The organism is Staphylococcus piscifermentans, assembly GCF_900186985.1.
In the GTDB taxonomy this organism is placed as follows: domain Bacteria; phylum Bacillota; class Bacilli; order Staphylococcales; family Staphylococcaceae; genus Staphylococcus; species Staphylococcus piscifermentans.
In genome coordinates this window covers 288,357-403,699 of the sequence record NZ_LT906447.1, presented here as the reverse complement: position 1 = coordinate 403,699, position 115,343 = coordinate 288,357, and the positions used below count along the sequence as shown (strand labels likewise).

The following is a 115,343-nucleotide window of genomic DNA, read 5'->3' as shown; positions in this document are numbered from 1 at the left end:
GGTGTATCAATATGACACTCTTTGTTCGGTGGTGTATCCGGTTGACTTGGTTTAATTGGATCCGGTGTAATCGGTTCCGGTTTAATCGGATCTGGTGTAATCGGTCCTGGTTTAATTGGTTCCGGTACACTTGGTGTTGCTGGCACCAATGGAATCATTGGAATCGTAACTTTCGGTGTTTCAGGTTTATGACAAGGTACGATAATTTTAGTTTTATCTGCACATTGTAATACTACATTACCTTTCACATCGTGGTTATATCCAATAATTACTATCGCATTACCATATTCATCGCATGGAATTTCGATACGATGACCATTACTAAATACAATAACGTTTGTATTATATTGGTCAATGTAATTATTTACGATATAAACAGGTGCTGTTGGTTGAGCATCTCTGCCATCACGGCCGTCACGTCCATCTCTACCATTTCTGCCGTCTCTGCCATCGCGACCATTAACACCGTCGCGACCATCTTTACCGTCTTTACCTTTCAAGATAGTGATTGTATTTCCATCGCTGAATTCGACGACAGTATTACCGTCTTTATCTTGGTGTGAATCTTTAACAGTAACAGATACGCCATCTTTTCCTTTTGGAATTGTAATTTCTCTGCCATCACTGAAGACCACAATCGTATTACCATTAGGATCTACTTTTTGACCTGTTACAGTGATTGATTGACCATCTTTACCGTCTTTGCCATCTTTGCCTTTCAAGACTGTAATCGTATTACCGTCGCTGAATTCGACAACTGTGTTGCCATCTTTATCTTGATGCGAATCTTTCACAGTAACTGAAACGCCATCTTTACCTTTTGGAATTGTAATTTCGTGTCCATCACTAAATGTCACTTTCGTATTACCGTTAGGATCCAAAGCTTGGCCAGTAATTGTGATTGACTTACCATCTTTACCGTCTTTACCGTCTTTGCCTTTCGGTACAGTGATTGATTTGCCATCATTGAATGTGACTTTCGTATTACCATCTGGATCAATAGTTTGGCCAGTTACTGTAATTGATTTACCGTCTTGACCGTCACGACCATCTTTACCATTTAATCCTTGTTCACCTTTGTCGCCTTTAGCAATTGTAACTGAAGTACCATCGCTGAATTCGACAACTGTGTTACCGGCTGGATCTTTAGCTGTTGAAACGATTGAAATTGATTTACCATCTTGACCTTTAGGTACAACAATTTCATGTCCATCGCTGAAGACCACTTTCGTATTACCGTCAGGTTGTACCGCAGAAGAAGTAATTGTGATAGATTGACCATCTGCTCCTTTATCACCTTTAGGCACTACGACTTCATGGCCATCACTGAATGTCACTTTCACATCGCCATTTGGCAAGTTTTCAGTGTTAGTGATAGTAATTGATTTGCCGTCTACACCATCTTTTCCTTTTGGTACAGTCACTTTAGAACCGTCACTGAAGTCGATAACTGTATTACCATCTGCATCTGGTTCAGCTTTAGTAATAGTAACTGATTTACCGTCTAAACCTTTAGGAATATTGATTTCACGACCGTCTGAGAATGTCACTTTTGTTGAACCATCTGGTTGTACTTCAGTTCCTGTAATAGTTACAGAAGTACCGTCGTTACCTTTATCTCCCTTGTCGCCTTTTTCTCCTTTAGGAATTGTAACGCTGCTTCCATCACTGAATGAAACTACTGTGTTGCCATCTGGATCTTTAGTTGTTTTAACGATAGTTACAGAATCTCCAGCATCGCCTTTCGCGCCTTTAGGTACGATGATTTCATGTCCATCGCTGAATGTGACTTTAACATCTCCGCTTGGCAATGTTTCGGTACCAGTAACAGTGATTGATTTGCCGTCCACACCATCTTTGGCTTTTGGAATTGTAACTTTAGAACCATCTGAGAAGGTTACTTCAGTGTTGCCGTCTGCGTCCGGTGCTACATTTTGAACAGTGATTGATTGACCATCTGCTCCTTTATCTCCTTTAGAGATAACAGCTGTGCCGCCATCGCTGAAGTGGATGACTGTATTGCCGTCTGCATCTTTTTCAGTACTTGTTACTGTAAGTGGCGCAGCATCTTTACCGTCTACACCGTCTTTACCTGCGTCACCTTTTTCTCCTTTAGGAATTACAAGTTCTTTACCGTCTGAGAATGTGACTTTAGTATCACCGTTTGGTTGCGGTTCTACTTTGGCAACAGTGACTGAATCACCTTTATCACCTTTATCACCTTTGTCGCCTTTCGCGATTGTGATTTCATGACCATCTGAGAATGTTACTTTCGTGTTGCCTTCAGGTGTTGTTTCGGTACTTTGAACTGTGATTGATACACCGTCTTTACCGTTCACACCATCTTTGGCTTTTGGAAGAACGACTTTAGATCCATCTGAGAAGGTTACCACCGTATTGCCGTCTGCATCTGGAGTTGTACTTTGAACAGTAATTGATTTTCCATCTTTACCATTTTGGCCTGCTTCACCTTGGGCTCCTGTATCGCCTTTTTCCCCTTTAGGGATGACAGCTTCTTTGCCGTCTGAGAAGGTAACTTTAGTTGAACCATCTGGTTGCGGTTCTACTTTAGCTACAGTGACTGAAGTACCTGGCGTACCAGTTTCACCGTTATCACCTTTATCTCCTTTCGCACCTTTAGGAATTGTAATTGTGCTGCCGTCAGAGAAAGTTACGACTGTATTTCCATTTGCATCTGGTTCGGTTTTATCAATTGTAATTGATTTTCCATCTTGTGCTTTTGGAATAGTGACTTTTGTACCGTCGCTAAATGTTACTTCTGTATCGCCATTTGGTGTTTGCTTAGATTCTGTGACTGTTAATGGTTTCGCATCTATACCATTTTGACCTGCTTCACCTTGGGCTCCAGTTTCACCTTTGTCTCCTTTTTCTCCTTTAGGAATTGTAACTTCTTTGCCGTCTGAGAATGTGACTTTAGTATCACCGTTCGGTTGCGGTTCTACTTTCGCAACAGTAACAGATTGACCATCTGCGCCGTTTTGACCGGCTGCTCCTTGAGCGCCAGTTTCACCTTTATCACCTTTAGCGACTGTGACAGATGTACCATCTGAGAACGTTACTTTTGTATTGCCTTCTGGTGTTGTTTCAGTACTTTGAACTGTGATTGAGCGGCCTGCTTCACCTTTGTCGCCTTTATCGCCTTTCGCACCTTTAGGGATAACGACTTTTGTACCATCTGAGAACGATACTTCTGTGTTGCCTTCAGGAGTTTGAGTTGTTCCTGTGATAGTAATTGATTGACCGTCTTTACCGGCAGCGCCTGCTTCACCTTGGGCTCCGTTATCACCTTTGTCGCCTTTTTCTCCTTTAGGAATTGTGACTTCTTTGCCGTCTGAGAATGTCACTTTTGTATCGCCGTTTGGTTGCGGTTCTACTTTTGCGACAGTGACTGATTGACCATCTGCACCGGCGTCACCTTTCGCGCCTTTCGGAAGCACGACTTCATGACCATCACTAAATGTTACTTTCGTTGTACCATCAGGTTGTACTGCTGTATTAGTAATCGTAATAGATTTACCATCAATACCATTTACGGCATCTTTGGCTTTCGGGATAACTACTTTAGAGCCGTCACTGAATGTAACTTCAGTATTGCCATCTTTATCAGGTTGAACACTTTGAACAGTGATTGATTTGCCGTCTGTACCATTTTGACCGGCTGCTCCTTGAGCTCCAGTCTCACCTTTATCGCCTTTCGCACCTTTGGCTACAGTAATTGAAGTACCATCTGTGAACGTTACTTTCGTATCGCCGTCTGGTGTTGTCTCAGTGCGTTGTACAGTAATTGACTTACCATCTACTCCGTCTTTGGCTTTCGGAATGACTACTTTAGAGCCATCTGAGAAAGTCACTTCTGTGTTACCATCTGGTGTTTGTGTTGAACCTTTAACTGTAAGTGGTTCTGCATTTTTACCAGCTTCACCTTGAGCGCCTGTATCACCTTTCGCACCTTTTGGTATCGTCACTGATGAACCGTCTGAGAAGGTTACAACTATGTTGCCATCAGCATTTGGTTCAGTTTTATCAACTGTGATTGATTTACCGTCTTGCGCTTTTGGAATTGTAATTTCGTGACCATCTGAAAAGACTACTTTGGTACTGCCGTCTGGTTGTGTTTCAGAAGATTGGACTGTAACAGATGCGCCATCTGCACCAGCTGCTCCTGTATCACCTTTGTCGCCTTTTTCTCCTTTAGGAATTGTGACTTCTTTGCCGTCTGAGAATGTGACTTTAGTATCGCCGTTCGGTTGCGGTTCTACTTTTGCAACAGTGACAGACTGACCATCTTGTCCGTTTTGACCAGCTGCTCCTTGAGCGCCAGTTTCACCTTTATCTCCTTTAGCGATTGTAACTGAAGTACCATCTGAGAACGTTACTTTCGTATCGCCTTCTGGTGTTTTTTCAGTGCTTTGGACAGTAATAGATTGGCCGGCTGTACCAGCTGCTCCTGCGTCGCCTTTATCGCCTTTCGCACCTTTAGGGATAACGACTTTTGTACCATCTGAGAATGATACTTCGGTGTTGCCATCAGGAGTTTGCGTTGTTCCTGTGATTGTTAATGGTTTCGCATCTGTGCCATTTTGTCCGGCTTCACCTTGTGCTCCTTTAGGAATTGTGACTTCTTTGCCGTCTGAGAAGGTTACTTTTGTATCACCGTTTGTTTGCGGTTCTACTTTTGCGACAGTAATAGATTGACCATCTTGACCGTTTTGGCCAGCTGCTCCTGTATCACCTTTAGCGCCTTTTGGAATCACGATTTCATGACCGTCACTAAATGTTACTTTTGTTGAACCATCAGGTTGTACTACTGTATCAGTGATTGTAATAGATGTGCCGTCTTGTCCTGCTGCGCCATCTTGAGCTTTCGGAATGACAACTTTAGAACCGTCTGAGAACGTTACTTCTGTATTGCCGTCTTTATCAGGTTGGACACTTTGAACAGTAATGGATTTGCCATCTGTACCGTTTTGACCCGCTGCTCCTTGAGCGCCAGTTGCACCTTTGTCGCCTTTTTCTCCTTTAGCGATTGTAATCGATGTGCCATCTGAGAAGTTAACTTTTGTATTACCTTCAGGTGTTGTTTCAGTATTTTGGATAGTAATAGATTTTCCATCTTTTCCAGCCACACCATCTTGTGCTTTCGGAATCACAACTTTAGAACCGTCTGAGAAATTGACAACTGTATTGCCATCAGCATCTGGAGCAGAACTATCTACAGTAATCGATTTACCGTTTTGACCTGCATCGCCTTTTTCCCCTTTTGGAATCACAATTTCACGTCCATCACTGAAAGTTACTTTCGTCGAACCATCAGGCTGAGCTTCGCTGCCGGTCACAGTGATGGATTTACCATCAAGACCGTTCACACCGTCTTTAGCTTTCGGAATCACGACTTTAGTGCCGTCTGAGAAGGTTACTTCAGTATTGCCGTCTGGTGTTTGTGCTGATCCTGTTATCGTTAATGGTGTTGCGTCTTTTCCTGCTGCACCTTGGGCTCCAGTATCGCCTTTATCACCTTTCGCACCTTTTGGAATTGTGACAGTTTTACCATCTGAGAATGTCACCACTGTATTACCATCTGCATCAGGAGCAGAACCTTGTACTGTGACTGATGTGCCGTCCTGTCCTTTAGGAATAGTAATCGATTTACCGTCTGAGAAGTTAACTTTAGTAGCGCCATCAGGTGTTGTTTCAGTATTTGTAATGGTTACTGATGTACCATCTTTACCGGCCTCACCTTGAGCTCCTGTGTCGCCTTTCTCTCCTTTTGGAATAATAACTTCATGACCGTCGCTGAATGTAAGTTTTGTTGAACCATCCGGTTGAACAGCTGTATCAGTAATCGTAATTGACTTACCATCTTTTCCAGCAACGCCGTCTTTGCCTTTAGCTACTGTTGCATGAGAACCATCGCTGAAATTAAGCACCGTATTGCCGTCCGGATCTTGAGATGTACCAGTAACTGTCAATGGTGTTGCATCTTTACCTGCTTCACCTTTGTCGCCTTTATCTCCTTTGGCAATAGTAATTGAAGTACCATCTGAGAATGTGACTTTTGAATTACCTTCTGGTGTTGTCTCTGTACTTGCGATAGTGATGGATTTGCCATCTGTACCATTCACGCCGTCTTTAGCTTTCGGAATGACAACTTTAGAACCATCTGAGAATGATACTTCTGTGTTGCCATCTTTATCTGGAGCTACATTTTGAACTGTAATAGATTGACCATCTTTACCGTTTGCTCCAGCTGCCCCAGTATCACCTTTATCTCCTTTAGAGATAACAGCTTGCGAATTATCGCTGAAGTGGACAATTGTGTTGCCGTCTGCGTCTTTTTCAGAACCAGTGACTGTAAGCGGTGCGGCTTCTTTGCCAGCTGCGCCTGTATCACCTTTCGCACCTTTTGGTATTGTGACTTCTTTACCATCTGAAAAGACTACTTTTGTATCGCCATTATCTTGAGGTGTAATACTTGTAATAGTGATTGAGTCACCTTTGTCACCTTTAGCGCCCGCTTCACCTGGAACACCTTGCAGACCTTGTTCTCCTTTATCTCCTTTTGCAACAGTCGCTGTAGTACCATCGCTGAAGTGGATGACAGTGTTTCCATCTGCATCTTTTTCAGAGCCTGTAACTGTGAGTGGAGCAGCATTTTGACCTGCATCACCTTTGTCGCCTTTAGGGATAGTCACTTTCTTACCATCACTGAAGACTACTTCAGAATCACCATTCGGCAATTTATTAATTTGATCTACTGTTACGGATGTACCGTCTGCGCCTTTTGCACCAGCGTCACCTTTATCACCTTTAGAAATTGTCGCAGTTCCGCCGTCACTAAAGTGGATTACCGTGTTGCCGTCTTGGTCTTTATCAGTGCTTTGAACAGTTAACGGTGTTGCATCTGCACCTTTTTCACCTTGATCTCCTTTAGCGCCTTTAGGAATAGTGACTTTCTTACCATCTGAGAATGTAACTTCAATGTCTCCATTGGCTAAAGGTTGTGTGTCTTGAACGGTGATTGAATTTCCTGCATCACCTTTATCACCTTTCGCGCCTTTTGGAATTGTAATCTTAGTTCCATCTGAGAATGTGACTTCATTATCGCCATTATCAAGTACTTTACTTGAAGTAATAGTAACTGAAGTTCCATCTTTACCATTCGTACCGGCTGCACCAGCATCACCTTTATTAATAGTAATTGAATGTCCATCTGAGAAGTTGACTTTCGTGTTACCTTCTGGTGTAGTTTCTGTGCTTGTAATCGTGATTGAAGCACCATCTTTTCCAGCTGGACCTGCTGCACCAGTGTCGCCTTTAGCGCCTTTAGGAATAGTGACATGTGAATCATCGCTGAATGTGACAACAATATCGCCGTCTGCATTAGGTTCTGATGATTTAACCGTAATCGATTTTCCATCTGCGCCTTTTGGAACTGTGATTGATTTACCATCACTGAATGTTACTTTTGTACCGGCTGGTGTTTCTTCTGTTTTATCAATTGTGATTGAAGTTCCATTTTGACCGGCTGCTCCTTGAGCTCCTGCAGCACCAGTTTCACCGCGATCGCCTTTGTCTCCTTTTGGAATTTCAAGTGTTTTTCCATCTGAGAATGTAACTTGTTTATTACCATTTGGAAGTGTTTCTGTGTTCGTGATAGTAACAGATTTTCCATCTTTGCCTTTTGGTACATTAATAGATTGACCGTCTGAGAATGTGACCTTAGTGTCGCCATTGTCTTGTGGTTCAATGCTTGCAATAGTGATAGACTTACCATCTTTACCTGTCGCGCCTGCAGCTCCAGTATCTCCTTTGTCGCCTTTAGAAACAGTGGCTGTTTGACCATCACTGAAGTGTACGACTGTGTTGCCATCGTTGTCTTTTGTTGTGTTAGTTACAGTTAATGGTGCGGCGTCTTTACCTGCAATTCCAGCGTCACCTTTTTCGCCTTTGTCTCCTTTAGAGATAACAGCTTGCGAACCGTCACTGAAATGCACAACCGTATTACCGTTTACATCTTTATCAGTGTTTACAACTGTTAATGGTGTTGCATCTTTTCCAGCTGCACCTGTTTCACCACGTTCACCTTTTGCACCTTTAGGGATAGTTGCATTGCTTCCATCGCTAAAGTGAATAACCATGTTGCCGTCTTTATCAGGAGCAGAACTGTCTACTGTTACAGATTTGCCGTCTTTACCTTTTGGTATTGTAATGACATGTCCATCGCTAAATGTCACTTTCGTATCGCCATTCGGTTCAGTTGTTGTTGATGTTATCGTAACTGACTGACCATCTTGACCGTTTGCACCTGCTGCTCCAGTATCGCCTTTATCTCCTTTGTCTCCTTTAGAAACAGTAGCTGTTTGTCCGTCGCTGAAGTGGATTACAGTATTGCCGTCTGCGTCTTTATTAGTGCTTGTGACTGTCAATGGTTGAGCATCTTGGCCTTTTTCGCCTTTTGCACCTTTAGGAATCGTTAATTCTTTACCATCTGAAAAGACTACTTTAGTATCGCCATTGACTTGCGGTGTCACACTTGCAATAGTAATAGAATCACCTTTGTCGCCTTTATCGCCTTTAGCTCCTGCAGCACCTGTTTGACCAGCCTCTCCTTTATCTCCTTTAGAGATAGTAGCTGTTGAGTTATCGCTGAAGTGTACGACTGTATTGCCATCTTTATCTTTTGTTGTGTTAGTTACAGTTAATGGTGCGGCGTCTTGACCTGCTGCGCCTGTTGCTCCAGTATCGCCTTTATCTCCTTTGTCTCCTTTAGAAACAGTAGCTGTTTGGCCATCACTGAAGTGGATTACAGTATTGCCGTCTTGGTCTTTGTCAGTGCTTTGAACAGTTAACGGAGCAGCATCAGCACCTTTAGCTCCAGCGTCTCCTTTGTCGCCTTTCTCACCTTTAGGAATAGTAAGTTCTTTACCATCTGAGAAGACTACTTTTGTATCGCCATTGGCTTGCGGTGTAATACTTTTTATAGTAATTGAGTCGCCCGTTTCACCTTTAGCACCTGTGTCGCCTTTATCGCCTTTAGAGATGGTAGCAGTTGAACCATCACTAAAATTAACTACAGTGTTGCCATTGCCATCTTTTGTTTCTCCAAGTACTGTTAAAGGTTTGGCATCTGCGCCTTTAGCTCCAGTGTCACCTTTGTCTCCTTTTGGAATTTCAAGAGTTTTGCCATCAGAGAAAGTCACTTGTTTATTGCCATTAGGAAGCGTTTTAGTTTCAGTAATTGTAACAGATGTACCATCGTTTCCTTTTGGAATTTCAAATGATTTGCCGTCAGAGAAAGTCACTTTAGTTGCACCTGTCGGCAATGTTTCAATTTTATCTATGGCAATAGAAGTACCGTTTTCGCCTCGGTCACCTTTTTCACCTTTAGCGCCAGCTTCACCACGATCACCTTTATTGACAGTGATTGAAGTACCGTCGCTGAATCTTACAACTGTATTGCCGTTATTATCTTTAGTTTCACCAGTGACAGTTAAAGGTTTTGCATCTTTACCGGCTGCCCCAGTATCACCTTTTGAAACTGTCGCAGTCTTGCCGTCACTGAAGTGTACGACAGTGTTACCGTCTTTATCTTTAGTAGTACTTGTAACTGTTAACGGTGCGGCGTCTTGGCCTTTATCACCTTTGGCTCCTTTAGGAATGTTGACTTCCTTACCATCTGAAAAGACTACTTTAACGTCTCCGTTTGCTTGAGGTTCTACACTCTTAACAGTGATAGAATCGCCTTTAGCTCCCGCAGCACCAGTCTCGCCTTTATCGCCTTTAGAGATGGTAGCAGTTGAACCATCACTGAAGCTGACGACCGTATTACCTGCCGCGTCTTTTCTTTCACCAGTGACAGTTAATGGAGCGGCATTTTGTCCTGCATCGCCCTTATCTCCTTTAGGACCTTGAGCACCGGTTGCACCTGTTGCGCCAGTATCACCTTTTGAAACAGTAGCTGTTTTGCCATCACTGAAATGCACGACTGTATTGCCTGCTGTATCTTTAGTTGTTTCAGTTACAGTTAACGGTGCGGCATCTTGGCCTTTATCACCTTTGGCCCCTTTAGGAATATTAAGTTCTTTACCATCTGAAAAGACTACTTTCGTATCTCCATTAGATTGCGGCGTGATACTTGTAATAGAGATAGAATCACCTTTATCACCTTTTTGACCTGTTGCTCCAGTTTCACCTTTAGCACCTTGAGCGCCAGCAGCACCAGTTTCACCACGGTCGCCTTTGTCTCCTTTTGAAATTGTGACATGTGAACCATCGCTGAAGTTAACGACTGTGTTGCCTGCTGCGTCTTTGCTTTCACCAGTAACCGTTAATGGTTTGGCATCTTTACCAGCTGCTCCAGTGTCTCCTTTATCACCCTTAGGGCCTTGTTCTCCACGTGGACCTTGGGCTCCAGTGTCTCCGAGATCTCCTTTTGGTCCCTGCGCTCCCGTATCACCTTTAGGACCTTGAGCGCCTGTCGCTCCCGTATCACCTTTGTCGCCTTTTGGTCCCATTGGAACTGTGACTTCTGCACCATCAGTAAAAGTTACCACAGAACCTGTTGGAGTAATTCTGTAACCCTGGACTTTTACTGATTTACCGTCTTCTCCTTTATTTCCTTTTGGAATAGTAGTGCTTTTTCCATCACTAAATGTTAATTTTTTATCTCCATTAGGTAAGTCTTCTATTTTTGTAATTTTTAATGCGTCACCTTTTGAACCTTTTTCGCCTTGATCACCTTTATCTCCTTTAGGAACAACGATATCGGTCCCATCACTAAAATTAACTTGAATATTGCCATTCGGCATAGCATTAGTACCAGCAATGTATACTGAAGTTCCTGCTGGTCCTTGTTCACCTGGGTCTCCTTTTTCACCATCATCTCCGTCTCGTCCTTTTTCTCCTCGGGGACCTTTGTCACCACGTTCTCCTTTATCTCCTTTGTCACCCTTCACACCTTGTGCTCCAGCTTCCCCATCTGGCACGAAGAAACGACTAATTTCTTTGCCATTCGATTTATCAGTAAGTGTTACCCAAGTGCCTGGTTTGCCCAGATTATTACCGCGTGTAGTTGTTGTTTCCAACTCAACTGGTCGTCCATCTCTAGGTACGATTTCTTTACCTGGTTTACTAGTTTTTCCATCTTTTCTAGCAATAGCAGAAATTCTGTCTGCTTCTTTCAAAGGAGTATCTAAATTTTGAGAAAAGTCTCCATTATTATCTGCTGTTGTATGATAAGTTTGATTACCTACTTTAATATCTACGGCAGCAAACGGCTCAGTTGAACCCGTAATAGTTTGTGCTCCGGAAAGTTGAGGGTCTATAACAGGCGGTTCTAACGGTATACTAACCTCAATATTTCCAATACCTAACTCCACAATTTTGTTAACAGGTTGTTCTGTTATTTTTTCATCGTCTTGTGCTCTGCTAATTAAAACGTCTTTATAAGTTATATCGCTTCGTGTAAATTCTTTAGTACCAGGATGTCCTTCTGTTTTAACTCGTTGCTGCCCTGCATCTAAATCTTTAGTATTAATGTACTCAACGTCAAAAGGAATAGGTTCTGTCACTTTTTTAACAGTTTGTTTGATATTTACATCTGGATTTACATCTAAAATAACTTGCCCTTTATCATTAAAATAGTTTTCAGTAGAAAATGGATTAACGGGATGAGCATATGGCGTAGTTTGTGAATACATCATCGGGAACGCCTCGATACTAAGATCTCCATCCCAATCTTTCACAGGAAGACTAAACTCTAAAAGTCCATATCCACCATTTTGAATCATTGTATCCGTAAGAGCTGGTCTATTATCCATAGCAAAACCTTCTGGGTAACCCGGTTTCACTAATCCCGGTTTCATCGAGCTAGTAATAACTACTGGTTTACCACCTCTAGTGCCTGTTCCTAATTGTATAAAGTTATATTGTATTGAATCAATTTTGATATAACCGCTTCCAAGTTTTAAGCCACCCATATCTGCATAGTGATCGCCTGTACCAGCTGTTGCGTAATATTTAACAGTAACTTTTACAACGTTATGTTGCTTGTCTGGCGTTACATTAAATGTGTAATGGGCTGGTTTTTGACCAGCATAAGTTTTACCGTTCCCTGTTACAGTAATCCCAGAAGCAGGTACACTAATATCTGTTTTTAATGCCCCAATTATTTCTGCAGAAGTTCCGTTTTTAGGAAGTTTTACGTTAGAAGTTGTATTTGGATTTCCGATAGGATAAACGGTAGGTTCTATATCATCTATAGATCTAGTTGAGAATGTGGCGTCATCCGGCATAGAACGTACTGCATAAACAGTGTATTTAGATGTTTGCTCATTTGCATATTCAATACCTGCTCGTAAAATATCTTGGAATAAATCTTCTGCTGATATAGTATTATAATCTACATGCAGTTTACTCAAGATGCCTTCTATATCCTCTGAATTATAATTTTCAGCAAGTTGTTGACGAACGAATTCTTCTTTGTTCGCTGACTGTCCATATTGATGAACAAATTCTACAGGAGCTTTTGCGCCATTATTTATTTCTGCAAAATCTACAGGGTTTTCTGATACGTTATTTAAATTTAAACGCGTCGGTTCTGAAGATTGTTCAGCTGTTTGTGGTGTCGCTTCCTGTTTTGCTGGGTCAGTATTTGTGTTATGTTGCTCGTTCTCTTTGTTTTCAGAGACTGTATTTCTGATGTTTTCAACAGAAACAGCTTCCTCTTCTTTCTCTTTTCCTACATGCGGCTCTGTGGAATTTGTACTTGTTTGAGCTTCAGATACTTGTGCATTTGCAGGTTCAGAAGCTGTTGTTGTTTGTGTGCTAGGTTGCTCTTTGACAAGTTGTTCTGATACGTCTTCCTCAGTCGCAGATGTTTGATTATTCGAAATGGCATCATTAGAGACGTTCGAAGTTTGTGTCGCTTCAGCATTGTTCTCATTTTCTGCAGCATCTGCATCTTGATTCAAACCGAATATCAAAGTTGTACCTAACAAAATTGACGCCGTACCTACAGTGAATTTACGTATAGAATACTTATTGTGAATATTCGGCAAGAAGTCTAGACGTTTGTTATTACGTGATTTCATTGGTGTCCTCCATGTTTTCTAAGTTGTACCACGCTACTTTATTTTATGATAAAGTAAATATTTTTCTATATATAGTCGCACGAAACCATTGTAACAAAGTTTTGAGGTTAAATGTATAGTAACACTTAATTTTCTCTAAAATTTATAATATTTTTAGCTTTAACATTGTCTTTACGCTTTATCTACTCCCAAATTTTGTAAAACTCTTTTTATAAAACTAGATTTATTTTCCAACTTTTAGACAACAAAAAACTGAACCTCAAACAAAGGCTCAGTCTATAACTATTATTGTGATTTATCACTTTGCTTTTTACTTTTATCGGGCGTATAATCTACACCTTTAGTGTAATCTCCAGAAGCATCCCACAACAAGAATTCATGAACTCCATGATCGCGCAAAGCTTGAATTTGTTCGGAAACTTCTTTGGAATCATATTCTTTATAATTCCCCTCACCTAGATAGCTTGCAGTGAAATCTTGCAGCCAAGGACGCGTTTTAGGATGATGCTTTCCAGTTTTTTTCAATACCGCTTCTTCTTTATCCAAATAATTATCTACTGTTTTATACGGTTCTAAGTCAGGGTGTTCAATACCGAAGTCGCCTGGATTCCAGTGAGAAGGATAAATCATCGAAGATATTACATCTACATTCTCAGCAATCTTAGGGAAACTTTGCCCTATACCAGGCGCTTCTTCAACTGTCGCAGAATAACCGAAGACATCCGCAGAAATTTGCGCATCAAGTGGATGGATTTCTTTACGTGCAGTCTTCAAGAAGTTAGAAATCGTATCGACACGTTGCTGCGTATGATTCATATCGTCGCCTTTATAATTGCCATTGGTATATTTCAAATGCTTATCCATATTTTCGAAGCCTTCCGGGAAGCGCACGTAATCAAATTGTACTTCTCTGAAACCTGCTTTAGCCGCTGCCTTCGCTACATCAATATCATAATTCCATACCTGCTTGCTGAACGGATTTAAGAATTTATCCCCACCGTCACTTTCCCAAACTTGACCATTTTGCTCTTTAAAAGACCACTCAGGATGTTCCTCAGCTAAACGTGAATCCTTGAATGTTACTACACGTGCAATCGGATAAATGTTATTCTTCTTCAAAGTTTTCATCAGGTTTTTCAGATTTACCATTTCAGTTGTATTTTTCTGAATCAGCTTATTATCTGAATTTAAATCCATCGTAATATTACCGCTGTCATCTTTAACATCAATAACCATAGCATTCAATTCTGTTTCATTGATAAATTTAATCAATTCATCAAATTTTTCTCCTTGCAATGAACCAGGTGTAACATAAATACCTTTCACACCATCTTTTGGATATTTAATTTTATCTTTTTGCTGTTCGGATTGTTTGTGGTTGGCAGATTGTTTATTGTGTTTATCTTCTGATGTCGAATCATTACTGCCACAAGCAGTCAGAATCAATGTACTCGCTGCTACAACTGTCAACATGCGCTTCATCTTTCCCATCCCCTTATTTTCAGATATAGAGCTATAATATATTTATACATTTTAAGACTGAAAATTATAAACATCTCTATTCTTACTAAGCTTAACGAAATTGTTGAGGGCTAGCAATTAATTTATGAAAAAAATAAAAAAGCACACTGGCCTTCTATATCCAGTGTACTTTATTCAACGGAGAAGAAGGGATTTGAACCCCCGCGAGCCGTTAAGCTCCTGTCGGTTTTCGAGACCGATCCCTTCAGCCGTGCTTGGGTACTTCTCCATGCTCTTGTGACAGTGTTTCATTTTGCAAATTGATGATAATTCAACACCGACAGTCTCTACCTTAAAATTTTTCCATAGAGATTTCAAGGGGGTTGCTTAAATCGGGTAAGAAATAATAAGGAGTGAAATCGATGCAATTTAAACAGTTATTTATCCGTACCTTTAAAGAAAACTTAAACACAAATACTTGGACCACTGCACCCGTCGATACCAGTTGGTACCAGCAATCCTTGCACTTCAACTTATACTACCAACCACCCTACATCTGGTCTGCTATAATAGATTACTTAGGCAAGCGGGCTATTCCAGGCGTAGAAACCGTCCAAGATCACCATTACGCACGTACCGTCTTGCTGCGTCCTCCCTTTTCACATAGAACTGTAAAGGGCTGGCTTCGGGTAAAAGAAAACTTGGAGAGCAACGCACTCACGGTAGAGATGAGTGCAAGTTTAATACCTGAATGGCGTGAAGTTGTCCAGAGATTACGGCATTTATTTGATTTAGACGTTAATCCAGAAATTATCACTACAACTTTAAATGAGCAGTGGGTTACTCAAGGGTTACGTGTACCCGGCGCCTTTAATGGATTTGAATTAGGAGTACGTGCAATCTTAGGTCAACAGATTACCGTTAAAGCAGCCACTACCCTTTCTGGCCGTTTAGTACGTGCATTAGGTACACCCTTTGACACGGGAATCGAAGACTTAGATACATTGTTTCCTATTCCTGAATCATTCGTGCAATTAATGCATAGCGAGATTCCTATTTCAGATATATTAGGTCCCTTAGGCATTACCGGACGGCGTTCCAATACTATAGCTGCTTTAGCTGAGGCTCTTATTGAAGGGCAAATTCACTTGAATCCTTTAGTAAAAGGCGTTGGAGCTGACCTTTCTTCAGCTTCTCACATCGCTCAGATGCAAGCTGCTGAAGCTGAGATGCGACAACTCTTAGCAATCAAAGGCATAGGTGACTGGACGGCACAATATATCGGCATGCGTGCACTGGGTTACACCGACAGTTTTCTAGAAACTGATATCGGTATTAAAAATGCAATGCCGAACTACGACACACCTAAAGCACGATTAACCGCCTCTGAAGCTTGGCGTCCTTTACGCAGTTATGCAGTCGTTAATTTATGGAATATGTAAAATGTAATTGAAATGCCTTATATAGGTTATAGCTAATTAGCGGGGAGAGGGGAAACTGTATAAGCAGCGAGTGCGGGCCTAGACACTTTGACCCCTATCTGTATAGGCGATGAGTGGCAGCTTAGACACTTCGGCCTTGATCTGTATAAGCAGCGAGTGACAGCCTAGACACTTTGACCCCTATCTGTATAAGCAGTGAGTGCGAGCCTATACATTTTTGCCCCAATCTGTATAGGCGATGAGTGGCAGCTTAGACACTTCGGCCCTGATCTGTATAGGCGATGAGTGGCAGCTTAGACACTTCGCCCTTGATTTGTATAGGCGATGAGTGGCAGCTTAGACACTTCGCCCTTGATTTGTATAGGCGATGAGTGGCAGCCTAGACAGTTACGCACACTCTCACACCATGGCTACACCTAAAAAATCCCCTCACTACTGCAATAGTGAGGGGATTTGGTGCATATAATGCACGAAGCTCTTGTTAACTAAAATATAACACTAAAGTATACAGAAATGCAAAATTCGATTTTTGGCAGCGTCTGTGAACATACTGTGTTTAATATTATAATCTATCTTTACTGATGGTATAATATAAAGGTCGTCTATCTCTCAGGCGTCAATACGAACGCAGAGAGGAGGTGCTGTTTTATGCTAGAATTCCTTGTTCACATCACGGCCACAGTCATCAGTGGTTGTATTATTGCGTTATTTACGCATTGGCTACGTAATCGCAATAATAAATAGACGACCCTAGCCACACTTACAAAAATCCCCTCACTACTCGCAATAGTGAGGGGATTGGTGCATCTATACTAGATTCCTTGTTAATCAAATTATAACACTAGAGTATAGAAAAATGCAAAATTATATCTTGATTATATAGTGTTTAATATCTTAATCCACCATCACTGAAATAACTGTTTGAACGTTTGAACATCTACAACATTCGCTTGTTGTTTTTGACGTTTCAATAACGTCCGCCATTTTCCATGATTATCTATAGTCTGGTGCAGTTGATGCATCAATTCGCGATAATCTGCAGTCTTATGCACGGTCCCCTCTGCACTATCATTAACATATTTTAAATTATGCGCTGTTTCCTGATAAGCGAAGATTAACATATCCGCTAAGAAGGCACGACGAACTGCATCTAAGATTTCATTACCTGAGTTAATATCTAAATAAATATCACAATCATTATACAACTTCTTCACCGTTTCGCGTTCCAACGATGGATAGAGTTTTACATTGTCATAGCGTTCCATTGCCAACAATTCCGAAGACATTTCAGTCAAAGCCCCAATATGAAATTTCAAATGCGGACTGAGTTTCACAATCTCTTCTAAATTCTCGATTTGATCCGAATTGGTCATCGTCAAAATGTTAGAAGTAAATTGGTTGTGGCGTGCGAAGGGATAGATATAGCCTCCTAACTCCATCTTCTCCCTTTCAGCATCTCCTACTTTTCCAACAATCCGGTCATATTCTTGACGTTCTGGTACGATCAAGGTGAAATCACGGGACGAACGATTGGCATCACCTTCATTTAAAACTAACCGCATATTCCCCGGCAATGCAGCATTCACATCAATACGCTCTTGCCATACTACATAATCGTGGCCTTCAGCGCCTAAATTATAAACTACTGATAAAGGTGTACCTAGATGATTAATCACAAAGCTGTCTAAATCTATTCCCATGATTTCTAAATAAAAGACAATGAAGTCTACTTCCGTTTCAAAGAAGTAATCCTTTCCATGCCAAGTCAGTACATAATTGGAGGTAGTGTAATTGACATAAATCAGCGGTTCTCCTTCACGTGTGAAATATTCTTTCAAAATCGCGACACCCCGTAAATCATAAGTGGTTTGGGCAAAACGTATTCCAAACTGATCATAATGGTCACGGTAGCGGACAAAGCCTTGCGGATCTAACCACTCCACGTTACTGACAATACGCTGTTTGTAATTAGGTTGATAGTGAATCTTACCGCGTACTTCTCCCATATCTTTAATGACCGCTTGATTATTATCGCCTTCAATATTCCAGAACCGTGGAATTTCTATTTCATTAAAGTATAATGGGTGATCACTGTCTTTGATTTCATTTTCCGCAAAAAAACGATAAGGCGAAGTCACTGCTTCTGGTAAAAAACCATCATCATTTAATACGACTGTTAAATGGTCCAACCCAGCTTCTAACATTGAATGATACAGTGTTTCAGTCGGTTGATTAAAACGTTCGAACAGATTAATCATTGAGCACCTCTCCTATCAAGTTGCGCCATTTTTCTTGAATGTGCGCTGTTTTAAATGCCTCTGCAATCTCATACGACTTCTCATGAAACGCTTCAGTATTTCCTTGGAAATAATCCACGATACGTGACGCAATCCGGTCTGTAATTTCATCTAAGCGATCTTGTTTCAAATCAATAGGGATCAAATAACCATTTTCTCCATGTTCAATAAATGTCGGATTACCATATTTGACATCGAATCCAATCATTCCTAAGCCTGCACCAATAGCTTCCATCAAGGTTAAGCCGAAACCTTCACTCGTTGACCCAGAAACAAATAAATCATAGCGAGGATAGATTTGAGCCAAGTTGACATGCCCGTGTAAGTGGATATAATCTTCTGCTCCTAATTCTTGAATCAAGTCTTGCAAGGCAGTGCGTTCACCGCCTTCACCATAAATATCAAAGGTAATTTCGGGCAGCACTGCTTTAGTTTTAACGACACCACGAATCAACCAATCAACATGCTTTTCCGAAGCGAGGCGTGAGGCACTGATAATCGAGTAAGGATGGCGTGTCTCTCCTTTTTCAGGATAGCTTAATTCATGCAAACTGCCGACTGGTATCGTATGGATGTTAGGTGTGTGATCTTGATAATATTGCATTTGCTGGGTTAAAATTTCATTTTGTAGATCGGTAGCTGTAATAAAGAAATCAAATTCAGGTGCATTTCTAAATTGGTATTCATAATAATTGTTCCACAAAATCGTTTCGTCATTGGTGCTGCCTTCACTAAAGTGTTCTGCATGCACCACTACGCCTAGTTTACTGTCCCCTTTATGTTGTAAGATTGCCTGACCGATGTGCAACTCATGAGAAGCGCGATCAAGAATCACCACATCATCTGCAGTAAGGTCTAATTGTTCCATAAAGTAAGCGACAAAGGCCTCTTTACTATAAAACTTAGCATCTTTAAAGCTATACATATGGCGGTCGCCATCAATAAATTCTTGATAGGCAATCGAACCATCTTGATTGTAGAATTGGCGCAGATAAACTTTAGCGCGTTGTTCAAAAGGAGCATAAAATTCGGAATAGATGCGTGTATACGAATAGAAGTCTTTACGAATCAAATTGCCATTCACCACAAACTCAGCCCGATTGACAATATCACCTTCTGCATCCTTCAAATAACAAGTAATAAAGTTTTGATTACCCGGCATAAATAATCGACGTACGGCGCCAGCTTGTTCTGTACGCGCAACTTGATTCTGAACAGTATCTAATAAATCGTCGACAGTATAAGTTGTCGGCGCTATAGGAATATCTGAAAAGTACTGATACAACCAAATGACTTCATCATCTTGAAAGCCCATATTTTCGGTATACGTTTGAATATTTTCATTTTGAATCAAATCAATAAATACAAATTTTAATGGATGTTTAAAATTTCTTAAGAGCTTAGCACGATACGCTTGCGCATATTCTACGCCGCTGCTCGCCCAGCCAATACCGAAATTAATATTGTAAATTGTCACTTTACTTCCCCCTAGTTATGGAAAATGGATAATCATTGCATCTTTCTTGCCAAAGGTCACCATACTTAAACTGATATTGCGAATCATATTATGTTTAATTTCTTCGCCCATTGCTTCATAGGATTCTAAAGCAGCGCGATGATATTCGAAAATTGCATTACGTTGGCCATTTTGACGATTATTCACACTGCCCTTTAGTTGTTGCAGATGATCGACTTGTCGAATCCAACCCTGATCAATGGCCTTTAAGACACACTTCTGCAGAAACTCATGATACATTTCCGCATCATTTAATGTCTCAGCTTGTCTGCGTTTTTGCGTTTGAAATAACTGAACTAAAAAGTTAATTACAGCACTCTGGCTCTCTAATATTTCCGCTTCAAAATCACCTTTAAAATCAAAGCTGACATTTTTGTAAATATAGGAACGCAAGTTGTCGGCATCCAGTCGACCCCAATTATCTTGCACATATTGACGGTAAACATCTTCTGCCATGCGCTCTAAATCAAATTGGCCGAAATTATTCAATGCCAGTATGTTATCACGCTCTTTGTAAATCAAATCCCTTTGTATACTGATACTTTTTTCAAATTCATTCGCCATTTCACGGGCCGCAATCCCTTGTTCTTCTGAAATTTGTTGCGCTTTATGTACAATCTTGCTGACTTTATGTCGAAAGAGCGGACTTTGTTCTAATTCTGCAGCGTCTTGTTGTTTTAGTTTGTCATTTTCTAACAAGTTGGTATTACCCCATCGCTTCACTACATAATCCTCCAGCGAAATATAAATTTGCGAGGACCCCGGATCTCCTTGTCGTCCAGAACGCCCGCGTAATTGCCGGTCCACACGACTGTTATCCATATGTTCATGCACCAAGACGGCTAATCCGCCAAGTTCCGCCACTCCTTCTTCTAATTTTATATCCGTTCCGCGTCCAGCCATACTCGTAGCTACTGTCACTGCTCCAAGCTGTCCCGCTTCTGCAATCATCTGCGCTTCTTTGGCTGCATTTTGAGCAATCAGCAAATTATTCGGGATATTATTTTGAAAAAGAAACATCGAAAATTGTTCTGCTGCTTCGGCTGTGCGTGTAATCAAGAGTACAGGGCGTTTGGACTGGTATAGCTCCAATAAACGTTGCATCAGTGCTTTATTCTTATCTTCAATCGTCATGAATACTCTATCTTTATAATCTTCCCTCTGAACCGGTTTATCAGTCGGAATCTGCACCACAATTTTGCTATACAAGTCATTTAATTCCTTTTCACCTTGTTTAGCTGTACCCGTCATTCCTGAAAATTGATTGAATTGCTTAAATAAATTTTGAAACGTAATGGTTGCCATGATGCTCATATCATTGGTGATTTCAATATCCTCTTTGGCTTCAATTGCTTGATGTAAGCCAGATTGTAATTTAGTTCCGGGCAGTAAGCGGCCAGTAATGCGATCGATTAAGACGATTTCGCCTTTCAAGACATAATAATCAATATCCGCCTCGAATAAATAACGCGCACGTAATGCTAAATTGATATTACGGATTAAATCTAAATGACGTGCTTCATATAAATCAGGCACATTGAAATAATCACGGGTCGCTTGAATGCCTGCTGAAGTCAGCCATACTTCCTTCTTACGTTCATCAATTTTAAAATCACGGTCTTTTTCCAAAGTCTGAACAAATTGTTTCGTTATTTCAAACAAATTCGACTGTACACGCGGTGCACCTGAAATCACTAAAGGGGTCTGAGCCGCATCTAAAATAATGGAATCAATTTCATCAATCAATGCGTAATTCAAATCCGGCATAAATTTGCCTTCTAATGAATCCGCCAGATTATCGATCAAATAATCAAAGCCTAGACGGCCATTGGTCGTATAAATGATATCCGCATTATAAATTGCTTGTTTCTCTCCAGGCTGATATTCATAATCGGGGCCGCCGATAAAGCCTAACGACGTGGTCAAACCTAACCATTCATATAAAGGACGCATCTCTTCATAATCACGTTCAGCTAAATAATCATTCGTAGTCACCAAGAAAGCACCTTTCCCGCTTAACGCATTTAAATAGAGCGGTAAAGTAGCGGTCAGCGTCTTGCCTTCACCGGTCTGCATTTCTGCAATATTTCCTTCATGCAAGACGATAGCTCCGAGTACTTGTACATCTTTCGGATACATACCGAGTACACGTTTGCTGGCTTCACGTGCTGTAGCATAAGCTTCCGGCAAAATATCGGTTAGAGTTTTGCCATTTTGCAGTGCTGCTTTAAAGATAGCCGTTTGTTTCTGCAATTCAGCGTCGGTTTTGGCAGCCATCGTGTCGCTCAATTGATTGATTTTACGCAAAGTTTTCTCTAAAGACCATAAACGCAGGCGATTAATCGTCTGTTGCATAGCATTAGCCATCTCTGCCACCTCCCTCTTGGCGCAACGCCTCTAACGTATCGGCAGGATGAGATGTCGCTGCGACTTGTTCTTCTGGAATAATTTCAATCCGTTCGAAATGCAGGGATTCCATTGCCGCATTAATCATTTGCACTTGGTATTCGTAAGCCTCTTCCGGCATCTCGATATCAATTTCTTTATCTTTCGCAATAAACGTCGCCGCTTCTGTCCCATTTCTTTTTAAAAAAATAATCTTAAAATAAACGGTGTTAGCTGGTACAGCAGTCACATGGAATTTAAAACGATATGTGATACCTTTTTTCAGAAAAGGTAAAGCAGGAAAGGCACGGTCAGTATAAAAATTCGTGTGCATATACCATTCATGAATGACGGTTCCTGAAGGCATCAAACGGTTATCATACTGAGCGCCGCCAGATTGAAATTGAAGTCGCGCCCCGTACATGAAAGTGGACTGATTAATTTGTCGCCAATAAACATTGAAATGCTGTGTCTCTGCCATACTATCTATCTCCCAAACTCATTTCTGAGCATAATATTGTAGAAGTTGGTAAACCAATTGGCGATGGTCGGCGTGTCGTCATTATGTCGACCTGGAATACCGCGACTGATAATTTTCACCTTTTGTTTACCAAAATAATTTACTAAGTCATTATGCGCTTGCGAATCATAATCATCTTGTTCCATAAACGCAATCGCAAAGGTCGTATCGGATAAATCGTTATACTTCATGTATTTCCAGAACTTATCATTAAGATGTTGAATTGCGATGTCCTCATTCGAATGCTCATTCTTGAGTAAAATATCGAGCATCGTACCGAAATCATTCGGGCGGACTAAACGCATATTGGCAGCAATCGTTCCCATGTTAACGAGTGGTTTGCCGACAATAATCGCCTTAGGTCTTAATTTCCCGCTATAATACAATGCCCCGAAAGACCCCATGGATAATCCTGACATGATTAAATCACTGTCTGAAAAATTAAGTTCAGCTAATGTATCTTTAATCGTTTGTGTAATGGCCTTTTCATATTCTTCAGAACCTGCATAGAAAGCGCCGCCTTCAAGTCGCGGATCACCGAATAATAAGAACGGCGCGCCCATTTTTTTCATCATAAAGAAGGCTTCAAATCCTTCTGCAGGACGATAACCACTGAAATAGACGTTCAGCGGCGGCTTTAAATCTCCAGGATTGAAATAATAAATAAATTCATCGCGATCGGTATCTGTATAACGATGACCGCCTAATATAAAGTCGCCGAAATCTAAACGGGACCAACGTTTATGTACCGGACCGATTTTAACTTTGCCTGACCCTTTCGCCTTAATTGATACTGCAATGTAACAGTTGATGGGCTGTTTGTGGATGGTAATGGGTTCGCTTAATTCATCTTGAGTGAATGTATACGTCTCTAAAATACGGTCGACCGCACTGTTGTCACCGACTCTGAAAGTATATTGAAGCTGTACATCCCCTTCGATTTCAAATTCAGGCCAAATATCGTTAGCTTTATTCTTATTCGCGGTCAAAATGGTTTTCCAATGGATGAGCGGGTTGAAGTCAGTTCCGTAATCTCCTTCTAACTCAACATTCACATTGCCGTTATATTGCATTGTGCCTGTAAACGCCGGATTGACTAAAGCATCTATCGTACTGACTTTATCTCCGTATTGACCGGAGAAACCGATTGTTTTAATTTTATCGATTAAATCCGCTGTGTTTTCTCCCATCACTTCCCTGAAGAAGTACTTTCTTGCAGCACTGAACTGTCCAAATCTTTCTTCCCAAAAAGGACTTTCAACGTACGTATTGAACGGTTCGCTGATGATGTCTAGCAACGCGGCCAAATTCTCGGTGTAGGGTGTTTGAATGAGAATAAACTCAAAGGCTTTCTCTGCTTGCATCTCGCTGCAGATGGTTTCGAAATCTTGTTCTATATTATCGTCGTTGACATAGTGCCAATCTATCTCGCTTTGTGTCTCAAATGCCTCCTTGTAATTGTCGGGACCGATTTGAAGTGCTCTGAATTTACGCACCATGTATTTCACCTTCTATCAATCGATTGAGTTGCTGTACTAGTTTTTCTGAAGAATAGGCTTCTACTAGTTGCACTGAATAGGCAAATGCAAAGTTCCAATTCTTCAAGCCGATTAAAAACGTATCGAGTGCTTGCGGGAGTTCGCTATTGCGGCTAATCAACAATCCGTTTGCCTTATCTTTCATATATTCTGTGGGTTGGCAATTAATTTGCGGAATGCCCGCACTGATACTGCTGATTTGTAAAAATAAATCGGGTTCGTGATTCAAATCAATCATGATTCGCAATGTTGAAATGAGTTTCACAATATCTGCTTCAAAAGGAATAAATTCGAAACGCACCAGTTTTAATTCGGCAATTTGTGTTTCATCCATCAGCATATAACCCGGCTGTGCTTTCGCAAAGGCCTCGTTCACTTCATCGATACGGTCTTTTAATGCTTCTGCGCGTTGGGAACGTGAATGGCGTGTCAGCAATACTAACCGCAAGTCTTCCCCTTCTTGCACATAAGGAATTAAGACATCGAGTTGTTGATTCACTTCTTCCAGCGCTAACCCATCAATCATCAAACCGATTTCTGTTTCGTGCAATTGGCTGCTTAAATTCGGCAAGATAGTCGCTGGAAAAGGTGTATGTTGCATGATGTCTGTGGCAAGTTCTGTATCTTCTCTGTATTGCTTAAGTTGGGCTGCTTGGGTCTGGGAATCTACCAACCAATGTTGCGCTGTACTGATAGTTTGTAAATCTGAAGTGCTCAGTTCAGGCTGTCTTCGACTGAAAAGTGAAAACGTCAGGTGCTGACCGTTGATAACTTCAGTCAGCAATGCATTATGTCTTGAATCAGAAGCTGCAATATAGGTATTGTGCGGGTTCTGATGCGTTTCTATATAGGCCGCTAAGTATTCCTGGATGACTTCTTTCATTGATGGATACTCTGCTTGTTTGAATTGATCGTGAAAGGCTTCAGCAACCACTACTTTCCCCGTATCTAAGTGTTCCTCTATCACTATATGACCTTCACGATTGAGATACGCAATCTTTTCAGGTTGTGCTTGCTGATTAAAATAAGTCACACTCGACAGAAAACCGCGGTCGTCAAAGATATATCTTTTATCAATTTGATCATCTTGATAATCTTCAATCCAAGTCATATAACCTTCTTGGCTCATATAAATATTCGAAGAAGTATGTGCGCCTGTATAGGCCTTCACAATATACGGTGTATAAATAAATTCTGTTCCTTGCGGCCAATGCAAGTCGCGATAATCTATCGGTTGCGGGGTCGCTGGTTCGAACCCTTGTATAGCATCAAACACTGACCAATAGGAGGATTCAAAGAGACCGTTACGATATAAAAAGTTACGCAACTCGGAATGATAATTTAAACAAATAAGTTCGAAGGATTTATTATGTTTCGCCAACATATTTCCGAGACTGATCATATCATCAAATTCTGTGGTGAAATGTGTCTCGTAAAACGGCATGGCCTTATCGCGCCACCATTCATCTTCATGATACCAAGCTGGAATTAAATATTTCATGTTAGCCCTCCTTTCTTACCAATAACGATTTAAGAAACTTTTGTATTGATCGAAATACAGATATGTTTTTACAGTTTCTACAATATTTAAACTGATATAAACTAAGACGATAATTTGTACAGATAGATAAATTTCCTTTGAAAATTGCGGAATCAGTAACGTCGCATATAACGGGATCCCAATAATAACGGTAACAATAAAAGCGCCAAGCCAACTAATACGACGGGCTTTATGTACCAAATATTGATAGGTCGGTTTACCCGGATCTACACCAGGAAAGAAATTGCCGTTCTTCTTAAAGTCTTTCGCTTTTCTTTTAGGATCCAATATCAAGCGCGAAATACCATAACTAAGCACGAGTTGCAGTAACAAGAAGATTGTAATTCCTATAGGCGTAGAAAAATCTAAGAAATTAAGCACCTCATTATTTTTCGAATTGAAAAATTGGACAATCAGATTAATTGCACTATTCAATACAAAGAAAGCGGCGAAACTAATCATAATGGCAATACTGCCGCCTGGATTTAATTTCCAAGCGAGATAAGTATGTTCTCTGCGGGAGGAAATATCCATAATGTCTAGATAAGGTAAACGATATTCCGTAATTTCAATAAAAATTAATACTAATAAAATAATCAACAATACAAGCAGTGATGAAATCAGTAAGACGGGTCCCAACTCTGAGAATCCTATCTTCTGTCGCATAATTGAACGGATAATACTTATCATGACGATGGGCATCGGTCCTGCAATACCGTATCTTGTATTTAAGTCGGATAACCACACGAGCATCATTGCCCCGCTGATTAACACTAAGATAATCAACCATTTTTCACTCAGCTCTATTTGCGCGTGTGAAAGTAAGGTGAAGACGACAAAGTATGCTTGAATTACGGCTAATATCAAGGTGAATATCTTTTCTTTCGTACTCTTTTCGCGACGTGTTTGTTTCAACATGCGATCTGAATCTCTGTAGTAAATCAAGGTCATAAATATCATGGCAGTCAACCATGGACCTAAGCCGAGAGAGAATATATTGAGCGCACGATAATCTCCGCCGACATTCGCGGCAGTCATTTTATAAAACTCACTGATAGAAGTGTTAGTACTCTCCGTTGTAATGGCTGGGATGTGTGTACCGAATATGTATATAATCAGAATCCAACATGTAAAAATAATGCGTTTGTATAAAATTTTATATTCATAATCTTTGAGATATTTTTTCATGTTAATCCTCTTTTATTTAAAAAATTAAGGCAAGGCCCCAGCACAGTATGCTTGTACTGGCGGACCTTTACCTTTATTGATTATTACTCTTTATCTTTATTTTCTTTGTTGTCTTTTTTCTTTCTTTTTAGTAATCCTAAGCCTGCTAACATTGCGGCTACAGCTGGAATGAGACCTCTTCTATTATTCTCATTATTACCCGTATCCGGCAATTTATTAACTTTGTCATGTGTCGATGTCGCGTTCTCTGAAGACTGAGTTTCAGGTGGTGCTGTGCTTGTTGAAGTTTGATCTGAGTTCATAGACTGACTGTGATGAACTTCAGATGTTGAGACGGTTTCACTGCTTGAGTTGCTCATTTCAATCGACAAGCTTTGTGATATTGAGTTGCTTACTGCCTCTGATGTACTGCTAGATTCAGAGATACTCATAGATGTTGATGTACTTTCAGATGATGGTATCTCCATAGATGCACTTTCACTCACTGATGTTGATGTGCTAGTCGATGGTGCTGTGCTGATTGAGCCGCTAATCGAATTTGATGCGCTGGCTGATTCGGAATCACTGATGGATGTCGATGCACTTTCAGATGGCGGCAAGCTCATTGATTCGCTCGTACTGATTGATACGCTTTCTGACGGTGTTGTGCTGTTGGATTCACTGATCGAACCTGATACGCTGGCTGATTCGGAATCACTGATGGATGTCGATGTGCTTTCAGATGGCGGCAAGCTCATTGACTCGCTCGTACTGATTGATACGCTTTCTGACGGTGTTGTGCTGTTGGATTCACTGATCGAACCTGATACGCTGGCTGATTCGGAATCACTGATGGATGTCGATGTACTTTCTGACGGCGGTAAGCTCATTGACTCGCTCGTACTAGTTGATGTGCTTTCTGACGGTGTTGTACTGTTGGATTCGCTAATCGAACCTGATACGCTGGCTGATTCGGAATCGCTGATGGATGTCGATGCACTTTCAGATGGCGGTAAGCTTTCCGAATCTGACTCACTGGATGATGTTGACGGGCTCAACGATGTACTCGTACTTAGTGAATTAGAACCGCTGATACTTGTTGAGTCCGATAATGACATGCTTACACTTGTTGATGCTGATTGAGAAGTCGACGCTGAAGTACTTAAAGAAGTGCTTAAACGCTCACTTGTGCTCACTGAAGTCGAATCAGATAGCGAAGTACTTGTATTGATTGAAACTGATTTGCTGTTGGACGCTGAATCACTGACAGATAAACTGCTGCTTACTGATGTTGATTTGCTGAGTGATTGTGCATCACTTAATGATGAGCTTGTACGAATAGACTCTGATTGACTTGTTGAATTGGTTTCACTCACTGAAGCGCTATTACTCAATGAATTCGCTATACTTATCGCATTCGAATCACTCAGTGAAGTACTGGCACTTAGAGATGCCGATCTACTTTCTGAGATTGCTGTGCTTTCAGAAGTACTTGCACTTACTGACATTGATTGGCTTGTTTGGTTTTCTTCGCTGATCGAAGTACTGTTGCTGATAGAATTCGACTGACTCATTGAGAATGAAGTGCTCTTCGATTCACTTGCCACTAAGGAATCTGACTTACTCATTGAATTATCTTCGCTGATTGAAGTACTTTCCTTCAATGAAGCGGAAGTGCTTAATGAAGCAGATTGTTGTTCTGACTCATTCAGTTCAGAAGAATTTTCATTGCTTAATGATGTGCTGACGGATAAGCTCATACTCACTTGTTCTGAATTATATTCTGATAATGATTCACTTGTTGATAAGCTCTCTTGTTCAGATGCATGCTCTCTTTCACGTTCCGCTTCGCTCTCAGATAGACTCTCACTCGTTAATTCAGAAGTGCTGACACTTGTAGAACCGGACAACGACAAGCTGGTGCTGAGCGAAGTTGATTTTACTGTCGATAGTGATGTGCTGACTTGTTCACTTGTACTAAGTGAGGTCATGTCAGATAATGAAGCACTTTCGCTCATGGATTCTGAAGCATCTGTTGAATGAGAAACACTGAGTGAAGTGCTTGCAACTATAGAATCCGAAGCACTCATAGAATGTGCATCACTTAGAGATGTGCTTGAACTTAGAGAATCTGATCTGCTCTCTGAGTTTGCATCGCTTAATGATGTACTTGTACTCATGGAATCAGATTTGCTTGCTGAATATGCGTTGCTTAATGAAGTGCTTGCACTGAGTGAATCTGATTTACTTAACGAATTCGCATCACTTAGAGATGTGCTTGAACGTAATGAGTCTGACTTGCTCATTGAGTTAGAAGTACTTTCTGACGCACTCGCACTCATAGAATCAGATATATTTGTTGAATTAATAGTACTTAATGAAGCACTCGTACTTAGCGACTCAGATTTACTCATCGAATTAGCCTCGCTAAGTGAAGCACTTGTACTTAAAGAGTCTGACGTACTCTCTGAGTTCGCTTCGCTTATAGAAGTACTCTCGCTCGTAGAAGACGAAACACTATTTTGGTATTCAGTGCTTTCTGAAGTACTTTGGCTTAGAGAATCTGACTTGCTGATTGAATTGGCTTCACTTTCAGATGTACTTTTACTTACAGAAGTTGATGCGCTTTCTGAAACGGACGTACTTTCTGATTCATTAAGTTCTGTAGAAACTTCATTACTTAAAGAATTACTTGCCGACAAACTTGTACTTAATTGTTCAGAAGCACTTTCTGATAATGCCTCACTTGAAGATAGACTTTCACTGAGTGATTCAGATATGCGAATCGATAGTGAACCACTATCTGAAAGACTCGTACTCATCGACGTTGAAGTACTTTCAGAAGCAGCATCACTCGCTATCAAGCTATTTCTGACTGAAGTTTCTTCACTTTCTTCAACTGAAAGACTCGTTGATAAGCTAGTGCTCGTTATTTCAGAGAGACTCGCTGATGCAGAATAACTGTCAGCTGAACTTTCACTTGCTGATACAGATGTACTTGCTGAATCTGAATATACCGTCGATAGACTAGTGCTGTTTGATAATGAGGTACTATCTGACGCTGCATGACTTGCCGATAAACTTTCACTGATAGCTTCAGAAACACTTGTTGATGTCGCATGGCTTTCTGCCAAGCTTGCACTCAATGACTCAGATGCACTGTCGGATGCTGCATGGCTTTCTGCCAAGCTTGCACTCAATGACTCAGATGCACTGTCGGATGCTGCATGGCTAGCTGATAAACTTCCACTGAGCGATTCAGATGTACTAGCTGATGCTGAGTGACTTGCTGCAAGACTTTCACTGATTTGTTCTGAAAGACTCATTGATGCTGCATAACTCGATGACAGACTGTCACTTGTTGAAGCAGAATTGCTGCTGCTGAGTGATGTACTTTCGCTCAGTGATGTTGAGCTTGACGTTGATAATGATGTGCTGCTTGCAATACTTGTACTTTCTGATTCTGAGTCCACCACAGATGTGGATTTGCTAGCTGAAATACTTTCACTTTCAGATGTTGATTCATTTAACGATGTTGAAATACTAGTACTTGTTTGTTCAGAGTTGATTACAGATGTTGATTTGCTCTCTGATAAACTTTCGCTGATAACATCTGATTCACTGAGCGATGTAGATTCGCTTGATGATGCTTGATCACTGACAGATATTGAAGTATTTATAGAATCCGAAGTGCTCATCGATTGTGATTTCACTCTGGCTTCAAAGGTACTTGTCGAAGTGGATAAGCTTGTTGAAATAATTTCACTTAGTGATTCTGAATTATCGACTGATGTTGACGTACTTTCAGATAAACTGCTGCTCACTGATGTTGAGTTTTTAAGCGAGTCGGAAGTGCTAGCCGAAATACTGCCGCTTAACTTTTCAGAATCGCTTGTCGAAGCAGACTTACTTTCGGATAATGATTCGCTCACTACACCGCTTGTGCTTTCACTTGCAGCTGTCGAACTACTGATACTTTCACTTAGTGACGTTGAAAGACTTGACGAGTCTGATGTACTAGCTATTATACTGTCGCTCGTTGAGTTAGATAAGCTTGTTGAAGCTGCTTCACTGATGGACGTACTTGCTGCAGTTGAATCTGACAGACTGGCTGATCTTGATTCACTTGCAGATATGCTCGTACTAGTTGAAGCAGAATCACTTGCCATCGAATCTGATAGGCTGGCTGACAATGAAGTACTTAGCGATACGCTCGCACTATTGCTAGCTACAGTTGAATTGCTGATGGAAGTACTTGTCTTATCACTTAATGAAGTACTCGTTAAAATACTGTCGCTTACGCTTGTAGAATGACCTATACTTTCAGACGTACTTGCACTTTGCGATAATGAAACGTTTGTTGAAGTGACTTCACTGTCAGATGTGCTGGCACTTTCTGAAGTTGATTGACTTTCTGAATATGCAGTACTAGCTGATTCACTTGCTTTAATAGAATCTGATGTACTTGCGGAATTTGCAGTGCTCTCAGCTGTACTTAATGATTGAGAACCTGACAAGCTGGCTGAAGTTGCTTCACTTAATGATGTGCTTTGTTCCAACGAATCTGACAGACTGGCTGAGCGTGACTCGCTGATTGAAGTGCTGTCACTCATTGAAGTGGACACACTTGTTGAATTTACATTACTCAATGAAGTACTAGCTGCTATTGATTCAGATAAGCTTGTCGAAGCAATTTGACTTACTGAAGTACTTGCATTTAACGAATCGACTAAACTTAATGATTCTTCTTCACTATCAGACGTACTGTTGCTCATTGATTCAGAAATACTCATTGATACTTTATTACTGTCTGAAGTGCTCGCACTGATTGAGTTCGCTAAGCTTTCGGAACGAGATTCACTTGCTGCAGTACTTGTACTTACAGATTCGGAAATGGCTGTTGAAGTCGACGCACTTTCTAAAGTACTTACTTTTACAGAATCTGACAGACTGGCTGAGCGCGACTCACTTGTTAAGACACTCGTACTGATTGAATCTGACAAGCTTTCGGAATCGGCTTTACTGTTAGAAGTACTGTTGCTCATCGATTCTGACTGGCTATTTGAATATGCTTCGCTCAATGATGTGCTCGCCGCATCAGATTCACTGGAAGAAGCAGAAATGCTGTTGGATTCTGCTATGCTGTCTGAAGTGCTTGCACTGATCGAGTTGGCTAAACTTGCTGAACGCGATTCGCTTGCTGCAGTGCTCGTACTTAACGAGTCTGACAAGCTTGCTGAGTTGACCATGCTTGCTGAAGTACTGGCGTTAATGGAATCGGCTAAGCTTGTTGAGTTAGATGTACTGATAGAAGTACTTGCAACTGTCGAATCTGACGCACTAGTTGAGTTGGCTTCACTTAATAATGTGCTGGCGCTGAGTGATTGTGAAAGACTTGTTGATTGTGTCATGCTTTCCGCTTCACTACCACTTAATGATTGTGAAAGGCTTATCGAGCGTGAATTGCTAGTTTCAGTACTGTCGCTTGTTGAAGTAGACAAGCTTGTCGATACTGACGTACTTGCTACTACACTTGAACTTGTTGATTCAGAAGTGCTGCTGACAATGGAGTCACTTTCTGAAGTACTCGCACTAATCGATCCGGCTAAGCTCTCTGAACGTGACTCGCTGATTACTGTACTATCACTCATGGAAGTCGATAAACTTACCGAATTCGACTCACTGGCTACAAGGCTTGCACTAGTTGATGCTGAGATGCTGCTGGCAAGTGAAGTGCTGTCGGATTCACTTGTGCTGTCGGATAATGAATGGCTTTCGGATATCGCTGCGCTATCTGACGCACTCTTGCTTGTCGATGTTGACAGACTTTCTGATTGCGATTCGCTGGCTGCGGTACTGTTGCTTGTCGATGTTTCTACGCTTTCAGAATTCGATTCGCTCACTTTCAGGCTTTCGCTTGTCGATGCTGAGATACTGTTCGCAAGTGAAGTACTGCTGGATGCGCTTTTGCTGTCTGATAACGAATGACTTTCGGAAATTGACGCACTATCTGACGTACTCTTGCTCGTCGATGTCGATAGGCTGGCTGATTGCGACTCGCTTGCTGCAGTACTGTTGCTTGTTGACGTCGCTATACTTTCCGAATTCGATTCACTCGCTTCTAAACTTTCGCTTGTCGATGCTGAGATACTGTTCGCAAGTGACGTACTGTTGGATGCACTCTTGCTGTCTGATAGTGAATGACTTTCGGAAATTGACGTACTATCTGACGCACTCTTGCTTGTCGATGTCGATAGGCTGGCTGATTGTGACTCGCTTGCTGCAGTACTGTTGCTTGTCGATGTCGCTATGCTTTCCGAATTCGATTCACTCGCTTCTAGGCTTTCGCTTGTTGATGCTGAGATGCTGCTGGCAAGTGAAGTACTGCTGGATGCACTCTTGCTGTCTGATAACGAATGACTTTCGGAAATTGACGTACTATCTGACGCACTCTTGCTTGTCGATGTCGATAAGCTGGCTGATTGTGACTCGCTTGCCGCAGTACTCTTGCTTGTCGAAGTTTCCATACTTTCAGAATTCGATTCGCTCGCTTCTAGGCTTTCGCTTGTCGATGCTGAGATACTGTTCGCAAGTGAAGTACTGCTGGATGCGCTTTTGCTGTCTGATATTGAATGACTTTCGGAAATTGACGCACTATCTGACGTACTCTTGCTCGTCGATGTCGATAGGCTGGCTGATTGTGACTCGCTTGCTGCAATACTGTTGCTTGTCGAAGCCACTATACTTTCAGAATTTGATGCGCTCACTGAAATACTCGCGCTATTTGAGTCAGAGAGTCTTGTAGAAATAGAAAGACTTTCTTGTTCACTATCACTTGTTGAGATAGATTGGCTTGTCGCAATAGATGTACTTTCTTCCATGCTCAAACTTTCTGAATTAGCCGTACTTTCAGAGATAGCCGCACTTTCCGAAGTACTCTTTTCTAGAGAATCGGAGGTGCTATTAGCAATTGAAGTACTTGTAGATGTGCTTTGTTCTAGGGATGTGGACGTACTTTCTGAATTGGCTATGCTTTCTGATGTACTGGCTTGTGTCGATGTTGACGCACTGATGGATGCGGACTCGCTTTCTGATTCGTTGAGACTTTCGGATCCTGAGTTCGCTTGGCTGGTTGATAAACTGCCGCTCAATGATTCGGATAGACTGGTAGATGCTACTGTGCTGTCTGACAGGCTGGCGCTGATGGATGCAGATTTATTGAGTGAATCGGAGGTGCTGTCTGACAGGCTGGTACTGATAGATGCTGATGTAAGCTCTGATATAGATGTACTTTCTGAAATGCTTTCACTCGTTGCTGCAGATAAGCTAGTGCTTTCTGATGTGCTTGCACTGATTGAATCGGCTGTACTCAGGGATGTTGAATTACTATTTGAAAGTTGCGTACTCAGTGAATCGGAATCGCTGATCGATGTTGATGTACTTTCTGATTGACGTGTTGAAATAGATGTTGATGTACTTTCTGAATCGGCTGTACTAAGTGACGTGCTTGCGATAACTGAGTCTGATGCACTCTCTGATGCTGCGATGCTATCTGATTTGCTTGTGCTTGTAGCGATCGAGTCTCTGATAGATGCTGACGTACTGCTTGCAATGCTGTCGCTTAATGATGTCGATGTGCTTGTTGATTCAGCTTCACTTGTTGAAATACTAGTTGACACTGCTTCAGAAGTACTTTCTGATACTGCTAGGCTTTGTGAACTGCTGGCGCTGTATGAATCAGATAAGCTTTCGGATGCTGATAGGCTGTCTGACTTGCTTGTACTTGTAACGATTGAGTCACTGATTGATTTTGAAGTACTGATTGCAATACTGTCACTCAGCGATGTTGATTGACTCGTTGATTTAGCTTCACTTGCGGATGTGCTTTCTGAAATCACTTCAGATTCCGATTCCGATGCAGAAATACTTTGTGAACTGCTGGCACTGTATGAATGAGATAAGCTTTCGGATACTGCTAGGCTGTCTGATTTGCTTGTACTTGTAACAATTGAGTCGCTGATCGATGCTGAAGTACTGTTTGCAATGCTGTTGCTTAACGATGTCGATGTGCTTGTCGATTCAGCTTCACTTGTGGATGTGCTTTCTGAGATGGATTCAGATGCTGCTTCTGATAAAGAAACACTTTGTGAGCTGCTGGCACTGTATGAGTCGGATACGCTTTCTGATACTGCTAGGCTGTCTGATTTGCTTGTACTTGTAACAATCGAGTCGCTGATTGATTTTGAAGTACTGTTTGCAATACTATCACTCAAGGATGTTGATTGACTCGTTGATTTAGCTTCACTTGAGGATGTACTTTCTGAGATCGATTCGGATTCCGCTTCTGATAAAGAAACACTTTGTGAGTTGCTGGCACTGTATGAGCCGGATAAACTTTCGGATGCTGCGATGCTGTCTGACTTAATTGTACTTGTAACAATCGAGTCACTGATGGATGCTAAAGTACTGTTTGCAATACTATCACTCAAGGATGTCGATTGACTCGCTGATTTAGCTTCACTCATTGACGTACTCGTAACAACCGATTCGGATTCGCTTGTTGAGTCCGACTCGCTTTGAGAAACTTTAGTGCTCAATGAATTTGAAGCACTGATGGATGCCGCAGTACTTTCAGATGCCACACCGCTTAAGGATTCTGACGTACTGATCGATGATGCGGTACTTTCGGATGTGCTCGCACTCACTGAAGCCGCTTCACTCTCAGAAGCTGAGATACTTGATGAAATGCTGTTACTAATAGACTCAGACTTGCTCGTTGAAACTGCGGTGCTCTCTGATGTGCTCGCGCTGATAGACATTGATTTGCTATCTGAAACGGATGCACTTTCAGATGCTTGCTCGCTTAACACCTCAGAAGTGCTTGTAGATACTGAGATACTTTCAGAGGTGCTCGTACGAATAGAATTCGATTCGCTCAGCGATTTAGCTTCACTAGTTGATGTTGAGGTACTCAAGGAATTCGATTCACTTTCCGATTCTAAAAGACTTGCTGATGTGCTGGCGCTAATTGAATTAGAAGTAGCAATCGAATTACTGCTGCTCTCTGATGTGCTCGTATTGATAGACGTTGATGTACTTTGCGAAAGCGAGTTGCTGGCTGAAGTACTGCCTGAAACACTAGCGCTTGTCACTTCAGAATCACGTGTTGAAACTGAAGTACTTGCGACCATACTATCGCTGATAGAGCTAGATTCGCTTTCTGACTCTGCTGTACTCAATGAAGTACTTTTGCTGACTGAAGCGGATGTACTTTCAGAGTTTGAAATACTTGATGATTTGCTGTCACTCAATGATGAAGATTCACTCATAGATTCTGAATCGCTGGTTGATGTGCTTGTGCTGATGGCTGTCGATGTTTTAATCGAATCTGAAAGACTTGCTGATGTGCTCGCACTGATTGAGCTTGAGGCACTTTCTGAGCCTGACGTACTCAACGAAGTGCTTTCTTTTACAGAATCGGAAGTACTGGCAGAGTTAGCCATACTCGTTGAAATACTGCTGCTTGTCGAACCGGATTCACTAGCTGAAGTTGAAGTACTTTCGGATGTGCTGGCCTTAATGGAATCTGATTCGCTTTCGGATTCTAAAAGACTTGCTGAAGTACTCGCGCTGAGTGAGTCGGATGCGCTCGTTGAGGCTACAGTGCTCAATGAAGTGCTGGCACTTGTTGAATCGGCAATGCTTTGAGAATTTGAAGTACTGTTGGCAATGCTTGTACTTGTCGCTTCTGATGTACTGATTGACTCGGAACCGCTCGATGATAAACTGTTGCTCAAGGATTCGGATGCTGTTTTGCTGAGTGATTCTGATTCGCTCAAGGAAGCGCTGTTGCTTGCACTCTTAGATGCTGAAGTGCTTGTCGATGTACTTAAACTACCGCTTAAAGACTCTGAAGCGCTCGTTGAAGCTGCAGTGGATTGGGAAGTACTGGCAGCTACAGAATTGCTCAATGAACTAGAGTTGCTTAAAGAAGCAGCTGTACTTTCTGAAGTGCTGCGCGCTGAATCTGAAAGGCTCTCTGATAATGAATTGCTTTCGGATATTGAATTGGCTTCGCTTAATGAACTGCTGGCTGATTGCGAAGCAGCATTAGAACTGCTGACTGATGTTGAAGCGGACGTACTTGTTGCAAGTGATTCACTTAGCGCTTGCGATTGAGATGCACTCGTCGCAATACTGTCTGATGTCGATGCTGAAAGTGATATTTGTTGAGATGTGCTGGCTGATTGTGACGCTGCTGTACTTTCTGAAGTGCTGATGGATTGTGACAGACTACCAGAATTACTGTTTGATAGGCTCGTTGAAAGCGAAGTGCTTAATGCTTCTGATTCTGCTGTGCTGGTTGACGTACTGCCTGATAAGGAAGCGGATGTTGCTTCGCTTAGAGAAGTACTTTGTACGGCGCTTAATGATTGTGATGTTGAAACTGAGTTGGATTCCGCTATCGAGTCGCTTTTAGATGTTGATGTTGAAGCGGAAATGACTTCGCTGTCTGAGGTGCTTGTTGAAGTACTTGTTGATAACGACCCGCTCAATGACGATGACTTAGAAGTACTGATAGCTGTACTTTCTGATGTTGATGCTGCAATCGAATTTGCTTCAGATGTGCTTGAAGAGCTGCTGGCTGATTGTGATGCTGAAATTGAATTTGCTTTTGAAATAGAGTCACTTTCTGATACTGATGTACTTGCTACTATTGAATTGCTCTTTGAAGTGCTCGCAGCTTCACTGATGGATTGTGATGTTGATAAAGATCCGCTTGTCTGATTTGAAAGACTGGTTGATGCTGACTGTGAATCAGCTAGGGATCCACTTTTAGATACACTGTCCGAAATGCTTTTTGCAGTGGAAGCACTTAATGAACTAGATGTAGAGCTGCTGATTGACGAGCTGTTAGATGTTGAAGCGGCCTGTGATGCTGCTGTCGATGCGCTAGTTGAGCCGCTGATTGATTGCGATGTTGCAATAGAATCAGACAATGAAGTTGCTGTACTTGCTGATTGCTGTATAGAAGTACTTAATGAACCACTTGCTGATTGAGAGTCAGATATACTGGCATTAGTTGAGGCCTCAGCACTGGCACTCTCGGAAGCTGAGGTGCTTTTCGACAGAGAATCGGCAACGATACTTGCACTTGTTGAAGTTGATGCTGATGCTGCACTTGTACTGGTTGATTGCACGATAGATGTACTTGTCGATTGTGATTGTACTGGATCGACGCCTTTAATGGTTGTCGTAAAGTAATTCTCTTTACCTAAACTGTTATCATTTTGCGAAGCATAAGGTATAAATGTAAACGATAAATCTGCTTTAGGATTGGAAATCGGTACCGTAAAGGTAGACGTAATGCCATATCCTTTCCCCTCGTTGGTAGGAGTGATGGTTGTATATGGCCAACTATAACCATTACCAATTTTTGTCATCGGGTTATCAGTAGGCTTTGGTGTCGTCAAAAATTTTAAAGGTGCATCCCAAGTAGATAGCCCTGATTGTACAGTCGTTGGCGTACCATAACCAGCACCTAAAGTAATCATTGGTACTGTCGCAGTTCCCCATGTATTCATAGTTACTGTATTAGAGTTTAAAGATGGTTTTTCTACAGTAGTCGTGTCAGGATTGTCATAGGTTACTGTATATACAAATGTTAATGAAGTATTGTTGGTATTCGTAATAGTTAAATGATAATAAATCGATACGCCATTATATTTATCTTTGCCTACGCCTGTATAAGTTGTAGACGTAGTAGTTGCTGCGGCTGCTGCCATAGGAGTCACTTGCGTTGCCGCAGCTAACATTCTCACGCGTAAAGGTGAATTAGACATACTGGTACTCGTGCTTGTCGATTGATTGACACTACTTGAAGGATTATTTGATGATGTTGTACTTTGCGTGTCGCTCGCGTCAGTTTTTGTTGAATTCTGAGAGTTGGTTGAAGCTGTTTTATTTTCTGTGCTGTTTGATGTTGTATTATTGGAAACTGACTTTTTATCTGCTGAAGAAGTAGTCGTACTATTTTTAGCGGAAGTACTATCAGCGGCAGTTTTAGTTGTGCTTCGAGAAGCTTCTGAACTACCTTTCGTTAAATTTTCAGAATCTTTTTATTCTTGATGCGTTTGGCTTTCACTTGTTTGCTTATGAGTTTGACTCTCAGTATCAGCTGTGTTTGAAGATGCTTCTGAGTTCTGAATAGTTTCAGATTTTGATGTGCTGGTTTCTGAAGTTTTATTATTTTTGGACGCCTCGCTAGATTGTGTTGATTGCGATGACTCAGCGGATTCTGTTTGAGAATCGCTTGTTGATCCAACATGTTTGTCGTCTTTTACGCTCTCCGACATACTGCCTGAATTAATAGCTTCACTTTGTTCTGAAGTGCTTGTTTGTGAAGGTGCAGTACTTTCTATTTGAGAGGATTCAGTGTTTGTTTCGCTTGCTGAGCTTTCTGCATTTGAACTCGTGTTAGACTGGCTTGCTGAAGATTTAGTCAGAGAAGTAGAATTTTGATTTGCGACTGTCTCACTGAAAGATGATAACTCAGAAGTAACAGGGGTTTCTGAAGCTGCGAATGCTTGGTGTCCATCTATTAAGTTCATTGTGGCAAAAGCACCGCCTACAACAGCGGATTTTTTAATGAAATCTTTTTTCAAATCATCGGTTGTATCTACATCAAGTTCAATTTTTTGTTCCTTTTCAACCGATTTATTTTTAAAAGGCATTCCCATAATTCGTAATAATTCAATTTCTTTTAATCCAGCTTTAATCCAATGTTTGCCAGCTTTATATAGCTTGAACCTTACCTTTTCTTCTCCCATACTTTGTTCGAGTTTTTTCTTTTTCTTCGACATTCATACAATCCCCAATCTTTTCTTTATAAATATTTTCTGCTCTATCAAAAAGTCGATTATATTTTTTACTTATCTTTCAAACATATATTATTCATTCGCTTTTTACAACTACTTTTGCAAAATATTCTTACAAAGAAATTTTAATTCATATGATATTCTCTTTAAAGCCATACTCTTGTACTATTTAGTATTGCACCGAAATTGAAACTTAAACATTTTCAAAAAGCAAAAAAAACAGACAGAAACACTCCAGCAGAAGTCTTTCCATCTGTTTAAAATTATATTCCAAGTAATGCTTTTATAGTAAAGCCTATAATGACTGAGACCGTAATAGCAAAAAATCCAGGCACGATAAAGCTGGTTGCCCGCGTTTGTTTCGTCTCATCAAGATCCACTGCAAATAACAGTGTGGGTTGCGCGGGAATGACGAAATTGACATTTAAAGTTTGGACCATGGCTAAGAAAAAGGTTGGTGGCACGCCGATACTCATCAAGATTGGAAGCATAATCGAAGCCGTTGCTGATTGCGAGATCACAATGATTGTAACGAGCGAAACTAGAACGATGACCAGCCAAGGCACTTGTTCAATAATACCGCCTATTTTCTGGGTCATAATCTTTTTATTCTGAGGTGCACTGAAGATGGTCGCACCTAGCCAACCAGGCCCAAGCACTGCAAACAAGGCACCAATGGCAGATTGTGTAATATGGGAAGACAAAATATCGGTCGTCTTCAGTTTAACCAGCACCAGATTGACTGCTGCACTGGCATACATAAAGAGTTGTACAATATCCGTGGTCTGTAGTTTAATCATTTTGCCGTCTACTTTAAATGTAGGAACCAGATCCGAAAATATACCGAATACTAAAATACAACCTACCCCTATTAGAAAGGCTGCTACGCCTAATTTAACTCTGCGTGGAAAATACGGTTTAATATTTACTTCTTCTAAATCACTCAAGATATTTTCAGCAAATACGCTTGGTTGGACATTGCGTTTACGTCCAACAAACGTGCAGTAAATACTGAGTGCTAACATGCTGAGTAAAGCTGTCGGCAAAACGATAGATAGATATTTACCCATTGTCACCCCGGTTACCGCTAACGTTGCAATAATATAAGCTGTTGCTGAGGCTGCCGGACTACAAAGCAAAGCTAAGTTTGCCGTTAATACTGAGGCAATGAGCGGTCGTTTCGGTTGAATCCCTGCTTTCGTCGCAGTCTTTGCAATAATGGGTTCAAGTGATAATGCAATATTTGCTGTTCCGATGCCAAATACAAATAAGAAGACAATCATTGGTGCTATAAAAATAATAGATTTTGGAAAGCGTTCAATAATCTTTGATGCAAGGTAAACAAGATAATCTATACCTCCTGTTGCTTGCAAAGTTCCTCCCGCAATACCAATAGATAAAATAATAAGTACGGCTGTCACCGGTGCGGAACCCGGAGGCAAGCCGAATATAAATATCATAATCAACTGTGCTACAATGGCGAAAATACCACAGCCTAATGCACCCGCTGTTCTCAGTCCCATAATAATAGCGAGTACCATAATCACAATTTCCGTTATAAATAGGAACATGTTGACTCCTCACTTTACCCTTCTAAACTTTGTGAAAAAATTACCATGATTTAGTGTATCACGATGTGTGAAATTTCGGCATGCCTTTTCCACTCTAAAATTCGACTATTTCGTAACAATTTTTAAACCTATCTTTATTTTGTCTCTGCATTATTTTGAAATCAAAAATTACTTAATTATGTTGAGGATTAATTGCGTATTTATTTTAACTTAAGTTGCGAAGCGTTTTTACATTCTTAGGGTAGTTTAAAATGCGAGGAAGTGCCAAGAAAAAGATGAAATCTGGACACTAGTTTCTGAGTTGTGTCTAGAAAACACCTTATTCTGGACACTACTTTCTGAGAAGTGTCTAGAAAACACCTTATTCTGGACACTACTTTTCGAGTAGTGTCTAGAAAACACCTTATTCTGGACACTACTTTCCGAGAAGTGTCTAGAAAACACCTTATTCTGGACACTACTTTCCGAGAAGTGTCTAGAAAACACCTTATTCTGGACACTACTTTCCGAGAAGTGTCTAGAAAACACCGGAATCTGGACACTACTTTTCGAGTAGTGTCTAGATTATGTGGATATTGGACATGTTCACTCTATTCTCGGCCAATATCCCCCTATCCCCACCTGTTTCAATATCTTCCTCTCAAACACGAAGGGGCTAGGACACCAATCAATGTCCTAGCCCCTCAATCTTGCTCAATACAATATTTACTTATTTATTTTCTATCCCAATAACGCACTTTATCAAATGCTTTTACGATAGTATCTGGATTATCTGAAGTGAAGACACCTGGTGCATCTAATTTGATTTTGCCATCTTGTAAATCTTTAGCTGCCGCTTCATTAAAGATAATCGGTTTTTTATGTTTGTAAGCCAATGCTGCAAATTCTTCTGCGTCTGGCACTAAACCGTTACCATCTGATAGAATCACTAAACTGTCGAATAAAGTAGAGTGTGCTGTTTCATAAGTGTCATTCACTGTGATGTCATCTGACAATTCTTTTTGTTGTTTACCGATGAAGGCATAGTTTAAGCCGTTTGAAGCAAATTCTTTTGCATATTTTTTCAATGTTTCTGGATCAATATCGCCATTAATCAATACGGCTACTGAGTGGCCTGGTAATGGACGCTTGTATTTTTCCATCGTCAATTGACTGTCTTTTTTATCAGATTTTACTTCTTCATTTTCTTCTGGAACGGTAACACCTACATTATCCGCTACACGTTCAGCAAGTTCACGGTCTACTTTATTCAATTGATTAACTGCGCGCTGACGCACATCCATACTTTTACATTTACCAATTTCAAATGAGAAGCCATCAACTGTATGGTCATATTCAGGTTGTGTTAAGCTGTTAAGATATAATTTAGCTTGTGAATAATAGTCTTTGAAACTTTCACTGCGTGTACGCACTTTATGACCTTCCACGCGTTCTGGATAATGTTCGTAACCACCTTGTGCTTTGGAACTAGTGAATGGGCAGTTACCTTCTAAACCATTGTTGTGATAAGATGTTTTATCTGTATGGATATCCATTTGATACATTGCGTCACGTTGGTTATTGTGCACTTTATTCACTGGGCGGTTGATAGGAATTTGATTAAAGTTCGGTCCGCCAAGGCGTGAAATTTGTGTATCTGTGTAGGAGAAAAGACGACCTTGTAAGAGTGGGTCATCTGAGAAATCAATCCCTGGCACGACATGTCCTGGATGGAAAGCAATTTGTTCGATTTCATCAAAGACATTGTCTACATTGCGGTTCAATGTCATTTTACCTACAACTTTTACAGGAATTTCATCTTCCGGCCATAATTTAGTCGGATCTAAGATATCGAAATCGAAATCAAATTCTTGGTCTTCTCGAATAATTTGCAGACCTAATTCCCAAGCTGGATAATCCCCTTTTTCAATAGATTCATGTAAGTCTTTACGATGGAAGTCGATATCTTTACCTTGTAAGATTTGTGCTTCATCCCATACTAATGATTCTAATCCATACACTGGGCGCCAATGAAATTTAACAAAGAAAGATTCGCCTTTTGCGTTAACTAAACGGTACGTATGTACGCCGAATCCTTCAAGTTGACGAATATTTTTCGGAATACCGCGGTCGCTCATTACCCACATTGTGGTATGTGACGCTTCTGGATTTTCAGCAAAGAAGTCCCAGAATGTATCATGTGCCGAACCACCTTGTGGCGTTTCTGTATCAGGTTCAGGTTTCACTGCATGAATCACGTCCGGGAATTTGATTGCATCTTGGACGAAGAAGACTGGAATATCGTTACCTACTAAGTCAAAGATACCGTCGTCAGTGTAGAATTTAGTTGCGAAACCACGTACGTCACGGACTGTATCAGGAGAACCTTTCGAACCTTGTACTGTAGAAATTCTCGTAAATAATGGTGTCTTCTTATCAGTATTTGTTAAGAAATCAGCTGATGTATATTCTGATAAATCTTCATATAATTCGAATTCGCCATGAGCACCAAAGCCGCGTGCATGTACTACGCGTTCTGGAATACGTTCATGGTCGAAATGCATAATTTTTTCTCTGAAATGAAAGTCTTCAAGCAGGCTTGGCCCACGTTCGCCTGCTGTTAAAGTGAGTTCGTCTTCGCTGACTTTTGTACCATTATTGGTAGTCATCGGTTGGTCTTTACCGTTTTTCTTAAACTGTTCCAACTGCTCGAGCTTTTTATTATTATTTTCTTCTTGTTTACTCAATGTAAATCCCCCTCACATATGTGTAAAAATAAAACCACGGTAATCTGTTCCCTTTTAGAGTTTATATAAAACTCAATTTGCATTTAACGTTGATTTATATAATAAAAATATACAAATACTGAAATGTGTGGAGTATTTTCTGAGGAGGAGGAGCAAATGAAAAAAAGCACCCCTTTCAAAAAGGGAGGTGCTCTCCAAGTCTTTCTTTTCCGGCAGGTGTTAGTCACTGAGTTCGCTGTCTTTGATGTCAGTAATGAACATGTGGCCGGGCGCGTGTGTGATGATCAGGTCTGGTTTGGCATCGAGGGCGACTGATTGTGGAGTCACGCCGCAACCCCAAAAGACGGGGACTTCGTTGTCTTTGATTTGGACAGGCTCGCCGAAATCTGGATGGTCTAGGTCTTCTACTCCGATGTCTGCTGGGTTGCCGATATGAATTGGTGTGCCATGGACGTTCTTGAAATGTGTGGTGATTTCTGTGGCACGGATAGCGTCTTTCATGGTCATGGGGCGCATGCTGACGGTGATGTTGCCGTCAAAGCGCCCTGCTGGTTCGGCAGGTATATTGGTGATGTACATGGGAACGTTGTGGCCTTCTTCGAGATGGCGCAGTGGAATTCCGGCTTCTAGCAAGGCGTGTTCGAAAGTGAAGCTGCAGCCGATCAAGAAGCTGACCATGTCTTCGTTGAACAGGTCTTGGACGTCTGTCGGTGTGTCAATCAGTTCTCCGTTCTTATAAACGCGGTAAGCGCCTACATCTGTGGTGATATCGGCATCTTTGCCGTATTTGGAAAAGTTGACTTCGCCGACTTCTGACACGTCGAGTAATGGGCAAGTTTTTGGATTTTTGAAACAGAATTTTAAAAAATCGTATGCATATTTTGAAGGTAGAATGACGACGTTGGCTTGGATGTAACCTTTTGCCATCCCGCTTGTATGTCCTGTGACTTCTTTTTCTCGAATCATTTGGCGTAAAGCTTGCGGCGAAATATTTTGTAAATCTGTCATGTGTAAACATCCCCTTTGTTTAGTGTTTGTACTATTTTAACAGATTCTGGGGGGATGTGCGCGATTGTGTGTAAGCGTTTTCTTATTTTCGTTTTACGCCTTATAAAGAACGGTAGTAGTGCGGTTGTGTGTAAGCGTTTTCTTATTTTCGTTTTACGCCTTATAAAGAACGGTAGTAGTGCGGTTGCGGATACCAATAGAAATACACCGACTTTATGTTAGGCTAATTTGTAATGTTTTTGTACATTATATGTTGCGGTAACTTTATTTCCATGCTATGATTTATGTGTATTAAAAAAGAAGATACTAGCTGTGAACTAGTATCTTCCGAGTAAAGGCTCACAATTACTGGTTGTGAATACCAAACGAACCTTTTTGGTTGGCTGATTAAGTTCTTGCGAAACTTAGTTAGCTTATTTTTTTGTTATGCGGCAATATACTTAGTTTAGCTATAAAAGAGTCTATAACAACAGATTCTTTTATAGCTATTTTTTATATGGTTTAGAAGGAATTTAACTATCTCTGGCTTAGGATTTTAGACCATGTTATAAAAGGGTGCCTTTCCTTTAAAGTGTCTAGGCGCCTCTTCCTCGCTTAGACACTTTCGGCTCTATCTGTATAGGCGCCTCCTCCTTGCCTAGACACTTTCAATCCTAACTGTATAGGCGCCTCCTCCTTGCCTAGACACTTTCAATCCTAACTGTATAGGCGCCTCTTCCTTGCCTAGACACTTTCGCCCCTAACTGTATAGGCGCCTCTTCCTTGCCTAGACACTTTCGCCCCTAACTGTATAGGCGCCTCTTCCTTGCCTAGACACTTTCAATCCTAACTGTATAGGCGCCACTTTCTCGCCTAGACACTTTCGCCGGTCCATCCAGCCAGCTCGGTCGCTTTCCCGACTAACTACCTCTTCTAAACACCCCCTACTAATGCGAATCCACAAACTTATTCCCGCTCAGATCTCCCTCCCACTTTCACGCTCCTTCCATTTTCTTACTTTTTGTCAAAATTTATTTTTAATTGATATTGATAATCTTTATCAACAGGTATAAAGTAAAGGTAATCAATCTTTAAGAGAGGTACAACTTTATGTTTACAAATATGTTTGTCCTTGGTATCACTGGTCCTACGAGTTTAGTTGTTATTGCCATTATCGCCTTAATTATTTTCGGTCCGACGAAATTGCCTCAATTCGGCAGAGCTATCGGATCGACTTTGAAAGAATTTAAATCTGCTGCTGAGCATATAGATGAAGATTCGCACGAGACACCCAGTAAACCCTCAGAATCTCAACGTAAAGAATCAACAAAATAACGACACTATAGAATCAGAATCCTACACAACCCAAACGAGCAGCTACACTTCTAGCTTGCTCGACCATTTCGGAGAGTTGCGTAGTCGCTTACTTAAAGCAGGTATTGCTTTTATAGTTGCCGTTCTCATCATGTACATTTCTTCACATTGGTGGATGCATCCTTTTATTCATGAAATTAAACGTGGCAATATGACTTTGCATGCTTTTTCCTTTACGGAAATGATTCAAATCTATGTCATGATTATTTTCTTTGGTGCCTTGCTGCTGGTTTCACCGATTATTTTCTATCAGTTATGGGCCTTTATTGCGCCTGGCTTGCATGCAAATGAAAGAGGCTTTATTAGAAGGTATAGTACTTTCTGTGCTTTCTTTTTCCTAGCAGGTATCGCCTTTGCGTACTTTATCGGCTTCCCGCTGATTATCCATTTCTCGCTTAATTTATCGGGAATCATGGATATTGCGCCGGTGATCGGCTTCAAGGAGTATTTATCGGAACTCTTGCGCTGGCTGCTCATCTTTGGCATTTTGTTCCAATTGCCGGTAGTGTTGTTCGGTTTAGCGCGTTTCGGTTTAATCGATGCGCATCAGTTATCGAAATCACGTAAATATGTCTATTTCGCGTGTTTTGTCGCTGCTAGTATTGTCGCGCCGCCGGATTTAATGCTGAACATTCTATTGACTATTCCTTTAATTTTATTATTCGAAGTCAGTATGGTGATCGTGAAAGTCACACAGTTGCGCCATCCGCAGACTTTTCCTGAGAAATAAATATAACACCCGTTCTGCACAATATCATGTGTAAAACGGGTGTCTTTTTATGCTGGTTTTCTTTTATTTGAAAAATAAGTGTAGAGTGCGATTAATGCTATAAAAATAAGTTGCGGTATAATCGTTTCCCAACTTGGATAGAATCCAATCCAACTTAATGTCGGCAAGTGTTCAATGCTGTGTTGCGGTACTGTGTCGAGCAATTGCATTTTCTGAATGCTGACACCGAGCATTTTAAACGCCATAACAAAGATTAAGATAGAAAGTACTCTGAAAATGTAGCGAATTGGGATGAGTTTGACGATGAAGCGGAAGAGTGCCGTAAAGATAACGAGAATTACGAGTGCGATTCCGATACCTAATATAAAGTCTTTCGCTGATACTTCGCCTATCATACCCATGTAGAATAAAATCACTTCCACACCTTCACGCATGACGGAAATCAAACCGATTAAGCCTAACAAAGCTAGACTGCGATTGTTGGCTGCTTTATCATACATAGATTGCATCATTTGATTCCAACGTTGTGCATTGGATTTATTGTGCATCCAGATACCTACAGCAAACATCAAGATTACTGCTACGATACCTAATACCGCTTCCATACCTTCACGCAAGATACCACTGTTGCCAAGTGTTTGGATAAAGACAAATGCCAGTATTAAACTCAATACTAAACCGAGCAAGGCGCCTCCGATGACACTTGTTGTACCTTTCTTATCGCCAGACTGACGTGTCATGGTAACTAAAGCCATCACAATCAACAAGACTTCTAATCCTTCACGTAAGAAGATAATCATGACATCGATTGCATTATAACCTGATTTGCCGACAGTGTCTTTGATATCCTTATTAATATCAGACAATCCGTCTTTCACACGATCTTTGTTCGAGTTATCTAAGATACTTTGATAGTAAGGGATTTTATCTTCAATCGTTGTATATAAACTGCCGTTCTTAGTTTGAATCTTACCTTCTACATACGGCCAAACTTGAATGAATTTCCCTAACGCTGCATCTGCTTTATCTAAATCATTATCATCAATCGCTTGAATGGCTTTATCCAGTTCGTCATTCAATTGCGTTACATGATATTGACCTTTAGTATCTGCAGATTGTTTCTTGTTGACATTATCAACACCAGATTTGAAAGTTTGCCATGCTGTTTCTACTTTTTGCGGTTTCAAAGGTTCCTTTTCCACAGCTACACGCAATTGCATTAATGCCACTTCAATTTGACCATATTTATCCGCATCATAATTTCGGATAACCGTTTCATTACTTGTCCAAATTTGGTTCAATTGTGCATTCAGAGCTTTCAACTGCGTTTGATCCTTGGCTTTGATGGCAGCTTTCATTGCTTGATCTTTACCATCAACCGCATCTTGCAATTTTTTAATTTCAGCACCTGAGTTGCCGCTAGCTTGTGCATTTTCATAAGCAATCAAGGCTTTCGTCAAATCAGACATGTCTTCTGCTTTCTTCTGGTCAGAAGGTGTTTTGTCTAAAGCTTTCACTTCATTTTTGACTTTCTTGCCTGCTTTGCTGTCATTAATTTTCAACTTATCAATCTCAGTTTTCACCTTATCCACGGCTGCTTTTTTATCCGCTTCTGACTTCCCTTTATCATTCAGCGTCTCTTTCGCATCAGAAATCGCAATATAAGCATCACTCATACTGGTTTCTGACGCTGCACTTAATGGTAAAGCTTTGATGGGAAAAAGAAGACCGAGCAGCGCCACGCAAAATGCAATTTTAACTAAATAGTGTCTCACCCAGATATCCTCCCTTTTTCACCCCAGGAAGAATAAGGAAAAGTCCTGAACCTCGATGGGTGATGTATTCATTCAACTTGTCTTTATGTCCTAAATGGTTCTGGATGTCGATAAATTGCTGCGGTGCTTTCTGGAAACATAAGAAGAGCAGTCCAGTATTCAGAGCACCTGTCTCTTCATTTGTTCCATCCATAAAGTTATAAGCACGGCGTAAAATAGAAGTTTTCGCTTCTTTCGCTAAACGTGCATGCGCATCAGCAGGAATGACCGGCTGTCCTGCACTGTCTTTAGCTTTCAAGTCCATTTCATCGAACTCTTTCTTCTTGCCGAGCGGTGCGCCCGAGTGACGATAACGTCCGAAAGTAGCTTCTTGTTCTTCTAAGGCTGTACGATCCCAGGTTTCGATATGAATTTGAATCTTACGCGCAATGCAATAGGTCGCATTTTTAGCCCAGCCGTCGTTAATAAAGACATAATCTTTATATTCATCGTTGCTGCGCGGGTTCACGGTGCCATCTTTAAAGGCCATGAGATTTCTAGGGGTTTCTTTCGGCTTGCCGGACACAAAGCCTGTCTGAGACCATTTGACTTGAATCAGGTCTCGGAACGGTCGTATCAGGTTATGCACGGCGTGGAAGGCCACTTGCTGATCGTTCGCGCAGGCTTGAATCATGATGTCGCCGCCTGTGAAGGCTTTATCGAGCTGGTCGTTCGGGAAGTGCGGCAGGTCTTTGAAATCGTTCGGAATCTTGCTGGAGAGGCCGAGTTTTTTCATAAAGGATTTGCTGACACCGAATGTCAACGTGAGTTTGCTTGCTCCGAGCCCGACCGCTTCTCCTGTATCTTCAGGCGGAAGCAGACTGTTCTTTGTCGACTTCCCAATCAAAGAACCGTCCATCATTTTAACGCTCATTTTCGTCCATTCTTTAAACATCTCTTTAATTGCAGCCTTGTCTTTGCTCTTCAACTCAAGAACTGCGAAATTTACATTTTTCTGCGAAGGCGTCGTGATACCCGGTTGTACTTTCCCATAAAATTCATAGGCATCATTCTCTTTATCTTCAGGTGTGTCAAACATAGATTTGAACGTGAAGATACCGCCGACACCGCTCGCTCCGATTACTGCACCTGCTCCGCCGATTCCTAACATTTTCAGAAAGGAACGACGAGATACTTCATTACCTTCATGCTTGTCTTGTATCATTCTGTAACCACAGCCATCTTACTTAACGGTTCTCCTAACGCATTTACCGCATCAGATAACGCTTTACGGTCTTCTTTTGTGACTTTGTCGTAAGATGCGTAGCCGTCACCTTCTTTGTATTTATCAAGTAATTTATTCACTTTATCAAAGTTCGTTTGAATGGTATCGCTTAATTTTTTATCCTTTTTCACTAAAATCGGTTTGAAGAGTTCATAAATTTTTTGTGCCCCTTCAATGTTCGCTTTGAAGTCATATAAGTCAGTGTGAGAATAAATTTCCTCTTCACCTGTAATTTTCGAAGTTGAGACTTCATTTAACAAGTCGACTGCCCCTTGTAACATCAATTTCGGCGTAATATCTAAAGTATCCGCTTTCGCATCCAATTCCTTCGCATCTTTCAACAATTGATCCGCATCTTTATCCGTTTGAGCATTCAATTGATTATCTTGATACAATGCTTTCTCAATCTTATGGTAGCCTGTCCATTCAGATTCCTTATTTTCTTCCTTCAAATCTGCTAAACGCGCATCAATCTTCGGATCTAAATCACCGAAAGCTTCCGCAACCGGCTCAGAACGTTCATAATACATACGCACTTTCGGATACAATTCCTTCGCTTTCTCAGCATCTTTATCCTTAACCGCTTTTGTAAAGTCCTCAGTACCTTTCAAGAATTCATCCAGCTGCTTGTCAGTATACTTTTTATATTCGTTAGTCGCTTGCTTTAGTTCTTTTTTATTTTCAGATGAAGACTTAGAGTCCGCTCCCTTACTATCCTTCGAATCACTGCTGCCATTACCGCACCCTGCTAATAAAATCGACGTCGCCAATAAAACTGATGTTACCTTTTTCATATCGTCACCTCATGTTTTCTCTCAAATTCCTAATTTAATCTTTACAAATGAAATTGATAATCGTTATCAATATAATTATAAGTTGCGGCTTAGAGGGTGTCAATATAATTTAAAATTCATTTTAATCTATTGCTTTTTTAAATTCTATTCGGAAAAGAAGGCTTTGGAAAGGTGGGTGGATGCTTGTGAGATACACATATTTAAACACCCCAAACGTTGAAGGGATAAGTTCAACATTTGGGGTGTTTATATAGGAAGGGTTGCGTACAAATATTAGGCGTTATCTTCAACATAAGCCGATTTCCGGGCTTTCTTTTTACTTTTCAGCAAGAAGACACTGAAGAACGCGATAATTGCAATAATGACGGTAAACCAGAAGGCAGCGTGATAGCCATTCAGCATAGCGTCTCGAGCAATGTTCGCTTTAATTTCTTTGGGAGCCAGTCCTTTGTAATCTGCCATATCCGGTTTAAAGATTTTCGCGTAATGGCTCATGATGGTAAAGAGGATAGCTGTTCCGATTGAAGCGGAAATTTGTTGCACAGTGTTGGTCATCGAGGACCCGTGCGCGTTCATCTGGTGCGACAACTGGTTCATGGTATGTGTCATCAATGGCATTAAACCGAGTGCAATCCCAATCATGCGAATCGCATATACTGTCGACAGCATGGCGGTGGATGTGTGTTCATCCATAAAGACGAAATAAGATGTCGTAATGACGACAATGCCCATACCGATGAAGGCGAGGCTTTTCGCACCGAATTTTTCAAAAAGGAAACCTGAGAAGACGGACATGAAGCCCATCACGATGGCACCAGGTAATAGCGTCAAGCCTGATTCTAATGCTGGTTTGCCCATAATGTTCTGTACGAAAATCGGCAGCACAGTTTCTGAGCCGATCATGGCAATCATCGTCAGTGCCATAATTAAAATGCCGACTGCGAACTGACCTTCTTTAAAGACGCGAAAGTCGAGTAAAGGTGTTGTCAGACGCGTTTGGCGGAAGATAAAGAGACCTACTAAAATCAGACCGCCGATAATGGTAGTCAGGACAATCGGGTCATCCCAACCGTCGCGTGAAATCGAGCTGGTACCGTATAGGAGACCGCCGAATCCAAGTACTGAGAAAATGATGGAAAGGAGATCGATCGGTACTTTGCGTGTGGTGCCGACATTTTTAATAAATTTCAAGCTGAGCAAGAAAGTGATGGCAGCAATCGGTGTAACGACGTGGAAGAGTGAGCGCCAATTATAGTATTCGACCAGATATCCGGATAGTGTCGGCCCGATAGCTGGTGCTAAGCCGATTACTAATCCGAAGATTCCCATATATTTTCCGCGTTCATGCGGCTCGAAGATATCGAGGATAGTTGTCATCATTAACGGCATCATAATGCCTGAACCTAATGCTTGAACAATGCGCGCTATGAGCAAGACAGTGAAGTTCGGGCTGAAGCCAGCGACTACTGTGCCGATTAAAAATATCAGGATCGCCGTCAAGAAGACTTGGCGTGTACTGTAACGTTGGATAATCATCGCTGAGAGTGGAATAACGACACCATTCGTCAGCAAGAAGGCCGTTGTCAGCCATTGCACTTGTGTATATTCAATATGAAAATCTTTCATAATGCTGGGGAGCGCGGTTGCTAACAAGGTCTCATTCAGTAAGCCGAAGAAACCGCCGAGCAGCATTGTAACAATCATGATTAATTTAGATTTTAGTGACATAGGTCATCTCCTTTATATTACATGCCTTATTATCATTTCTATTTTTTTAGACGTCCCCTATCATACCATAGGATAAGTGTAGGTAGCTTTAAGTTTGTTTGTGAATTGCGTTAAAGCTTGGGGGGCGGGGTTGAGCGAGGAGGCGCGGATGATGTGCGCTGTGGGGTGTGGCGCGGATCTAGACACTAGTTGGTGAGTTGTGTCTAGAAAAAGGCGGAATCTGGACATTACTTTTTGAGAAGTGTCTAGAAAACACTACTTTCTAGACACTACTTTTTGAGAAGTGTCTAAATAACACCACTTTCTAGACACTAGTTTTCGAGAAGTGTCTAAATAACACCACTTTCTAGACACTACTTTTCGAGAAGTGTCTAAATAACACCACTTTCTAGACACTACTTTTCGAGAAGTGTCTAAATAACACCACTTTCTAGACACTACTTTTCGAGAAGTGTCTAAATAACACCACTTTCTAGACACTAGTTTTTGAGTTGTGTCTAGAAAAGTAGGATATTGGACACGTTCCCTCCCATCTTGGCCAATATATCTATTTATTGTATACGTTTTCTACAAATTTCTGTCCCGCTCCCCCACACACAAAAAAAATAGCTATGAAAGAATCTGTATCCATAGATTCCTTCATAGCTAACCTCACTAAGTTCTCTTTTTAAGAAGCAGTATTTCTTTGACGTTCCGCTTCGCGTCCCGTCTCAATCAGCTTCAATTTATAGTCGCCAATCGTACGCAAACCGCCGCCTTCTTTTATAATGACGTGATTTTGCGAAATCTCGGTCGGGCTTTCCACGCCGACCGCAGCTGCCAGGTTAAACAAACCTTCATGCATGCTGGTAATATAATTGGTTACACGATAATTTTTCTCGTCGACAATCAAACCTTTTTCTAACTTAGGATTTGTAGTGGCTACGCCGACAGGGCAAGTGTTCATATGGCATTGCTGACTCATAATGCAGCCCACACTAATCATCATACCGCGTGCCACGTTGACTAAATCCGCGCCCAATCCAAGCGCAATCGCCACTTTATCAGGTGTGACCAACTTACCAGAAGCGAAAATTTTAACATGGTCACGGATGCCATATTTTTCCAGCATTCCAGAAACAATCGGCAATGCTGTAAATAACGGTAGACCGACACCGTCTTGCAATTCTTGGAAAGTTGCGCCGGTACCGCCTTCACCACCGTCCACTGTGATGAAGTTCGGATATTCATTACGTTCGGCCATCGTTTTCACCAATTTCTCAATTTCAGCCACCTTGCTGACCACAATTTTGAAGCCGACTGGTTTTTGACCCATTTCTTGCAACTGCGTCACGAAATCAAGCAAGTCATCATTATTATGGATAAATTCGAAGCGGTTCGGTGAATTGATCGTTTTGCCTGGTTCCACGTGACGGATTTTCGCGATTTCTTCCGTTACTTTCTCGCCTTCCATATGGCCACCGCGCGTTTTCGCACCTTGCGCCAACTTAATTTCGAAGGCTCTCACCTGGTCTCTTTTTGCCAAAGTCTTGAAAGCCTTAGGGTCAAACTTCGCATCAGGCGTGCGGACACCGAATAATCCAGGCCCAATTTGGAAAATAATATCGCCGCCGCCCTTCAAGTGATGATTGGACAAACCTCCCTCACCGGTATTCATCCAAGTTCCCGCGCGTCCTAACCCAATAGACAACGCAGTAATCGCATTTCCGCCGAGCGCACCATAACTCATGCCCGATTGCCCGACCAAACGCTTCACTTTGAAAGGATGTTCCAACTTCTCGCCAAGGACCACCGCATCCTCGTCAGACAAATAAAACGGATCTACTTTGTCCTCAACACGATGCTCATCGCGATCAAACAAACGCTCATTATCAATCTTATAAATAAACGTCGAAATCATACCCGTTTGATCAATACGCAACTCCGCCGCTTGCTTCGGAAACATTGTATTCTGGATATAAAATCCATCCTCATAATCATACTCCGTTCCGTAACTCGCCATACGCGACTTATACTTGCCCGCCTTCACAATACTCGTATACTGACTCCGCGAAAACGGCTTACCCTTCGTATCATCAGAATACAAATACTGACGCAACTCCGGACCAATCTTTTCAAAAAAGTAACGCACCCGCGCCAACACCGGATAATTGCGCAGCACACTATGTTGCTTCTGTCTCTTGTCCTTGAACAACAAGACCAGCGCCGTAATAATAATCGCAAACAGCGCGCCCACTAAAATAATATTAATAATAAATTGAAGAATCGTAAGCACAATCATATCAGACTCCCCTTTCTCTCTAATGCCCGTATTATGTAGCGGCCCACAACCGCTGAACACGCATACAATTCAACTATAATTCAATTGTACGACAAAATTGAAAGCGTTTCATCCTCTAGTGCGCTTTTCTCGGAAAAGAAAGCCTTGGAGAGCGGGAAAGATGAGAAGAGTGCGTGAAGCTGGGGGTGTAGCGTGGCGGGGGTTATATAGTATGGCTAGGATTATATGATATGGCGGTGCTGCTAGTTAAGCAGAAATGTCGCTTATAATGGCAAAACTGTATAGGCTCGCAATCGTTGCCTATACAGTTTCAGGCCTAAGTGTCGAGGCTCGCAATCATTGCCTATACAGTTTCAGGCTTAAGTGTATAGGCTCGCAACCGTTGCCTATACAGTTTCGGGCTTATGTGTATAGGCTCGCAACCGTTGCCTATACAGTTTCGGGCTTATGTGTATAGGCTCGCAATCGTTGCCTATACAGTTTCGGCCACTTCCGCCGCTCACCTTCTCACAACAAACTTTCAAGCGCTATTCAGATTTATTATCGAAATTGCGTCCCTCAAGACCTGCCAATTCTTCTTTTGAAGCTGCTGGAGCTTTCATTTCAAAGATTTCGTCCACAACGGTGTAATCGTAATATCCTAGGCGGGCAATCGGACGAATAGATTTAATATCTAACTTGCCATTATCTAAAATGACTTTGTCATCAATGTGTACTTGTGCGACGCGGCCAATTACAATATCTACGGTTGAGACTGGGTCTCCTGTCGGAATACGAATCGTTTGTACATACTCGCACTCGAAATGTACAGGTGATTCTTTAACGCGATGACCAGGTGCTTCGATACATTTTTCTTTAGTTACACCAGCAAATTCAAATTCATCTTCTTCTGGTGGCAAGGCTTTGGAAGATAAATTGACCGCTTCTCTCAAATCATACGTCGCCATGTTCCATACGAACCAACCTGTTTTTTCAGCATTCACGACGGTATCTTTACGGTCATGGTCACCTAATACGGATTGGTTAGCCGCAAACATCACCATCGGCGGATCCCAAGTCAGGTTTTGATATTGGCTGTAAGGCGCTAAATTATCTTTACCGTCTTCTGAAATCGTTGAAATCCAGCCGATCGGTCTAGGTACTGTGCTACTCTTAAACGGATCGTGCGGTAATCCGTGACTGCGAATTCCTTGTTTAGGTGAATATTCCATAATAAAAATCTCCTCTCACATTTAAACTTAATTTTATTTTACAATTACCATAATTTTCAGTCTATTATTAATAAACAATAAACTTATAGCTTCAAACTATAAATTAGTATTTATTTTGCGGAATTCCTTTTAAAAAAACTTCCTCTGCAAGCTGATTGCATTACTAAAAAAGGGAATATGTTAATGTAGAAGTAAATCATAAATGTGAAAGGCGGAGTATGCATGACTGAAATTTATAAAAAGGTAGCCATCATCACTGGTGCCAGCAGCGGAATCGGGAAAGCCATCGCTTTGAAATTAACCAACGAAGGAGCGACTGTCGTATTAGTTGCACGCAGTGAAGAGAAATTAGAAGCTGTATCTGCTGAATTGCGCAAAGCAGGCGCGAAACACTTTGATATTATGTCGGCAGATGTCACTCACCGCGACGAAGTGGAACGCGTGGTAAAACAAACGATTGAACAATTCGGCCAAGTCGATATCTTAGTTAATAGTGCCGGTCAAATGAAATCTTCGAAAATTACTGATGGAGACGTCGAAGCATGGGATGATATGATTGATGTCAATGTGAAAGGTTTATTGTATGCCATCAATGCTGTGATGCCCCATTTCCAACAGCAATCCAGCGGTCACATCTTCAACATTGCCTCGATTTCAGGCTTTGAAGTGACTAAAGGCAGTGCCATCTACAGTGCTACGAAAACAGCGGTACACGCGATTACGCAAGGTCTGGAAAAAGAACTCGCGAAAACAGGTATTCGCGCGACAAGTATTTCACCCGGCATGGTGGACACTGAAATGACTAGCCATTATCAACCGGAAGACCGTAAGAAATTAGAACCTAAAGATATTGCCAATGCTGTGGTTTATGCATTTTCACAACCTGATTATGTGAATGTGAATGAAATCACGGTGCGCCCTGTTTAGAGCGCGCTTCGAAGGCGCGCAAAGTTAAAAGACCGGAGAGACTTTCGGAGGTTGAAGTTTCACAACTTCAGCACCGTCTGTTCTTCCGGTCTTTCTTTTTCCAAAACAGCATTTGTATTGCGTTAGGCGATAAATAGTAAGTAGTATGCGCTAAATAAAACGAGATAGATGCCTATGAAAATGCCGACGCGTGTCAACAGGAAGAGTCCTGTGCGGTCTTTGTAATGGATGTAGCGGTTGGAAATCATGTTGGTCAATAGGAAGCTGGCCAAGATGATGAGTGCAAATGCGATGGTTGACGTGTTCATATGTGTACTCCTTGTTTGCAGTATTTCTATCTATCAATTTACCATATTTTCTGTTGCTTTAGTGTAATTATTAGGAGGTGCGGTCTGATTAAGTTAGAATATATTATAAAGTAAATCTATTATTCATGAGGTGACCCATTTTGTATCAATTCCCAGTCGGCATTAATGGTAATAAGCTTCAACTGCTTGCGGCGATTGAAGCTTTCAATAAAGATAAGGATTTTACGCACAGTCATTCGGGAGATGTTCCGGAAGCGCAAGTATATCGTGAGTTTGCGGCGCATATTTCTAGTACTGAGAAGCAGTTGATTGAAAGTTTGATTACGTTAGAAACGAATACACCTGCTTTACCGAAAACTCAAGCGCAAGAAATGGATTATTTGATAACGACTAATTATTTATTTCCTATTGATAAGGATAGTTATTATATTGATGTGGATTTCTTAAATAAATACAATCAATATGTCTTAGATGGTGCATATCAACCTTTGACGCCGCTCGATTCTGAGGAGAAAGAAATGTTGGCGGATATGTATTTTACTGAAGAAGCGCGTAAACGATATGAGCATTTATATTTGGCGGATTACTTGTCTAATTTTTATGTAAAAGATTTAAAAGAAATCTGTCGTATTTTTAAAATTAAAGGTTTCTCTAAAGGTAATGGAGATTATCTTATTAATTTAATTCAGGATAAATTTATGGAGGACCCTTTTGAATTGTTTAAGCATTTAAGTCCTGATGCGATTGGACTGATTGCTTACTTTATGATTGAGGACCGCAATACGATTCCTTATGACGAAATGGGCGATTTAGATTTAGAGGTCTTTATGATCGGCAAAGATATGGCTGCTCAAATTTTATATATGCCGGTAGATGTCTTTGAATACTTGCAGGAATATTTCGCCTTTAAAGGCATTGATCCTTTAGATTTAATTCCACCTGAAGAAAGAGAAATGTATGAAGAGTTGATGCAAATGAAAAAATTGCAGGCGATGACTGATCAAACACCGGAAAATGTAGATGAGGCGATTGCAGCGTTTGCGGAAGCTGGTCAAGATGAGGAAATGCGTGAAATGATTGCTGAATTAATCGGCTTTGATGAAGATGATGATAATGACCAAGTAGGCCAAGTCATTGCTCAAATTATGGATGGCAAAATCAAATCAGAAGAGGATTTGGAAAAGTTGTTTAGTCAGTTTGAGGAAGAAAAAGAGGAAGCTGAGGAAACGCCGAAAAATTCGAATTCTAATAACAATGTGATTGATTTCAATCAATATCGTAAGTAAGTGAGTTGGTGCGGTGAGCGCTGGGGTCTGAGATGTGTGAGCGAGGTTGGAGCGGAGTTGGTGCGAAGTGTCTAGAAAGAGCCGGAATCTAGACACTAGTGCGGCGGAAGTGTCTAGAAAGAGCCGGAATCTGGACATTACTTTTTGAGAAGTGTCCAGAAAGAGCCGGAATCTGGACACTACTTTTTGAGAAGTGTCTAGAAAACACTGGAATCTGGACACTACTTTTCGGGAAGTGTCTAGAAAACAACGGAATCTGGACACTACTTTTTGAGAAGTGTCTAGAAAACAACGGAATCTAGACACTACTTTTCGAGAAGTGTCCAGAAAACAACGGAATCTAGACACTACTTTTTGAGAAGTGTCTAGAAAACACCGGAATCTGGACATTACTTTTTGAGAAGTGTATAGAAAACACCAGAATCTGGACACTACTTTTTGAGAAGTGTCCAGAAAACACCTTAATCTAGACACTACTTTTTGAGAAGTGTCCAGAAAACACCTTAATCTAGACATTACTTTTTGAGAAGTGTCCAGAAAACACCTTAATCTAGACATTACTTTTTGAGAAGTGTCTAGAAAACACCGGAATCTAGACACTACTTTTCAGGAAGTGTCCAGATTATTAGGATATTGGATACGTTCTACTCATTCTTGTCCAATATATCCATTTATTGGACACGTTGACTCAATTCTTGGCCGATATATTCGTTTATTGGACACGTTCACTCGAATCTTGTCCAATATATCCGTTTATTGGACACGTTGACTCAATCCTTGTCCGATATATCCGTTTTTTGGACACCTCCGCTTCAACAAAGTTATCTAAAACAAGATGAAGCACAAATCAAGCGCAATTTCTTCTCAGATAGTTATACTTTTTTCATAAGCGAGTTGAAATTTTATATTTCAGCTCTATTTTTACACAAAAATTAGAAATCAGTATGTTCTACCATTAAAATGAAGTTATACATATCTAATAAATAATCTAAGGAGCGGATATAGATGACTCGACCAGCAAGCTTTTTAGTAGAGGGTACTCTTAAAGACATTTTGGAAGTTTTGCCGAAGATCAGCAATAACCCTAAATATGATGTTACAGAAATATTTAAATTGGATGATCCTGAAGCAGCGCTCTATCGCTATTTCGCAAAAGAAATTTCTACAAAAGAAAAGAAGACTATCGAAAATTTAATTAAAGATACTTACTATTTGGCACATATTGGTGAAGATGAGGCTAAAAATTTAAAATATCTGAGCATGACAAATTATCTTTTGCCAATTGAAAAAGAAGTTTATTATGTAGATAATGAATTTCTAAATAATTACAATCATTATGTATTAAAAGATAAGTACCCCGAACTACCTGCTGTTTCTCTAGAAGTTAAAAATACGGTAAGTGGAGATTATCTTATTGAAAAGGAAAGACGTGAAGAGGACAACATTACTTTTAAAGACTTTTTAGATTTTCATTATAGTGTAGACGAATTAAAAAATATTTGCCGCACTCATAAGATTAAGGGATTTTCTAAAGGACCGAAAAGTCATATTATCCAATTAATCGAAGCGGATTTTCGTGCCAATCCTGATAATTATTTATCGGGGTACCCTAAATCGGCCTATGCATTATTAGCTTACCTAATAATTGAAGACCGCAACAGCATTTCTTTCCTGCGTGCTCATGGATTGAATTTAGCATTCTTTATAGCAGCTGAAAGCTTTAGAGGATTGACTTATTACATTCCAGCAGACACATTGGGTATTGTGAAATCATTTTTCCAAGAACATCAAATGGATCCTTCAGACTATATCAAATCCGAAGATAAAGAATTTTATGAGGGATTGCCTGCGCTTGAAGAAGAGGATTTTGACTGGGAAGCAGACATTGATTGGGAAAAGGAACTCAAAGATGTGGATCCAGAACTGACTGAACAGGCTCAAAGTATATTGGAATATTTAGAAAATATGACTCCAGAAGGACATGTTCTTACGTATTTAGCAGATATATACGGAATAGTTTCTTATACCTTTGCGGCCAAAATGCTTAATCACTTATTGGAAGAGAATAATAGTGAAGCGGAGGTCAAAGCAATTGCCAAAGATACTTTTGAAGATTCAGAACTGAAAGAACAAGTATATATTAATCCTGCCTTGGTTGATGTTTATCCTGACATCGAAGAATACTATGAAGATACTCCTTATTATGAACCAGAAAGTTTAGAGGATTTAACCGAGTATGACGATAAGCACCTGCATGGGCAAGATCCAAATACGCAAGACGCTATAAAATTCTTCCGAAAATTAATTAAAGATAATGATGAAGATTTTCAACTCATGTCAATAGACTTGCTTATTCTGTCACCGTTAAAAAGTTTAATCACTTTTGAAGATGCGGATCAAATCTTACAAGAATTGAAGAATGCGGATAGTGTTCGCAAATTTAATGAATTAGAAGCTAAACGCCAGCTTAAAAAAATCTATAATCATATCCGTTTATGGAAATATCGCGGTCATACGAAAGCGGAATTTGACGCAATGCAAAATAACTAATTTCATATTCAGATAAATACTGCCAAGCGGTACATTGCTTTATTTACCCCCATCTCTATAAAAAAAGGAGGCATATAACATGAAAGTGAACCGTAATACCTTAGATCCATCAGCTCAAAAATTATGTGACTTGATTGAAGAGAAGAATCCTCGCTTCTTTACTAAAAATTTATATATCTTAAATGAGGAAGCCATATTTAAGGAGTTCGCTCAATATCTTTCCGAAGAGGAAGCTTTTATCATCGAACTGTTGATTCAAAATGAACAAAAAGAGGTCATTTTAGGCGAAGCGGAATTGCAACTTTTGGAGCAACTTAACCAAACAGAGGTTGTTCAACCTATTTCTCCTGTGATGTATTTTATCGACAATGACTTTTTGAATCTTTATAATCATTTTATTTTAAATGATCGTTATCCTAAGCGCCCGCTTTTAAGTTCTAAAGAAGCGCAAAGTATAGGTGAAGCAGTTCAAAAACAACGCATGGGGAGACACTATCAAAAGCTTTCTTTTTCAGAAGCATTGGATGCATATTTTTCTGTAGATATGTTGAAAGATATCTGTCGCGGTTTCGGTCTCAAAGGTTTCTCTAAAGGGAAAAAGAGCGATATTATTCACTTGATTGAAAAAGCTTTCAAGGATGATTCGGATGCCTTTTTAGATACTTTTCTTCCTGACGAACTTTCCTTATTAGCTCAATTTGTGCTCCTGGACACTAATTGCATCCCTATCAAGCAGGCAGGTGAGTTATCGCTTAACGCCTTTATCATTAACACAAATCAGCCTTTTGATACACTCGTATTTATGCCGCCTGAATATCTCGACACAGTCAAAGGGTATTTTGAAAAGAAACATTTAGACCCGCTCGACTTTATTCCAGCTGCACAACGTGATGAGATAGCGGAGGCATCAAAAAATATTCGGTTTGAGCGATTAATGCCTTTGCCTACAGATAGTCCAGCAATAAAAGTTAATAAATTAGAAAAAATTGGAAAAGATGCTACGATGCGCAAACGATTCTTAGCTAACAATGAAGTAAACGGTATGAAACATTCTGAGAAAGTGCGCAAACTTATACTTAAAGCTTTAGATGGCAAAGTGAAAAATCCTAACCAATGGAATCAAGAATTACAACACCAATTACAGATCGGTGATGTCCAAGTGGGCTCTTCTAATATTATCGATTTCAGCCACTATCGAAAATAAATAAGTTGAGATGGTGGTGTATCGGAGTTTGGTGATGGTGGATTCTAGCTGAAGTGCAGAATCTAGACACTAGTGTGGCGGAAGTGTCTAGAAAACACTGGAATCTGGACATTACTTTTCCAGAAGTGTCTAGATCATCAGAATATTGGACACGTTGACTCAATTCTTGGCCAATATATCCATTTATTGGACACGTTGCTCTCATTCTTGGCCAATATATTCGTTTATTGGACACGTTGACTCAATTCTTGGCCAATATATCCGTTTATTGGACGCGTTTACTCAATCCTTGTCCAATATATCCACCCATCGAACATATTTATTCGCCACACAACACGCACCCAATATCACAACTCGCACACTTTCCAACAATCAAATAACTCTGCGCACACTAAAGAAGAGGCTTGGACATTATCTCGTCCAAGCCTCCCTTTTTCTGAACTGACAGTAGCCATCTGAATAGAAAATGCGCTTGTTCCAAGCTTTTTTCTATCCTAGTTAGCTTTGTCGGGGCGGGAAGACGAAATAATTTTAATCAAAAATTATTTCTGTCCCACTCCCCCATATCTATTTTACATATTGTGCATATAAAGAAACAGTTGCTGCATCACCATTATATACTGTAGTTACTTGTGGATTATCGATAATTTTTTGTGTCTCTGTTTTATTATAATCTGCTTTTTCCCAATCTGGACCAGAGAAGTGCATTGGTGCATCAAATATACTGATTGTACCATCACCATTATCTTTATAAACAACGTGTCCTGCAGCATTTGCACTACCGTTCAACGCCTTTGTTCCTTGTGGATATTTAGCTGAAGAATCTGGATTTGCTGGATTAACTGGCTGTCCTGATACATCTCTCACATTAATTTCAAAGCCATTAGGTACATTTTTATTTTGATAATCCGGTAATCCTGTCAACCAAACTTTTGCTATTTCTTTTTGATAAGAAGTAGTAGATTCTGCGCCTGCTTCTGCAACATTACCTTGCGTTACTGCTTGCAATAGATTTCCGTTATCACTCGTCTTCTCGCCTTTTTCGTCTTGTCCGGATGTTGTTACAATTAATGTTGAGGCTAATACCCCAGCCGCTACATATTTGAACATCATACTGACCTCCTGTTTTATCTCGTTTGGAAAAAGTTTCGAAAACATGTTGCTTAGTAATACTATACACGCTCAGTTACAAAATATGTGTAAAATAACAAATTATTTCGAAAAAATTTCTCTTTTTAAGAGGTAGTGTGCTTCTAAATGCGGTCGCTAAGCTATTTGCTCCACTTTATTAATTTAATATTAAACTTCATTACCATCCGCATCATATTCCGTCACGTGACCATCAGGATCTACAATATAAGAGCCAGCTAAATTGCCCTCTTTGTCATCAAAAGAGAAGCCCCAACTGCCATCACCCTTTTGCTCAGGTTCTTTATACGTATACTTGCTCGTATCTAGATTATGACCCTCGTACTCTTCAACTTTATCAATCACATTTTCACGAGTGACTTCTTCAGAAGAACTGCTGTCATCAGAAGATGAATCATCGCTAGAACTGTCGGAATCTCCTCTATCAGCTTGGCTTTCCTCAGAATTATGATAAACAATGTCTTGAGAATTATGGCCACCTTCTTCTATTTTAGAAGCAATTGCATCTAAAGCAGATTGATTACCGTCATATAACTTAACCACCTTAGGATTATTCATAATTCTCTCTGATTCACTTTGACTGAAGCTATTACTTTCTAACCATCTAGGATCATGGAAATGACTCGGAACATTGTAAACATTAATTGTTCCATCCCCATTATTGCTGTATGTTACTAAACCGGCAGCTGTTGGAGAGCCCGAGAGCATTTGTGTCCCTTCTGGAAACTTAATGCTATTATCTGCATTATATGGATTAAGCACATTACCCGACACATCATAATGAGTTATTTTCATATCATCAAATTGGCCTCTGCCTGTATCTCTATATGCAGGCAACGCCGCCGCCCAAACTTTCGCTAAATACTGCGGACTGTTCGTATCTTCATTCTCAGAACTGCTGCTCTTAGAATTTTCCTTTTCCGAATCAGAATCGCTATGATTCTCCGACTTCGATTCAGAAGAAGAATTCGAACTATTGTCTTCCTTCTTGCTCGAATTGCTGAAGCCCGACCCATCACTCTTGCTGCCTGAATCAGATTTACTCTCAGATTTCGTATCCTCACTCTTATCCCCTTGTCCACACGCCGTCAATAACAAAGTTGATGCCAGTAAACCAGCACCCAAATATCTAAACTTCATCACGTAACCTCCACTCTCTATTTATAAGTCGTTACACTTTATCTGTAGTATACACAATAGCATACAACTTTTATATCATTTATATGCTTTTGGAAAGAAAACTCTGGAAAGTACAATCTCCGAAAGAGTGCCTCTAATATTTATGCTGACGTTTCATCTTTTCTTTTTACGTGAATAGATACATATATTAGTTGCGAATATCAATTAATTTATAGAAAGGAAGTTTTAAGCATGACAGGACAAATTGTTGACGTGCATCACCATATAATTCCTAAACTTTATAAAGATGAATTGAAAAAAGCAGGTGTCTCTAGTGCTGGCGGTTTTCCTATCAAAGACTGGACGCCTGAAGATAGTATTAAAATGATGGATGATTTAGATATCGATGTGGGCGTGACTTCGATTTCTGAGCCGGGCACGATGCCTTTGAAGAAAAAGCATGCGGCGAAAGTAGCACGCAAAGTGAATGAATACCAAGCTCAGCTTAAAAGAGATTATCCAGGTCGCTTCAAAAGTTTCGCATTACTTCCATTGCCACATGTGAAAGAAAGTTTAAAGGAAATCGAGTATGCCTTAGACGTCTTAAAATTAGACGGTGTCGGACTTTACTCTAATTACGGCGAAGAATTTTTAGGAAATGATAAATTCGAAGCTGTTATGAAATTGCTTCATAAGAAAGATGCGGTCGTCTTCATTCACCCGAGTGCGAGTGAAAAAGGATTCGTTTCACCGGAATATATCCCGACTGACTTCATTGAAGAATTTACTTTTAATACGACGCGAGCGGCTAACAACTTGATTTTGAGCGGTACGCTAGAGCGTTATCCTAACATCGATTTCATTTTGGCACATGCCGGAGGGGTCTTACCTTACCTTGAATGGCGAATCGATGAAACGTTGAAAACAGAGCAATATATTCTGGAGGATCCTCTCAACCGCGTCGATATGATTATGCGGAAAGATAAAGGCGGATTTGTAAAGACTTTCTTAAAACATCCTATTCGTTATACGAAGATGTTCAAAAATTACGCGCATATTCTCAGACGCTGGTCCTCACTTTCTCAACCAGCTGCGTACTATATCAGAAAGTTCCATTATGATACGGCGCTTTCCACAGGTGATTCAACGTTTGCCGGAATTAAAGAAGTGACGGATGTTTCTCATTTCCACTTCGGTTCAGATGCTCATTTTGCTCCGGATAGATGGATTGCTGAAATGGAAAAAAATATTAGAGAAACCGATTATTTTGATGAAGACGAAAAACGCCAAATCTTCAGCAGAAATGCGATTGATTTGTTGAATAAACATAATCGATGAATAAATGAACGAGGACTAGGACATCATTTTTTGTCCTAGTCCTCGTTATTGTCTAAAACTGTCTAGGCAACGATGGCTTGCCTCGACACTTTGACCCGAAACTGTATAGGCGACGGTTGTGAGCCTCGACACTTTGGCCCGAAACTGTATAGGCGACCGGTGCGAGCCTCAACACTTTAGCCCGAAACTGTATAGGCAACGGTTGCCAGCCTCGACACTTTGACTTCAATCATAGCTAATCAAACCTATACCATTCAACTCACCATAAAAAGAAGAGCAGAACGACTAAGTCCCGCTCCCCCTCATTTACTATTCTATTTCACTGGAACATCCCATGTTTCGAGATTTTCTGCCATGTCCCAGAATTTGTATTCGTAATAACTTGTTTTTACAACGATGTCTTCTAAGCGTTGCAAGTCTTGTTCTGAACGGCCTTCGGTAACTGCGTTCATTAAATCTACGCAGTCTTTTTTGAACTGTGTAAAGTCGTCGGAAGCATACATTTCGATCCACTCTCTGTAGCCGGCATGCTCTTTAGCGCCTTCTTTTTCCGCAAGGTTCAAACCGATATAGTTGTAGCTCCATGTGCAGGTCAGGATGGCTGCGATAACGTTCTCGACGCCGCCGATTTGCGCCATATTGAGCATGTAGCTAGTATAGGCGGTTGTCACTTCTGCGGGTTCGGTTTGTTCGAGTTCGGTTTCGCTGATGCCGAATTTCTGTGCGTAGTCTCGGTGCAGGTTCATTTCGGTGTTGAGGGTGCCGTCCATGAGTGATGCGTAGGTGGACATCATGTTCAGGTCGGTTGCTTTGGCTGCCCCAATCGCAAATAGCCGCGCATACTCGATTAAATAGATGTAATCTTGTTTCAACCAATGTTTGAATTTCTCTTCGTCTAAACTGCCGTCTTCTAACCCTTTGATGAATGGATGTTCCATGTATGAAGCCCAAATCGGCTCCACGCGTTCATACAATCGATCTGTAAATTTCGCCACTTCTTGCTCCTCCTTGCTGTGTTGAAAAAATTAGTGCCAAAATGCGTAAATCGCGTCTACGTCGTTCTGGCCTTGTTTTCTGGCCGCTTCTGCAACTTCTTTACGCATTGCACCGTTCATTGTATTATTATCATACTTTTCAAGAATTTGCATGACTTCTCTATTCGGTTCGACACGATGCACATTTTGACCGCGTTTTTCCATTTCTTCAATCAGTTCAGAGAGTGAAAATGATGTAAGCACAGGCAAGTTTGCTGCCAACACCACTACTTTATCCGCTTCGCTCACATCGGGATTCTCTAAAGAGTAAGAACCGCCATCATAGTAATGGTTGCCATTGATTTCAATCGTCGGATAGGCGCCTTGGAACGCACAACTCGCCGCAATGGCTTTCACGAGCGGGACGTCTGAATCTTGATCAAAGACGCGACGTTGGTTGGTTTCCACTTCCGTAACGACAATTTTCAATCCTTTGACCCAACCTGATACCGCATTACCCAAACTATTGCGGATCATGTTCAAGCGTTCCGTTTCGGGGAGGTCTACTTTCGGCTTCATCGCCAACTCGCTGATGCCGTTAACCCACTCTTCAACCGTGCGTGATGATCTCGCAATGTAGTCAAATTTTTGGAACAAGTCTGCTAAATCTGCGTCAGTCAGCGGATGAGCTTCTTCACGCTGATAGTTCAATTGTTCTTCCCAAATTGTATCCCAATCTGCATCTGACGCTATCACTGTGCCTACTTGAGCGCCGGCTGAAGTACCGACGAATTCATCGGCATCGCGTAAATTAACACCTTTATCTGCCAAACCTTTCAAATAACCGATTTCAAATGCCATGCCGAATTGTCCGCCAGCACCTAATATCACTGATTTTGTGGTCATATAAATTCACTTCCTTTGTAAAAATTATTGTACGTCACCGTTATCTTTATTCAGAATCCAACTGCCTGTTGCTAAATAACTAGCGAAAGCACACCAAGCCGCATAAGGAATCATTAAGAGACCGCTCACTTTATCTGCTTTGTAAAAGTTAACTGCAGTCACGACGACCGCTGCGAAGAGTGCATAACTTTCAATTAGCGCCGTGCCTCTTAACTTATATCTGAAATATAAAATCGACCATAAGAAATTTAAGCCGAGTTGTGTATAATGCGAAATCGGCACCGATTTATCTTTGCTGACATTACGCGCTACGGTATAAGCAATGCCCATCGCCGCATACAAACCTGTCCACACGATAGGAAACGTAATACCCGGCGGCGATAACGGCGGATTCTTTTCTTCATGATAATCTTCACGCGCATTACTCGTCGCATAACGTCCGATCAACATGCCACCCACAGTCGGAGTTGCCAAATGTACAATATTTCTAATCACTTTCAATGGTTTATTCATTTTATCAGCCTGCCTTTTCTACTCATTAATTCCTCTATACCCGTATCTGCGGGATGTTAAAGGGGGGCTTTGCGATTCTAATATTCAACGGTATCTTAACGGGGCTGCACTCTTTAAGTTTTCTTTTTTAAAAGAGGGCTTTGGAGAGGTTGAAGTCACGGAAGAGTTCTTGACACAGGGCTTATGCGGGCATGCATGGTGCGAAATTATGAACGAAGCGTGGGTATCGATCGTGTTGAGCTGCATAGTGCTGCGGGTTCGTGGGAATAGATAGAGTAAGAGTATGACGAAGCAGAGGTGAATGAATGTGGCTGAATCTAAAGCGTATCGTTCTAAAATGATGTCGAAAATCAGAGGCACTGGCGGCAAGGCTGAGACACAGTTGGCTAAGGCTTTGTGGCATGAGGGTGTGCGTTATTTCAAAAATTATAAGAAGTTGCCGGGTACGCCGGATATTGCGATTACGAAATATAATGTACTGGTCTTTGTGGATGGCGAGTTCTGGCATGGTTACGATTGGGAGAATGTGAAGCGGAAGCGTATCCATACGAATCGCGATTACTGGATACCGAAGTTGGAGCGCAATATGGAGCGTGACGAGGAAGTGAATGCCAAGCTTGAGGAAATGGGGTATACGGTGCTGCGTTTCTGGGAGAAGCATGAAGTCTTCAAAGATATGGATGCATGCGTCGATCAAGTCTTAGCGGCCATTGCGAAAAATAAAGAAAAGATGGATGAGGAGCGTGAGACGAAATGAGGTTGGTGTAGCTGGGTAAGTGGCGGTTGCTCAGTTCGCATCGGGAATCTAGACACTTCTTGCTGAGTTGTGTCTAGAAAACACCCGAATCTGGACACTTTTTGCTGAGTTGTGTCTAGAAAACGCCCGAATCTAGACACTTCTTGCTGAGTTGTGTCTAGAAAACACCCGAATCTGGACACTTCTTTTTGAGTTGTGTCTAGAAAACACCCGAATCTAGACACTTCTTGCTGAGTTGTGTCTAGAAAACACCCGAATCTGGACACTTCTTTTTGAGTTGTGTCTAGAAAATCAGTATATTGGACACGTTCGCTCTCATTCGCATCGCTACAAACAACAACCTAAAAAACAGGAATTGAAACACTCGCTTGTTTCAATTCCTGCTTCCTTATTTGGCAGTAACTCTCAAAATAATCAGCTGCGCCTTTGCACAGCTGATTTCCGCTACCATTACCAAGGCATCTCGCCATCTACGCCGACAAATTTTCCAGTCGGGCCATCTTTATCAATTGTTGCCAACTTCACAATAGGCACAATGCCTTGAGAAGCGGGCTTCGAATTATTACTGAAATCGCCCACTAAGTCTGTATTCGTCGGACCCGGATCCGCAGCATTCACTTGCATATGCGGCAAGCCTTTCGCATATTGCACCGTCAACATCGTCACAGCTGATTTCGATGAACAATATGCTAACGAGTTCACTTTAGACTCTTGAGTATCCGGATCAGTCACCATGCCGAATGAGCCTAAGCCGCTGCTGACATTCACAATGACAGGCTGCTCAGATTGTTCCAATAACGGTACAAACATATGAATCGTGCGCACCACGCCGAAGACATTCGTATCATACACACGCTCGACATCTGCACCCGTTACTTCATCGACTTTCTTCACATCGCCAGAAATCCCAGCATTATTAATCAAGATATCCAAGCGACCTTCCGCTTCACGAATCTCATGTGCCGCATTACGCAAAGTCTCCACTTCAGTCACATCCAGCTGCACGCTCTTCACGCCGAGTTCTTCCGCCGCTTTTTTACCGCGACCTTCATCACGCGAACCAATGTACACACGATAACCTTTATCCTTCAACGCTTTCGCCGTTTCATAACCCAAGCCTTTATTGCCGCCTGTAATTAATACAACTCTCATCAATAACGCCTCCTATTCAAACATCTTCAATAAATACCGCTTCAGCTGCGCGTCCGTCAAACCACGCTCCTCCAACTGAAACTGATACATATTCGTCGTCAAACTATTCAACAACATATCCGTCTTAAACGTATTCCATGTGACATCATCACTCTGACTGAGCACTGCATAAAAAATCTTAAATAACTCCTCGTAAGCAGGCTGCTGCTTGAACGAGGTGCGTTTCTTATTACCCTCCACACATCGCAGCAAATCTTCATGGGCTTTTTTAAAAGTTAAGAACGCTTCTAAAAGAGCCTCGAACTTTTCGGAGCTTTCTTTTCCCGAATCATCCAACACTGCATGCATGTCGGTAAATAATGCAGCGAAATCATTTTCAATCAGCTGATAGCACAGGGCTGGCTTGTCTTCGAAGTTCCGATAGAGCGTTGCCATGCCGATGCCGAGCGTCTTGGAAATCTGATTCATGCTGACGTTGTCGACACCTTTGTCGATAAAGAGTTGACGCGCACATGTTTCGATACGTTGCCGGTTTTCAATTGCATCTCTTCTCATCATTCCTGCACCTCTTTGATGTTAAAAGTTTTGGCGACGAATCCACTCTCTCAATTTCAATCGTTCTGGATTAATGGCATCCATTTGATCGAAATCTACCACGTAACCATGGTCTTCGAGCCACGAACGTTCTGCTGTACCGCTGACAAAATCGCCTTCAATTGTTGCAGGTTTGCCCGTCGCCTCTACAAACTCTGCCACTACTTCATTCAACATCAACTCATCAGAGGCAATTTCAATTTCTTCGTGGTTGTACTTTTTAGGATGGGCAAAGATTTCAGCCGCAATTCGTGCTATATCTATAGAAGAAATCATCGCAAATCTTATTGTCGGATTAATAAATTCTGGAATAATTAATCGACCGCCGCGTTCTTTCACGATACGCAAGAAATTGTCCATAAAGAATGACGGCTTGATAATAGCGTAATTCAATCGCGATGCTTTCAAGGTATCTTCAATTTGCGCCAACGCTTCGAAATGCGGACCCGTACGGTCACGGTTGACACCGCCAGCCGTCCTATACACAACAAAATGCACGCCCGCATCTTCCGCTTCTTCAATAATCATCTTCCCTTGGCGCAGCTCCTCTTCCGGATCTTCGCGAATAATCGGCTGCACACTGTACACGCCATATTGATTCTCCATCGCACGCGCAATCGATTCCGGATTGCTCAAATCTCCCTCAAATATATCCAATTTATCGCTTTCAATACGCGCTAACTTCTCATTTTCTTTATTTCTCGTGAATGCACGTACCTGCCAACCTTTGTTCAATAACGCTTCTACCACCGCAAAACCTTGTTTGCCAGTCGCACCAATCACCAAAATTGATTTACTCATTACATGACCTCCTCAAATTCAAAGTTCCCTTTTAAAACTCGTTCCAATCATAAACGGATAACTGTCCACTTGTCAATTGAAAAGAAAGCTTTGAAAAGTGGAAAGCTCAAAAAATTTCTCTATAACGTTTTTGTAAGGTTGCCCTATAAAAACTATCTTTCGGGTATACTTAATAAGTAACTTTTTATAATTAAAAATATTAAATGTACGATGGAAATTTATTAAAGGAGTAGATAAAGTGAGTAAGACACGACAACCTGGCAGACTGTGGATTGAAGAACCAGACAAAGACTTTCCGTTTTATAACGGGAAGCCTATCAAGATCAGTACTGGCAAATGGGCAATTATCATAGGGTTCTTAATTTTCGGATTCATTCTGTTAACCAAAATGAATCTGCCGTTCATTCCATTTAAAGTGAATGAATTTTTACAAACCATCAGTTTACCCCTATTCGCTGTATTAGGACTATATTTAACAATTGGTGGTTATACTAAGAAACTCTTCCGACCTTTACATAAAAAGGACATCTTAACTATCATCGTATTCGCCATACTGTCTTTAATTGTAAGCTCTGCTTTATCAGGAGTTGTCGGAGCATTATCAGGAGGCGTTAAAGCGAACCCGGCAGCAGCAGTACATGGCGGTACCGACGCTTTACCACAATTTTTATGGTCACGTTTCTTAACAATCATTCAATTATTCGGCGAAGAATTTATGGCACTTATTCCTTTATTAGCATGTCTGACATTCTTTTATCACCGAAATCCGCACAAACGTAAACGTGCAGTATGGCTTGCATTAATTTGTTCGTCACTTATTTTCGGACTATTGCATTTGCCAACATATCAATGGGACTTTACACAATGTATATTTGTCATTGGATTAGGACGAATTATCGACTCATTAGCATACGTTAAAACGAAAAATTTATTAGTCACTTATATCGCACATGTTATTTATGATCTGTCCATTTATACATTCGCTTTCTTGGCGTGATTTGAGAGTGATGGTGTGGGATTAGACTACCGTCGCGCTTCGGAAGCCGCTGATACTTGAAGCAATTATTTTCTATTCAGGTAGCAACTAGATAAGGGCTAGAACATTGATGTGTTCTAGCCCTTCCTTTGTGGCGTGAGTGAGCGATGCAGCGAGAGATTTCGGTGTAATCTAGACACTTCTCGAAATCTTGTGTCTAGATTACACCCTTTTCTAGACACTTCTCTAAAACTTGTGTCTAGATTACATGCTTTTCTAGACACTTCTCAGAAACTTGTGTCTAGATTACATGCTTTTCTAGACACTTCTCAGAAACTTGTGTCCAGATTACATGCTTTTCTAGACACTTCTCGAAATCTTGTGTCTAGATTACATGCTTTTCTAGACACTTCTCTAAAACTTGTGTCTAGATTACGCCCTTTTCTAGACACTTATCAGAAACTTGTGTCTAGAATCGGCGTGGTTAATTACAATACTTCGCCCATCTTTATTTTTCAACATCAAGCGAAAGTAACCCTTCAATAAACTCATCTTTTAACTCATAAACAGCAGGTCTTTGTTTGATTAAATTCAATTTATCATTATGTTTATCTACCATATTGTTAACTTTATGACGCGAAATTTCTAAGACTTCAGTTAAATTAGGCAAACTAATTCTAGATAAAGTACTGCCGAAAATTTTATCTTGGATTAATACTGCTAAAAATTGAAATTCTTCTTTAGGCAAATTAAGTTGCTCTAACCCTTGATTTAAACGTTTCAACATTCGTACATTATTTTCCATATCTTCTAATGCACTTTTTTGTCCTTCAATTATCAGGTCGAACATGATTTCAACAAACCGAGTCAGTTCCCCTTTATTGAAATAATCTGAAGCTGCTTCAAATGCTTTATCATATTTATTTTTATTGCGATTCACAGTATAGGAAAACGTCAGTGCTGTTACTTGATCTAATTTATCATGCAGCATTTTCGCCACTAAATAACGTCCCAATCTACCGTTGCCATCATAAAATGGATGTAAATATTCAAACATATAGTGCGAAGCTGCAATTCTGATTAGATAAGGAATTTCCTCATTCTCCCAAAATTTTAATAACTTGTTTAAAAAATCATTGATTTCAATCTCACCGAATTCATTGCGATGCAACCATTTGCCCTTCGAAGTATCAAATACTCCAACGCCTTCAGTTCTAAATCGCGTTCCATCCGGTTGATGTGCACTTTCAATATCATTCGATAACAACAAATCATAAACCTTGCGAAAATCCGCCACTTCTTTTACTTCAATTTCTTGTTTGCCAAGTAGTTTGTATTGATTCACAAGGCCTTGAAATTTTTTATTAGTTTGACCTTTTTCATTATTTAATATTTCAGCTAATTCAACTTTTGTACTACGCACATTTTCCTTCTCGTTCGTACTTTGCAGTTCATTTATCAATAATTTATTTAAATAAGATTGCATTGCTATAGGTGGTTGCGAAAATGTTAATCGTGATATTTTAACTGTATTAAGTAATATCTCTTCCATTTTTTTAGTAATATTAGTTGTCATGCATATAAATACTGGGTAGCGAACAGTTTTGTATTGGTTTTGATCTCTTATAGGGTTGATATAAATATTAGTTAAAAAAGTTGTGAATGAATTGAGTCGCATTTGATATGCACTTTCTAAGTTGCTGTCACCAAAAATATGAAATATTTTCTTCAACTCTTTATATTCCATAAACTTCCCTCCCAATTTTCATTTAAGGCCTAAATTCAGTTTTACACTAATGATTATACAGTATAAATATAAAAAAAGCGCTATTTTTATATTTACGTTCTAAAAAAATCACTCTATTCCCTAATTAAGGTCATTTTTAAAAGTTGAATTATCCTTAATCTATGATAGCATGTAGACCGTCTTTGCTTTTTTTATACTCAATTCTCAATTTTTAAAATAGAAAGGATGATAAAGTTTTGAAAGCGCCAAATACACACACACATAAGACGTTTTCACCTGTTTTTACATATGCTTCTATCGTAGTTGGAATTTTAGTATTAATCGGAGCAATTTTTCCAAATCAATTCGGTAAGATTTCTGGTGCGTTAGGAGCTTGGATAACTGAAACTTTCGGTTGGTATTATATGTTGATTTTTACCTTAGTGTTAGCATTTTGTATTTTCTTAGTCTTCAGCCCAATCGGTAAATTGAAACTCGGCAAACCGACTGACAAACCGGAATTCCATACTGTTTCTTGGTTGACCATGCTCTTTAGTGCCGGCATGGGAATCGGTTTAGTATTCTATGGTGCATCAGAACCGATTTCACATTATATGATGCCTCCGACAGCTAAACCAGAAACGAGAGAAGCCTTAGCTGATTCCTTGCGTGCTAGTTTCTTGCACTATGGTTTCCATCCATGGGCAGTATACGGTATTGTTGCTCTTTCACTCGCCTATTTCCAGTTCCGAAAAGGCGAAGATGGCTTAATTTCTAAAACCTTGCGCCCCATCTTAGGTGGTCGAGTGGATCGTTGGCCAGGCACTGTAGTCGATGTGTTAGCAGTTTTTGCGACAATTATTGGAGTAGCCGTATCTCTTGGTGTCGGCGCCATGCAAATCAATGGTGGTCTGCATTACCTTTTCCATGTTCCGAACAACAAATTAGTACAAGGAATCATTATCGCAGTCGTAACGGTTCTCTTTTTATATAGTGCTTGGAGCGGGCTCAGCAAAGGGATTCAGTACTTAAGTAATTTAAATATGATTCTTGCCGCATTGCTGTTCTTAATTCTGCTGATTGTAGGACCGACGCTGCTCATTATGAACTTAATGACCTCCGCAACTGGAGATTATCTCAATACTCTTATTTTCAATAGTTTAGATACTGCACCGCTTAATCAGCAAAAGCATGATTGGATGCAGAAATGGACGGTTTACTATTGGGGCTGGTGGATGAGTTGGAGTCCATTCGTCGGCGTCTTCATCGCGCGTATTTCAAAGGGTCGTTCTATCCGTGAGTTTGTTATCGCTGTACTCATGGTACCGACCGTTATCAGTATTTTCTGGTTCAGCGTTTTCGGACTTACAGGTATCAGTATCGGCAAGAAGCATCCTGAAGTCTTGAAATTGCCGCCTGAAACCCAACTCTTTGGTATCTTTAACGAGCTTCCAATGGGCATTGTGCTTTCCATCATTGCCCTTGCACTGATTGGTTCATTCTTTATTACCTCAGCCGACTCGGCAACTTTCGTACTCGGCATGCAGACAGCTTATGGTACATTGCAGCCCGCTGGATTTGTGAAGATTGTTTGGGGACTTGCACTATCAGCCATAGCGTATGTACTACTCTTGGCAGGCGGCCCAACAGGACTAGACGCCTTGCAATCCGCTGCGATTATTTCGGCCTTGCCGTTCAGTGTTGTCGTTATACTGATGACCATTTCATTCTATAAAGATGCCAACCGCGAACGTAAAGCGCTAGGTTTGACCCTTAAACCAAGCAAACAACATTCCGAAATTCTGCATTCTACTTCTTCTTCTGAAAAATAAATAAGAGCCACACACAAGAAAGTCCTCCCGTCCATTATTTCTACAATGAAGGCGGGAGGATTATTTTCGACGTTTGCGTACTAACTTTCTCATTAACTTCATAATCACTTGAGAAAATCGGACAACATTTTTAGCATACAATTGCCACACTGAAGTCACCTCAAGTCATTACTTTTTATTTTGAGTATTTACGATTTTTCTGACGAGTTTAACGACCAAACGTGCAATTCTATTAGCTTGTCTTGAATTCATTTGCGGCATCTTAATCCCTCCAATTATCATATAAATACCCGCTTCACATCCATTCAAAAGTAGAATCGATTATTCAGCGGGGCATCAATTTATATAATTTTATCTCTTTAATGAACTTGCGATATTTTCTTTATCAGACCAGTATAAAATTTTTATTCCTTCATAATTCGCAGCTTGTTCTACTCTTTCTGATATAGTGTTTTCAGCATCATTCACTATAATATTCATTTCGGGAAAAGGTTAAATCATAAATTTTTAGTATTCCTTGTAATATATTATGTTTAGCTTGGGCAAACTCATCGTTATCAACTTCAATTATAATTTCGCCATTTTCAACTTTTAACGCAAATTGATTTAAAATTGATTTAATCACCTTATTTCTTGTCTTAATGTCTATTCCAAACATTTCTAATTCATTAAAGGTTAGACCATCATCTGAAAGTCGAATTTTATTATTTGGTAAAGCATCTAAATAAATACGAATCGTATCATTTAAATGATTAACAAAAGGTGTGGTAATTTCGATAGAATTATCTAGTTGTTTGAATTTATAATTTTGTTCGAGCCATTTAAAATATTCGTTCATTTTTTCTTCTATAAATTTCACTAACCCCACCTCATTAAATCGAATAGAAGTATTATATAGTTTCTTAGTTCCAACCTATACACAACCGTATTTCCAGGGTTTTAAGGCAAACAACTTACTTTTATATTTATTTTATTATACACTCTTGCTATAAATAATTCATGTAATTTTACGTATTTAGTAAAAAAAAAGAACTGAATAACCATTCAAAAGTAGAATCGATTATTCAGCGGGTCTTTCTCTCTCGTTCTATTCATTTTCAAAATAATGATGCTTTTTCAAGAATTTCTCAGCTACGACAGCGGGTTCTTTTTGTTGGCCGTCAGATTGATAGTTCAGTTTCTGCATCTGTTGAGTAGAAACTTTGCCTTGTAATTTTTCAAGTGACTTTTTAATTTCTGGATTCTTTTTCAAAAAATCATTTTTCGCCAGAGGGCTGGCATCATATGGCGGGAAGAAGTGACGGTCGTCTTTCAATACTTTCAATTTGTAAGCAGCAATACGGCCGTCTGTAGTGTAGCCGAGTGCCACATCCAACTTCTTATTCTTCAAGGCATCATAAACTAAACCAATCTGCATCGGGCGAACTGTTTTGAATTTGAAACCGTATGCTTTAGTGAAAGCTGGGTAACCGTCCCCCGCGCGTTTTACCCAAGTGGAATCTGTACCGAGACGCAAATCATCTTTATGTTTCTCTAAATCCGATACTTTCTCAAGATGATATTTTTTCGCAACATCTTGCGTAACCATAAAGGCGAAGGTATTTTCAAAGCCATAGGAGTTAAAGAAAGTCTGGTTGAACTTATCCTTAAATCCTTTCTGCACCACATGCATCGCCTTATCCGTGTCAGTAATCGGCTTATGATCCAGTGCGCCGACTAAGTCTGTCCCTGTATAACGGGTGGCGGAAATTTGCGCATCTCCGCGTTTCAAAGTGTTATGCTCAATCGTGGCTGAACCCAGATTATTAATAATTGTCGGCTTTACTTTGCCATGCGTATCATGTTCGATCTGCAAGCGAATCATATGTGCCATAATTTGAGATTCACTAGTCGCAAGTGCAGTGATTTTTACATTTTTCCCAGAGCCACCGCCTAATCCTGGTAAATCACATCCTGCTAACATTACAGTGCTAAATAAGATAATAATCAATATATTTCTAAATCGACGCATTACTTCCTCCGAAATTCTTTTATTTTGAAAAATATTTTAAAAAAACAATTAACATATAATAGTATAGCATAGTAACGGAGGCGGTTAAGGGGACGTTTGAAAGACTAAAGAAGGATTGGGAACAAGCTGATGTCCCAAATCCTTCTTTTCTGAGCCGACACATTTATTTATGTCCGGCTCCCTCTACTTTCTTGCAATATTGTTTTTGATTCGTTAAATCCAGCAATGTTAAATATTCACCGTGTCCGGCACCTGTATCGATATTCACCGCTTCATCTGTAACTTTCATTTCGCCCGGTCCGCACCCTTCTCGGAAGGTCGGCACATGTCCGTGCACCATGTATTTTCCGGGGTATGCATTCTTCAAGTCTTTCTTTTTATCGAAACCGGTTACTTCTGCAGCGGTTTGTTTCTCCAACGGAATATTCGGCAGGACGCCAGCATGGATGAATAGGAATTCTGCCGTCTCGTAATATCTCTCGAATGATTCGAGTAATGGGCGCCACTTCAGTTTGCCCCAATCGTTTTGAATGCGCTGGTAGGTCATCTTCAGTTTGTGCTGCATAGCGAGTTCAGCGGCCGCAATTTCATCCAGCCACCGTAGTTCATGGTTGCCGAGGAGTACGATGGCACCGTCTGTTTGCAGTTGCTGCACGATTTCTAGTGTACCTTCTGAATCGGGGCCGTTGTTTACATAGTCTCCGCATAGGACCAGCTGATCATTTCCCGGGGAATACTGCGCGGTGTCTAATAATTCTAGTAAGGTCTGCCCATGCCCATGAATATCGGAGGCTGCTAATAATCGTTGTTTCATGGTTTACCGCTCCTTCCTATTCTGCCATACTTGCATCAAAATAAGAATAATTGAGGTGATGCCGACTGACAAGAGTGCCATTGCCATTCCTTGTGCAGATTCGCCTTGTTCGAATTGACGATAAATGTAGGTTGCTGAAGTGTCGGTATTCGGTGGGCGCAACATTAATGAACCTACTAATTCACGCATCGAAATACAGAAGATGAGAATCCATCCGGAAATGATACCTGGTGTCAATAATGGTAGTTTAATTGTACGGAAGCGTGTCCATCCTGTACTGCCGCTCATTTCAGCCGCTTCCATTAAATTATGCCCAATAGTTTGATTAACATTTTTAATATTCTGCACGGCATATGGTATGTAAAGCACAGTATATGTGATGACGAGAATGCCGATTGTATTGTAGGCTGGTATAGGATTCACTTTATTATTCCAAAAAAGGATTAATCCGATCACCACAATGATACCAGGTACTGTATTTGGCAATAAGCTGAAGAAATCAATCAGACGTCTCATCCAGCTGTCGCTCTCTTTCTTTTTATTTTTACCTTCTGAAGCTAAAACAAACCATAAACCAAGGACGCTGGCAATCGTTGCTGCAGCTAAAGCGAGCATCAAACTGTTAGCTAATGCGATGCCCCCGTTGCCTGACAGCACTTGAATGAAGTTGTCCAAAGTGATGTTTTGCAACTTCAAGCCTTTTGACAATTGTTTAACGAAAGCGTTCACCACGATACTGGCATAGGGCATTATAATAGTAAGGAAAAGCGCAAAGCCGACAATCGCGTAGAGGATAATATCCCATTTGTTGCGGGCTTTCTGCATTGTTTTACGTCCTTTACCACTGTCTCCAGCGACTGCGGTACGTGTTTGGAACCAAGTCTGTAAGGCCCAAACTCCCATACTCACGCCAAGAAGTAAGGTTGATAAAAGTGCTGCATGCTGAAAATCAATCGGCCAAATAGAGGCGCTATGATGAATTTCAGATGTCAGCACGCGGTAGCCGATGCGGTTGCCCATCGTAATCGGCGTACCGAATTCGCCAATCGTTTTAACGAAAACAAGCAATGCTCCCATACTGTAACCCGACACAAACATCGGGAGAATGACGCGACGGAAACGATACATAAAGGAACCGCCATAAACCAGTGCTGCCTCTTCTTGCGATTGCTGCACATTTAATAAGGCTTTTTTTAGTACTACATATAAAAAAGGTGCAAGGTGGCAACTCATAATGAGTGCCATACCAAAGAATGAGAAGAATAAAGGTGTAACTTTAGCTGCACCTGGTACTAATTGTTCCAATAATCCGTTATGCTGCATCGTCAACATCCACCCCATTGCACCGATATAAGGCGGTGTCATAAAAGGAATCATAATCAAAATGTCGATCCATTGATGTCTCGCTAATGACGTTTTCACCATGATATAACTCAGTGGCAAAGCAATGACTGTGGATAGTAAAACAACTGCGATGCCTAACACTACTGAGTTCCACAATATTTTAATATTATCACCTTGTGCTAATTGCCCGATATTACTTAATATGCCGGATTCCGCGGTAGGCGCGAATCCTTTCCATAGTATCAAACATAATGGCATTACAATTAATAATACCAAGACGATTAATGCTAAGATGCGATTGATGCGCTGCCACATTAATGTATGATCTGTTGACTTTCCGACATGTGCGGATGCAGACGATTGCTGCATATCTTCCATCACATCCAACTCCAATCTTAAAAAAATAAATGAGATGACGACGCTTCATCTGAAATGAGTCACCGCCACCTCTTATGCTGAATGAGTGTTTTTAGTATATGGCGAGTGGGAATGTGCGGGCGGGAATCGGTTGGTCGAGAGCGAGGCGGATCTGGACACAACTTTTCGAGTAGTGTCTAGAAAACACCTGAATCTGGACACAACTTTTTGAGTAGTGTCTAGAAAACACCTGAATCTAGACACTTCTTTTTGAATAGTGTCTAGAAAACACCCGAATCTGGACACAACTTTTCGAGTAGTGTCTAGAAAGTGCCCGAATCTGGACACAACTTTTTGAGTAGTGTCTAGAAAACACCTGAATCTAGACACTTCTTTTTGAATAGTGTCTAGAAAACACCTGAATCTGGACACAACTTTTTGAGTAGTGTCTAGAAAACACCTGAATCTAGACACTTCTTTTTGAATAGTGTCTAGAAAACACCTGAATCTGGACACAACTTTTTGAGTAGTGTCTAGAAAGTACCCGAATCTAGACATAACTTTTTCAGAAGTGTCTAGAAAACCAGGATATTGGACACGTTGACTCCATTCTTGGCCAATATATCCTTTTATTGGACACGTTCACTCCATTCTTGGCCAATATATCCTTTTATTGGACACGTTCACTCTCATCTTGGCCAATATCCTGCCACAGCTCACTCTGCCTCTACCCGACACTCACCAACAATCGCTACCACGCAGGCTCGCTGTCTCCACTCGATGCTCACATCACCTGACGCCGCCCCGCAAGCCCGCAACTCGCCACCTACTCACTATCTACTCAAACCTCACAACCTCCACGCTCTACGACTTCATCATATCCATAAAGCGCTTCAACACTTTTTCACTCTCACTCGACAACGACGGCCAATCATATTTCAATTCCTTAATATCCTCACGTGCCTTCGTCATCTTATTCTTATGCGCCGACTTATCTGCCGGAATCAAATAGTGCTCATCAACTTGCTTCTGCCCTTTATCACTCGTCACATAATTCATATAATCTTTCGCCGCATCTTTATGCTTAGCAGACTTCAAGATAAACGCCGGACGCGGAGAAATCGAAGTACCTGACTCAGGATAAGAAATATCTACCGGTTCACCTTTTTTCTTAGCTTTATAGACCATATAGTCCACGCCGCCATACACCGCTTTATTCTCACCTTTAATCACCGTTTCCAATGCAGGCTTATTCGCACCCGCTAATTTCATGCCATTATCCTTCAACGCTTGATACTCATCCCAAGCCTTTTGACCTTGATTATGCACTTTGATCGACAATAAATCTAACGCAGTACCCGACTCAGAAGGATTCGGAATCGCTAACGCATCTTTATAATCCTTCTTCAATAAATCCTTCACATCTTTCGGAGCCTGTTTCACCTTGTCCGTATTATACGAAATTCCAAGCGCACTGCCGCTGAAACCATACCAATACCCATCTTTATCTTGCCAATCCTTATATAACTTATCCGCATTCTTCACCTTATACGGCGCAATCAAGCCCTTCTTTTTATAATCCAAAGCAGCCGGTAGAGAAGCCAATTGCACAACATCCGCTTTCGGATTATCCTTTTCCGCTTCCAAACGACCTAGAATTTCACCCGTAGTCCCTTGAAAGACCTCCACCTTCTTGCCAGAATCCTTCTCATACTCCTTCACCATATCCTTCACCAAATCATCCGGACCCGCCGTGTATAACACCAACTTATCCTTGCCGCCGCCAGAAGACTTGCCATCAGAAGATTTCGCATCATCCCCCTCAGGCTTATTCTGACAACCAGCCAACACCATTACCAACGCCATTAACACGACACCCAACTGCACCAAACGCTTCACTTAAATCTCCTCCATTTTAATTAAATATTCACGCTTCACTTCAAAGACCAACTGCACTTCTTCCCCTTCGGAAAAAAATCTTCCATCATAAAACATTACAATAATGCCGTCTATGTAAGCTGTGTATTCATATCGTTCACCTGTAAAACTCACTGTCGACACAACCGCCGTGTGGCCCGCGCTGCCAACATGCACATTCTCAGGACGTAACAACACTCCATACCGGCCTTCAGGCAAGTCACCCTCGACAGAAAAAGAAAGTTCTGTCTCGCATGCACCGCTATGATTCGACGACTCGGAATCTCGGTCATTACACGTTCCATCCACCGTAAATTTGCCATGCTCCAATACGCCCTTAATAAACGAGCCCTTGCCGATAAAGCGCGCTACCGCTTCGCTTTTCGGCCGTACGTACAACATTTCCGGCGTGTCGCATTGCTCGATGCGACCATCCTGCATCACCGCAATGCGGTCAGACATCGTCATCGCCTCATATTGATCATGTGTCACAAAGATAGCCGTCATACCATATTGTTTGACCAGGCGCTGAATCAACAAGCGCATATCTTCACGCAGTCCCGCATCCAGCGCCGACAATGGCTCATCCATCAAGATAAGATCACAACGCGAAATAATAGCGCGTGCCAACGACACCCTTTGTTGCTGACCGCCAGACAACTCATGTATCTTACGTTTCTCATAACCTTCCAAACGCACATCCTGCAACACCTCACGGACGCGTCGCTTCAATTGTTTGGTATCCTTTTTTACACGCAGCGGATACGCCACATTTTCAAATACCGACATATGCGGCCATAACGCAAAGTCCTGAAACACCATCCCAATATTCCGATGTGCCGGAGCCATCAATTGTGTCTGACCTTCATCCGAACAATACACACGCCCGTCGTTTTCAATCCATCCGCTATCCGGTCGTTCCAAACCGGCAATCAAACGCAGCAACGTCGTCTTGCCGCTTCCCGATGCACCAAGCAGCGAAATAAACTCTCCAGAATCCACAGCTAAATTCACATCACGAATCACCGCTTGTTCACCAAATGCCTTTTTCAAATTACGAATCTCAAGCGCCACTTCCTTCACCTCATTTCACTATCCACTATAAACAACAGATATTAATGCATATTAAATACAACGTTAACAAATCATCAATGTTTTCAATGTAAAATATATACCAATATAGATTTTCTCTATTTTTTACAAGGAGGATAATTATGAACTTGAAACAACTCATGATCTTCAAACAATTCGTCGAGGATCAGAACGTCAATATCGTCGCCAACAAGCTCAATATCACCCAGCCGACCGTCACCTTCCATTTGAAGAACCTGAGCGAAACTCACAACGTGCCGCTCTATCATAAGAAAGGCAAACACATCACCCTGACCAAAGCCGGGCAAATACTCTACCAAAACAGCACCAAAATCCTTACTTTAATAGAAGAAACCGAAGCTATTATGAATGACTACACCATCTTCAAACGCGGCAGTTTACGCATCGGCGCCAGCCATGCTCCTATATACGGAATGCTGCCGCACGCTATGAGAGAATTCATGGAAGTCTATCCAGAGATTGAAATTTCACTAGAAGTCGATACCGCCCCACGTACCGTGGAAAAGGTAAAGAATAGAGAGGTGGAAATCGGAGTGATTTCCGAAAACGGGATTCGAGATAAAGAAGTGGAAGTGAAGCGTTTATTCAACGATCCGTTAGTGGTAGCCATGGACAAGCGTCATCCTTTAGCAGACAAAGAAACGATTACCATTAAAGATATTCAAAGCTATCCCTTGATCACACATAGCAGCGGCTCAACGAAAGACAGTATCGATGAATGGCAGCATAAGAATCTGATTGAAATTGAGCCCATCATGCAATCTAATAGTATGAGCAGTTTAATCGAAACCATTCGCAACTCACAATTCCTTAGCTTGCTCAGTTCCAGTGCCGTCAATCATCCAGATATTATCGCAAAGCCCTTACCACATGCGCCTAGCGAGCGCCATATCTCTATCGTGTATAAATCTGATCGCGTCATTCATCCGATTATGCAAGATTTCATATCCACCATCTATCGATTGTATTAAATCAGCGCTAAATAACCTACCGGCAGTCTCACTTCAGACAAACGGAAGACTAACCCGTCATAAATAGATAGAAAGAAAGCCTGAGCAAATCATCCTCCAGGCTTTCTTTCTATCTATTAATAATTATTAAATATCATATCGGTCTTCAACTGATCTTTTGTTTCATGTATGCCCATTTGTTCTAACTTTTGCACAATAGCTTGCTGTACAGATTTCGCTTCAGACGCATTGGAAACTTTAGCGGAAACTTCTACCACATTCTGATTCCCAATATCCCAGTTTTCAATCTTCACTTTATTACCGTCAATCTCTCCTTTGTGTCGTTCAAAATGTACAGGACCAATTTTCTGAGGGCTGCTTATTTTATTTAACGAAGCATCAAATGGCGCTTTAGCACTTCCTTTTAACGCATCTAAACTTTGCGCGGCACCTGGCAAATCAGAACCGCTATTCACTGAACTTTCATTCGAAGCACTTAAGGTTTGACCATTTTCACCATACTCCACTTCGTAATCGTCAGTATTGAACCCATCCTTCTTAGCTTGCGCTACTGCAGCATCCGCATCTCCATTCGTAATCGGATAACGCTTCTTATACTGCAATTCCGTTGAATCTTCATCCTCAGACTTACGCACGCGGAACGTTTCTTTGTTGTTATAATTCGAACGATTACCATCGTCTATGTACTGAACATTAAAATCCTCATCTTTATCCTCAGAACCTAATTGGTTTAAGATGTCATGGTCAATATGCCGGTTATCCTTCACAATTTTATCAGCATCCGCATACACCTTAACCTCATAACTATTAACTGCAGCATGACTCTGTCCCTGTGGAAAAAGTAAGAGCAGCGCACCTGACGCCAAACTCCCTTTCAAAAATATATTCTTCATACCTTTCACCTCCATCTCAAAGATAAAGCAAAAGTATGAATTTTTATGTCGACTTCCATGAAAAACACTTTAAATTAATAATACTCATTCAATATAGACATTTACTTTTTTTATATTGAAAAGCAATTTGATTTACTTAGAATTTTATGATTATACTTAAATGAATAATGATTAAGAAGGGAATATATTTATTATGCATATTTTTCGCAACGGCATCGACTTCTCTGCAGACTTGATACAAGGCAAAGTTTCACCACTGCTCATTACTATAATTATCATTACCATGCTAATAGCAGCACTTGCTGGCGCTCTAGTCAAACAAGCAGGTACTACCGAAGAAAGTTTAGCAGTTTCATTCTTCAAAGCACTTGGCGGTGAATTCATAGGTGCTATTATCTTTATTTATTTCTTTACGGCGCTGATTCCATTTATCGCTAAAGTGCCTTTTTTAAATTTACATACAACCAATATACTTATCTTGGGTCAAGCAGCAATGATGTTTGTTATTACCCTGGAAATATTGGTTATCCCGAGCGTAATTTTAGCTATTGCAGATTCCGCAGCTAAAACGATGTTGATCAGCTTTATTGAACTTATTCTAGCAACACTGATCTATTACGTTTTAATCACTGTTGTCCCATTTGATAATCCGTTCAACCTACCATTATTGATAGTCATTCTGGTTTTCATTACAGGCTTTGCCAGCTACACAGGATTTCTGTTAATTGATGATTTAGAAAAAAGAAAGAAGGAAGAGCAGAAAGGACTTAATTAGTTCCTCTTCTTTCTGTACTTCCTAATGAGCTGAGACTTTTAGCAATCTTAAACACTTTTGACTCAAATTAACACTGCTTCCACTCACCCCAGCACTTATCTTTGCAGTCTCAAATATTTAATATAAATAATCCTCTATAACATCAACTAATTTGACATGTCAACAATTTATGATAGTATCTAAAGGCGGAAGTAATTTTTCCACACTGTTGTATTATTCACATAGCAACCATTTCGTGGTTGCTTTTTTCAGTTTTTGCTAATCATATTAATAAATATTCATATAAATAAAGAAAGGCAGAGTTAACCATGAAAATTAAATACATACTGTTGCTTGCTATGACTACAGTACTTTTAGCGGGTTGTGATTATTCGAAACCAGGGAATCGAACAGGTTTCTTCTATAACACTTTCGCTAGACCAATGGATAACCTTTTACATTGGTTAGGTAACAACTTGAATCACGATTACGGACTCGCAATTATCATCATCGTGTTGGCTATACGTTTAATCATGTTGCCGTTTATGCTAGGTCAAACTAAGAACGGTCAAATGATGCGTAAAGTAATGGATATTGCGAAACCAGAAATGAATGCGGTTCAAGAAAAAGTAAAACGTGCGCGTACTCAAGAAGAAAAAATGGCCGCTAACCAAGAAATGATGGAAGTTTATAAGAAATATGAATTAAATCCGATGAAAAGCATGTTAGGTTGCTTGCCGATTTTAGTTCAAATGCCTATTTTATTTGGTTTATATGTTTCTCTTAAATGGCCTTCGCACGGCGGTATTACAGCACATCCTGATTTCTTATGGTTTGATTTAACGAAACCTGACATTTTAATCACGATTATTGCCGGTGTACTTTACTTCTTACAATCACTAGTAAGTCTAGAGAATATGCCGAAAGAACAACGACAAATGGGTTACATGATGATGATTATTTCTCCAATTTTCATTATCTATATCTCTTATACTTCAGCTTCAGCACTGGGTCTTTATTGGTCAGTGTCAGCCATCTTCATGATTATTCAAACATTCGTGGCTAACCGCTACTATGCAAAATATGCAGATCAAGAAGTGGCACGCTTAAAAGCGAAGATGAATAAAGATTCAGGCGATGATAAAAAGCCGAAGAACACACAAGTAGTGTCTAAAAAAAATAAGAAAAAGAAAAAATAATAAAACATGAAAATAGCCTAGCAGCGCGATTAACGTTGCTAGGCTATTTCTATTTTACTTACGAATTAAAGCAATAACGCCTGCTACTAAAATTAAAATACCAGATAAGATACCGAATCCACCGATTAAAATGAAATTCAATAATCCGCCGATAATTAATATCACGCCCATCGCAATTCGATTTTTATTAATAATGCAACTAATAACCAAAGTTACGATACAAACAAGAATTACACCGATAGCTTGGCCGAAAATTGAACCACTATCTGTTTCACCTAATCCAGAACTGATAGTGCCAATCACTAACGCGATGATTCCACCAATAATACCAAATATACTACCGATAATTCCAAGAACCATTTCTGCTACTCTGCTTGTCGGTCTTCTATCTCTACCATAGTAGTTATCATGATTCCGATGATTATCGCGATAATCATGTTTCGATTGTTGTCTGTCATTGTATCTTCTATCCTCATGATTGTCATATCTCTGGTCGCGTCTATCCGCATAGCGATTATCTTCATGATGAGCGTTTCTTGACTCATGTCTATCATCAAATCGGTTGCCCTCATGTTGATTATATCCCGAATCATGTCTTTCACGATTCCTATTATCCTCGCGGTCATCATGTCTCGATTCACTTTTTTCAACAAATCCATCATTATCAGAACCCACATTTCTTGGTTCGCGTCTATCTACAAAGCTGCCTTCTTCACTTGTCTCAATTTCGGACTCTTGTCCATCATTGAAAATTCGCTCTTCGCGTTTTTCAAAGCTGGATTCATGCCTGTCATCAAATTTTGCATCTTCTGGTTTGTTGTGTCGCTCATCTCGATTGTCATTGTTTCTTGGTTCGTTCATAGTATCCCTGCTTTCATTTTAATTTTAGTAATGCATTATGCTTTTAAAATTACTAACTAGATACCCTGAACGCTTAAATTTACACACTTATTCTGCAGAAAGTGCAGCTTCTTCTTTTTGTTGGCGTGCTTGTTCAGCTGCTTCTTGTTTTTGACGTTGTGCCTCTTCACGCGCTTCTTGTTCTGCTATACGTTGTTGTTCAGCTTCATAAGCTTTTTGATCAGCAGCTTCTTGTTTTTGACGCTGTGCTTCTTCGCGTGCATAAGCTTCATCTTGACGCTTCATTTCTGCATTGAATTCTTTATCTAAACGATCTTGTTCTTTTTGCCATTCAGCTTCTTCTTGTTCGGATTGTTTTTGGCGCTCAGCTTCTTCTTTATCTAGTTGTTTTTGGTATTCTTTTTCATATTCTGCGCCGAGTTCTTCATATAATTTTTCCACACGTGCAGCCAAATCATTGTATTCTTTGTTTGTTACACCGCGTGTCACATGATTCATTTTTTCACCATCAGTCAATGCATTGTATTCATCTACCAACGCATTATATTCATCTGCGGTATATGGATAATCCTTTTCATCATCGCTCTTATCAGCTTTAGCCTTACTTGTTTCACTGGCCTTCGCTTCGTCTCCGTCACTCTTACTGTCGCTTTCTTTAATCATCGCTTTAGAGATATTCCACTTAGCCTTCACATTCTTCAAGTTGAAATTCGTATCCATTTCTAAAGTATAGAAATTCGACTCCGGAACGTCATAGATCAATGTTCCTGTAGCTGTGTTGCCATGATTCAATTGATGAGAGAACATACCATCTGTTCCATCTCCGCCATACCACTCGGAATAATTTTCACCGCGAACTTTCATAGAAAATGCACTGCTATCAACTAATACCTGATCTTTATTATTGTTTTTGAATTTCAAATAGACTTTTAAGACTTTGCCGTTTTTCGGTGCGCTGTATTCATCATAATCATTCACATATTCTGCTTTCATGACTTTGATATCTACACCATCCGCTGTGACGGTTTGGCCTACACGGAACAATTTCATTTTGTCCGTTGCTTCGCCTCTTTCTTCATCAGCTTCAACCTTTTCTTCAGACTTGTTACTGCCACAAGCTGCTAATAAAAATAAAACACTTACCATTAAAAATAATAATTTCTTCACTTGTTTTTCTCCACCCTATCTTTATTTGCAAAGCTAACAAATAAATTATGACTTGCGTAGTCAAATTATTTATTCCTTATTATCTTATAAGATTTTTAACGGAAATCAAGACTTTTTCATTTTTTTATGAAGAATTTGTTAATTTCACTTAAAATCCTAAATTATCAACTATAATTCAACTTGTATGAGGATTGAAAAAATTAGTTAGCTCAGTTATCAAAAAGTTTTCATAATCTTCATGATTATTCTTTTTTAAATAGGCAATAATGATAACGGTAGAATTTTAAAAGAATATATTTTCCCATAAACTAAATATTTACATTTGTAAACCACAAAATTTGTTTTGTAACTATTTCGTCAATTTTATTGATAAAAGCAAAAAATTGTTTCAAATACTGTTGACGAAACCTAAAGAAAGCGATTACAATAAATGTGAAATCAATCACAAAGAGGAGTTGTATGTATAATGCAAAACTTAAGAAACAGAAATTTCCTAACATTATTAGATTTTTCACAGAAAGAAGTTGAATTCCTACTCAACCTTTCAGAAGATTTGAAACGTGCGAAATACGCAGGTATTGAGCAACAAACGATGAAAGGAAAAAATATTGCATTAATTTTCGAAAAAGACTCAACTCGTACTCGTTGCGCATTTGAAGTTGCCGCTTACGACCAAGGTGCTCACGTCACTTATCTTGGACCTACAGGCAGCCAAATGGGCAAAAAAGAAACAGCAGCAGATACTGCTCGCGTACTCGGCGGCATGTATGACGGTATCGAATACCGCGGATTCTCTCAACGTACTGTTGAAACATTGGCTGAAAAATCAGGAGTTCCGGTTTGGAACGGTTTGACTGACGAAGATCACCCTACGCAAGTATTGGCTGACTTCTTGACTGCCAAAGAAACATTGAAAAAACCTTATCACGAAATCAACTTCACATATGTTGGTGACGGACGCAACAACGTAGCGAACGCATTGATGGCTGGTGCCGCAATTATGGGTATGCGTTTCCACTTGGTATGTCCTAAAGAGTTAAATCCAACAGACGAATTATTGAATCGTTGTAAAGAATTGGCTGAAGAAAACGGCGGCGAAATCTTGGTAACTGACGACATCGACAAAGGTGTGAAAGGTTCTGACGTGCTTTACACAGACGTTTGGGTATCAATGGGCGAACCTGACGAAGTTTGGGAAGAACGTATCAAATTATTGAAACCTTACCAAGTGAACCAAGAAATGATTGAAAAAACTGGTAACCCACGTGTGATTTTCGAACACTGCTTACCTTCATTCCATAACGATGAAACTAAAATCGGTGCAGAAATCGCAGACAAATACGGCTTGAAAGAAATGGAAGTTACAGATGAAGTCTTCGAAGGCAAACATTCAGTAGTATTCCAAGAAGCTGAAAACCGTATGCACACAATCAAAGCAGTAATGGTCGCAACTTTAGGCGATATTGGATAAGGGAGGATAAATAGCATGGCTAAAATCGTAGTAGCATTAGGCGGAAACGCATTAGGCAACTCACCAGAAGAACAATTGAAACTTGTTGAAAATACAGCGAAATCCTTAATTGCATTAGTGCAAAAAGGCAACGAAGTCGTTATCAGTCATGGTAACGGACCGCAAGTCGGCAGCATCAACTTAGGCTTGAACTACGCTGCTGAACACGAGCAAGGCCCTCCATTCCCATTCCCAGAATGTGGCGCAATGAGCCAAGCTTATATCGGTTATCAACTACAACAAAGTCTGCAAAATGAATTGCATAACTTAGGTATTGAGAAACCTGTAGTAACATTAGTTACTCAAACAGTTGTAGACAGAGATGACGAAGCATTTACGAACCCAACTAAACCAATCGGTATGTTCTATGACAAAGAATTAGCAGACACAATTGCTAAAGAACGTCACTACACTTTCGTTGAAGACTCAGGACGTGGCTATCGTCGCGTCGTACCTTCACCACAACCGATTGAAATCGTTGAATTCCCAAGTATCGAAACACTGATCAATGCCGGCAACTTAGTGATTTCAAGTGGAGGCGGCGGTATCCCAGTTGTTAAAGACGACAAAGGTGATTTGCACGGTGTAGATGCTGTTATCGATAAAGACAAATCAAGTGCCCTACTTGGTGCAGAATTGAAATCTGAACAATTGATTATCTTGACTGCAGTAGATTATATCTATATCAACTTCGGCAAAGACAATCAAGAACAATTGAAAGAAGTCACAGTAGATGAGATGAAGCAATATATTGACGAAGGTCAATTCGCGAAAGGCAGCATGTTGCCTAAAGTAGAAGCTTCTATCCAATTTATCGAAAACAACCCTAAAGGCGAAGTAATCATCACTTCATTAGACAAATTAGATGACGCTTTAGAAGGTAAAGTCGGCACTGTGATTAAAAAATAAAACTTAGGGAATGGACATGGAAAGTTTAAAAGTGTCCTCCACTCAGGACATAATCGACAATGAAATGTCTTAACCTGCCTCAACTTAGAATCTGCATATCACAACTTCATTGAATAATAACAAGTGCCTGAACATGAGTAAACAATAGTATCCTTGTTACATCCTGTTCAGGCCTTTTTATAAATAATTTGCATTCAAGCTCTATGACAAATTCAGTGAATCAACTTCAGATGCGATCTTCTGGACGCTCTGCTTTTCTAAAAAATTTTTGCGTGAAACGCGAGAGTAACTTTACATCTTGTCATCTCATCAGCTTGTCGAGTCGCACATCTTTCTGTATTTGATAGCATTTGAATTCAAGTTAATTGCAGCGCTGTTTCCGAAATTCTATTTACATATCGGCAAATGCTGCACTCTGCCAAAAAGGAGATGACCATTATGGACAACACTAATCAAAGTAAACATGCACAAGACGAACATGACAGCACTGAACGGCATACGAAGAAAAAGAAAAAATTTAAATTCAGAATGCCCGGGGCCTTTGTAATCCTCTTTATTTTAACTGTCGTGGCTGTTATTGCGACGTGGGTAATTCCAGCGGGTGCGTATTCTAAATTATCTTATGAGCCTGGTGCGCAACAATTAAAAATTGAGAACCCTCATAAAGAAATCAAGAAAGTACCGGCAACGCAAAAAGAGCTCGATAAGATGGGCGTTAAAATACACATTGAACAGTTTAAATCCGGTGCGATCAACAAACCGGTTTCGATTCCTGATACTTATGAAAGATTAGATCAAAATCCAGCGGGACCTGGAGAAATTACCAATGCGATGGTTGAAGGGACTATTGAAGCGGTAGACATCATGGTCTTCATCTTCGTGCTCGGTGGTCTGATTGGCGTGGTAAGTGCTAGTGGTTCCTTCGAATCAGGATTGCTTGCTTTAACTAAGAAAACTAAAGGACATGAGTTCTTGCTCATATTTATGGTATCTATCTTAATGGTACTGGGCGGTACCCTCTGCGGTATTGAAGAAGAGGCCGTCGCCTTCTATCCAATACTGGTGCCGATATTTATTGCCATGGGCTATGACTCCATCGTCTGTGTAGGGGCCATATTCTTGGCCAGCTCTGTAGGGACAACTTTCTCTACTATCAACCCGTTCTCAGTAGTAATCGCCTCTAACGCAGCAGGTATTACATTTACTGAAGGTTTATACTGGCGTGTAGCTGGCTGTATCGTAGGTGCTATCTTTGTTATCGGTTACTTATACTGGTATTCTCAAAGAATCAAGAAAGATCACAAATTATCTTATTCTTATGAAGACCGTGAATCATTTGAAAAACAATGGTCTGTCATGGGTAAAGATGCACATGCTGACAACTTCTCTTGGCGTAAGAAAATTATCTTAATCTTATTCGTTATTCCATTCCCATTAATGGTTTGGGGCGTTATGACGCAAGGCTGGTGGTTCCCAGTCATGGCTTCAATGTTCTTAGCAGTAACAATCGTCATCATGTTCATTGCGGGAACTGGTAAAAATGGTTTAGGTGAAAAAGGGACAGTAGATGCCTTTGTAAATGGTGCATCCAGCTTAGTTGGGGTATCTTTAATCATCGGTTTAGCGCGTGGTATCAACTTAGTCATGAATGAAGGCTTAATCTCAGATACTATCTTGCACTTCTCATCTACATTAGTTCAAAATGTAAGTGGTCCGATATTTATCATCATCATCCTATTTATCTTCTTCTTCTTAGGATTTATCGTACCATCATCATCTGGTTTAGCTGTACTCGCAATGCCGATCTTCGCGCCGCTTGCTGATACAGTAGGTATTCCGAGATTCGTTATGGTAACAGCTTATCAATTCGGACAATACGCAATGTTGTTCTTAGCTCCGACAGGACTCGTAATGGCAACACTGCAAATGCTCGACATGAAATACTCTCACTGGTTCCGATTTGTATGGCCGGTCGTAGTCTTCGTACTCGTATTCGGTGGCGCAATGCTCGTTACTCAAGTACTCGTTTACTCATAATCTAATATTTAAAAAAATAACCGACTATTGCAGCTGTGCAGGGCTGCAGTAGTCGGTTTTGCTATGTATGAAAAGAGATGAGATGGAGTGGAGGCGGCGGGTTTCGCTGGAGAGTGGTGCTGCGGGGAAACTGTATAGGCAATGATTGCGAGCCTTAACACTTTCGGCCCAAACTGTATAGGCCGGGATGGCGAGCCTAGACACTTTCCCCTCACCCATATAAAAAAGCAGGAGCTGAGACCTTGTATTGTCCCAGCTCCTGCTCTCTTCGTTTTACTGCCACTGCAAAACTTTTTATTAGCTTTGCAATAATACTTCTTTCAAAAATAAAAATTAAAAAATGTAGTAGCTAGAGTTAACCTAATACCTTGAAACAAACAGAAAAAATAGTGAATACCATATGACTTGCTCACACGTGTGTCCTTAACTCTCACCAAAGTTATAAGCGCTGTAAACTTCAGGTATAAGTTAAAGACCAAGTATAAAGAAAATGAAAAATTGAAAATAATATATATGATTATTCCACCAAAAATAAATATAATATGCACAACCCAAGATTTTCTCTCATTCTAATTCTTATTATCATTCTTTATCTTCAATATAGTCCACGTGGCGATCCACTCAGAAATCAGTTGCTTACCAACATGGCAATTGGCAGCAAAATAGTTATTAACTATATGGATCTCACACAAATAGAGACGAGAGAAAATAAGACTTTAATTTTAACATGTGCATCCGTAACTAATAGATTGGGAATATTCCGACTCAGTTTAATAAGGGTTTCCTCCGCCTCTTTTGTGCGTAACAAAATATTACCATCTTATTTTTGAAACGTCAACAAAATTCTTTAAATTATTTATGCTTTAATAGAAATTTCTTTTAAAAAGTATAGGAATGAGACAGTATTATCAACATTAGTCAGTAGCAAAATTCAAGTAATACAAAGAGTTAAAACGTTATTGTGACAGTTTTTTATCACTTTCAATCATCAATAACCATTGCCGACTATTAGAGATAATTTTTAACAAAAAAATATTTACAAATGAGCAATCAGCCTCTATTATTAAATTATATTATGAAAATGAGGTATCAGCCTATGAATTCAACAGTCTACGAAACTTATTTAACCCTTCAATTCAACATCATAACGGCATTTCAAAAGCGCCAAGCCCAAAGTCCAGAAACAGCAATTCCAGCCACTCCCTTTATGGTTTATGCCGATTCTGTGTTTAAAGAAATGGTGAATAATGATGTATTAGTCTTCAGTGAACTCCCCAATGTCTATTTGAACGAACCCTATTGGAGAACCTATTGGAAAAACTTATGTTCCGAAATTCAAGAATATTGCGATCTAGAGTTAAACGAGAAGTTCTTAACTTTATCCTCAAAATAATTCAACTCATTTTTTTGTTTCACCTGCTTTAAAATTTTCTTTTCAACATCCAATTACACATTTCAAAAAATTTGTAAAGAGATATTTTTGCGCTTTAATAGCGTTTAACCATCAAAAAAGAACGCGAATCTTACCAAATAAGTCATTTACCTTTTACAAACAATCACTCTATAATTTAATTACTTACTAATTCGCCAGATTAACTTTTAAAAATTGATGTTTTCATAAGAAAAATACACCTAAGGAGCTAACCGCCAATGATGAAAAACAAATATGCAATTTTACAGTTAACAGATTTGTATTTAACATGTGAGCAATCTAAGCAAATAGAAAACGAAGAAACCTTTAACTTGATTGCTTATTTTATCAACAAGTATCACCCTGATTTATGTATTTTCACAGGTAACCAAATATGGGCTGAAGATCAAGAAACAGGAGCGGCGCTTTATCAACGTTTCTTGGAGTTTATGAACCAATTCGAGGTTAAAATCGCTACTACTTTCGGAGATAAAGAGACATGCCAAGAACTTACACGAACACAGTTAAGACAACTTGAAGCGAAGTATTCGACCAATTATGCTCATAAATACTGTAGCAGCATTGCAAACGATAAAGAAGCTTATATCATCGAAAGTCCCTACCAACAAATTTTTGTGTTAGATAATGGCGTGGATGGCACTATCGAGGAAGAACATCTCGTCTGGTTACAGGAAAAGCTTAAGCATCGCGGAAAGCATGTCGCACATCGTGTCTTATTTATGCATCGCCCTATCAAAGCTTATGACAACGTCTTCGTTTATATCGGGGAAAAGAAAAGTGAGATTTCTTACGTTGCTGAGAGTGAGCGATTATTCTCTGTATTACGGGAAGCGAGGAATATAGACGGTATCTTTTGCGGTCATGATTATGACAATGATTTCACTTTCTTCCACCAAGGCATTGGATTGAATTACGGTCGGGTCAGCGGAGTCAGTCTATATAGCGACCTAGCTCCTGGCGCACGGTTGATTCACCTTTTTCCTGAGAGAAGCTACACTACTTGTATCTTAGACAGTGATATAGAGGCAGAAGAAGACGCAGAAGAAGATTTAAGTGCTGCAGAACTGATGGAGAAAATTGTGGGGAATTAAGCGTAAAAATAGGCTGAGACCTCCATTGAAGTCTCAACCTGTTTGAGCTTTAAGAATAAATTAATACTTGAGTGACAAGCATTGCACCGCCGAATACGAGTACGAAGACTACGACCGCCCATACGAAGCGTAACCAGTGAGAGTATTTCATATTCAACATTTGTAGTGTCGCCATTACGAGTCCTGTCGGTGCTAAGAATAACATTGCATATTGCCCGAATTGATAAACTGCTCAGACATTTTAAATTTGATAAAGCCTTTTTATCTTGCGGAGCATTTGATACCTCTCAGATATATGAATACGACTTAGAAGAAGCGTTAGTCAGTAATATGATGATAAAACAAAGTGCCAAGACCATCTTGCTTGCAGACAGTACAAAACAAGATAGTAAAGATTCCTTTGTCATCAATAAATTTAAAGAAATCGATTATATTATTACTGATTACACAAAACCCGAGGAAGTCATATTTCTTATTACTCCCCTTGCTCTTCTTCTCTGGGTGCTTCTCCCCATTCTTCAATATCTATATCTAAGTTATCTGCAATCATATACCTGTAAACGAGTGCATCTGTTAGTTCTTCTTCGATACGTTCGCGATTGTTTTCGTTCACTCCTTCATTATAAAAAATTTTAAATCTAGGTCTCACTAAATTATTTGAAAATTCACACTTATATAGATAAAATGAAAGAAACGAGGTAAGCGCTTACATAATTATATCTCGTTTCTATCTACTGGGTTAATTAAGGGGGCGATTTATTGGAACAATATGATTTAGTAGTCATTGGTGCTGGACCAGGTGGTTATGTTTCCGCTATACGTGCTGCCCAATTAGGTTTAAATACAGCCATCGTTGAAAAGCAATACATGGGAGGAACTTGCTTAAATGTTGGTTGTATACCATCTAAATTATTACTTGAATATGGTAAGAAGATTCACGATATTAAACTTGCTGATAGTTGGGGTATTAAAACGGATCATTTAAACATTGATTTTCCACAACTCAATCAAAGGACAAAGTCAGTTATCAATAATTTAACAAGCGGCGTCTCTCACCTTCTTAAACAAAATAAAGTGAAAATATTTGAGGGTGAAGCCCAAGTAAATGATGACTTAACGATTCATATTGATGATCAAACAATCAAAGCTAACGATATCCTTCTTGCTACAGGCAGTACACCTTTCATTCCTCCTATCAACGGGTTAGATAAAGTAAATTATCACACTACGAACACTATTTTTAAGCTTGAAAAACTTCCTCAATCACTTGTAGTTATAGGTGGTGGTGTAATTGCCACTGAAATCGCCTCCTCTATGGCTGATTTAGGAGTCAATGTAACACTTCTTGAAGTCGCAAAAGATATTCTATTGACTGAAACTAAAGAAATTCGATCAATTTTGAAAGAACACTTAGAAGAACAAGGAATCAATATAGTTACCAACTGTGAAATTAAGCAAGTTAATCAAGACGAAATTATTTTAGCAGATGAGACAAAGGTTGATTTTGATACATTACTCGTAGCCACAGGACGTAAACCTAACTTACAAGCTTCTGAAAATCTCAAATTAGAAAATGAAAAAGATACACCTTTTATAAAAGTAAATAGTAATTACCAAACAAGTAAAGCGCATGTATATGCAGTCGGCGATTTAATTAACACTTATCAATTAGCCCATGCTGCAAGCGCTGAAGGAATCAATGCAGTTGAAACGATCGCAGGATTAAATCCAAAGTCTATCGATATTAATATGATTCCACGCTGTATTTATACTCGTGTGGAAGCCGCTTCTGTCGGCTTAACAGCATCACAAGCCAAGGAACAAGGTTATAAAGTGAAAACTGCAGAATCTTATTTCCAAAGTAATGCTAAAGCGATGATTGAAGAAGAGACAGATGGTTTCATTCAAATCGTGGCTGATGCAGAATATGGTGAAATTTTAGGCGGATTTATTGTAGGTCCTCATGCTACTGACTTAATTGGTGAATTACTGGGCGTGAAGGTTGCAGAAGGTACAGTTGAAGAATTATCTGAAGTAATTCAACCTCACCCATCTCTACTTGAAGTTTTAGGTGAAGCTGCAGATGACTGGTTTAAAAAAGCCATTCACAAATAAATATTTTTCTTTAAGGGGGAATCCATTATGGATAAAGAACAAGCACGCTGGATTTATAAAACGATGAATGAAATTCGTGATTTTGAAGAAAAAGCACATGAAATGTTCAGCAATGGAGAAATTCCAGGATTCGTACATTTATATGTTGGTGAAGAAGCTGTCGCTACAGGTGTAATGTCACTGTTAGAAGATGATGATTATATTACAAGTACGCACCGTGGTCATGGACATGCAATCGCTAAGGGTTGCGACTTAAATGGAATGATGGCTGAAATCATGGGCAAACGCGATGGTCTAGGACATGGTAAAGGCGGATCGATGCATGTAGCTGAAATCGATAAAGGTATGTTAGGCGCTAATGGTATCGTTAGTGGCGGTTTCGGTTTAGCTACAGGAGCAGGAATTTCTTTACGTAATCAAGGTAAAGATAATGTAGCAGTCTGCTTCTTCGGTGATGGTGCTGCCAATGAAGGCAATTTCCATGAAGGTTTGAACTTCGCTTCAATTCTCAACTTACCTGTTATTTTCGTCTGTGAAAATAACCAATTCGGTGAAGGAACGACTCATAAATATGCGAGTGCTTCTGAAACAGTTGCCGAACGTGCGTCAGCTTATAATATGCCGGGTGTTTACGTAGATGGTATGAATGTAGTTGAAGTAAGAGATGCTGCTAAAAAAGCAATCGAACGTGCGAAAAACGGAGAAGGTCCTACTCTTATCGAATGTGATACTTACCGTAAGTATGGTCACTTTGAAGGTGACGAGCAAAAAGTAAAAACAAAAGAAGACCGTAATGCTGATCGTAATCCAACTGAAGAATTCCGCAAATATGCGATTGAACATAACTTATTAACGGAAGAAGAAGCGGATGAAATTGAAAAAGCTGCACAAAAAGCTATTGACGATGCTGTTGAATACGGAGAAAGCAGTGAACAGCCGGATTTAGATTCATTATACAAAGATGTATTTGCATAAATCAAAGGGGGATTTAGTTATGAGTGAAAAACGTGAGTTAACATTTATGGGCGCAATAAACGAAGCCATTGATACTGCAATGAAGAAAGACGATAATGTTATTTTAATCGGAACAGACGTCGCTGGTGGTGCAGATGTAGAACATTTGAAAGATGATGATTCTTTCGGCGGTGTATTCGGAGTTACGAAAGGATTAGTTAAAAAGTATGGACGTGACCGCGTGATTGACACACCTATTGCTGAACATATTACCTTGAGTTCAGCAGTCGGTGCAGCTGCCACTGGTTTACGCCCTATTGCTGAGTTAATGTTCAACGACTTTATCGGATTTGGTCTGGACCCTATACTCAACCAAGGCGCAAAAATGCGTTATATGTTTGGCGGTAAAGCCAAAATTCCTATGGTAGTCAGAACCATTCATGGTGCAGGCGCAGGTGCTGCAGCTCAGCACTCTCAAACGCTTTATAATATTTTCGCATCGATTCCGGGTGTTAAGGTTGTTGTGCCTTCAAACCCATATGATGCGAAAGGTTTACTATTAGCTGCTATTGAAGATGATAACTTAGTTGTATTTTCTGAAGATAAAACTTTATTGAGTATGAAAGGTGAAGTGCCTGAAGAAGATTATACAGTTGAAATTGGAAAAGCACGAGTTGCTCAAGAGGGTGACGACTTAACAATTGTTGCCATAGGTAAGATGGTTCAAGTAGCTTTAGATACTGCTGATAAATTGGCAGAAGACAACGTATCAGTCGAAGTCATCGATTTACGTTCTATTTCACCATGGGATGAGGAAACAGTCTTAGATTCAGTGAAGAAGACGGGTCGCTTAATTGTCATTGATGAGTCCAACCCACAATGTAATATTGCAGGAGATGTCGCTTCTACAATCGGAGATGTTGGTTTTGATTATTTAGATGGTCCAATCAAAAAAGTAACAGCACCTGACACTCCTGTTCCATTTGCACAAAACCTAGAACAAGCTTACATTCCAAGTGTAGATAAAGTACTAGATGTCGCTAACGAACTCATTGAAGATTTGAAAAAGGTTAAATTTTAACTTCGGGAGGTGAATGAGATGAGTACAAATATAATGATGCCAAAACTCGGTATGACAATGAAAGAAGGCACAGTAGAAGAATGGCACGTGTCTGAAGGAGACACTGTTAGTAAAGGAGATACTGTGGCTTCGATCAGTTCGGAAAAATTAACTCAAGATATAGAAGCACCGGCAGATGGCACTCTGTTAAAAATCAAAGTACAAGCCGGTTACGATACAAAAGTAAAAACTGTTATCGGTGTCATTGGCGAAGAAGGAGAATCAACTGACGATAACGAAGAAGATGCACAAGAGAAAAAAGATGATACAGAAAATGAAAATCAAAAAGCAGATAAAGACAAATCATCAAGGTCCACTTCAAGCAAGAAATCGTCCAACGATGGCAATAAAGATAATAACGCATCTAATCAAAAACGTATCTTTATCTCTCCTCTCGCACGCAAGATGGCTGAGAAAAATGATATTGATATTCAACGAGTAGAAGGAACTGGCGGAAATGGAAGAATTACCAAATTAGATATTCAACGTGTATTAGAAAATGGATTAGATAAAGACGCAGAGAAGACTTCTTCGCCCCCTTCTACTTCAACAGTATCTGCAGATGTGGGCGCTGGCTTAAATCCAATGCGCAAACGTATTGCACAGAACATGCGTCAAAGTCAGGACCAGACAGCACAACTGACGTTGCATCGCAAAGTCAATGCGGATGAGTTGATTGTCTTCAAAGATAAGCTAAAAAAAGAATTAGGCGATGCAGGCCAAGATGTAAAACTTTCTATTACTGCTTTGTTAGCTAAAGCTGTAGTGCTTGCGCTCCAAAATTATAAAAAGATGAATGTTCGCTATGAAAATGGCGAGTTAACAGAATACGATCAAGTTAATTTAGGTATTGCGACTTCTTTAGATGATGGTTTGATGGTGCCTGTGATTGAAAATGCGGATGGTAAGAGTATTGGTACTTTAGCAGAGAGTATTCGTACATTATCTGAAAAAGTACGCAATAACGAGACTGATGGTGTACCAATGTCAGGCGGAACATTCACGATTACGAATATGGGTGCGAGTGAGATTGAGTACTTTACACCTATATTGAATGTTGGGGAAGCGGGCATCCTAGGCGTCGGTGCTATGCAGTCAGAAGTAGTTATGCAAGATGGTAACGTAAGACAAGTACAACGTATTCCATTCAGCTTAACATTCGATCATCAAATATTAGATGGCGCTGATGCAGCAGAGTTCTTGAAAATACTTGCGAAGTATATAGAGAATCCATATTTGTTGGTTTTATAGCCAAGAAAATAAATCACAAAAAGAGAAGCAGAAATTTGTACAAAAATGTACTTCAGTTCTGCTTCTTTTTTTATAGTTCATCATATTTCTTATTACTGCCTTTACTCTTCTCTACTGGATACTTCTCGCTGTTCTTCACAAGCTTCTTACGGATAATCTCATCGATATCCATATCTAAGTTATCTGCAATCATATAGCTATAAATGAGTACGTCTGCAAGCTCTTCTTCGATACGCTCACGATTGTTTTCGTTCACTTCTTCAGGCTGTTTCCATTGATAAAGTTCTAATAATTCGGAAGCTTCAAGTGAAAGTGAAATCGCTAAATCTTTTTCGTTATGATATTGACGCCAATTACGCGCTTCACGAAATTCGTTAATTTCTTGTATAAGCTTTTCAGTATTATTCATGATTAATTCCTCCATTAGCTGCACGTTGAAGTGCTGCTCTTAATTCATCATCAACTGCATAAATATATAACCCGTTTACGCCTCGTGTTAAAAGGACATTCAGCTCGTTTTTCAATAACTCCTGATCAAATTTTCTTTTAGAGTTATCAGAGAGTGTTCTATTTTGTGTCGCCTTTTTATTATAGCTTTCTGACCCATCAAAGATAATACGGCCATTTCTGAATTTTACTGACGGTCCTATAATGACGCCAGCATAATTTAAATCGAAGCCTTGAATAGTAAACGTAGAACCTACTTCGTTTATAGTTTGGCTTTGTTCTGGCCAAGATAAATTTTTTTGGCGTTTATTTTCTACATTAAGTTGTGAATTCCAAGGCATTTTCCAGTCATCAATTTTTACGTTCCAATAGTCTTGGTTTTCTGGTTTCTTCTGACCTACATACTTCCAATCATAAGTAGCCAACAACCGAGATATGCCGGATTCTTCAGACTCAGCTTTTTTCCGTACTGCATTTTCTAAGTCTGCCGGTTTATTGAATATTTTTATTTCATATCCTTTAGAATCTTCAGGGATGTTTTCAATTGCTTGTTGATCTACCAGATGGCGTATCCAATTAATAGTCTCTACACCACTATTAATACGCATCTGATTGCGTAGTTGGATGTGGTTATCATTAGCTTTAGTCGAACTTATCAACTTATTTAACTGCTCTTCTTCTAATACCTGTTCTGTACTTAGAATTTGTTTATGGTCGAACACTGCAACAACGACTCTTGCTCGCTCCAATAAGTCGTTTAAATGGTTTTTACCACGGTAGGATTGTTTTCCTTGAGTTAAAAGCAAATGTGCTTCATCAACGATAATAACATCTACTTTTTCATCCGTACTATGATGGTTTATGAAGCTGGTAGGTTTATTGACGATAGGTTGTTTATTATCTTTTTTATCATATAACCCTAACTTTTTAGCGATTTCTCTATACACCTTTAACTGTTCATCATGATTTACTAAAAGATGCACATCAAGCGATGAATCATTATTTTCTTTCTCAAAATCTCGTTTCAAATCAAAGAACAAACTACTCATCAATACCGTTTTACCAGAACCCGCTTCTCCTTCTACTAGGACTAACTGTCCTTCTTGCTGATTATGTAATGCTACTTGAATCTTCATTGTAATTTCATCCTTTGCAGCATTCTGTTCGCTCGTTAATTTATGAAAAGGTGAAGCTTTGAAAATAGCTGAATCTCTAATAATACTTTCTACTGGAAATAGAATGTTATTTTCTTTATTCAGCTTCTTCCATATTTGGGAAAAGATAGTGTCTAATTGATCAGAAGTATAATATTCATTTTGTTGATTTGTACGACTGTTATAGATAGATGAAACACTATTTACACTTGAAAGATATTGCATCAATCTATTTTCAATATCTAAAGTAAGAGATTTATTAAAATATTGATGGCCTATTACATACATTGAAGACGTAAAAGAATTAGAAAACTCTTGCCAATATTCCTTCATCTTCACATCACCCTGTAGATGTTGTTTTGTTCGACTATTAATATCAGCAGTTTCACCTACATACACCTTAAAATCATTTTTCTTCTCTTCATCATTAATAATATATACCGTTGGGTACCGCAGTAAATACTTCGCTTCATTAAGTTCTTGCCATGTACTTATAGATTGGTTTAAATCCGTTAACGAATAACCAATCTGCCTAATTATAGGGACCCCTTTGTTTTTCATATAATCACCATTTAAATTATTTGTCATCATTGTAGTTTTAATATACTACGTATAACACTTGACACTATTATAAATTTTATCAATGTACGCATCAACAAATTATCTTAAGTAATCAGTAATCTAAACTCGATAATTGGAGTTATTATACATTCTTTTATTTTTGTAATATCAAATATTTTAGTAGTATAGATAATTATTAAAATTATTAGTATTATTTAGGTTAGATAGAAAATAAGCTAATTTACACTTATTTGTAAATTATGATTAAGGTGGCAATTAAAATGGAAAATAAAAATATAGAGTTTCATGAATTGCAAAGTGCTGATTTAATTATTGACGCAATATACGAGGGCGGCAATAAAGGTAACATTTCGGATGATGCTATTGGTAAATTAATGTATACAGGTAATAGCGGGGGGTTTCGGGTCAAAAATAATGTTGAAAAGAATCCTGCCTACCTCGTCTTATATACTTCAGGGGAAGATGTGAATTGGCCAGATGAAATTAATAAAGAAAAAGGCATCGTTACCTATTTTGGAGACAATCGGAAGGCTGGGAAACAAATAAATGAAACTAAAAAAAATGGAAATAAATATTTAGAACGAATTTGGGGAGTTAACAATGAAGCTTCTAAATTAGATATACCTATATTTATGTTTAAAAAGAATCCAACACTTTCTAGTAGAAGAAGTGTTCAATTTATAGGTTTATTAGTTCCTCAGGTAATAGGAGAACGTAATGAGGCATTATTAAACGGTATATGGAGAACTGATGAAAATGGGCAAAGATTTCTGAACTATGAAGCTAAATTTTCAATATTAAACACTGGTAAAGATGTTATCACTCGTAAATGGATTGATTCGCTTATTACTACTCCTTTAACAAGCGACGAATATGCTCCAAAAGCATGGTTGCGTTACCAAAAAACTAAATCTATAACAAAATCATTGGTATTGGAAGCTCCAAATGAAATACATGTTCGTTCAAAAGATTCTCAATTAAAAATGGAAAATAAAACTGATAAAGCCATGCTAAATATATTAATAAATAACTTTTCTGATAACCCCTATCATTTTGAATATGTAGCTGTAGATATTGTGAGCAGTATGGACAATAGTTTTCATTTTGAAAAAACTAGAAATATTAGAGATGGGGGCAGAGATGCTATAGGATATTACTCCGTAGGAATTAACGATAATAAAGTAAATATCCCATGTATACTAGAAGCTAAATGTTATCAAATTAATAACTCAGTAGGCGTAAAAGAAACATCTCGTTTCATTTCAAGATTAAAAAATGAAGAATTCGGTGTTTTTGTAACTACAAGTTTTCTTGGAAAACAAGCTTACACAGAGATTGTTGAAGATAACAAAAAGATTTTAATTCTTACTGCAACTGACATTATAAAAATACTTAAGAAAAAACAGATTAATACAGAAAGCAGATTACGTGACTATCTAGAAGAATTCAATAATAAAAGCAGCTGATTCGCAGCTGCTTTTACATTAAATAAGTTTAACATTTAAATTTGAAAATAAACTTGCCTTTCTTTTAGATTTTCCTCTAGATAAATTATAAAATAAATCTTTTTCTTGATTATCATCTAGCATGGCGACTAACTCCAATTGGCTCTTAGCTCTGGATGATCCAACATAAAAAACTCTTCTGTTTTCTTCACTTTTAAATACTTCTCCATCTATATCAATAAAAAGAATAATATCTGCTTCTAATCCTTTAAATTTTCTAGCAGTGGTAAAAGTAATATTTTTACCATCTATATCATTAACTAACTTATAATTACCGATTTTAGTTATTCCAGAAAGAACCGATTTTTCAATAGTCTTAGGAGTGAGAATTGTTATTTGATTCTTTTTAACTCCATTTTTAGTATAAAATCGTATTCTTTCTTCTAACCAATTTAATAATTGAGTTTTATTTAAATTGTTATGATATGTCGGCTTTTCGCCGGGTAGATCGATTCTCATTTTAACTTTATCTAACCCAATAGGCTTAGATGAAGTCGCCGCAATATTTTTAGTGTTTCTGCAATTTCTACTTAATAATAATCTGCATTCCATTTCCTCTAACCATTTAAGATTGTCTCTTCTTTGAACAAGTTGATTTTTATCATAAAATACATAAAAATCCCCTTCATTTAAAATAGCAATTTCTTTTAACAAATCAACCGTTTCATCTATAAAATCTTGTGCTTCATCGATGATAATATGTTTGAAATCCCATACACCAGAATACTCTTCAAAGTTTTCTAAAAAATTAATTATATCTTCATCCGTAGGCATCTTATTTAAAGCTTTGGCAGCTAAGGAATTTAAATTGGTAAAAGTCACATTAGGCATATACTCACCATATTGATTTTTCAGAGACTGCATAAGTAAATTATTAAAACACAAAAAAGCAACTTTTTCATTTTCGGGGAATCTTCGTGCTTTTTCAACTGCTAACATGGTCTTACCTGTTCCTGCACCACCTTGAATTACTGCTAATTGTTGTTCATCTAAATAATCCAATAAATAATTTTGTTCATTTGTCATTCTATTAAAGTAATAATCATTTTCTTCAATAAGATTCGACATACTTGGAAACACAGAGAATTCAGGAGAAATTTTTAATAAAATTTCTTTAACTAAAGACTCAGGTATATTTTGTTTTTCCATGTTATGAAAACTAAAAAATGTCTTGAATGTCATTTCAACATCTTTCATATGGTTCCTAAAAAAGGTGTTGCCATCTAAAAAATATTTATGCGGAAGACTACCTTTCAAATTCGACTTATCTACCCCAGTGAACCATACCATAGAATACACTTTTATTTTATTATTATTTTTATTGTTCAGCTCTTCAAATATTTTGAGAAATTTATATTTGGACTTGTCCGCCTGAAACATTGGGTCGATATCTATCTTATTTCCATTTTTTCTATTTATTTGCATAATTCTTCCAGATTCTCCCATAATGCCGCCATGCTTAACCTCTAATGATATAACACCATAGTTTTTATTAAAAATTATGAAGTCAGCTTCGCCAAATTGAAGGTGTTTATTGTTTTTTGACATCCAATCTAGTGAGTGAAAAATTATAAAATCATCTGAAAGATTTAGGAACTCATTATATAATTCTTCCTCACCTGTACTATTATTAAAGTCAATTTCTTCAAGTGATTTGTCAGGTATAAGAGTAACCATTACTTTTTTCTCCTTTTTTTAGTTTTCTTTTAAAATTTCCCATTCTCCATTCTTACCGAAGTATGCATCTTTTAATTCGTTTTCTTGTTCTTCTTGGTTATACAAAGTTATTCTTTTTTCAGTTGGCCAAAAATATTTTGCGTTAAACTTTGTATCATTTATAGATATAACAGCTTCCGTAAATTCTGCTATTTCTATATCATTGCGTATATAAAAATCACTCGATTCAAATCCAGAAGCTTCTTTCCAATTACTATAAGGAAATTCAACACCCTTATCAACTACTGCTATTTTGTTGGCTACTTCTATTGTGTCTAAATTTTTAAACCAACCAAAATCTTTTGAGATTATTACATTTGAATCGATTCTAAATACATAATCTCTATCTAAATAACAATTACTAAACGAACAACTTGTATTAGGTACATATGTACAATTGTGACAAGCTGCACCATTTGAGTTGTATAAACCTTGTCCTTGATTTAAACCAGTCTCATAGCAAACTGGATCCGAACTACACCAATCCATACTTCTCAAACTTTTATTAAATATATTTTTAAATTTGTCTTCATTGGCTAAGCTAACTAAACCGCCAAATGTACCTTCCTTATCACTATCAGTAACATAGATTAACAGACCATATTTTCCTTCTTTAACATATAGCTTTTCTTTTAATGCTGTGTTTGAATAACCAGCATTTTTGCTAAGTTCTTTCATTAAACCATGCGACAATGTGTGGATTAGTACTGATATTGGCGTTCTAAATTTTTCACTCAAATAATTTTCAGCAGTTTTATTTTGAGCTTTTTCAAAGTGTTCTTTAACCTCTGTTTTTTCTTGCCAATTTTCTAAGACTTCTTTATTAAATTCTATGAATATTCCTTCGCCAAATAATTGTTTTGCTGGTAACCAGTTGTAATCTTTACTTTCATCACTGAACATAATATTGCTTTTTGAATCAAGTGCTTTCGACATAGCAATATTTTCGTCTGAAGGAGATAATCTATGGAATCCTGTTTGGATTACTAATTCTTCTAATTTCCTAACAAAATTCACTTGTTTTATTATTGATTTTTCAGTGCCTTCAAAGGAATATGAAACAGTTAACTTATTATTCTTTTCAGTTTCATATAGTGCTAATTTATTAAATTCATCTAATAGGATATCTTCGTAACTATTTGATTTAGAATTAGAATGCTCACTAATAGATAAAACTGAAAATACATCAGGACGGTAAACATTTAAAGCATTTCTTAAAATCGCCGTTGGATTGGCATCACAATCTCCCTCTTTCTTACCTGTACCTGCCCACGGTTTATTACCGAAACATCTATATCCTTTCATTTCTTTTTGAAATGGTGTTTTTGACCCATCGCCTTTACCTGTAACCCCAGACAACGAATGGCTAGCTCCACAACTGCACACTAATTTACTGTGTAAAATAGAGCTGCCAAGTTTTTGTATTTTCACTTCGTGTTTAATACTATTGTCACATTCTTTATTAACATGTACATATTTATCATATGGGAAATCCTCAATGTGCCCTTCTTCACAAACAACTGCTATTGGAAATTGAATAAAAGAAGTAGCTTTACCGCATGATTTGCAACGCTTTTTCTTTTGATCTGAACCAGGTTGAAATTCGTCTATAGTCATACATTCAGAACAATAATGCACAAGAGGAAAACGTTGAATTGGAATCATTATTTCTGTGTTACGACTTTCTTCAGAAAAATTATGTTCTATATATGCTGGTACTTGTCTAAAATGATCCACATTAAGCATTCTTTCAACTCTTGAATCTCTAATTTTCAGTTCTTCTATATCTACATTTGATTTTGTACTTTCATACCACTTATCAACAGCACTTATTAAATAAGAAATACCTTCCGTATCCACATACAAACTTCCAGGACCTTTTTCACCAACTAGCTTTCCCTTAGCAATTGTGATTTTCTTTTTTTCAACCATTTAATACCCACTCATTTCTATAAAAAATTACTTTCATATTTTTTTTCTAAAGCTTGAGCTTTCAGCCTACTTTGTGAATCCACATTTCTCATTGAATTTATCATAGGTATTGCACTATCATTTTGTATTTCTTCTTGTTTCTGTAAAGGTACCATAAAACCATTTTTATACTGAGTTAACTCCCATGTTTCATAATCTTTAGTCGTCAGTAGATTCATCACATTTTCATAAGTTTCTCCAAATGTTTGACTTTCAGAACTATCAACTAATTTCATTTTATCCACAATATATTTTTGTATGAATTGAATGATTTTATCAGAGTTCTCATCAATTAAATTAGCATCAGGATACTTTCCTAAACCTTTAATATCAAATCTTTGTCTTAAGAAACCAACTAGTACAGCAGGAAAACCTCTTTTTATAGAGAAATTCGAAAAAGGAGTTACACTGGCTTCTTCCACATTTGAATACAGTTTTTGATGGTATTCCTTAAAATGTTCATAATGTGACTTATCATTACTATCTCCTCTGTTGTAAACAGTAACAATCAGCCCTGGACTTTCATGAGGCTTTCTTCCTACTCGTCCACTAACTTGAATATATTGAGCTGTTGATTTTGGCTGACCAATTATTGTCATTAAAGCAAGCCTATCTACATCAACGCCTACTTCAATAATATTAGAGGCCAAAACTATATCTAATGCTTTGTTATCCACTGTAGTATATTGTGTTTTCATTTCTGTTAAAGATTGAGATATTTCTCCATTATTCATTCGAGACGTTAACTCTTTGATTTTTTGAGATTTTAGTATTCTTCCATCATTAATATTTCTTTGCTGATAATAACTGTTAATCGTATCTTTTATATCTGCTTCAGTTAGTGTTTGAGCTTTTCCAATATCATTTATAGTATTGTAAAAAGATAAAACAGTCCAAAACGGGTCTCTCAATTCTGGTTGTATCTCATTTCCACTTATTATTAACGAAGAAAGAGTTTGCACTTGTGATTGCAATTTTCCTTGTGTTGTAGAATACAGGCCCACATATTTTCTTCCAGGCACAGGATTACCATATTCATCTTTTTGTACACTAGAAAAATAATTATCATTAATATCAAAACCTGCTGGAGGAAATAGATTAGTTTTTTCTCTTCCGTATAATGCTTTAATTTGATTTTGATAGGCTTTAATTGTTGCTGTTGCCCCAATTATTTTAGGGCTAATATCGAATCTTTCATCTGTGCAAAGATGTTCAATTAAGGTTTCATACATACCAGATAAAGAACCCAATGGGCCTGAAATCAAATGCAATTCATCTTGAATAATAATATTCGGCGGTGAAAAAACTCTGTCTCCACTTCGATTAAACCCAAATAAACTTCTAGCTTCTGGCACCCATGTTAATTGTACAAATTTATCAATTGTACCTATTAAAAAAGTTGGAGGGTTTTTGTATAATTGTTCATCAACAAATGAAATAGGAAGATGATTATGGAAATGGCATTCTTTATCAGGGCAATTCATTTCTAATGCACCAGAAAATGAATAACCCAAATAAATATTTTTCTTATTATTTTTTTTAACTTTCATTTCAGCACCACACCAAGGACAACTTTCAACTATAAAATCATTTTTGCCTTCCTTAGTATATGCATTAAATTTATTTTTAGCATCCTCAACTTTATTTGGAGTACTGGCTCTTCCAACCCATAATCCTATACTAAATTCATTTTCACCAAATATTTCCAGGAATTTTGTTCTAACATAATCTAAACTGCATATTAATCTTGCTGCTCTTTGAAATTGATCAGCTGTCAATAGACGTAAAGTATATCTCATTAAAATATCTACACCTATATCATTCTTATCAACAAACCTTCTGTATAGCATAGAAAATGCTGCAACACCTAAATAGGCTTCAGTTTTTCCTCCACCAGTCGGAAACCAAATTAAATCAACAATTTCACGGTCTTCACTCTTTTTATTTATAATTGCATCCAGTGATTGTAATATAAATCCAATTTGGAAACCTCTCCATTTTTTCAAAAATGCTTTATTTTCTTTTGCTATCTGATTTTCAATACTATTAGATAGACTTTCAAAATTAGAATAATCTAATTCTTCGAAACCATTTACATTGATATTTTTGTCGAATTTTAAATTTCCATTTATATAATCAGCCTTTCTCAGTTTCTTTCCGTTATTCATCTGCATCAACATTGATAAGTTAGCTAATTTGAAACACTGGAATACGTCTTGTTTTTTTAAAAGTTGAATCCCTTTTTTCATACGATTAATATTTTTTTCAATTTCTCTAAGATTACCTTGTTTAACTTTTTCATAATATGGATTAACTTTCTCTAGTTTTAAATTTTCAAACCATTTTTCATAGCCATCTATTAAAGGTAATAGTATATTTTCTAATTCTTCATAAGAATTGCATGCTGTAATTTTAGAATGATAGATTGATAAATTGTCTTCCCCTATTTTTATATCTGGGGTCATGGTTTTAATTTCATATTCTGGTAAGAAAGTTGAACTAATTTTATACACATTTTCATTGTTATCTAAATTCCAATCAGTAGCGCAATCATGACCAAAAGCGAAGTTCTTTTCTTTAAGATATAAAAATTCAAATCTTTTTTCTTCATTACTAATATCTATATTCATATCTGACGCTTTAGGATATGGTACAAAGCTTTGTTTTCCATTTAATTCAGCTTCAATTTTACATTGGAAAAGTATATCCTCTTCTTCTTTAGATATCTTTGCATTTTCAATTGTAAGAGTCACTATTTTTAAGTTTTCTAATTCTCTAATATGCGAATACAATAAAATATTTGTATCTTCTTTTTCGTTATTCAATAAATCTTTGACCCTTAACTTTTCACATACTAGTTTTTCATCCCTATGTAATTCTACCTTCAGGCTAGCGTTGTATGATTTCCTAAACCACCAATTTTGATTTATCTCGTTTATTTGCAAATTTTTATTATAGTTTTTATTTTTGTTATACATACCACATTCAAAATTAATCTTTAAAAAATCAGCTTCTAAAGGTACTGCGAAAGTTATACCCATCGTTGATTGTAAATAGGGATTTTGCTGTTCCTCTTTTCTTTTTTCAGTTAATTCTTCTTCAAGCGTCTCTCCTTCAATTACCTCATTACTTTCTTCACTTTCAATTTCTACAAAATTCCCATTACTTTTTGGGTATAATAAACCTGCTGCATATTTTTTACTAGGCCGCCCTGTATTAAAAATCTCTTCTTTCCTCCCTCCGTATTTATAAATGAGGAAATTATTATCAATATTTTCTTTAGTAGTCTTCTCATCTATTATTTGAGCATATTTAAAGTTAGTAATCGGTCCTATTATTTCTTCTTTTAGATTATTAATTAACTTATCTCTATTTTTCACGTTTGCTTCCAGAATATTATTCATATCTATTCGCTCCCATCTTATCTTCCTATTAATTTATACATATCTTTAGAGCTAATATTATCTACTTTTTGTGGAGTATATTGTACTTGTTGAATTAAGAATTCTCCCACTCCTTCCAAGTCAAAAACATACTCCTCATTTACTGACATTTCCTCCATAATCTCTTCGTTATCAATGACTTCAATTTTTTTATTCAATTCTTTAATAACTTCTCTGCCTGCTGTTATATGTGCTTGAATGATTTTATCTGCTGCATTTATAGTCTTATTAACCAAATAATCAGAAAAACTTAAGTAATTTAATATTTTTTCTAACTCTCTAGGCTTTATAGTATCCCCAAACAACCAATTTTTTAATAATAAAACGGTAGAAATTTTGATACCATGTTTTTTCATATCCCGATACAAAGATTTGACATTTCCTATTTCATTCATTTTGCTAACTAATTCTGACTTATAATTATTTATATAAGTCATACACTCATCATAACTACTCTCGCCTATTATATTTTTAGCTACTTTAGCTAAGTATGTCGCAGTAGTATAATTTTTTATAATTATCCAATCATTAACTTTCAATTTTTCTGAAGGTTTCTTTAATACTTTAAAATCTTTTGCATCATCAATAGAATTTTCAACACTTAAAACATGTAACTTAGCATTTTCCGGACTTATAAAAACTTTTCCGTTCGTAAAGGGAATTAAATAACCAGAGATATTATCATTCATCTCAGATACTTTATTGTTTGAATATTTTTCAACAATATTATTAAGTCTAATTTCTTTTTCTATTTCTAAGGACTCATTATCTAAATATTCAACTTGTTCATCGACATTCATTTTAGTTTCACCATTAAAAGTTACTCCTTCGTATAAATTCGAAATACTATTTAAATCTGAGCTTAGAATCTGTTCTGTTTTAAACTTAGCATTGAAGTTATTATGAGATATGTAATATATCTTTTTACCGAATAATAGGGTTTGAAATTCAGGATAAAGCGAAGGGGTCCCCACAAATATAACTACATCAAAAATTTTATTTGTCTTTAAAAAAATATTAGGTTGATAAACCTCAACTTCACTCGAAAAATATTTTTTTTTGACGTCTTCGTAACTAACAATAGCTATTGTCTTACCTTTATAATCGTCAATTAATTTTTCTACATTTTCGCTTATTAAATTTTTTACTTTATCTTCCGAAAAATTTTTTATTAAGTTTATAAATAGATTGATTAAGTGATTAATGGTAGGATCATCTAAATAAGTAAGCGTACCTAAAAATTCATTTACTTTCTCTTTTGTTTCCTCATTTAATTTTTCTTGTATAACATCAGAATAATCATAACAAGAAATTTGTAAATAAAAATTAAGAGGCTTTAAAACCTTCAAATCTTCTTTCAACTCGTTATTATACTTGCCTAGTTTTCTATAAAAATTGTTATAAACTTTATGGAGTTGAGTAAGCTCAGGCGAATCAATTCTTATTTGCTTAATATTATTAGTAGATTCACTATAATCGTTAAGAAATTCTAATATATCAGTATGCATAAATCTCAACTCCTTTTGGAATACTCACTTCATTTTTTTCTAAGTACTTTCTTAAAAATTCTTGTTTTTCATTTTTCACTGACGTATTTACATTATTTAATAAAATTTCTCTCATAGAATTTTTATTTCGTCGATTGGATACGAATATATTTCTGTTTGTAGCACTGTTCAACATCGTTACACTAGCGTTATTACCAACATAAATCGACACAGGCAATTTTTTATCATCATTTTTACTTTGTTTTGATTTAATCATATTTATATTTCTGTAACTAAAATCTTCGTCATTAAAATAAAATATTTCTTCCAAATTATATGCATAATCGAAAGCGGAAAACTCTAATAATTGAAGTTTGCTTTTGAACTTTTCTGAAATATTATGTCCGATAATATTTACTAGAATCAAATTCGTTGATTGTATATAAGAAGCTACTTCTTCACTATATTTTTCTGAAAAATAGTTGCTGATATTATCGTTAATCTTAACCATACTTCCTGCCGTACTTTTAAAATTAGAATTCAATTTAATTCTATCAGACCATCTATTCTTTGGAACGTATGGGAAATACTGATTCTTCTTACCGAGTGTTACTTTGAGCTTTAAGCGAGGATTTAATGTATCCCCTGCATAGAGAGGATCATTAATAATATCAACAATTTCTGCTTTAAGCCACTCCTCATCAGATTTGTAGAGTACTATATTACCTATTTCAAACTGAAACACATCGGAAGTTGAGGGTATGTCATAACTAATATTTTCTAAGTATTGATCAATTACTCCTTTAGTT

Annotated in this window: 94 protein-coding genes, 1 tRNA gene and 3 pseudogenes (2 of these 98 cut by a window edge); 48 read left to right on the top strand and 50 right to left on the bottom strand. The window is 39.1% G+C overall.

The window, feature by feature from the left end:
• From CKV71_RS01630 to CKV71_RS01620, 3 genes are all read right to left on the bottom strand, one after another.
• Nucleotides 1–13,112, bottom strand: the 5' portion of a protein-coding gene (locus tag CKV71_RS01630) for a G5 domain-containing protein (protein WP_095103135.1). 337 nt of this gene lie to the left of the window's left edge; only the first 13,112 of its 13,449 coding nucleotides appear in the window; its start codon is at nt 13,110–13,112; its stop codon lies off the left edge, out of view.
• Between the two features lie 285 nt (nt 13,113–13,397).
• Complete coding sequence (locus tag CKV71_RS01625; protein WP_371685100.1) at nt 13,398–14,603, bottom strand: putative glycoside hydrolase; 1,206 nt, start codon at nt 14,601–14,603, stop codon at nt 13,398–13,400.
• 169 nt (nt 14,604–14,772) lie between these two features.
• Nucleotides 14,773–14,862: transfer RNA gene (locus CKV71_RS01620), tRNA-Ser, on the bottom strand.
• Nucleotides 14,863–14,995: 133 nt separating this feature from the next.
• Between CKV71_RS01620 and CKV71_RS01615 the strand changes: the two genes are divergently transcribed.
• On the top strand, nt 14,996–16,015 hold the full coding sequence (locus tag CKV71_RS01615; protein WP_095103131.1) for an AlkA N-terminal domain-containing protein: 1,020 nt from the start codon (nt 14,996–14,998) through the stop codon (nt 16,013–16,015).
• A 648-nt stretch (nt 16,016–16,663) separates the two neighbouring features.
• Nucleotides 16,664–16,759: a type I toxin-antitoxin system Fst family toxin gene (locus tag CKV71_RS12385; protein ID WP_126557823.1), complete on the top strand. Its 96-nt coding sequence runs from the start codon at nt 16,664–16,666 to the stop codon at nt 16,757–16,759.
• 161 nt (nt 16,760–16,920) lie between these two features.
• Here the strand turns inward: CKV71_RS12385 and gtfB are convergent, their stop codons facing one another.
• From gtfB to CKV71_RS12380, 8 genes are all read right to left on the bottom strand, one after another.
• Entirely contained in the window at nt 16,921–18,273 is a 1,353-nt protein-coding gene (gene gtfB, locus CKV71_RS01610; RefSeq protein WP_095103129.1) for an accessory Sec system glycosylation chaperone GtfB, read from the bottom strand.
• On the bottom strand, nt 18,266–19,789 hold the full coding sequence (gene gtfA, locus CKV71_RS01605; protein WP_095103127.1) for an accessory Sec system glycosyltransferase GtfA: 1,524 nt from the start codon (nt 19,787–19,789) through the stop codon (nt 18,266–18,268). Before gtfA ends, gtfB begins: the two co-directional genes overlap by 8 nt.
• A 15-nt stretch (nt 19,790–19,804) precedes the next feature.
• On the bottom strand, nt 19,805–22,195 hold the full coding sequence (secA2, locus tag CKV71_RS01600) for an accessory Sec system translocase SecA2 (RefSeq protein ID WP_095103125.1): 2,391 nt from the start codon (nt 22,193–22,195) through the stop codon (nt 19,805–19,807).
• Complete coding sequence (asp3, locus tag CKV71_RS01595; RefSeq protein ID WP_095103123.1) at nt 22,188–22,694, bottom strand: accessory Sec system protein Asp3; 507 nt, start codon at nt 22,692–22,694, stop codon at nt 22,188–22,190. Before asp3 ends, secA2 begins: the two co-directional genes overlap by 8 nt.
• 5 nt (nt 22,695–22,699) lie before the next feature.
• Nucleotides 22,700–24,232 carry an accessory Sec system protein Asp2 gene (gene asp2 / locus CKV71_RS01590; protein ID WP_095103121.1) on the bottom strand — a complete coding sequence of 511 codons (1,533 nt, stop codon included), beginning with the start codon at nt 24,230–24,232 and terminating at the stop codon, nt 22,700–22,702.
• Entirely contained in the window at nt 24,222–25,772 is a 1,551-nt protein-coding gene (asp1, locus tag CKV71_RS01585; RefSeq protein WP_095103119.1) for an accessory Sec system protein Asp1, read from the bottom strand. The genes asp2 and asp1 overlap by 11 nt, the downstream gene beginning before the upstream one ends.
• 15 nt (nt 25,773–25,787) lie before the next feature.
• Nucleotides 25,788–26,999, bottom strand: a complete 1,212-nt coding sequence (gene secY2, locus CKV71_RS01580) for an accessory Sec system protein translocase subunit SecY2 (RefSeq protein ID WP_095103118.1) — start codon at nt 26,997–26,999, stop codon at nt 25,788–25,790.
• Between the two features lie 83 nt (nt 27,000–27,082).
• A complete protein-coding gene (locus CKV71_RS12380) occupies nt 27,083–27,358 on the bottom strand; it encodes an LPXTG cell wall anchor domain-containing protein (RefSeq protein WP_157738583.1) in 276 nt (91 codons plus the stop codon).
• Here CKV71_RS12380 and CKV71_RS12375 point away from each other — a divergent pair.
• The 7 genes from CKV71_RS12375 to CKV71_RS12345 all read left to right on the top strand — a co-directional run bounded on the left by CKV71_RS12375 (nt 27,351) and on the right by CKV71_RS12345 (nt 31,292).
• A complete protein-coding gene (locus CKV71_RS12375) occupies nt 27,351–28,121 on the top strand; it encodes a hypothetical protein (protein WP_157738581.1) in 771 nt (256 codons plus the stop codon). The genes CKV71_RS12380 and CKV71_RS12375 overlap by 8 nt on opposite strands.
• A gap of 27 nt (nt 28,122–28,148) precedes the next feature.
• The gene (locus CKV71_RS12370) at nt 28,149–28,331 is read left to right on the top strand and encodes a hypothetical protein (protein WP_157738579.1); all 183 of its coding nucleotides are present in this window, start codon (nt 28,149–28,151) and stop codon (nt 28,329–28,331) included.
• A gap of 9 nt (nt 28,332–28,340) precedes the next feature.
• A complete protein-coding gene (locus tag CKV71_RS12365) occupies nt 28,341–28,547 on the top strand; it encodes a hypothetical protein (protein WP_157738577.1) in 207 nt (68 codons plus the stop codon).
• A gap of 15 nt (nt 28,548–28,562) precedes the next feature.
• A complete protein-coding gene (locus CKV71_RS12360) occupies nt 28,563–29,021 on the top strand; it encodes a hypothetical protein (RefSeq protein ID WP_157738575.1) in 459 nt (152 codons plus the stop codon).
• Nucleotides 29,022–29,090: 69 nt separating this feature from the next.
• Nucleotides 29,091–29,939, top strand: coding sequence for a hypothetical protein (locus CKV71_RS12355; protein WP_157738574.1), 849 nt, complete (start codon nt 29,091–29,093; stop codon nt 29,937–29,939).
• Nucleotides 29,940–30,350: 411 nt separating this feature from the next.
• On the top strand, nt 30,351–30,632 hold the full coding sequence (locus tag CKV71_RS12350; RefSeq protein ID WP_157738573.1) for a hypothetical protein: 282 nt from the start codon (nt 30,351–30,353) through the stop codon (nt 30,630–30,632).
• A 36-nt stretch (nt 30,633–30,668) separates the two neighbouring features.
• Nucleotides 30,669–31,292, top strand: a complete 624-nt coding sequence (locus CKV71_RS12345; protein ID WP_157738572.1) for a hypothetical protein — start codon at nt 30,669–30,671, stop codon at nt 31,290–31,292.
• A gap of 1 nt (nt 31,293) precedes the next feature.
• Here CKV71_RS12345 and CKV71_RS12740 read toward each other — a convergent pair whose 3' ends face one another.
• Nucleotides 31,294–31,419, bottom strand: a complete 126-nt coding sequence (locus CKV71_RS12740) for a hypothetical protein (protein ID WP_269457255.1) — start codon at nt 31,417–31,419, stop codon at nt 31,294–31,296.
• Nucleotides 31,420–31,523: 104 nt separating this feature from the next.
• On the opposite strand from CKV71_RS12740, the gene CKV71_RS12630 reads away from it, so the two are divergent.
• The 15 genes from CKV71_RS12630 (at nt 31,524) to CKV71_RS01530 (ending at nt 39,107) form a co-directional block, all read left to right on the top strand.
• Entirely contained in the window at nt 31,524–31,676 is a 153-nt protein-coding gene (locus CKV71_RS12630) for a hypothetical protein (protein WP_231917536.1), read from the top strand.
• A gap of 69 nt (nt 31,677–31,745) precedes the next feature.
• Nucleotides 31,746–32,966, top strand: a complete 1,221-nt coding sequence (locus tag CKV71_RS01570; protein WP_095103114.1) for a hypothetical protein — start codon at nt 31,746–31,748, stop codon at nt 32,964–32,966.
• Between the two features lie 33 nt (nt 32,967–32,999).
• Nucleotides 33,000–33,182: a hypothetical protein gene (locus CKV71_RS12335; RefSeq protein ID WP_157738571.1), complete on the top strand. Its 183-nt coding sequence runs from the start codon at nt 33,000–33,002 to the stop codon at nt 33,180–33,182.
• A gap of 33 nt (nt 33,183–33,215) precedes the next feature.
• Complete coding sequence (locus CKV71_RS12330; protein ID WP_157738570.1) at nt 33,216–33,398, top strand: hypothetical protein; 183 nt, start codon at nt 33,216–33,218, stop codon at nt 33,396–33,398.
• A gap of 33 nt (nt 33,399–33,431) precedes the next feature.
• Nucleotides 33,432–33,614 (top strand): hypothetical protein, encoded by a 183-nt coding sequence (locus CKV71_RS12325; protein WP_157738569.1) that lies wholly within the window; start codon nt 33,432–33,434, stop codon nt 33,612–33,614.
• 33 nt (nt 33,615–33,647) lie between these two features.
• Nucleotides 33,648–34,430, top strand: coding sequence for a hypothetical protein (locus tag CKV71_RS01565; protein WP_095103112.1), 783 nt, complete (start codon nt 33,648–33,650; stop codon nt 34,428–34,430).
• A 51-nt stretch (nt 34,431–34,481) separates the two neighbouring features.
• A complete protein-coding gene (locus tag CKV71_RS01560; protein WP_095103111.1) occupies nt 34,482–34,832 on the top strand; it encodes a hypothetical protein in 351 nt (116 codons plus the stop codon).
• Nucleotides 34,833–34,967: 135 nt separating this feature from the next.
• Complete coding sequence (locus tag CKV71_RS01555; RefSeq protein WP_095103109.1) at nt 34,968–35,264, top strand: hypothetical protein; 297 nt, start codon at nt 34,968–34,970, stop codon at nt 35,262–35,264.
• Between the two features lie 81 nt (nt 35,265–35,345).
• Nucleotides 35,346–35,480: a hypothetical protein gene (locus CKV71_RS12735; RefSeq protein ID WP_269457254.1), complete on the top strand. Its 135-nt coding sequence runs from the start codon at nt 35,346–35,348 to the stop codon at nt 35,478–35,480.
• 87 nt (nt 35,481–35,567) lie between these two features.
• Nucleotides 35,568–36,686 carry a hypothetical protein gene (locus CKV71_RS01550; RefSeq protein WP_095103108.1) on the top strand — a complete coding sequence of 373 codons (1,119 nt, stop codon included), beginning with the start codon at nt 35,568–35,570 and terminating at the stop codon, nt 36,684–36,686.
• A 21-nt stretch (nt 36,687–36,707) separates the two neighbouring features.
• Nucleotides 36,708–37,157 carry a hypothetical protein gene (locus CKV71_RS01545; protein ID WP_095103107.1) on the top strand — a complete coding sequence of 150 codons (450 nt, stop codon included), beginning with the start codon at nt 36,708–36,710 and terminating at the stop codon, nt 37,155–37,157.
• A 57-nt stretch (nt 37,158–37,214) separates the two neighbouring features.
• Nucleotides 37,215–37,766, top strand: a complete 552-nt coding sequence (locus tag CKV71_RS01540; RefSeq protein WP_095103106.1) for a hypothetical protein — start codon at nt 37,215–37,217, stop codon at nt 37,764–37,766.
• A gap of 78 nt (nt 37,767–37,844) precedes the next feature.
• Complete coding sequence (locus CKV71_RS01535; RefSeq protein ID WP_157738567.1) at nt 37,845–38,039, top strand: hypothetical protein; 195 nt, start codon at nt 37,845–37,847, stop codon at nt 38,037–38,039.
• A gap of 57 nt (nt 38,040–38,096) precedes the next feature.
• The gene (locus CKV71_RS12320; RefSeq protein ID WP_157738566.1) at nt 38,097–38,243 is read left to right on the top strand and encodes a hypothetical protein; all 147 of its coding nucleotides are present in this window, start codon (nt 38,097–38,099) and stop codon (nt 38,241–38,243) included.
• 681 nt (nt 38,244–38,924) lie between these two features.
• A complete protein-coding gene (locus CKV71_RS01530) occupies nt 38,925–39,107 on the top strand; it encodes a hypothetical protein (RefSeq protein ID WP_095103103.1) in 183 nt (60 codons plus the stop codon).
• Here the strand turns inward: CKV71_RS01530 and CKV71_RS01525 are convergent.
• The 4 genes from CKV71_RS01525 to CKV71_RS01510 form a co-directional block, all read right to left on the bottom strand.
• Nucleotides 39,098–39,841, bottom strand: a complete 744-nt coding sequence (locus CKV71_RS01525) for a KxYKxGKxW signal peptide domain-containing protein (RefSeq protein ID WP_095103102.1) — start codon at nt 39,839–39,841, stop codon at nt 39,098–39,100. The genes CKV71_RS01530 and CKV71_RS01525 overlap by 10 nt on opposite strands.
• Before the next feature lie 278 nt (nt 39,842–40,119).
• Nucleotides 40,120–41,427: an anaerobic C4-dicarboxylate transporter family protein gene (locus tag CKV71_RS01520; protein WP_095103100.1), complete on the bottom strand. Its 1,308-nt coding sequence runs from the start codon at nt 41,425–41,427 to the stop codon at nt 40,120–40,122.
• A gap of 713 nt (nt 41,428–42,140) precedes the next feature.
• Entirely contained in the window at nt 42,141–44,075 is a 1,935-nt protein-coding gene (locus tag CKV71_RS01515) for a catalase (protein WP_095107195.1), read from the bottom strand.
• Nucleotides 44,076–44,372: 297 nt separating this feature from the next.
• On the bottom strand, nt 44,373–45,161 hold the full coding sequence (locus tag CKV71_RS01510; protein ID WP_095103097.1) for a putative hydro-lyase: 789 nt from the start codon (nt 45,159–45,161) through the stop codon (nt 44,373–44,375).
• A gap of 1,089 nt (nt 45,162–46,250) precedes the next feature.
• Here CKV71_RS01510 and tatA point away from each other — a divergent pair.
• Nucleotides 46,251–46,475, top strand: coding sequence for a twin-arginine translocase TatA/TatE family subunit (tatA, locus tag CKV71_RS01505; RefSeq protein ID WP_015901450.1), 225 nt, complete (start codon nt 46,251–46,253; stop codon nt 46,473–46,475).
• A 55-nt stretch (nt 46,476–46,530) separates the two neighbouring features.
• A complete protein-coding gene (gene tatC / locus CKV71_RS01500; RefSeq protein WP_231917554.1) occupies nt 46,531–47,244 on the top strand; it encodes a twin-arginine translocase subunit TatC in 714 nt (237 codons plus the stop codon).
• Between the two features lie 47 nt (nt 47,245–47,291).
• Here tatC and CKV71_RS01495 read toward each other — a convergent pair whose 3' ends face one another.
• The 6 genes from CKV71_RS01495 to CKV71_RS01470 all read right to left on the bottom strand — a co-directional run bounded on the left by CKV71_RS01495 (nt 47,292) and on the right by CKV71_RS01470 (nt 56,297).
• Complete coding sequence (locus CKV71_RS01495) at nt 47,292–49,019, bottom strand: FTR1 family iron permease (RefSeq protein WP_095103093.1); 1,728 nt, start codon at nt 49,017–49,019, stop codon at nt 47,292–47,294.
• Nucleotides 49,000–50,223, bottom strand: coding sequence for an iron uptake transporter deferrochelatase/peroxidase subunit (efeB, locus tag CKV71_RS01490; RefSeq protein ID WP_095103091.1), 1,224 nt, complete (start codon nt 50,221–50,223; stop codon nt 49,000–49,002). Before efeB ends, CKV71_RS01495 begins: the two co-directional genes overlap by 20 nt.
• Nucleotides 50,220–51,077: an iron uptake system protein EfeO gene (efeO, locus tag CKV71_RS01485; protein ID WP_095103089.1), complete on the bottom strand. Its 858-nt coding sequence runs from the start codon at nt 51,075–51,077 to the stop codon at nt 50,220–50,222. The genes efeB and efeO overlap by 4 nt, the downstream gene beginning before the upstream one ends.
• Nucleotides 51,078–51,350: 273 nt before the next feature.
• The gene (locus CKV71_RS01480) at nt 51,351–52,805 is read right to left on the bottom strand and encodes an MDR family MFS transporter (protein ID WP_095103086.1); all 1,455 of its coding nucleotides are present in this window, start codon (nt 52,803–52,805) and stop codon (nt 51,351–51,353) included.
• Nucleotides 52,806–53,472: 667 nt separating this feature from the next.
• A complete protein-coding gene (locus tag CKV71_RS01475) occupies nt 53,473–55,086 on the bottom strand; it encodes an FMN-binding glutamate synthase family protein (RefSeq protein WP_095103084.1) in 1,614 nt (537 codons plus the stop codon).
• 527 nt (nt 55,087–55,613) lie between these two features.
• Entirely contained in the window at nt 55,614–56,297 is a 684-nt protein-coding gene (locus tag CKV71_RS01470) for a flavin reductase family protein (RefSeq protein WP_095103082.1), read from the bottom strand.
• 222 nt (nt 56,298–56,519) lie between these two features.
• On the opposite strand from CKV71_RS01470, the gene CKV71_RS01465 reads away from it, so the two are divergent.
• The gene (locus CKV71_RS01465; RefSeq protein ID WP_095103080.1) at nt 56,520–57,224 is read left to right on the top strand and encodes an SDR family oxidoreductase; all 705 of its coding nucleotides are present in this window, start codon (nt 56,520–56,522) and stop codon (nt 57,222–57,224) included.
• 122 nt (nt 57,225–57,346) lie between these two features.
• On the opposite strand, the gene CKV71_RS01460 is transcribed toward CKV71_RS01465, so the two are convergent.
• Nucleotides 57,347–57,532 carry a hypothetical protein gene (locus tag CKV71_RS01460; RefSeq protein ID WP_095103078.1) on the bottom strand — a complete coding sequence of 62 codons (186 nt, stop codon included), beginning with the start codon at nt 57,530–57,532 and terminating at the stop codon, nt 57,347–57,349.
• Between the two features lie 140 nt (nt 57,533–57,672).
• Between CKV71_RS01460 and CKV71_RS01455 the strand changes: the two genes are divergently transcribed.
• From CKV71_RS01455 to CKV71_RS01445, 3 genes are all read left to right on the top strand, one after another.
• Nucleotides 57,673–58,818: a hypothetical protein gene (locus tag CKV71_RS01455; protein WP_095103076.1), complete on the top strand. Its 1,146-nt coding sequence runs from the start codon at nt 57,673–57,675 to the stop codon at nt 58,816–58,818.
• Nucleotides 58,819–59,823: 1,005 nt separating this feature from the next.
• The gene (locus tag CKV71_RS01450; RefSeq protein ID WP_095103074.1) at nt 59,824–61,368 is read left to right on the top strand and encodes a hypothetical protein; all 1,545 of its coding nucleotides are present in this window, start codon (nt 59,824–59,826) and stop codon (nt 61,366–61,368) included.
• Between the two features lie 79 nt (nt 61,369–61,447).
• Nucleotides 61,448–62,572 (top strand): hypothetical protein, encoded by a 1,125-nt coding sequence (locus CKV71_RS01445; RefSeq protein WP_095103072.1) that lies wholly within the window; start codon nt 61,448–61,450, stop codon nt 62,570–62,572.
• Between the two features lie 567 nt (nt 62,573–63,139).
• On the opposite strand, the gene CKV71_RS01440 is transcribed toward CKV71_RS01445, so the two are convergent.
• Both CKV71_RS01440 and CKV71_RS01435 read right to left on the bottom strand, forming a co-directional pair.
• A complete protein-coding gene (locus tag CKV71_RS01440; RefSeq protein ID WP_126557826.1) occupies nt 63,140–63,685 on the bottom strand; it encodes a hypothetical protein in 546 nt (181 codons plus the stop codon).
• A gap of 186 nt (nt 63,686–63,871) precedes the next feature.
• Nucleotides 63,872–64,861, bottom strand: coding sequence for a hypothetical protein (locus CKV71_RS01435; RefSeq protein WP_095103068.1), 990 nt, complete (start codon nt 64,859–64,861; stop codon nt 63,872–63,874).
• A gap of 231 nt (nt 64,862–65,092) precedes the next feature.
• Here CKV71_RS01435 and CKV71_RS01430 point away from each other — a divergent pair, with 231 nt between their 5' ends.
• Nucleotides 65,093–66,178, top strand: a complete 1,086-nt coding sequence (locus CKV71_RS01430; RefSeq protein ID WP_095103066.1) for an amidohydrolase family protein — start codon at nt 65,093–65,095, stop codon at nt 66,176–66,178.
• Nucleotides 66,179–66,492: 314 nt separating this feature from the next.
• Here the strand turns inward: CKV71_RS01430 and tenA are convergent, their stop codons facing one another.
• Genes tenA through CKV71_RS01415 form a run of 3 tightly spaced genes read right to left on the bottom strand, consistent with a single transcriptional unit; the run spans nt 66,493 to nt 68,571 of the window.
• The gene (gene tenA, locus CKV71_RS01425) at nt 66,493–67,173 is read right to left on the bottom strand and encodes a thiaminase II (protein ID WP_095103065.1); all 681 of its coding nucleotides are present in this window, start codon (nt 67,171–67,173) and stop codon (nt 66,493–66,495) included.
• A gap of 30 nt (nt 67,174–67,203) precedes the next feature.
• The gene (locus CKV71_RS01420; protein ID WP_095103063.1) at nt 67,204–68,058 is read right to left on the bottom strand and encodes a patatin-like phospholipase family protein; all 855 of its coding nucleotides are present in this window, start codon (nt 68,056–68,058) and stop codon (nt 67,204–67,206) included.
• 24 nt (nt 68,059–68,082) lie between these two features.
• On the bottom strand, nt 68,083–68,571 hold the full coding sequence (locus CKV71_RS01415) for a TspO/MBR family protein (RefSeq protein ID WP_095103061.1): 489 nt from the start codon (nt 68,569–68,571) through the stop codon (nt 68,083–68,085).
• A gap of 307 nt (nt 68,572–68,878) precedes the next feature.
• Here CKV71_RS01415 and CKV71_RS01410 point away from each other — a divergent pair, with 307 nt between their 5' ends.
• Nucleotides 68,879–69,328: a very short patch repair endonuclease gene (locus CKV71_RS01410; RefSeq protein ID WP_095103059.1), complete on the top strand. Its 450-nt coding sequence runs from the start codon at nt 68,879–68,881 to the stop codon at nt 69,326–69,328.
• A 450-nt stretch (nt 69,329–69,778) separates the two neighbouring features.
• On the opposite strand, the gene CKV71_RS01405 is transcribed toward CKV71_RS01410, so the two are convergent.
• From CKV71_RS01405 to CKV71_RS01395, 3 genes are read right to left on the bottom strand one after another with little or no spacing between them, the layout of a single operon-like run.
• Complete coding sequence (locus tag CKV71_RS01405; protein ID WP_095103057.1) at nt 69,779–70,483, bottom strand: SDR family NAD(P)-dependent oxidoreductase; 705 nt, start codon at nt 70,481–70,483, stop codon at nt 69,779–69,781.
• A gap of 9 nt (nt 70,484–70,492) precedes the next feature.
• The gene (locus tag CKV71_RS01400) at nt 70,493–71,038 is read right to left on the bottom strand and encodes a TetR/AcrR family transcriptional regulator (protein ID WP_231917535.1); all 546 of its coding nucleotides are present in this window, start codon (nt 71,036–71,038) and stop codon (nt 70,493–70,495) included.
• An 18-nt stretch (nt 71,039–71,056) separates the two neighbouring features.
• A complete protein-coding gene (locus CKV71_RS01395; protein WP_095103055.1) occupies nt 71,057–71,875 on the bottom strand; it encodes an NmrA/HSCARG family protein in 819 nt (272 codons plus the stop codon).
• 238 nt (nt 71,876–72,113) lie between these two features.
• On the opposite strand from CKV71_RS01395, the gene CKV71_RS01390 reads away from it, so the two are divergent.
• Nucleotides 72,114–72,872, top strand: a complete 759-nt coding sequence (locus CKV71_RS01390) for a type II CAAX endopeptidase family protein (RefSeq protein ID WP_095103053.1) — start codon at nt 72,114–72,116, stop codon at nt 72,870–72,872.
• A gap of 487 nt (nt 72,873–73,359) precedes the next feature.
• On the opposite strand, the gene CKV71_RS01385 is transcribed toward CKV71_RS01390, so the two are convergent.
• Nucleotides 73,360–74,598 carry a Fic family protein gene (locus tag CKV71_RS01385; protein WP_095103051.1) on the bottom strand — a complete coding sequence of 413 codons (1,239 nt, stop codon included), beginning with the start codon at nt 74,596–74,598 and terminating at the stop codon, nt 73,360–73,362.
• A 236-nt stretch (nt 74,599–74,834) separates the two neighbouring features.
• Here CKV71_RS01385 and CKV71_RS01380 point away from each other — a divergent pair, with 236 nt between their 5' ends.
• Nucleotides 74,835–76,409, top strand: coding sequence for a BCCT family transporter (locus CKV71_RS01380; RefSeq protein WP_095103049.1), 1,575 nt, complete (start codon nt 74,835–74,837; stop codon nt 76,407–76,409).
• Nucleotides 76,410–76,872: 463 nt separating this feature from the next.
• Here the strand turns inward: CKV71_RS01380 and CKV71_RS01375 are convergent.
• The 6 genes and pseudogenes from CKV71_RS01375 to CKV71_RS01350 all read right to left on the bottom strand — a co-directional run.
• Nucleotides 76,873–77,268, bottom strand: a pseudogene (locus CKV71_RS01375) (DUF1828 domain-containing protein); the annotation flags it as partial.
• A 228-nt stretch (nt 77,269–77,496) separates the two neighbouring features.
• A complete protein-coding gene (locus tag CKV71_RS01370; protein WP_095103045.1) occupies nt 77,497–78,420 on the bottom strand; it encodes an osmoprotectant ABC transporter substrate-binding protein in 924 nt (307 codons plus the stop codon).
• A 163-nt stretch (nt 78,421–78,583) separates the two neighbouring features.
• Nucleotides 78,584–79,234: a metallophosphoesterase gene (locus CKV71_RS01365; RefSeq protein ID WP_095103043.1), complete on the bottom strand. Its 651-nt coding sequence runs from the start codon at nt 79,232–79,234 to the stop codon at nt 78,584–78,586.
• A 3-nt stretch (nt 79,235–79,237) separates the two neighbouring features.
• Nucleotides 79,238–80,893, bottom strand: a complete 1,656-nt coding sequence (locus CKV71_RS01360) for an ABC transporter permease (protein WP_095107189.1) — start codon at nt 80,891–80,893, stop codon at nt 79,238–79,240.
• Between the two features lie 906 nt (nt 80,894–81,799).
• Complete coding sequence (locus tag CKV71_RS01355; protein WP_371685432.1) at nt 81,800–82,801, bottom strand: ABC transporter substrate-binding protein; 1,002 nt, start codon at nt 82,799–82,801, stop codon at nt 81,800–81,802.
• Nucleotides 82,802–82,834: 33 nt separating this feature from the next.
• Nucleotides 82,835–83,926 (bottom strand): ABC transporter ATP-binding protein, encoded by a 1,092-nt coding sequence (locus CKV71_RS01350; RefSeq protein WP_095103040.1) that lies wholly within the window; start codon nt 83,924–83,926, stop codon nt 82,835–82,837.
• Between the two features lie 140 nt (nt 83,927–84,066).
• Here CKV71_RS01350 and CKV71_RS01345 point away from each other — a divergent pair, with 140 nt between their 5' ends.
• Complete coding sequence (locus CKV71_RS01345; protein ID WP_095103038.1) at nt 84,067–84,936, top strand: LysR family transcriptional regulator; 870 nt, start codon at nt 84,067–84,069, stop codon at nt 84,934–84,936.
• 116 nt (nt 84,937–85,052) lie between these two features.
• Here the strand turns inward: CKV71_RS01345 and CKV71_RS01340 are convergent, their stop codons facing one another.
• Nucleotides 85,053–85,829 (bottom strand): CYTH domain-containing protein, encoded by a 777-nt coding sequence (locus CKV71_RS01340; RefSeq protein ID WP_095103036.1) that lies wholly within the window; start codon nt 85,827–85,829, stop codon nt 85,053–85,055.
• 193 nt (nt 85,830–86,022) lie between these two features.
• On the opposite strand from CKV71_RS01340, the gene CKV71_RS01335 reads away from it, so the two are divergent.
• Together CKV71_RS01335 and yidC are read left to right on the top strand one after the other, a co-directional pair.
• The gene (locus CKV71_RS01335; RefSeq protein WP_095103034.1) at nt 86,023–86,604 is read left to right on the top strand and encodes a hypothetical protein; all 582 of its coding nucleotides are present in this window, start codon (nt 86,023–86,025) and stop codon (nt 86,602–86,604) included.
• Nucleotides 86,605–86,912: 308 nt separating this feature from the next.
• On the top strand, nt 86,913–87,782 hold the full coding sequence (gene yidC, locus CKV71_RS01330) for a membrane protein insertase YidC (protein WP_095103032.1): 870 nt from the start codon (nt 86,913–86,915) through the stop codon (nt 87,780–87,782).
• A 54-nt stretch (nt 87,783–87,836) separates the two neighbouring features.
• On the opposite strand, the gene CKV71_RS01325 is transcribed toward yidC, so the two are convergent.
• Both CKV71_RS01325 and CKV71_RS01320 read right to left on the bottom strand, forming a co-directional pair.
• Nucleotides 87,837–88,142, bottom strand: coding sequence for a hypothetical protein (locus tag CKV71_RS01325; protein ID WP_095107187.1), 306 nt, complete (start codon nt 88,140–88,142; stop codon nt 87,837–87,839).
• 588 nt (nt 88,143–88,730) lie between these two features.
• Complete coding sequence (locus tag CKV71_RS01320) at nt 88,731–89,810, bottom strand: DUF4352 domain-containing protein (RefSeq protein WP_095103030.1); 1,080 nt, start codon at nt 89,808–89,810, stop codon at nt 88,731–88,733.
• Nucleotides 89,811–90,276: 466 nt separating this feature from the next.
• Between CKV71_RS01320 and argF the strand changes: the two genes are divergently transcribed.
• The 5 genes from argF (at nt 90,277) to CKV71_RS01295 (ending at nt 96,789) form a co-directional block, all read left to right on the top strand.
• Nucleotides 90,277–91,281 (top strand): ornithine carbamoyltransferase, encoded by a 1,005-nt coding sequence (argF, locus tag CKV71_RS01315; protein ID WP_095103028.1) that lies wholly within the window; start codon nt 90,277–90,279, stop codon nt 91,279–91,281.
• A 15-nt stretch (nt 91,282–91,296) separates the two neighbouring features.
• Entirely contained in the window at nt 91,297–92,229 is a 933-nt protein-coding gene (gene arcC / locus CKV71_RS01310) for a carbamate kinase (RefSeq protein ID WP_095103026.1), read from the top strand.
• Nucleotides 92,230–92,757: 528 nt separating this feature from the next.
• The gene (locus CKV71_RS01305) at nt 92,758–94,266 is read left to right on the top strand and encodes a YfcC family protein (RefSeq protein WP_095107185.1); all 1,509 of its coding nucleotides are present in this window, start codon (nt 92,758–92,760) and stop codon (nt 94,264–94,266) included.
• A gap of 1,096 nt (nt 94,267–95,362) precedes the next feature.
• Nucleotides 95,363–95,659: a hypothetical protein gene (locus CKV71_RS01300; protein ID WP_095103024.1), complete on the top strand. Its 297-nt coding sequence runs from the start codon at nt 95,363–95,365 to the stop codon at nt 95,657–95,659.
• Between the two features lie 257 nt (nt 95,660–95,916).
• On the top strand, nt 95,917–96,789 hold the full coding sequence (locus tag CKV71_RS01295; RefSeq protein ID WP_095103022.1) for a metallophosphoesterase: 873 nt from the start codon (nt 95,917–95,919) through the stop codon (nt 96,787–96,789).
• A 49-nt stretch (nt 96,790–96,838) separates the two neighbouring features.
• Here the strand turns inward: CKV71_RS01295 and CKV71_RS01290 are convergent.
• Nucleotides 96,839–97,015: pseudogene (locus CKV71_RS01290) on the bottom strand (YfcC family protein); the annotation flags it as partial.
• On the opposite strand from CKV71_RS01290, the pseudogene CKV71_RS12625 reads away from it, so the two are divergent.
• A pseudogene (locus CKV71_RS12625) lies at nt 96,955–97,173 on the top strand (hypothetical protein); the annotation flags it as partial. The pseudogenes CKV71_RS01290 and CKV71_RS12625 sit on opposite strands and share 61 nt — an antisense overlap.
• 91 nt (nt 97,174–97,264) lie before the next feature.
• Here CKV71_RS12625 and CKV71_RS12465 read toward each other — a convergent pair.
• Nucleotides 97,265–97,402: a MazG-like family protein gene (locus CKV71_RS12465; RefSeq protein ID WP_167376351.1), complete on the bottom strand. Its 138-nt coding sequence runs from the start codon at nt 97,400–97,402 to the stop codon at nt 97,265–97,267.
• A 146-nt stretch (nt 97,403–97,548) separates the two neighbouring features.
• Between CKV71_RS12465 and lpdA the strand changes: the two genes are divergently transcribed.
• The 4 genes from lpdA to CKV71_RS01265 are packed head-to-tail and all read left to right on the top strand — an operon-like array spanning nt 97,549 to nt 102,229.
• Nucleotides 97,549–98,904, top strand: a complete 1,356-nt coding sequence (gene lpdA, locus CKV71_RS01280) for a dihydrolipoyl dehydrogenase (protein WP_095103021.1) — start codon at nt 97,549–97,551, stop codon at nt 98,902–98,904.
• Nucleotides 98,905–98,931: 27 nt separating this feature from the next.
• A complete protein-coding gene (locus CKV71_RS01275; protein ID WP_095103019.1) occupies nt 98,932–99,879 on the top strand; it encodes a thiamine pyrophosphate-dependent dehydrogenase E1 component subunit alpha in 948 nt (315 codons plus the stop codon).
• 19 nt (nt 99,880–99,898) lie between these two features.
• On the top strand, nt 99,899–100,939 hold the full coding sequence (locus tag CKV71_RS01270; protein ID WP_095103017.1) for an alpha-ketoacid dehydrogenase subunit beta: 1,041 nt from the start codon (nt 99,899–99,901) through the stop codon (nt 100,937–100,939).
• 18 nt (nt 100,940–100,957) lie between these two features.
• On the top strand, nt 100,958–102,229 hold the full coding sequence (locus CKV71_RS01265; protein ID WP_095103015.1) for a dihydrolipoamide acetyltransferase family protein: 1,272 nt from the start codon (nt 100,958–100,960) through the stop codon (nt 102,227–102,229).
• Nucleotides 102,230–102,299: 70 nt separating this feature from the next.
• Here CKV71_RS01265 and CKV71_RS01260 read toward each other — a convergent pair whose 3' ends face one another.
• Together CKV71_RS01260 and CKV71_RS01255 are read right to left on the bottom strand one after the other, a co-directional pair.
• Entirely contained in the window at nt 102,300–102,638 is a 339-nt protein-coding gene (locus CKV71_RS01260) for a nucleotide pyrophosphohydrolase (protein WP_095103013.1), read from the bottom strand.
• A complete protein-coding gene (locus CKV71_RS01255) occupies nt 102,631–104,391 on the bottom strand; it encodes a DUF2075 domain-containing protein (protein ID WP_095103012.1) in 1,761 nt (586 codons plus the stop codon). The genes CKV71_RS01260 and CKV71_RS01255 overlap by 8 nt, the downstream gene beginning before the upstream one ends.
• A 281-nt stretch (nt 104,392–104,672) precedes the next feature.
• Between CKV71_RS01255 and CKV71_RS01250 the strand changes: the two genes are divergently transcribed.
• The gene (locus CKV71_RS01250; protein ID WP_157738565.1) at nt 104,673–105,878 is read left to right on the top strand and encodes a restriction endonuclease; all 1,206 of its coding nucleotides are present in this window, start codon (nt 104,673–104,675) and stop codon (nt 105,876–105,878) included.
• A gap of 18 nt (nt 105,879–105,896) precedes the next feature.
• Here CKV71_RS01250 and CKV71_RS01245 read toward each other — a convergent pair whose 3' ends face one another.
• The 5 genes in view from CKV71_RS01245 to CKV71_RS01225 are tightly spaced (at most 18 nt apart) and all read right to left on the bottom strand, a layout consistent with a single transcriptional unit that may run on beyond the window.
• Entirely contained in the window at nt 105,897–107,594 is a 1,698-nt protein-coding gene (locus CKV71_RS01245) for a nuclease-related domain-containing DEAD/DEAH box helicase (protein ID WP_095103010.1), read from the bottom strand.
• A gap of 18 nt (nt 107,595–107,612) precedes the next feature.
• Nucleotides 107,613–109,565, bottom strand: coding sequence for a DrmB family protein (gene drmB / locus CKV71_RS01240; protein ID WP_095103009.1), 1,953 nt, complete (start codon nt 109,563–109,565; stop codon nt 107,613–107,615).
• Between the two features lie 17 nt (nt 109,566–109,582).
• On the bottom strand, nt 109,583–113,008 hold the full coding sequence (locus CKV71_RS01235) for a helicase-related protein (protein WP_095103008.1): 3,426 nt from the start codon (nt 113,006–113,008) through the stop codon (nt 109,583–109,585).
• A 17-nt stretch (nt 113,009–113,025) separates the two neighbouring features.
• Nucleotides 113,026–114,555: a DISARM anti-phage system protein DrmE domain-containing protein gene (locus tag CKV71_RS01230; RefSeq protein ID WP_095103006.1), complete on the bottom strand. Its 1,530-nt coding sequence runs from the start codon at nt 114,553–114,555 to the stop codon at nt 113,026–113,028.
• Nucleotides 114,545–115,343, bottom strand: partial view of a hypothetical protein gene (locus CKV71_RS01225; RefSeq protein ID WP_095103002.1) — the 3' portion only. It continues 164 nt past the right edge of the window; the window shows 799 of its 963 coding nt (coding positions 165–963); its start codon lies off the right edge, out of view — the gene reads right to left on this strand; it ends in the stop codon at nt 114,545–114,547. The genes CKV71_RS01230 and CKV71_RS01225 overlap by 11 nt, the downstream gene beginning before the upstream one ends.

What these genes read in the sequence shown, in the direction of transcription:
- CKV71_RS01440 (WP_126557826.1), bottom strand. Translation starts at nt 63,685, where the DNA reads ATGATGTTCAAATATGTAGCGGCTGGGGTATTAGCCTCAACATTAATT.
- CKV71_RS01465 (WP_095103080.1), top strand. Translation starts at nt 56,520, where the DNA reads ATGACTGAAATTTATAAAAAGGTAGCCATCATCACTGGTGCCAGCAGC.
- CKV71_RS01430 (WP_095103066.1), top strand. Translation starts at nt 65,093, where the DNA reads ATGACAGGACAAATTGTTGACGTGCATCACCATATAATTCCTAAACTT.
- gtfB (WP_095103129.1), bottom strand. Translation starts at nt 18,273, where the DNA reads ATGATTAATCTGTTCGAACGTTTTAATCAACCGACTGAAACACTGTAT.
- CKV71_RS01325 (WP_095107187.1), bottom strand. Translation starts at nt 88,142, where the DNA reads ATGGTTCTTGGAATTATCGGTAGTATATTTGGTATTATTGGTGGAATC.
- CKV71_RS01480 (WP_095103086.1), bottom strand. Translation starts at nt 52,805, where the DNA reads ATGTCACTAAAATCTAAATTAATCATGATTGTTACAATGCTGCTCGGC.
- CKV71_RS01270 (WP_095103017.1), top strand. Translation starts at nt 99,899, where the DNA reads ATGAGTGAAAAACGTGAGTTAACATTTATGGGCGCAATAAACGAAGCC.
- CKV71_RS12380 (WP_157738583.1), bottom strand. Translation starts at nt 27,358, where the DNA reads ATGAGCAACTCAAGCAGTGAAACCGTCTCAACATCTGAAGTTCATCAC.
- CKV71_RS01340 (WP_095103036.1), bottom strand. Translation starts at nt 85,829, where the DNA reads ATGAAGAATATATTTTTGAAAGGGAGTTTGGCGTCAGGTGCGCTGCTC.
- arcC (WP_095103026.1), top strand. Translation starts at nt 91,297, where the DNA reads ATGGCTAAAATCGTAGTAGCATTAGGCGGAAACGCATTAGGCAACTCA.
- CKV71_RS01450 (WP_095103074.1), top strand. Translation starts at nt 59,824, where the DNA reads ATGACTCGACCAGCAAGCTTTTTAGTAGAGGGTACTCTTAAAGACATT.
- tatA (WP_015901450.1), top strand. Translation starts at nt 46,251, where the DNA reads ATGTTTACAAATATGTTTGTCCTTGGTATCACTGGTCCTACGAGTTTA.
- CKV71_RS01385 (WP_095103051.1), bottom strand. Translation starts at nt 74,598, where the DNA reads ATGGAATATAAAGAGTTGAAGAAAATATTTCATATTTTTGGTGACAGC.
- CKV71_RS01355 (WP_371685432.1), bottom strand. Translation starts at nt 82,801, where the DNA reads ATGGCGTTGGTAATGGTGTTGGCTGGTTGTCAGAATAAGCCTGAGGGG.
- CKV71_RS01370 (WP_095103045.1), bottom strand. Translation starts at nt 78,420, where the DNA reads ATGCGTCGATTTAGAAATATATTGATTATTATCTTATTTAGCACTGTA.
- CKV71_RS01435 (WP_095103068.1), bottom strand. Translation starts at nt 64,861, where the DNA reads ATGAAGTTTAGATATTTGGGTGCTGGTTTACTGGCATCAACTTTGTTA.
- efeO (WP_095103089.1), bottom strand. Translation starts at nt 51,077, where the DNA reads ATGAAAAAGGTAACATCAGTTTTATTGGCGACGTCGATTTTATTAGCA.
- CKV71_RS01275 (WP_095103019.1), top strand. Translation starts at nt 98,932, where the DNA reads ATGGATAAAGAACAAGCACGCTGGATTTATAAAACGATGAATGAAATT.
- drmB (WP_095103009.1), bottom strand. Translation starts at nt 109,565, where the DNA reads ATGGTTGAAAAAAAGAAAATCACAATTGCTAAGGGAAAGCTAGTTGGT.
- CKV71_RS01245 (WP_095103010.1), bottom strand. Translation starts at nt 107,594, where the DNA reads ATGGTTACTCTTATACCTGACAAATCACTTGAAGAAATTGACTTTAAT.
- secY2 (WP_095103118.1), bottom strand. Translation starts at nt 26,999, where the DNA reads ATGAAAAAATATCTCAAAGATTATGAATATAAAATTTTATACAAACGC.
- CKV71_RS01515 (WP_095107195.1), bottom strand. Translation starts at nt 44,075, where the DNA reads ATGACTACCAATAATGGTACAAAAGTCAGCGAAGACGAACTCACTTTA.
- CKV71_RS01260 (WP_095103013.1), bottom strand. Translation starts at nt 102,638, where the DNA reads ATGAATAATACTGAAAAGCTTATACAAGAAATTAACGAATTTCGTGAA.
- CKV71_RS01230 (WP_095103006.1), bottom strand. Translation starts at nt 114,555, where the DNA reads ATGCATACTGATATATTAGAATTTCTTAACGATTATAGTGAATCTACT.
- CKV71_RS01250 (WP_157738565.1), top strand. Translation starts at nt 104,673, where the DNA reads ATGGAAAATAAAAATATAGAGTTTCATGAATTGCAAAGTGCTGATTTA.
- CKV71_RS01415 (WP_095103061.1), bottom strand. Translation starts at nt 68,571, where the DNA reads ATGAATAAACCATTGAAAGTGATTAGAAATATTGTACATTTGGCAACT.
- CKV71_RS01395 (WP_095103055.1), bottom strand. Translation starts at nt 71,875, where the DNA reads ATGAGTAAATCAATTTTGGTGATTGGTGCGACTGGCAAACAAGGTTTT.
- CKV71_RS01265 (WP_095103015.1), top strand. Translation starts at nt 100,958, where the DNA reads ATGAGTACAAATATAATGATGCCAAAACTCGGTATGACAATGAAAGAA.
- efeB (WP_095103091.1), bottom strand. Translation starts at nt 50,223, where the DNA reads ATGATACAAGACAAGCATGAAGGTAATGAAGTATCTCGTCGTTCCTTT.
- CKV71_RS01445 (WP_095103072.1), top strand. Translation starts at nt 61,448, where the DNA reads ATGAAAGTGAACCGTAATACCTTAGATCCATCAGCTCAAAAATTATGT.
- CKV71_RS01365 (WP_095103043.1), bottom strand. Translation starts at nt 79,234, where the DNA reads ATGAAACAACGATTATTAGCAGCCTCCGATATTCATGGGCATGGGCAG.
- argF (WP_095103028.1), top strand. Translation starts at nt 90,277, where the DNA reads ATGCAAAACTTAAGAAACAGAAATTTCCTAACATTATTAGATTTTTCA.
- CKV71_RS01335 (WP_095103034.1), top strand. Translation starts at nt 86,023, where the DNA reads ATGCATATTTTTCGCAACGGCATCGACTTCTCTGCAGACTTGATACAA.
- CKV71_RS01625 (WP_371685100.1), bottom strand. Translation starts at nt 14,603, where the DNA reads ATGGGAAAGATGAAGCGCATGTTGACAGTTGTAGCAGCGAGTACATTG.
- CKV71_RS01470 (WP_095103082.1), bottom strand. Translation starts at nt 56,297, where the DNA reads ATGGAATATTCACCTAAACAAGGAATTCGCAGTCACGGATTACCGCAC.
- CKV71_RS01235 (WP_095103008.1), bottom strand. Translation starts at nt 113,008, where the DNA reads ATGAATAATATTCTGGAAGCAAACGTGAAAAATAGAGATAAGTTAATT.
- asp2 (WP_095103121.1), bottom strand. Translation starts at nt 24,232, where the DNA reads ATGGTGCGTAAATTCAGAGCACTTCAAATCGGTCCCGACAATTACAAG.
- asp1 (WP_095103119.1), bottom strand. Translation starts at nt 25,772, where the DNA reads ATGAAATATTTAATTCCAGCTTGGTATCATGAAGATGAATGGTGGCGC.
- CKV71_RS01345 (WP_095103038.1), top strand. Translation starts at nt 84,067, where the DNA reads ATGAACTTGAAACAACTCATGATCTTCAAACAATTCGTCGAGGATCAG.
- yidC (WP_095103032.1), top strand. Translation starts at nt 86,913, where the DNA reads ATGAAAATTAAATACATACTGTTGCTTGCTATGACTACAGTACTTTTA.
- asp3 (WP_095103123.1), bottom strand. Translation starts at nt 22,694, where the DNA reads ATGGCAGAGACACAGCATTTCAATGTTTATTGGCGACAAATTAATCAG.
- CKV71_RS01460 (WP_095103078.1), bottom strand. Translation starts at nt 57,532, where the DNA reads ATGAACACGTCAACCATCGCATTTGCACTCATCATCTTGGCCAGCTTC.
- CKV71_RS01360 (WP_095107189.1), bottom strand. Translation starts at nt 80,893, where the DNA reads ATGTGGCAGCGCATCAATCGCATCTTAGCATTAATCGTCTTGGTATTA.
- secA2 (WP_095103125.1), bottom strand. Translation starts at nt 22,195, where the DNA reads ATGGCTAATGCTATGCAACAGACGATTAATCGCCTGCGTTTATGGTCT.
- CKV71_RS12385 (WP_126557823.1), top strand. Translation starts at nt 16,664, where the DNA reads ATGCTAGAATTCCTTGTTCACATCACGGCCACAGTCATCAGTGGTTGT.
- CKV71_RS01615 (WP_095103131.1), top strand. Translation starts at nt 14,996, where the DNA reads ATGCAATTTAAACAGTTATTTATCCGTACCTTTAAAGAAAACTTAAAC.
- CKV71_RS01400 (WP_231917535.1), bottom strand. Translation starts at nt 71,038, where the DNA reads ATGATGAGAAGAGATGCAATTGAAAACCGGCAACGTATCGAAACATGT.
- CKV71_RS01420 (WP_095103063.1), bottom strand. Translation starts at nt 68,058, where the DNA reads ATGACCACAAAATCAGTGATATTAGGTGCTGGCGGACAATTCGGCATG.
- CKV71_RS01300 (WP_095103024.1), top strand. Translation starts at nt 95,363, where the DNA reads ATGAATTCAACAGTCTACGAAACTTATTTAACCCTTCAATTCAACATC.
- CKV71_RS01295 (WP_095103022.1), top strand. Translation starts at nt 95,917, where the DNA reads ATGATGAAAAACAAATATGCAATTTTACAGTTAACAGATTTGTATTTA.
- CKV71_RS01305 (WP_095107185.1), top strand. Translation starts at nt 92,758, where the DNA reads ATGCCCGGGGCCTTTGTAATCCTCTTTATTTTAACTGTCGTGGCTGTT.
- CKV71_RS01475 (WP_095103084.1), bottom strand. Translation starts at nt 55,086, where the DNA reads ATGATTGTGCTTACGATTCTTCAATTTATTATTAATATTATTTTAGTG.
- CKV71_RS01520 (WP_095103100.1), bottom strand. Translation starts at nt 41,427, where the DNA reads ATGTTCCTATTTATAACGGAAATTGTGATTATGGTACTCGCTATTATT.
- CKV71_RS01525 (WP_095103102.1), bottom strand. Translation starts at nt 39,841, where the DNA reads ATGTCGAAGAAAAAGAAAAAACTCGAACAAAGTATGGGAGAAGAAAAG.
- CKV71_RS01545 (WP_095103107.1), top strand. Translation starts at nt 36,708, where the DNA reads ATGCTTGTACTTGTCGCTTCTGATGTACTGATTGACTCGGAACCGCTC.
- CKV71_RS01510 (WP_095103097.1), bottom strand. Translation starts at nt 45,161, where the DNA reads ATGACAGATTTACAAAATATTTCGCCGCAAGCTTTACGCCAAATGATT.
- CKV71_RS01255 (WP_095103012.1), bottom strand. Translation starts at nt 104,391, where the DNA reads ATGAAAAACAAAGGGGTCCCTATAATTAGGCAGATTGGTTATTCGTTA.